At 35.8% G+C, this 115343-nt stretch carries 114 protein-coding genes, 1 pseudogene and 1 riboswitch (1 of these 116 running past the window's edge); of the genes and pseudogenes, 90 read left to right on the top strand and 25 right to left on the bottom strand.

Annotated elements, in window-relative coordinates:
- The 53 genes from ACXAEY_RS21345 to ACXAEY_RS21605 form a co-directional block, all read left to right on the top strand.
- A partial coding sequence (locus ACXAEY_RS21345; RefSeq protein WP_474814937.1) for a hypothetical protein occupies window positions 1-200 on the top strand: 200 nt, incomplete at its 5' end.
- Window positions 201-215: 15 nt separating this feature from the next.
- Window positions 216-581: a flagellar protein FliS gene (locus ACXAEY_RS21350; protein ID WP_474814938.1), complete on the top strand. Its 366-nt coding sequence runs from the start codon at window positions 216-218 to the stop codon at window positions 579-581.
- The gene (locus tag ACXAEY_RS21355; protein WP_474814940.1) at window positions 565-837 is read left to right on the top strand and encodes a hypothetical protein; all 273 of its coding nucleotides are present in this window, start codon (window positions 565-567) and stop codon (window positions 835-837) included. Before ACXAEY_RS21350 ends, ACXAEY_RS21355 begins: the two co-directional genes overlap by 17 nt.
- Window positions 838-922: 85 nt before the next feature.
- Window positions 923-1303, top strand: coding sequence for a flagellar basal body rod protein FlgB (gene flgB / locus ACXAEY_RS21360; protein WP_474814942.1), 381 nt, complete (start codon window positions 923-925; stop codon window positions 1301-1303).
- 12 nt (window positions 1304-1315) lie between these two features.
- On the top strand, window positions 1316-1729 hold the full coding sequence (flgC, locus tag ACXAEY_RS21365) for a flagellar basal body rod protein FlgC (protein ID WP_474814944.1): 414 nt from the start codon (window positions 1316-1318) through the stop codon (window positions 1727-1729).
- Window positions 1730-1752: 23 nt separating this feature from the next.
- Window positions 1753-2046, top strand: a complete 294-nt coding sequence (gene fliE, locus ACXAEY_RS21370) for a flagellar hook-basal body complex protein FliE (protein WP_474814946.1) — start codon at window positions 1753-1755, stop codon at window positions 2044-2046.
- Window positions 2047-2065: 19 nt separating this feature from the next.
- Window positions 2066-3691: a flagellar basal-body MS-ring/collar protein FliF gene (fliF, locus tag ACXAEY_RS21375; protein ID WP_474814948.1), complete on the top strand. Its 1626-nt coding sequence runs from the start codon at window positions 2066-2068 to the stop codon at window positions 3689-3691.
- A 6-nt stretch (window positions 3692-3697) separates the two neighbouring features.
- Window positions 3698-4711 (top strand): flagellar motor switch protein FliG, encoded by a 1014-nt coding sequence (locus tag ACXAEY_RS21380; RefSeq protein WP_474814950.1) that lies wholly within the window; start codon window positions 3698-3700, stop codon window positions 4709-4711.
- The gene (locus ACXAEY_RS21385; protein WP_474814952.1) at window positions 4698-5441 is read left to right on the top strand and encodes a FliH/SctL family protein; all 744 of its coding nucleotides are present in this window, start codon (window positions 4698-4700) and stop codon (window positions 5439-5441) included. The genes ACXAEY_RS21380 and ACXAEY_RS21385 overlap by 14 nt, the downstream gene beginning before the upstream one ends.
- A complete protein-coding gene (locus tag ACXAEY_RS21390; RefSeq protein WP_474814954.1) occupies window positions 5422-6717 on the top strand; it encodes a FliI/YscN family ATPase in 1296 nt (431 codons plus the stop codon). Before ACXAEY_RS21385 ends, ACXAEY_RS21390 begins: the two co-directional genes overlap by 20 nt.
- Window positions 6717-7133 carry a hypothetical protein gene (locus ACXAEY_RS21395; RefSeq protein WP_474814956.1) on the top strand — a complete coding sequence of 139 codons (417 nt, stop codon included), beginning with the start codon at window positions 6717-6719 and terminating at the stop codon, window positions 7131-7133. Before ACXAEY_RS21390 ends, ACXAEY_RS21395 begins: the two co-directional genes overlap by 1 nt.
- Window positions 7134-7147: 14 nt before the next feature.
- Entirely contained in the window at window positions 7148-8470 is a 1323-nt protein-coding gene (locus ACXAEY_RS21400) for a hypothetical protein (protein ID WP_474814958.1), read from the top strand.
- Window position 8471: 1 nt separating this feature from the next.
- Window positions 8472-8909: a flagellar hook assembly protein FlgD gene (locus ACXAEY_RS21405; protein WP_474814959.1), complete on the top strand. Its 438-nt coding sequence runs from the start codon at window positions 8472-8474 to the stop codon at window positions 8907-8909.
- 18 nt (window positions 8910-8927) lie between these two features.
- Entirely contained in the window at window positions 8928-10442 is a 1515-nt protein-coding gene (locus tag ACXAEY_RS21410) for a flagellar hook protein FlgE (RefSeq protein ID WP_474814961.1), read from the top strand.
- Between the two features lie 133 nt (window positions 10443-10575).
- Window positions 10576-10797, top strand: coding sequence for a flagellar FlbD family protein (locus ACXAEY_RS21415; protein WP_474814963.1), 222 nt, complete (start codon window positions 10576-10578; stop codon window positions 10795-10797).
- Window positions 10798-10874: 77 nt separating this feature from the next.
- Window positions 10875-11150 carry a FliM/FliN family flagellar motor switch protein gene (locus ACXAEY_RS21420; protein WP_474814965.1) on the top strand — a complete coding sequence of 92 codons (276 nt, stop codon included), beginning with the start codon at window positions 10875-10877 and terminating at the stop codon, window positions 11148-11150.
- Window positions 11147-11524 carry a response regulator gene (locus ACXAEY_RS21425; protein ID WP_474814967.1) on the top strand — a complete coding sequence of 126 codons (378 nt, stop codon included), beginning with the start codon at window positions 11147-11149 and terminating at the stop codon, window positions 11522-11524. The genes ACXAEY_RS21420 and ACXAEY_RS21425 overlap by 4 nt, the downstream gene beginning before the upstream one ends.
- Before the next feature lie 16 nt (window positions 11525-11540).
- Entirely contained in the window at window positions 11541-12470 is a 930-nt protein-coding gene (locus ACXAEY_RS21430) for a flagellar motor switch protein FliM (RefSeq protein WP_474814969.1), read from the top strand.
- Window positions 12463-12876 (top strand): flagellar motor switch protein FliN, encoded by a 414-nt coding sequence (gene fliN / locus ACXAEY_RS21435; RefSeq protein ID WP_474814971.1) that lies wholly within the window; start codon window positions 12463-12465, stop codon window positions 12874-12876. Before ACXAEY_RS21430 ends, fliN begins: the two co-directional genes overlap by 8 nt.
- Window positions 12877-12889: 13 nt before the next feature.
- On the top strand, window positions 12890-13249 hold the full coding sequence (locus ACXAEY_RS21440) for a flagellar biosynthetic protein FliO (RefSeq protein ID WP_474814973.1): 360 nt from the start codon (window positions 12890-12892) through the stop codon (window positions 13247-13249).
- Entirely contained in the window at window positions 13242-13991 is a 750-nt protein-coding gene (locus ACXAEY_RS21445; RefSeq protein ID WP_474814975.1) for a flagellar type III secretion system pore protein FliP, read from the top strand. The genes ACXAEY_RS21440 and ACXAEY_RS21445 overlap by 8 nt, the downstream gene beginning before the upstream one ends.
- 114 nt (window positions 13992-14105) lie before the next feature.
- Window positions 14106-14378, top strand: a complete 273-nt coding sequence (locus ACXAEY_RS21450; RefSeq protein ID WP_474814976.1) for a flagellar biosynthetic protein FliQ — start codon at window positions 14106-14108, stop codon at window positions 14376-14378.
- Between the two features lie 17 nt (window positions 14379-14395).
- The gene (locus ACXAEY_RS21455; RefSeq protein WP_474814977.1) at window positions 14396-15157 is read left to right on the top strand and encodes a flagellar biosynthetic protein FliR; all 762 of its coding nucleotides are present in this window, start codon (window positions 14396-14398) and stop codon (window positions 15155-15157) included.
- A 33-nt stretch (window positions 15158-15190) separates the two neighbouring features.
- The gene (locus tag ACXAEY_RS21460; RefSeq protein ID WP_474814979.1) at window positions 15191-16243 is read left to right on the top strand and encodes an EscU/YscU/HrcU family type III secretion system export apparatus switch protein; all 1053 of its coding nucleotides are present in this window, start codon (window positions 15191-15193) and stop codon (window positions 16241-16243) included.
- Window positions 16244-16257: 14 nt separating this feature from the next.
- Entirely contained in the window at window positions 16258-18366 is a 2109-nt protein-coding gene (locus tag ACXAEY_RS21465; protein WP_474814981.1) for an FHIPEP family type III secretion protein, read from the top strand.
- Window positions 18367-18421: 55 nt separating this feature from the next.
- Window positions 18422-19627: a flagellar biosynthesis protein FlhF gene (locus tag ACXAEY_RS21470; RefSeq protein WP_474814982.1), complete on the top strand. Its 1206-nt coding sequence runs from the start codon at window positions 18422-18424 to the stop codon at window positions 19625-19627.
- Window positions 19614-20369, top strand: a complete 756-nt coding sequence (locus ACXAEY_RS21475) for a MinD/ParA family ATP-binding protein (RefSeq protein ID WP_474814984.1) — start codon at window positions 19614-19616, stop codon at window positions 20367-20369. Before ACXAEY_RS21470 ends, ACXAEY_RS21475 begins: the two co-directional genes overlap by 14 nt.
- 12 nt (window positions 20370-20381) lie before the next feature.
- Complete coding sequence (locus tag ACXAEY_RS21480) at window positions 20382-21137, top strand: sigma-70 family RNA polymerase sigma factor (protein WP_474814986.1); 756 nt, start codon at window positions 20382-20384, stop codon at window positions 21135-21137.
- Between the two features lie 9 nt (window positions 21138-21146).
- The gene (locus ACXAEY_RS21485; RefSeq protein ID WP_474814988.1) at window positions 21147-21563 is read left to right on the top strand and encodes a DUF6115 domain-containing protein; all 417 of its coding nucleotides are present in this window, start codon (window positions 21147-21149) and stop codon (window positions 21561-21563) included.
- A gap of 87 nt (window positions 21564-21650) precedes the next feature.
- On the top strand, window positions 21651-22547 hold the full coding sequence (locus tag ACXAEY_RS21490) for a flagellar hook-basal body protein (RefSeq protein WP_474814990.1): 897 nt from the start codon (window positions 21651-21653) through the stop codon (window positions 22545-22547).
- A 145-nt stretch (window positions 22548-22692) separates the two neighbouring features.
- Window positions 22693-23283: a hypothetical protein gene (locus ACXAEY_RS21495; RefSeq protein ID WP_474814992.1), complete on the top strand. Its 591-nt coding sequence runs from the start codon at window positions 22693-22695 to the stop codon at window positions 23281-23283.
- 124 nt (window positions 23284-23407) lie between these two features.
- The gene (locus tag ACXAEY_RS21500; protein ID WP_474814994.1) at window positions 23408-23692 is read left to right on the top strand and encodes an HU family DNA-binding protein; all 285 of its coding nucleotides are present in this window, start codon (window positions 23408-23410) and stop codon (window positions 23690-23692) included.
- A gap of 92 nt (window positions 23693-23784) precedes the next feature.
- Window positions 23785-26970 carry a DNA polymerase III subunit alpha gene (gene dnaE / locus ACXAEY_RS21505; protein WP_474814995.1) on the top strand — a complete coding sequence of 1062 codons (3186 nt, stop codon included), beginning with the start codon at window positions 23785-23787 and terminating at the stop codon, window positions 26968-26970.
- Between the two features lie 121 nt (window positions 26971-27091).
- Entirely contained in the window at window positions 27092-27517 is a 426-nt protein-coding gene (locus ACXAEY_RS21510; protein ID WP_474814997.1) for an FtsB family cell division protein, read from the top strand.
- 19 nt (window positions 27518-27536) lie between these two features.
- Window positions 27537-27797, top strand: a complete 261-nt coding sequence (locus tag ACXAEY_RS21515; protein WP_474814999.1) for an AbrB/MazE/SpoVT family DNA-binding domain-containing protein — start codon at window positions 27537-27539, stop codon at window positions 27795-27797.
- A 97-nt stretch (window positions 27798-27894) separates the two neighbouring features.
- On the top strand, window positions 27895-28914 hold the full coding sequence (locus ACXAEY_RS21520; protein ID WP_474815002.1) for an HD-GYP domain-containing protein: 1020 nt from the start codon (window positions 27895-27897) through the stop codon (window positions 28912-28914).
- A 103-nt stretch (window positions 28915-29017) separates the two neighbouring features.
- Window positions 29018-31453, top strand: coding sequence for a type IA DNA topoisomerase (locus ACXAEY_RS21525; protein ID WP_474815004.1), 2436 nt, complete (start codon window positions 29018-29020; stop codon window positions 31451-31453).
- Between the two features lie 271 nt (window positions 31454-31724).
- Window positions 31725-32387 carry a diadenylate cyclase gene (locus ACXAEY_RS21530; protein WP_474815006.1) on the top strand — a complete coding sequence of 221 codons (663 nt, stop codon included), beginning with the start codon at window positions 31725-31727 and terminating at the stop codon, window positions 32385-32387.
- A 108-nt stretch (window positions 32388-32495) separates the two neighbouring features.
- Entirely contained in the window at window positions 32496-33644 is a 1149-nt protein-coding gene (gene ftsZ / locus ACXAEY_RS21535; RefSeq protein ID WP_474816509.1) for a cell division protein FtsZ, read from the top strand.
- 14 nt (window positions 33645-33658) lie between these two features.
- Window positions 33659-34288, top strand: a complete 630-nt coding sequence (locus ACXAEY_RS21540) for a hypothetical protein (protein ID WP_474815008.1) — start codon at window positions 33659-33661, stop codon at window positions 34286-34288.
- A 106-nt stretch (window positions 34289-34394) separates the two neighbouring features.
- Entirely contained in the window at window positions 34395-35501 is a 1107-nt protein-coding gene (gene ftsW / locus ACXAEY_RS21545) for a putative lipid II flippase FtsW (RefSeq protein ID WP_474815010.1), read from the top strand.
- Window positions 35502-35867: 366 nt separating this feature from the next.
- Window positions 35868-36725 carry a hypothetical protein gene (locus ACXAEY_RS21550; protein ID WP_474815012.1) on the top strand — a complete coding sequence of 286 codons (858 nt, stop codon included), beginning with the start codon at window positions 35868-35870 and terminating at the stop codon, window positions 36723-36725.
- A gap of 201 nt (window positions 36726-36926) precedes the next feature.
- A complete protein-coding gene (locus ACXAEY_RS21555) occupies window positions 36927-37637 on the top strand; it encodes a cell division ATP-binding protein FtsE (RefSeq protein ID WP_474815014.1) in 711 nt (236 codons plus the stop codon).
- Between the two features lie 19 nt (window positions 37638-37656).
- Window positions 37657-38538, top strand: coding sequence for a cell division protein FtsX (locus ACXAEY_RS21560; protein WP_474815016.1), 882 nt, complete (start codon window positions 37657-37659; stop codon window positions 38536-38538).
- A 106-nt stretch (window positions 38539-38644) separates the two neighbouring features.
- Window positions 38645-40075: a sensor domain-containing diguanylate cyclase gene (locus ACXAEY_RS21565; RefSeq protein ID WP_474815018.1), complete on the top strand. Its 1431-nt coding sequence runs from the start codon at window positions 38645-38647 to the stop codon at window positions 40073-40075.
- Window positions 40075-40899: a TIM barrel protein gene (locus ACXAEY_RS21570; protein ID WP_474815020.1), complete on the top strand. Its 825-nt coding sequence runs from the start codon at window positions 40075-40077 to the stop codon at window positions 40897-40899. Before ACXAEY_RS21565 ends, ACXAEY_RS21570 begins: the two co-directional genes overlap by 1 nt.
- Before the next feature lie 5 nt (window positions 40900-40904).
- Window positions 40905-41549 carry a hypothetical protein gene (locus tag ACXAEY_RS21575; RefSeq protein WP_474815022.1) on the top strand — a complete coding sequence of 215 codons (645 nt, stop codon included), beginning with the start codon at window positions 40905-40907 and terminating at the stop codon, window positions 41547-41549.
- Between the two features lie 26 nt (window positions 41550-41575).
- On the top strand, window positions 41576-42217 hold the full coding sequence (locus ACXAEY_RS21580) for a tyrosine-type recombinase/integrase (protein WP_474816511.1): 642 nt from the start codon (window positions 41576-41578) through the stop codon (window positions 42215-42217).
- Between the two features lie 117 nt (window positions 42218-42334).
- The gene (locus ACXAEY_RS21585) at window positions 42335-43051 is read left to right on the top strand and encodes a tetratricopeptide repeat protein (RefSeq protein ID WP_474815024.1); all 717 of its coding nucleotides are present in this window, start codon (window positions 42335-42337) and stop codon (window positions 43049-43051) included.
- A 354-nt stretch (window positions 43052-43405) separates the two neighbouring features.
- Window positions 43406-45046 (top strand): ribonuclease J, encoded by a 1641-nt coding sequence (locus ACXAEY_RS21590; protein ID WP_474815026.1) that lies wholly within the window; start codon window positions 43406-43408, stop codon window positions 45044-45046.
- 269 nt (window positions 45047-45315) lie between these two features.
- Window positions 45316-48843 carry a DNA-directed RNA polymerase subunit beta gene (gene rpoB / locus ACXAEY_RS21595; RefSeq protein ID WP_474815029.1) on the top strand — a complete coding sequence of 1176 codons (3528 nt, stop codon included), beginning with the start codon at window positions 45316-45318 and terminating at the stop codon, window positions 48841-48843.
- Between the two features lie 125 nt (window positions 48844-48968).
- Window positions 48969-52496 carry a DNA-directed RNA polymerase subunit beta' gene (gene rpoC, locus ACXAEY_RS21600; RefSeq protein ID WP_474815031.1) on the top strand — a complete coding sequence of 1176 codons (3528 nt, stop codon included), beginning with the start codon at window positions 48969-48971 and terminating at the stop codon, window positions 52494-52496.
- 138 nt (window positions 52497-52634) lie between these two features.
- On the top strand, window positions 52635-53558 hold the full coding sequence (locus tag ACXAEY_RS21605; protein ID WP_474815033.1) for a DNA-directed RNA polymerase subunit alpha: 924 nt from the start codon (window positions 52635-52637) through the stop codon (window positions 53556-53558).
- Between the two features lie 96 nt (window positions 53559-53654).
- Here ACXAEY_RS21605 and ACXAEY_RS21610 read toward each other — a convergent pair whose 3' ends face one another.
- On the bottom strand, window positions 53655-54035 hold the full coding sequence (locus tag ACXAEY_RS21610) for a hypothetical protein (protein WP_474815034.1): 381 nt from the start codon (window positions 54033-54035) through the stop codon (window positions 53655-53657).
- Between the two features lie 56 nt (window positions 54036-54091).
- Complete coding sequence (locus ACXAEY_RS21615) at window positions 54092-55222, bottom strand: site-2 protease family protein (RefSeq protein ID WP_474815036.1); 1131 nt, start codon at window positions 55220-55222, stop codon at window positions 54092-54094.
- 145 nt (window positions 55223-55367) lie between these two features.
- On the opposite strand from ACXAEY_RS21615, the gene ACXAEY_RS21620 reads away from it, so the two are divergent.
- Window positions 55368-56612 carry a D-alanyl-D-alanine carboxypeptidase family protein gene (locus tag ACXAEY_RS21620; protein ID WP_474815038.1) on the top strand — a complete coding sequence of 415 codons (1245 nt, stop codon included), beginning with the start codon at window positions 55368-55370 and terminating at the stop codon, window positions 56610-56612.
- 81 nt (window positions 56613-56693) lie between these two features.
- On the opposite strand, the gene ACXAEY_RS21625 is transcribed toward ACXAEY_RS21620, so the two are convergent.
- Entirely contained in the window at window positions 56694-57155 is a 462-nt protein-coding gene (locus ACXAEY_RS21625) for a GreA/GreB family elongation factor (protein ID WP_474815041.1), read from the bottom strand.
- 83 nt (window positions 57156-57238) lie between these two features.
- On the opposite strand from ACXAEY_RS21625, the gene ACXAEY_RS21630 reads away from it, so the two are divergent.
- Window positions 57239-58339 carry a hypothetical protein gene (locus tag ACXAEY_RS21630; RefSeq protein WP_474815043.1) on the top strand — a complete coding sequence of 367 codons (1101 nt, stop codon included), beginning with the start codon at window positions 57239-57241 and terminating at the stop codon, window positions 58337-58339.
- A 4-nt stretch (window positions 58340-58343) separates the two neighbouring features.
- On the opposite strand, the gene ACXAEY_RS21635 is transcribed toward ACXAEY_RS21630, so the two are convergent.
- Both ACXAEY_RS21635 and ACXAEY_RS21640 read right to left on the bottom strand, forming a co-directional pair.
- Window positions 58344-58634 (bottom strand): Asp23/Gls24 family envelope stress response protein, encoded by a 291-nt coding sequence (locus ACXAEY_RS21635; protein ID WP_474815045.1) that lies wholly within the window; start codon window positions 58632-58634, stop codon window positions 58344-58346.
- Window positions 58635-58688: 54 nt separating this feature from the next.
- A complete protein-coding gene (locus tag ACXAEY_RS21640) occupies window positions 58689-59606 on the bottom strand; it encodes a tRNA nucleotidyltransferase/poly(A) polymerase family protein (RefSeq protein WP_474815047.1) in 918 nt (305 codons plus the stop codon).
- A 90-nt stretch (window positions 59607-59696) separates the two neighbouring features.
- Here ACXAEY_RS21640 and ACXAEY_RS21645 point away from each other — a divergent pair, with 90 nt between their 5' ends.
- The gene (locus ACXAEY_RS21645; RefSeq protein ID WP_474815049.1) at window positions 59697-60167 is read left to right on the top strand and encodes a hypothetical protein; all 471 of its coding nucleotides are present in this window, start codon (window positions 59697-59699) and stop codon (window positions 60165-60167) included.
- A gap of 116 nt (window positions 60168-60283) precedes the next feature.
- Window positions 60284-61462, top strand: a complete 1179-nt coding sequence (locus ACXAEY_RS21650; RefSeq protein ID WP_474815051.1) for a YfbR-like 5'-deoxynucleotidase — start codon at window positions 60284-60286, stop codon at window positions 61460-61462.
- Between the two features lie 48 nt (window positions 61463-61510).
- Here the strand turns inward: ACXAEY_RS21650 and ACXAEY_RS21655 are convergent, their stop codons facing one another.
- The gene (locus ACXAEY_RS21655) at window positions 61511-62794 is read right to left on the bottom strand and encodes a murein hydrolase activator EnvC family protein (protein ID WP_474815053.1); all 1284 of its coding nucleotides are present in this window, start codon (window positions 62792-62794) and stop codon (window positions 61511-61513) included.
- 111 nt (window positions 62795-62905) lie between these two features.
- On the bottom strand, window positions 62906-63202 hold the full coding sequence (locus ACXAEY_RS21660; RefSeq protein WP_474815054.1) for a hypothetical protein: 297 nt from the start codon (window positions 63200-63202) through the stop codon (window positions 62906-62908).
- Window positions 63203-63374: 172 nt separating this feature from the next.
- On the opposite strand from ACXAEY_RS21660, the gene ACXAEY_RS21665 reads away from it, so the two are divergent.
- The 4 genes from ACXAEY_RS21665 (at window position 63375) to ACXAEY_RS21680 (ending at window position 65765) form a co-directional block, all read left to right on the top strand.
- Window positions 63375-64352: a hypothetical protein gene (locus tag ACXAEY_RS21665; protein ID WP_474815056.1), complete on the top strand. Its 978-nt coding sequence runs from the start codon at window positions 63375-63377 to the stop codon at window positions 64350-64352.
- An 18-nt stretch (window positions 64353-64370) separates the two neighbouring features.
- Complete coding sequence (locus ACXAEY_RS21670) at window positions 64371-64646, top strand: hypothetical protein (RefSeq protein WP_474815058.1); 276 nt, start codon at window positions 64371-64373, stop codon at window positions 64644-64646.
- Window positions 64639-65004 (top strand): hypothetical protein, encoded by a 366-nt coding sequence (locus ACXAEY_RS21675; RefSeq protein ID WP_474815059.1) that lies wholly within the window; start codon window positions 64639-64641, stop codon window positions 65002-65004. Before ACXAEY_RS21670 ends, ACXAEY_RS21675 begins: the two co-directional genes overlap by 8 nt.
- Window positions 65005-65214: 210 nt before the next feature.
- Window positions 65215-65298, top strand: a riboswitch (cyclic di-GMP riboswitch).
- A 14-nt stretch (window positions 65299-65312) separates the two neighbouring features.
- Window positions 65313-65765, top strand: coding sequence for a hypothetical protein (locus ACXAEY_RS21680; protein WP_474815061.1), 453 nt, complete (start codon window positions 65313-65315; stop codon window positions 65763-65765).
- 24 nt (window positions 65766-65789) lie between these two features.
- On the opposite strand, the gene ACXAEY_RS21685 is transcribed toward ACXAEY_RS21680, so the two are convergent.
- Both ACXAEY_RS21685 and ACXAEY_RS21690 read right to left on the bottom strand, forming a co-directional pair.
- Window positions 65790-66392 carry a lysophospholipid acyltransferase family protein gene (locus ACXAEY_RS21685; protein WP_474815063.1) on the bottom strand — a complete coding sequence of 201 codons (603 nt, stop codon included), beginning with the start codon at window positions 66390-66392 and terminating at the stop codon, window positions 65790-65792.
- The gene (locus ACXAEY_RS21690; protein WP_474815065.1) at window positions 66385-66750 is read right to left on the bottom strand and encodes an EscU/YscU/HrcU family type III secretion system export apparatus switch protein; all 366 of its coding nucleotides are present in this window, start codon (window positions 66748-66750) and stop codon (window positions 66385-66387) included. The genes ACXAEY_RS21685 and ACXAEY_RS21690 overlap by 8 nt, the downstream gene beginning before the upstream one ends.
- Window positions 66751-67252: 502 nt before the next feature.
- On the opposite strand from ACXAEY_RS21690, the gene ACXAEY_RS21695 reads away from it, so the two are divergent.
- The 10 genes and pseudogenes from ACXAEY_RS21695 (at window position 67253) to ACXAEY_RS21740 (ending at window position 88497) form a co-directional block, all read left to right on the top strand.
- A complete protein-coding gene (locus tag ACXAEY_RS21695) occupies window positions 67253-67558 on the top strand; it encodes a hypothetical protein (protein ID WP_474815067.1) in 306 nt (101 codons plus the stop codon).
- A 394-nt stretch (window positions 67559-67952) separates the two neighbouring features.
- Complete coding sequence (locus ACXAEY_RS21700; protein WP_474815069.1) at window positions 67953-68432, top strand: hypothetical protein; 480 nt, start codon at window positions 67953-67955, stop codon at window positions 68430-68432.
- Between the two features lie 89 nt (window positions 68433-68521).
- The gene (locus ACXAEY_RS21705; protein WP_474815071.1) at window positions 68522-69172 is read left to right on the top strand and encodes a WxL domain-containing protein; all 651 of its coding nucleotides are present in this window, start codon (window positions 68522-68524) and stop codon (window positions 69170-69172) included.
- A gap of 194 nt (window positions 69173-69366) precedes the next feature.
- Window positions 69367-77217, top strand: a complete 7851-nt coding sequence (locus tag ACXAEY_RS21710) for an RCC1 domain-containing protein (protein WP_474815073.1) — start codon at window positions 69367-69369, stop codon at window positions 77215-77217.
- Between the two features lie 339 nt (window positions 77218-77556).
- The gene (locus ACXAEY_RS21715) at window positions 77557-78642 is read left to right on the top strand and encodes an RCC1 domain-containing protein (protein ID WP_474815075.1); all 1086 of its coding nucleotides are present in this window, start codon (window positions 77557-77559) and stop codon (window positions 78640-78642) included.
- 10 nt (window positions 78643-78652) lie between these two features.
- Window positions 78653-79762 (top strand): annotated as a pseudogene (locus tag ACXAEY_RS21720) (RCC1 domain-containing protein); the annotation flags it as partial.
- A 30-nt stretch (window positions 79763-79792) separates the two neighbouring features.
- A complete protein-coding gene (locus ACXAEY_RS21725) occupies window positions 79793-85438 on the top strand; it encodes a LamG-like jellyroll fold domain-containing protein (protein WP_474816513.1) in 5646 nt (1881 codons plus the stop codon).
- A 114-nt stretch (window positions 85439-85552) separates the two neighbouring features.
- Window positions 85553-85741 (top strand): hypothetical protein, encoded by a 189-nt coding sequence (locus tag ACXAEY_RS21730; protein WP_474815077.1) that lies wholly within the window; start codon window positions 85553-85555, stop codon window positions 85739-85741.
- Between the two features lie 731 nt (window positions 85742-86472).
- Window positions 86473-88137 (top strand): TROVE domain-containing protein, encoded by a 1665-nt coding sequence (locus tag ACXAEY_RS21735; protein WP_474815079.1) that lies wholly within the window; start codon window positions 86473-86475, stop codon window positions 88135-88137.
- An 84-nt stretch (window positions 88138-88221) separates the two neighbouring features.
- Window positions 88222-88497, top strand: coding sequence for a cytochrome C oxidase subunit IV family protein (locus ACXAEY_RS21740; protein WP_474815081.1), 276 nt, complete (start codon window positions 88222-88224; stop codon window positions 88495-88497).
- 33 nt (window positions 88498-88530) lie between these two features.
- Here ACXAEY_RS21740 and ACXAEY_RS21745 read toward each other — a convergent pair whose 3' ends face one another.
- The gene (locus ACXAEY_RS21745) at window positions 88531-88842 is read right to left on the bottom strand and encodes a hypothetical protein (RefSeq protein ID WP_474815083.1); all 312 of its coding nucleotides are present in this window, start codon (window positions 88840-88842) and stop codon (window positions 88531-88533) included.
- A 126-nt stretch (window positions 88843-88968) separates the two neighbouring features.
- Here ACXAEY_RS21745 and ACXAEY_RS21750 point away from each other — a divergent pair, with 126 nt between their 5' ends.
- The 3 genes from ACXAEY_RS21750 (at window position 88969) to ACXAEY_RS21760 (ending at window position 91586) form a co-directional block, all read left to right on the top strand.
- A complete protein-coding gene (locus tag ACXAEY_RS21750; protein ID WP_474815085.1) occupies window positions 88969-89331 on the top strand; it encodes a hypothetical protein in 363 nt (120 codons plus the stop codon).
- A gap of 160 nt (window positions 89332-89491) precedes the next feature.
- The gene (locus tag ACXAEY_RS21755) at window positions 89492-90070 is read left to right on the top strand and encodes a hypothetical protein (RefSeq protein ID WP_474815087.1); all 579 of its coding nucleotides are present in this window, start codon (window positions 89492-89494) and stop codon (window positions 90068-90070) included.
- A gap of 139 nt (window positions 90071-90209) precedes the next feature.
- Complete coding sequence (locus tag ACXAEY_RS21760; RefSeq protein ID WP_474815089.1) at window positions 90210-91586, top strand: hypothetical protein; 1377 nt, start codon at window positions 90210-90212, stop codon at window positions 91584-91586.
- Window positions 91587-91613: 27 nt separating this feature from the next.
- Here the strand turns inward: ACXAEY_RS21760 and ACXAEY_RS21765 are convergent, their stop codons facing one another.
- Window positions 91614-91871 (bottom strand): hypothetical protein, encoded by a 258-nt coding sequence (locus ACXAEY_RS21765; RefSeq protein ID WP_474815091.1) that lies wholly within the window; start codon window positions 91869-91871, stop codon window positions 91614-91616.
- Between the two features lie 187 nt (window positions 91872-92058).
- On the opposite strand from ACXAEY_RS21765, the gene ACXAEY_RS21770 reads away from it, so the two are divergent.
- Window positions 92059-92454, top strand: coding sequence for a hypothetical protein (locus tag ACXAEY_RS21770; protein WP_474815092.1), 396 nt, complete (start codon window positions 92059-92061; stop codon window positions 92452-92454).
- A gap of 139 nt (window positions 92455-92593) precedes the next feature.
- Here the strand turns inward: ACXAEY_RS21770 and ACXAEY_RS21775 are convergent, their stop codons facing one another.
- Window positions 92594-93232, bottom strand: coding sequence for a hypothetical protein (locus tag ACXAEY_RS21775; protein ID WP_474815094.1), 639 nt, complete (start codon window positions 93230-93232; stop codon window positions 92594-92596).
- 212 nt (window positions 93233-93444) lie between these two features.
- Here ACXAEY_RS21775 and ACXAEY_RS21780 point away from each other — a divergent pair, with 212 nt between their 5' ends.
- Entirely contained in the window at window positions 93445-95874 is a 2430-nt protein-coding gene (locus ACXAEY_RS21780; protein WP_474815096.1) for a M23 family metallopeptidase, read from the top strand.
- A 257-nt stretch (window positions 95875-96131) separates the two neighbouring features.
- On the opposite strand, the gene ACXAEY_RS21785 is transcribed toward ACXAEY_RS21780, so the two are convergent.
- Window positions 96132-97277, bottom strand: coding sequence for a hypothetical protein (locus ACXAEY_RS21785; RefSeq protein ID WP_474815098.1), 1146 nt, complete (start codon window positions 97275-97277; stop codon window positions 96132-96134).
- Window positions 97278-97478: 201 nt separating this feature from the next.
- On the opposite strand from ACXAEY_RS21785, the gene ACXAEY_RS21790 reads away from it, so the two are divergent.
- Window positions 97479-99494, top strand: coding sequence for a hypothetical protein (locus ACXAEY_RS21790; protein ID WP_474815100.1), 2016 nt, complete (start codon window positions 97479-97481; stop codon window positions 99492-99494).
- Between the two features lie 21 nt (window positions 99495-99515).
- Here the strand turns inward: ACXAEY_RS21790 and ACXAEY_RS21795 are convergent, their stop codons facing one another.
- Together ACXAEY_RS21795 and ACXAEY_RS21800 are read right to left on the bottom strand one after the other, a co-directional pair.
- Window positions 99516-100100, bottom strand: coding sequence for a hypothetical protein (locus ACXAEY_RS21795; RefSeq protein ID WP_474815101.1), 585 nt, complete (start codon window positions 100098-100100; stop codon window positions 99516-99518).
- 80 nt (window positions 100101-100180) lie between these two features.
- A complete protein-coding gene (locus ACXAEY_RS21800) occupies window positions 100181-100600 on the bottom strand; it encodes a recombinase family protein (RefSeq protein WP_474815103.1) in 420 nt (139 codons plus the stop codon).
- A gap of 201 nt (window positions 100601-100801) precedes the next feature.
- On the opposite strand from ACXAEY_RS21800, the gene ACXAEY_RS21805 reads away from it, so the two are divergent.
- The 4 genes from ACXAEY_RS21805 to ACXAEY_RS21820 all read left to right on the top strand — a co-directional run bounded on the left by ACXAEY_RS21805 (window position 100802) and on the right by ACXAEY_RS21820 (window position 102023).
- The gene (locus tag ACXAEY_RS21805; RefSeq protein WP_474815105.1) at window positions 100802-100924 is read left to right on the top strand and encodes a hypothetical protein; all 123 of its coding nucleotides are present in this window, start codon (window positions 100802-100804) and stop codon (window positions 100922-100924) included.
- Window positions 100924-101133 carry a hypothetical protein gene (locus ACXAEY_RS21810; protein WP_474815107.1) on the top strand — a complete coding sequence of 70 codons (210 nt, stop codon included), beginning with the start codon at window positions 100924-100926 and terminating at the stop codon, window positions 101131-101133. Before ACXAEY_RS21805 ends, ACXAEY_RS21810 begins: the two co-directional genes overlap by 1 nt.
- Window positions 101134-101346: 213 nt before the next feature.
- Window positions 101347-101793, top strand: a complete 447-nt coding sequence (locus tag ACXAEY_RS21815) for a hypothetical protein (RefSeq protein WP_474815109.1) — start codon at window positions 101347-101349, stop codon at window positions 101791-101793.
- Window positions 101794-101819: 26 nt separating this feature from the next.
- Entirely contained in the window at window positions 101820-102023 is a 204-nt protein-coding gene (locus tag ACXAEY_RS21820) for a hypothetical protein (protein ID WP_474815111.1), read from the top strand.
- Window positions 102024-102125: 102 nt separating this feature from the next.
- Here the strand turns inward: ACXAEY_RS21820 and ACXAEY_RS21825 are convergent, their stop codons facing one another.
- Entirely contained in the window at window positions 102126-102383 is a 258-nt protein-coding gene (locus ACXAEY_RS21825) for a hypothetical protein (protein WP_474815113.1), read from the bottom strand.
- Between the two features lie 351 nt (window positions 102384-102734).
- Between ACXAEY_RS21825 and ACXAEY_RS21830 the strand changes: the two genes are divergently transcribed.
- On the top strand, window positions 102735-102920 hold the full coding sequence (locus ACXAEY_RS21830; RefSeq protein WP_474815115.1) for a hypothetical protein: 186 nt from the start codon (window positions 102735-102737) through the stop codon (window positions 102918-102920).
- 402 nt (window positions 102921-103322) lie between these two features.
- On the top strand, window positions 103323-103487 hold the full coding sequence (locus tag ACXAEY_RS21835) for a hypothetical protein (RefSeq protein WP_474815116.1): 165 nt from the start codon (window positions 103323-103325) through the stop codon (window positions 103485-103487).
- Window positions 103488-103633: 146 nt separating this feature from the next.
- Here ACXAEY_RS21835 and ACXAEY_RS21840 read toward each other — a convergent pair whose 3' ends face one another.
- Both ACXAEY_RS21840 and ACXAEY_RS21845 read right to left on the bottom strand, forming a co-directional pair.
- Window positions 103634-103969: a hypothetical protein gene (locus ACXAEY_RS21840; protein ID WP_474815118.1), complete on the bottom strand. Its 336-nt coding sequence runs from the start codon at window positions 103967-103969 to the stop codon at window positions 103634-103636.
- A gap of 440 nt (window positions 103970-104409) precedes the next feature.
- A complete protein-coding gene (locus ACXAEY_RS21845; RefSeq protein ID WP_474815119.1) occupies window positions 104410-105486 on the bottom strand; it encodes a hypothetical protein in 1077 nt (358 codons plus the stop codon).
- Window positions 105487-105657: 171 nt separating this feature from the next.
- Between ACXAEY_RS21845 and dat the strand changes: the two genes are divergently transcribed.
- Window positions 105658-106539, top strand: coding sequence for a D-amino-acid transaminase (gene dat, locus ACXAEY_RS21850; RefSeq protein WP_474815120.1), 882 nt, complete (start codon window positions 105658-105660; stop codon window positions 106537-106539).
- A gap of 301 nt (window positions 106540-106840) precedes the next feature.
- Here the strand turns inward: dat and ACXAEY_RS21855 are convergent, their stop codons facing one another.
- The 3 genes from ACXAEY_RS21855 to ACXAEY_RS21865 form a co-directional block, all read right to left on the bottom strand.
- On the bottom strand, window positions 106841-107737 hold the full coding sequence (locus ACXAEY_RS21855) for a hypothetical protein (RefSeq protein WP_474815122.1): 897 nt from the start codon (window positions 107735-107737) through the stop codon (window positions 106841-106843).
- Window positions 107738-108045: 308 nt separating this feature from the next.
- Complete coding sequence (locus ACXAEY_RS21860; protein WP_474815124.1) at window positions 108046-108315, bottom strand: metallophosphoesterase; 270 nt, start codon at window positions 108313-108315, stop codon at window positions 108046-108048.
- Between the two features lie 146 nt (window positions 108316-108461).
- Window positions 108462-108620 (bottom strand): hypothetical protein, encoded by a 159-nt coding sequence (locus ACXAEY_RS21865; protein ID WP_474815126.1) that lies wholly within the window; start codon window positions 108618-108620, stop codon window positions 108462-108464.
- A gap of 148 nt (window positions 108621-108768) precedes the next feature.
- Between ACXAEY_RS21865 and ACXAEY_RS21870 the strand changes: the two genes are divergently transcribed.
- The 6 genes from ACXAEY_RS21870 (at window position 108769) to ACXAEY_RS21895 (ending at window position 112840) form a co-directional block, all read left to right on the top strand.
- Window positions 108769-109959, top strand: coding sequence for a hypothetical protein (locus ACXAEY_RS21870; protein ID WP_474815128.1), 1191 nt, complete (start codon window positions 108769-108771; stop codon window positions 109957-109959).
- 573 nt (window positions 109960-110532) lie between these two features.
- Window positions 110533-111042, top strand: coding sequence for a hypothetical protein (locus tag ACXAEY_RS21875; RefSeq protein ID WP_474815130.1), 510 nt, complete (start codon window positions 110533-110535; stop codon window positions 111040-111042).
- A gap of 55 nt (window positions 111043-111097) precedes the next feature.
- Window positions 111098-111871: a hypothetical protein gene (locus ACXAEY_RS21880; protein WP_474815131.1), complete on the top strand. Its 774-nt coding sequence runs from the start codon at window positions 111098-111100 to the stop codon at window positions 111869-111871.
- Window positions 111872-111885: 14 nt separating this feature from the next.
- A complete protein-coding gene (locus ACXAEY_RS21885) occupies window positions 111886-112035 on the top strand; it encodes a hypothetical protein (RefSeq protein WP_474815133.1) in 150 nt (49 codons plus the stop codon).
- Window positions 112036-112202: 167 nt separating this feature from the next.
- The gene (locus ACXAEY_RS21890) at window positions 112203-112352 is read left to right on the top strand and encodes a hypothetical protein (protein WP_474815135.1); all 150 of its coding nucleotides are present in this window, start codon (window positions 112203-112205) and stop codon (window positions 112350-112352) included.
- Between the two features lie 260 nt (window positions 112353-112612).
- Window positions 112613-112840, top strand: coding sequence for a hypothetical protein (locus ACXAEY_RS21895; RefSeq protein WP_474815137.1), 228 nt, complete (start codon window positions 112613-112615; stop codon window positions 112838-112840).
- A 431-nt stretch (window positions 112841-113271) separates the two neighbouring features.
- Here the strand turns inward: ACXAEY_RS21895 and ACXAEY_RS21900 are convergent, their stop codons facing one another.
- The 4 genes from ACXAEY_RS21900 to ACXAEY_RS21915 all read right to left on the bottom strand — a co-directional run.
- Window positions 113272-113529: a helix-turn-helix domain-containing protein gene (locus ACXAEY_RS21900; RefSeq protein WP_474815139.1), complete on the bottom strand. Its 258-nt coding sequence runs from the start codon at window positions 113527-113529 to the stop codon at window positions 113272-113274.
- Window positions 113530-113699: 170 nt separating this feature from the next.
- The gene (locus ACXAEY_RS21905) at window positions 113700-114029 is read right to left on the bottom strand and encodes a hypothetical protein (RefSeq protein WP_474815141.1); all 330 of its coding nucleotides are present in this window, start codon (window positions 114027-114029) and stop codon (window positions 113700-113702) included.
- 196 nt (window positions 114030-114225) lie between these two features.
- On the bottom strand, window positions 114226-114534 hold the full coding sequence (locus ACXAEY_RS21910) for a hypothetical protein (protein WP_474815142.1): 309 nt from the start codon (window positions 114532-114534) through the stop codon (window positions 114226-114228).
- Between the two features lie 155 nt (window positions 114535-114689).
- On the bottom strand, window positions 114690-115343 hold the 3' portion of the coding sequence (locus tag ACXAEY_RS21915) for an acyltransferase (protein ID WP_474815144.1). It continues 330 nt past the right edge of the window; the window shows 654 of its 984 coding nt (coding positions 331-984); the start codon falls outside the window, past its right edge; its stop codon occupies window positions 114690-114692.

Here is a 115343-nt window from a genome sequence, read left to right on the forward strand (position 1 = left end):
TTGATACCAAGCTTGAAGGGTTAAATAATAGAATCGACAACATTGAGGAAACCATTCAAAAAAACCAAGATAATTTTCAAAGACGTCAAAAAGCTCTTGTTAAAAAATATTCTATGTATGAGTCAACTATGAATTCTTTAAATGGACAAATGGATTATGTTTCTGCAGCATTGTCTTCTTTGGACGGAAATAAATCTTAATGGAGGGGTGTTTAGTTGAGTTGGCAAAAATATGCGAAGAATAAATTAAGTGATCCTTACGAATTGACTGTAAAACTTTTTCAGAAGTGCATAAATAACATGAGGTTAACAAAAGAGTTTTTAGAAACTGGGCGAGATAATGAAGCGGATATGAGGTTGGATAATACATATATGATTCTTCATGAACTTATCCTGAGTAATCCAATTACTCTCCCTGAATTGAAAGATGATGTTAATCATATGTATTCGGTCTGCATTAGAAGTGTAGAAAAAATAAAGCAAGAGAGGAATGTATCTCATTGTGATAGTATCATCTCTGTAGTTGAAGACATCTTAGAGGCATACAGAGGAGTGAAGCAAAAAGATGAGGCACGAACTTGATAATTTCTTGTTTGAAATAGAGGAACTCCTAAAAGGAGAAGATCAGGAGAAATTAGATCGTAAATTAGAGCAATACCAAGTGTTTTTGAGGTCAATAAACATAAATAGTTCAAATGCTGAAATCATGAGAGATCATTCAAATAAAGTAAAAGAAGTGTTTGAGAAGATAAGAGAGAAAAAAGAAGGAATCAAAAGGATTACTCTACAGGAAACAAAACAGAATAACGTTGTTAACCGTTTTTCTAGATATGAATGAGTCGATATTCGACTCATTTTTTATTTGAAAAAAAGGAGGTACCTAGATTTTAAACATAATTAATTAATTGGAGGGATGTTTAAATATGTCTAGTTCTTATATGGGTTTTATTCAAGGGGTAATGGATGCTTCGGTACTTAAGCGGAAAGCGGTAGCTAATAATATTTCAAATTATTCTACGCCAAATTTCAAAGCCGCTAAAGTCGATTTTGATGAATTATTTGCTCAAGAAGCGAAACAAAGTATTAAGTCGACTAATACTAAGCACATTAAGTCTTTTGGAGTTCAAGATGGGGTTGTTTCGATTGAAAAAGACCACTCTACCAAAGCTAGAGTAGATGGGAATAATGTGAACTTAAATAATGAAATGATTGAAATGGTGAAGAATAATCATTTGTTTAACACTACTGTTCAAGCCATTAACAAAGAATTTAAGTTACAGAAAACGGCTCTAGGAAAAGCATAAAGGGGGATGTAAATGTTTAGTACGATAAACACAATTGGTTCAGGGATGACTGCCAGTCAAGAGAGGTTAGAGGTTACATCCAATAACATCACAAATATGGACACAACAAGGACAGCTAACGGAGGTCCTTATCATCGCCAATCCGTTTTACTCGAATCTAAGGAGAGTTTTGACAGTATGTTCAATAAGACGGTTGGCTCAGGCGTAGAGGTTAAAAAAATCGTTGAGGATCCAAACGAACGTCTTGAATATGACCCGAAGCATCCAGATGCTGATGAAGAAGGTTACGTACACTATCCTGAGATTAACATTGCTGCTGAAATGACTGATATGATGCAAGCTCAAAGGTCTTATGAAGCAAATGTTACTGCTTTTAATGCTGCTAAAAAAGTAATGCAGAAAACACATGAAATCGGAAGGGTTTAATAAGAGAGGAGATTTGAGAATTCATGAAAATAAATAGTTTGCCTCAGCAACCTATATTTAATAGCTCTTTAAACAAGGAAGTTGAGAAAGGTAATGATGGGAGATTATTCGATAGTTTATTAGATTCTGTCAAAGCAATGAACCATACACAAATAGAATCAACGAACCAGATGACTCAAGTGATTAAAGGTGAGTCGGATGATACACATGGGGCGTTAATTGCGTTAGAAAAAGCAGATATGCAGTTGAGTCTTGGTGTTACGGTAAGAGACAAGCTCATCCAGGGATATCAGACGCTAATGAATATGCAAATATAATTATGGGATGTGTTAGTGTATGGAAAAATTAATAGAGAGATGGAAAAGTATAAGTTCTAATCTTAGGATCGTAATTTCTGTTGCAACTATTGCTGTAATAGGTTTTATTCTTGTATTCATGTTAAATAAACCTGCCCCATACGAAGTGCTGTATTCGGGTTTATCAGAAACCGATATGAGTGCAGTTGAAGATTACTTATCTACTGAAAAGATTGATTATACTGTAGCTGAATCAGGGACGATATCGGTTCCTACTGGAAATAAATCATTAATAAGAATGAACGTAGCAAAGGAAGGGTTTTTGCAATCAGACAATGCTGGTTTCAGTCTTTTTGATGAAAGTAGTATCGGAGCTACTCAAGAAGATAAGGCGGTTAAATATCAACGCGCGTTGAAAGGTCAAATTGAAAGAGATCTGATCATGGCGTTTTCAGATATAGAGAAAGCAACTGTACAAATACCTAAAACAGAAAAGCAATCAATTTTTGAGGATAATCGCGTCGATTTAAAAGCCACGGTAGCATTGAAAACTAAAAACGGTGTTAAGTTGAGTGAAGAGCAAGTAAGGACAATACAGAACTTTGTATCTGGTCCTGTGCTTCGATTGAATCCTGAAAACGTAAAAGTGTCCGACTCAGAAGGTAGACTTTTATCTGAATTCCATGAAGATGACTCTTCGAAAAGTTTAACTAAACAGAGTGAAATTCTAGCACAAACTAAGCAACGTATTTACAACGACCTTATGAATTATTTATCAACAGTATATGGTTATGAAAATGTTGCTGTCACAGTAAATGCAAAAATTGATTTCGATGAAATCGTACGAAATACTGAAAAATATGGTGATGGTTCTCTTGTTAGTAATCAAAAGAGAAACGAAAAGACCAGGAAAGTAGACAATCCTGAAAATCAAGAACCTGGGACTGATAATAATGGTGAGGTTCCTAATTATGAAATCGAGGAAATAGAAGGCGACACTGTTTATTTACAAGATAAAGAGGAAATCATTGAAAATTTCGAAGTAGACAAAACGGTAGAAACAATAAAAGAACATCCTGAATTAACGAATGTGAATGTCTTAGTTAAAGTGAATGAAGACTTAAATCAAGATGAAGTGCAAAACTTACAGATTGATATGGCAGTAGCTGCAGGTCTAACAGGAGACGGAGAAAACGGCAAATATAATAATGGGTGGGTAAGAGTTAGTGACGGTGCATTTGCTCAAGATACGAAAGTGGATCCAATTAAAGATGTAAAAGAAGTAAAAGAAATACCACTTCATGTTGAATACCGAATGTTGATTTTATTGGCGTCCGCAGTATTGTTACTGCTCGTTGCAATTATATTCTTTGTAATAAGACGTAGAAATAAAAAGAGATTAGAAAGTATGAAGGAAGAAGAAGAATTACAAGAAGAAGAGGCACAATCATCGATCGAATTTGACCTAGAAGAGGAAGATGAAGAAGTAGAGAATTCAGGTAATTCGCAAGAGATGTTAAACGCACTCCAAAGTAGTCAAGAGAAGCTAGAAATAGAGAGATTGACTGAGAAACAAAGGTCGCTCCAAGAAGCAGCTAATGAAGCAGCGAAATCAAATCCTAAACAAACTGCAGAGTATCTGAAAAGACTACTAAATGAAAGGTGATAACAAATGGCTGAAGATAATCAATTAAAAGGTATTGACAAGGCTGCCATTCTTGCGTGTTTCTTGCCTATTGATACGGCTAAAGAAGTTATTCAACACTTAAATATTTCAGAGCAGGAAGAATTGGCGAAAGCGGTAGCAAAAACACAAGAGTTAGATATTGATAGCGTTCAAGAGGCTGTGAATGAGTATGTAATCTTTAATCACGGAACATTAAATGGAGCTTTTAATGGCGGGGTTCAAAGAGCTATGGAATTGCTTAAAGATCATCTTTCAGATGATGAGTTAGATTCGATTATGGCTAGGTTGTACTCGAATAGCAAGCAACCGTTTAGTTCGTTGAAACACATAAAGGATGTGGGTGCGCTTCTCCCACTCCTTCAAGGTGAAGACTCTCAATTTATTGCAGTAGTTGCTACCCACCTTAAGCCTGCATTGGCTGCAGAGTTACTAATGGCTTTGCCTGAGGAAAAAATGACAGCAGTTGGTGAAGGTATCTCTACTATGGGGCAAATCAACCCTAGTGTGTTACAGGAAATGGATAGCTACCTTTCTAAGAAACTTGAAAACTTTATGACTGATGATACAAATACCACCGATGGCGTAAAAAATATCGTAAATATATTAAATAGTGTCACTCGTTCTACCGAAAAGAAATTCTTTGAACAACTGGACAGTCAAAATCCAGACCTTGCAAAGATAATAAGAGAAAATCTATTTGTGTTTGAGGATATTGCAAAACTGGATACTCGTTCTCTTCAAACGGTTGTCATGTCTATTACGGATAATGAGTTGATAGCTAAAGCTCTTAAGACGGCAAGTGAAGAGTTGAATGAGAAAGTATTGCAAGTGTTACCTAGTAAGAGAAGAAAGCTTATGGAAGAAGAAGCTGAAGGTCTTGGACCAATTAGAAGAACTGATGCTGAAGAAGCGCAACAGGAAATTGCTAATATCGTCAAAGAGCTAGAAAGAAAGAAACAGATTGTAATTCAAAGAGGTGAAGGCGATGTCATCCTTTAACAAAGGGATTTTGACCAATAGTGTAAGAATCTCTGAAAAGCCCGTTCATGTAAGTGATCGGGCTATTAATAATGAGTCGGATTTTAAAGAAGCTTATATGAAACATTATCTCGAAGAGTCTAAAAGAAGAATTGAAGAAAAAGAACGAGAAATCAAAAAAGAAATAGAACTGAAGCGGGATCAAGTATTCCAGGAAGCATATGAAGAAGCAAAGGAAAAAGCAATTCTAGAAGCTGAGCATACTGTTAGGGAAAAACTAGAAAACGAATATAGTGAAAAAATAAGTGCAGCAAATAGCATGTATAGTGATGCGGAAAATCATTTGAAAACTGTAATAGAGAATGAAGAAAGTATGAGGGAAAGGTTTAAGATTGAGAATGAGGAGCACTATGTAAAATTCGCTTTTGCTCTCTCTGAAAAAATATTAAACCAGTGTATTGATAGAAACTTAATTGATGTGGAAAAAGTTTTTGAAAGTGCTGTTTCACAAATTAAACACGAAACAAAACAAATATTTGTAAGAGTGAACCCTAACGTTCATATGAAGTTGAATTTAAATGAAAAGATAAAGTTAGACAGTCGAATTTCATTGATTAGTGATTTGAATGTTAAAGATTATGACTTTGTTATAGAGACGGATAGAGAGTTTTTGGATGTTACTATCGATACACAAATTAAGACTGCATTAGATATTGCTAGGAGTGTTATTGATGATAATCGAGAAGGTTAAAGAACAACTGAAAGATAAAAGGTTGAATGAATCATTTGGACAGGTAGAGGTAGTAAATAATGAGTTCCTAATAAGTAAAGGACCTATTTGTAAGATAGGTGATATTTGCGAAGTAGGACAACAGAAAAATTTATGTGAAGTGATATCCATCCGAAATAATATGATTTATTTAATGCCTTTATATTCACTAAAAAATGTAGTTAGTGGTGACAAAGTAAAAGTGAAAGATATTCAAGTTCAGCTCCCTGATGTCAATAAACTTTTAGGAAAAGTGATTAACGGAATGGGGGAGAGTTTGACCGAAGGTTTGGAACTTGAGAGTCTTAAAAAAACCAATTGTGAATTAGACAATGATCCTTTGAATGCTATGGATAGAAGTAGGATTGATACTGTAATCTCCACAGGAGTTAAAGCGATTGACACTATGACAACTATTGGTGAAGGGCAAAAACTAGCTGTTTTTGCAGGTTCGGGTGTTGGTAAGTCAACACTCTTAGGCATGGTTGCGAGAAATGTAGAAACAGACATCAATGTTATTGCGTTAATAGGAGAGCGGGGGAGAGAAGTTAAAGAATTCATTGAAAAAGATTTGGGTTCTGAGGGCATGTCCAGGTCGGTAGTAATAGTTTCGACTAGTGATGAAAAGCCACTCCTTCATATAAAGGCTGCTCAATTGGCAACAAGCATTTCTGAAAAATTCAGAGATCAAAATAGAAAAGTGATGTTAATGATGGATTCTGTTACAAGGTATGCGCTAGCGAGAAGAGAGGTAGACATCGCAAGTGGAGAGATACCAATCAATGGTAAGACGATTAGTATGGAGCCTTATATGCAAAGGCTTATGGAAAGAGTGGGTAAATCTAATGGAGGTTCAATAACTGGGATATACACAGTTCTAGTTGAAAATGATGACTTCAATGGTCCCATTCCGGATATGGCGAGAGGTATACTTGACGGTCATATAATCTTAAGTAGAGAACTGTCTGAGAGAAATCAATATCCTGCTATAGATGTAATGGCGTCAATTTCAAGAGTTATGAAAGATATAGTCGACCACGAACAATGGGAATTGGTCCATCTCGCCAGAAAGTATATGTCCATATATAAAGAGAACGAAGACTTCTTTAAGATTGCTGATATTAAGCCTGGGCAAGACAAGGATTTGGACATAGCTAGGTATTTGTATCCTCGACTTCAAGAATTTTTATCTCAAGGGATAGACGAACATGTTGGGTTCTCGGAAGCGCTTGAAGGGTTAAAAGGGGTAATGAAATGATGTATAAGGAGAAGTACAAAGCTGTAGCTCTACAGCAAAAGATTAAAGAGCGAGAGAAGATGCAAGAAATTGCTGAATTAAATAACGAACTGAAAGATGTTGAAGAAGAACTAACCCGCTCTAAAATGAACGTAGAAAATTTCTACGACAGACTAAAAAGAGGTGGAAGGGTAAGTTCTTCTTTTTTAGGTGTTCAATCTGATCCCTTAATGAATTTGAAAAGAGAAAAGAAGATGAACGCTATTCAACAGTTGATATTAGATAAGAATAAAGAGCTATACAAAATTCAAAAAAAGCTCGAAAAAATCAATGCTTTGGAAGAGGATAGAGAGAAAACTTTTTATGAAGAAATTAGAAAGAAAGAAGAAAAAATGGTGGAAGGGATAAAAGGAGTGATGAAACATAAGGGTCGTTAAGGGAGGGTTTGAAAATGAGTCCTGTGAATTCTATTGTTATACAGCCTCATAAACCAACTAGTAATACTAATTCTAATAATGTAGATAGTAAGGGTAAAAACGACAGGGAGTCTAAATTCGATAGCCTTGTAAATTTGATGAAAGTAAAAGAGAAAGCTCTAAAAAATGATAAGGGTTCCGTTGAAGAAAATGATAAGTCTCAACTAGAAGGGGCTAAATTAGACAAGCAAAATCGTGAAGAGCAAGATGAAGGCGAAGTGTTAGTCGGTATAAACCTATTAGGGACAAAAAGCTTAGGTTTTAATGACATCTCCAAGGAGATAAGAGCCCTTTCAAAAGAGAAACAAGAATTAGTCTCAAAAATCGTTAACAGTGACGATTCTATCTCTAATAAGTTATCTAAAATTCTTTCAGAATTAAACTTTTCGAAGGTAAGCTTCCCAGCAAGTGATAATAAAGATCACAAGCAATTGATACTAAAATCGCTTGAAGGGATTAAAAATGCATTAGATGGTACTAATGGCAAGATTGAAAATAGTTCACAAGTTACTAAAGGGATTAAAGAAGTTAATGAAATTAATGGTGTTAGCCAAATAAAACAAGATAAGAGCAATAAAAATGACGCTATTCCAATCAAGCCTTTCTTAACAAAAGAAGGGGAGAAGCAAACAAACCCTATTGAAAGGTTGTTAATAGAGGTCAAAAATAAGAAAAAAGAAGTAACTGCTGAAACAATAAAACAAGTAAATACGCAAAAACAGACAAATGTGCAAATTAATCAGAGTGAAAAACCAAAATATCATAACGTTGTAGATCAGTTGAAAGTTCACCTTGAAGGAAGAACAAAAGGTAAGGCTGATTTAATGGAAAAAACAAATTCCAGTTTATCATTGGGTTTCAATAATGCAGAGCATGAGGTGAAAATTGATAAAGTTGCTAGCACCAAGGGAGTTAAACAAATTATTTCTAAAGAAATGAATTCAATATTTAATTCTCCAAATGTTAATGCGTCTAAAAAGTTAACTTTCATGATTAATCAACAACAGATGGGTCCTCTACAAGTAGAAGTTGAAAAAAGTAATAATACGATTCATTTGAAGGTGAGCCTAGAAGATCGTGTACATAAGCATAAGGTTGAAATTCTAATGCAAGAAATGAAAGAAGATATGAAAGAACGAGGGGTCAACGTAGAGTACGAGGTTAATAAACAAGATAGAGAATCTCGTGAAGAAAAAAGAAAGGAACAACTCCAAAATGCGAAGAACAGGAACAATGAGAATGGTGATGATGGTGAAGAATTTCAAGAAAAGCTAAGTGAAGTTATAGGGGGTAAATAGATTGCAAATTAGTAGTGCGATGAATCCGATAGGGTCATCTCAGTTAAAAAATAATGAAGGTACCGTGGCTTCTTCTAGTAATAGCTCTGGAATTGAAAAAGATGGATTTTTGAAAATGTTAATGGCTACAATTACAAATCAAAATCCACTGGAGCCTATGAAAAATAGCGACATGATGGCACAGATGGCACAGATGACTCAAATAGAACAAATGATGAAAATGGAAGAAGTCGTAAATAAAATGCATGAAAGTGTAGCTGGTTCGCAACTACAACAAGCTGCAGGGTTTATAGGTAAAAGGGTTGAAGCATATGCGCAAGATGGTTCTATGATTAATGGAGAAGTTAGCAGTGTATCTAGGGTAGACGGAAAGCTAAAAATAAAAATTAATGAAGATTCTAGTGTGTTGGTAGATCAGATAAAAAGAATTTATAAATAGGTTGGGGGACGAAAATATATGATGAGGTCATTAGCAATTGCTAATACAGCAATTAAATCAGGACAAGATGGGCTTGGAGTGACAGCAAATAATATTTCAAACAGTAAAACAACTGGGTTTAAAAAACAAACAGCAATGTTTGAAGATCTAATGTATCAAAACTTTGGTGCAGCAACAGCTACAAATGAAAAGTATGCAGGTAAAAATCCTGTTGAGGTTGGTAATGGTTCAAGAATGGGGTCGATAGCGGTAGATTATAGTCAGGGAAATATTGAATCGACTGGTCGAAAAACTGACATGGCGATTGCTGGTAATGGTTTCTTTGTAGTCGGGGACAGTGAAGCGAATGACCGTCTATTCACAAAGAGAGGTAATTTCCAGATTTCTGAGGACTATAATCTACAAACAACTGATGGTCAGTATGTACTTGGTTGGAATGTTAACGAAACAACAGGTGAACTAAATACAGGTTCCCAATTAAATCCTATTCGTTTGGGGATTGGGGAACTTTCAACTCCTTCCAAAACGACAGATATGAAGTTTTCAGGGAACCTAGATATCTCTTCTCCAGTTGGAGAGGTTTATGGTATTCAAGTGCCAACTTACGATAAGTTGGGAGACAGACATGACATGGATTTGAATTTCGTAAAGACTGCTTCAGATACGTTTAGATATGTAGCTTCTCCTGCAGATCAATTTGCAGCTTCTAGCAGTATATCGGATGCTATCCTACATACTTCTGAGCCTGTCGCTTCTGCTTTGCAAAAAGGGGATTATACAATTGATACTGTCGCAGGTGGTGTACCTGGAACGGTAGACATTACGGTTAATGATCCTTTAGGTAATCCTATTTTGACTAAGAATGTTAATGATGTTGATCAAAAAGTAGAGCTAACTGATGCTTCAGGCGAACCTTGGTTTACTGTCGACTACGTAGGTGGCGGATCTCCGTCTAGCGCAACTTTCCAGGTATCTGAAGTTGGGGATGTAACATTTGATACTACTAACGGTAAAATAGCTTCTATGACGGGTTCTGGGATAGGTGGAGAACCAATGTTCAGTTATAATTCTTTAACTACTGGACAACCGGTAGATGTAAATGTTGATATCAATTCCTTAACTGCATTTTCTTCTGCAAGTAGTGTGCGAATGACAGAAGGTAATGGAATGCCCGCTGCTGTCCTTAATGACTTCACTATTGGAGATGGTGGTGTAGTTACAGGTTATTACAATGATGGTTCGATTAAAGATATTGCGCAACTTGCAATGGGAGGTTTCGCTAACGAATCTGGGTTGAGTAGGTCAGAAGGTGGTTACTTTACTCCATCTGCTAACTCTGGTGAAGCTGAAATAGGTGCGTCAGGTGTAGGAGACAGAGGGGAGATTATCGCCATGTCTCTAGAAAATTCCAATGTTGATATTTCCAAAGAATTCACTGATATGATTAACCTTCAGAAATTGATTCAAGCTGGAACGAAAATATTTAGAGTAAGTGATGATTCTTTAAACAGTATTTTTGGAATGGTGAGATAAAGAAGGTTCCAAAGTTGAATTAATGTATCAAAGGATAGATAGTCTGTTTCTGACTACTATCCTTTTTTATTTGCATTTTCATTGATTTATGGGATTTATCCTAGTATAAAAGTGATGATTTGGAGGTGGTAGAGTGATCGCTTTACATCGAATCGACAGAGATAAAGAGTTGTTTTATTTGAATCACAAGTTGATACAAAGAATAAAAGTAACTCCTGAAACCCTCCTTATATTAGAGGATGGGAAGAAGATATTAGTTAGCGAAAAACCTGAAGAAGTCATCAAATTAATTATCGAATTTGAAGCGAAGGTTATTAGCTTTTCTAATCTTATTCAGGAAGAGGGGGGTCTTTGACGACTCTCCTTTTTTAATGTCAAACAAGGATTTTGAAAAGAGGAGGAAAAGCAAAATATCATAAATAAATAATTATAATGAACTTTCGAGGTGATTATTTGTCCAATATAGATATCAATTCCCTATATGGTGTTCCCGTAAAAATGGAGTTCGAGATAGGTAGAGCAACGAGAGATCTAAGTGAAGTGCTCCAGTTTAAAAAAGGGACGGTTATTCGTCTGGAATCTGAAAAGGGAGTCATACCAATTTATCTGAATGGTGAATTGTTTGGTCAAGGGGATGCATGGAAGCGGGATGGAGACCGCTATGTTGCGTTCAACAAAGTCGTAAAGAGTAGGGAGGAACAGGATTGAGTTATACGTTTCTCATTTGTGATAATAATGCTGTTTATCGTTCACTACTTAGAACCGTGTTAGAAAGAGACGGAAATATTGTTTTGGAAGTAGAAGATGGAGAACAAGCCATAGAGGTCTATGAAAAGAGGCTCAGTGAAAATAAGAATATTGATGTAGTATTTATGGACTACACATTATCAAATATGAACGGTATTCAAGTATTCAATGAAATTAAGCTAAAAGATGAAAAAGCGAAACTTGTATTGTTTACAAGTAAAAATAATAACGACCTACTAATAGTAGAAGCGATGAAAAGTGGTATACAACATTTTCTAAGCAAGCCATTTAAAAGTGAAGAAGTTTACAAAGTGATTGGAAAATTAATAGCTTAATAGGAGGTGTATTGGGATGGCTGATATTGAAAACTTAAAAAAAGCAGGTTATCAAAGATATGATTTTGATAGACCAGATAAATTCACTCACGACAACTTGAACAGTTTGGAGTCTATTGCAAATGTTTTCGGTAGGAATTTTTCTCAAAACTTCTCCGCATTTTTACGCCTTCCAATAGAATTGCAGTTCGTTTCAATAGAACAGGTTCCATTTGGTTCTGAGTATCTAGAAAAGATGCCTAGGGATGAATATGTTTTTTGTTCCGTTAACGTTGGTGAGAAAGACCAAATGCTTTTGGAGTTTGAGCTGGGCATGGTAATGTCTATTCTTCGAAAAACGCTAGGTGGCTCTATCGGAGAAATAAGCAAGGTACAAAAAAATATAACAGAAATTGAAAAGATATCAGTAAAACACTGGATCAATGAGCACTTGTTTAAGCAGTTAAGAGAAGCGTTTCAGAACATTGCTGAATTCAGTTTCAGTATTGATGAATTAGAAACAGATCCTCAATATGCAAAAGTAACTGTGCCTACTGATATGATCGCTCTTATTACTTTTGATGTCTATCTAGGTACTGAAAAAACAAGGATGAGAATGTGTATACCTTTTCTCACAATTGAGCCTATTCAAGATAAATTAACTACAGAAAACGTTCAATACAAGGAAGGAGAAACGTCTGAAGAACAACAAACTTATCTTGTTGAACATGTGGGAAGAATGGAACAAGCTTTGGAGGTTGAGTTAGGTCGCACTAAAGGGACTCTAAAACAATTAATGGATTTGCAGGAAGGTAATTTTATTGTCTTGGATTCATACGAAAAACCTCTTATCGGCTATGTAAAAGGAAAACCCATATTTGAATGTGCTCCTGGGAAAGTAGAAAAGAAAAAAGGTGTAGTGATTTTAGGAACGACATTCAAAGAAGGAGGGAATGAAGATGAGTAAAGACAAAGAATGGTTTTCTCAAGATTTTATAGATGGGTATTTAAAAGATTCTAAAGAAGGTGCTGGGCTCGATGAAGGCGCAAGTCCAATTAGTTTAGAGGAGTTAGAGGGGCACTCATCAGAAACAGCAGAAGATCATGGTTTGGAGTTACTATATAACATCCCGCTTGATGTAAGGGTTCGCTTTGGGACGGCTTATAAACACATAAATGAAATCCTCAAGATGAAAGATGGTTCAGTAGTCAAATTAGATAAATTTGCAGGTGAGCACGTTGATGTACTCGTTGGGGAGAGGGTCGTTGCAAGAGGTGAAATTATGATCCTTGAAGAAAATTTTGGAGTTAGAATTACCGAGATTGTTCCTCCTCAAGATATGTTGAAATATCTAAAAGAATCGATTAAGTAAGCGAGGGTAAATAATGTTCTTTTCCATATTGAATTTGATAATTGTGTTTGCACTAATATTCGTAGGATTATGGTTTGCTAAGAAAAAATTAGGTTCAGGGAACTGGACGCAAATCAGTTCAAAAGGGTATGTTCGAGTAATAGATGAAGGTGTTCAAATGGGCTTGAATCAAAAAATTTCAGTATTAAAAGTTGGAGAGGAATTGGTTGTTCATAGTGTAGGTTCCGCTGGTGTTACTATGCTTAAGCTCGAACAAACTAATTTGAAGGATCCTAAGGAAGATTTTGATTCCTTACTTGCTGAAGAAAATAAAGAGTTAGTGCTAAAAGGGAAAATTAAAGAGTTAAAGGGAAAGTTTAATCGCAATGGGTAAAAAGATATTATTAATGATGCTCATTCCCTTTTTGGTGGCATTGCTAAGTCCTGAGCTTGCATCTGCAGCCCCTGATTCTGGTTCAATAAATATTAATTTAGGTGGAGAAGAAGCGAACATTACTTCGTCAGTTAAAATGTTTTTGCTAGTAGCGGTTCTTTCTTTGGCTCCTTACCTATTTTTGATGCTGACATGTTTTACCCATGTAGTTATCGTTCTTAGTATAGCTAGGCAGGGGTTAGGAACTATGAGTGCTCCACCTAACCAAGTATTAATAGGATTGGCTATATTTATTACGTTTTTCATCATGAATCCAGTAATAACTGAAATTCACAAAGAAGCGTGGGTCCCTTTGGATAAAGGGGATATTGAAATTGAGGAAGCTTACGATCGAGCTGAAAAGCCTTTAAAAGAATTTATGATAAAGAATACATATGAAGATCACATTCAACTGTTTTTAGAAAAACAGGATTTAGAAGTAAAGAAAGCAGAAGATGTTCCTATGAATATTATGATACCTGCAAGTATTTTATCTCAAATACAAAAAGGGTTAGTAATGGGTGTTATGGTGTATATTGCCTTGTCAGTCATAGATATGATTGTAGCCGCTATTTTAATGTTTATGGGTATGTTTATGTTGCCTCCGCAAATGCTTAGTTTACCTTTGAAGATTTTAATATTCATTTTTATAGGAGGATTTACTTTTATTATCGAGCTGTTGTTTCAAGCTATTAAAACATAGAGGAAGGGTTAGCGATGTTGTCGCTAACCCTTTTCCTATATAAAGAAAAGAAACAATTTTAATTAAGGAGAACTAGGGGATTTTGAAAATGTATTTTTTAGAGGTGATTTAGTGATGGGATATAAGAGTGGACCTATTATAGATGCTGTTTTTGTTCTGATATATCAAGCTTTTATGGTTGTTTTGCCATCATTATTAATATCATTAGCGGTAACTACGGTTGTAGCAATAATTATGGCTGCAATGCAGGTTCAAGAACAATCGCTATCATTCTTACCTAAATTGTTTGCTATTGCATTTGGTTTTTTTATTTTAGGTGACATGATGTTTAATAATTTGGTAACGACGATAAGGGATTTCATAGCAACTAGTTTGTCGATCATTTAAGTAAGTAGGTGTAATGTTTGGACCTAAACAATCAATTAATAGTTATTATTTTGGCTTTCTCAAGGATTGCTTCATTTGTGTTTTTTCTTCCTTTTCTAAAGTCGAAATCAGTGCCGAGCATATCTAAAATAACTGTTTCGTTGGCATTGTCGTTTTCGGTGATGGGGAGTTTTGAGAAAGTAAGTGTTACTACGATGTATGAATTGACTGGTTTAATATTCGTCCAAGTTTTGATAGGAGTCTCGTTGGCATTTCTGGTTCATATGATGATGTCTGGTGTGCAAATGGCAGGGGCGCTTTTGGACATGGATATGGGATTTGCGAATGCAAGGATATTTGACCCTGGTACAAATCAAGCTTCAACTCCTCTATCAAACATAATGTTCTACGTATTCATATTAATTTTTATTTCTTGTGGCGGGATTACTAATTTAGTTTCAGGAATAATTTATTCATTCAAGTTTGCGACTCCAGATTATTTTCTGGGGGACCCGAACGTGATGCAACTTTTCCTAGATGTCTTTACGTTTATGTTAGTTACGGCTGTTCAAATTGCAATACCTCTTATGGCTAGTAACTTTCTAGTGAATATCATCTTGTTAATTTTAGGGAAGATGGCTCCACAAATGAATATTTTCTTGAATATGTTTGCTATCAAAATAGCTTTTGGATTGTTTTTGCTAGTTGTAACACTTCCGTTTTTTGGCGACTTATTCGTACAACTAAATGAAGTTATTATGGAGAGATTAATAGATTCAATCCACACAATATTTAATTAAAAGATCGATCATCTATGAATAGAGGTGAGTGCCTTGGCTAAAGACGGTAAAACGGAAAAGGCGACACCTAAGAAACGGAAAAAACAACGGGAAGAAGGAAAAGTGGTAAAGAGTAAGGAGTTAGGGGTATTTTTTAACTTCTTTGGATTCTCTGTGTTATTTCTGTTTTTCGGTGAGTCTTTCGTAAAACAATTGATAAAAATTCAACGACAAGCATTTGATTATATGAAACAAGGTGTCGTTCTGGAAGATTTCTTAGTGTTAATGCTCCAAGAAGTCGGAAAAATGTTTTTGATTGTCGCTGCGGTAGGGCTTGTGTTTATGATTATTAATTATCTAATACAAGTCCAATTTTTATTTAGCATAAAAGCCGTTAGACCAGATTTTAAAAGAATAAATCCCGCTAACTATTTTAAGAATCTATTCTCAAGGAAGAAGTTCGTTGATGTAGTCAAATCCTTGCTAATAGTGAGTATACTTGGCTCAATTCTCTATTTCGTTTTCAAAGATGAATTGTCTTTAATATCAAGTTCTGTAAATTTACCCTGGAAACAGTCGCTTTTTTTAATGGTAGGTATATTTAAAAAAGTAATTATTATTTCATTGATCTGTTTAGGTGTAATTGGTTTTGCTGATTTGTTCTATCAAAGGTTTGAGCTAGAAGAGGACATGAAAATGTCAAAACATGAAGTGAAAGATGAATATAAGTCACAGGAAGGTGACCCTCAATTCAAAGGGAAACGAAAGAAAGCTGCGAATGAGATGCTTCAAACCAAGAAAGATATTATGAACAAGACTCCTGAAGCTACATTCATTGCGACAAATCCTACTCATTATTCTGTGGCGATAAGATACAAAAGAGGTGAGGGACCACCTAAAGTTATGACAAAAGGTGTAGATAACTATGCATTAATGATCAGGGAGGTTGCTAAAAACCACGATATTCCTTTATATGAAGACCCTCCATTAGCGAGAGAGCTTTATAGCAGGGTGCTGGAAAATGATGTGATTCCTGAAGATATGTATATGGTCATAATTGGGGTTCTTAGAAAGTTGAATGACGAAAAGAAAGTAACTATAGAATGATTGGAGGAACCTAAATGGATAAATATAAAAAGTTTACAACACCTGCAATTTCAATGGTCGCTTTAATGTCTTTAGTAGTTTTGATCGTTATACCACTACATCCTTTGGTCATTGACTTTGCTATTGTTACTTCGTTCGCAATGGCGCTCGTAGTATTTTTGCGGTCTTCGTTTGTGAAGGATTGGGATGATATCAAAACCTTCCCTACTATTCTTCTATTAACGGCGGTTTTTAGAATAGCATTAAACATAACTACCACGCGTGTAATCCTTACTACCGGAGAGCCTGGGAATGTAATTGAAGCCTCAGGTCAAATGATAGTTGGAGAAGACATTTGGGTTGGCTTTGTAATATTCATTATTTTAATTGTTGTCCAGTTTATCATAGCGAATGGTGCGTCTAGAATGTCCGAAGTATCCGCTCGTTTTAAATTAGATTCTTTACCAGGTAAACAACTTTCAATTGATACTGAATTTAATAATCAATCAATAACTCAAGAGGAAGCAACAGAGAAGAGAAAGAAACTGGATATGGAAGTTGACTATCATGGCAATATGGATGGTGCTGGAAAGTACATTAAAGGGGATGTATGGGCTGGTATCGTCATGATAGTCGTAAACATTGTTTTTGGATTTATTGTAGGTATGACGCAAGAGGGGTTAACTATGGCAGAGGCTGCTTATAAGTACACCCTTTTAACTGTAGGGGATGGGATTGTTAACCAACTATGCTCTTTGCTGATTACAGTTGGTGCAGGTCTTGTACTAACAAAGGTTAGTTCTGATAAGGATGAAGCGGAGAATTTGGTGAAAAGGATTTTTGGAGAACTAACTACTCAACCTATTGTATTAGGAGTAGTGGGATTAATGTTTTTGTTCCTTGGGTTCTTTACAGAAATGCCCTTTGTTCCGTTTATGATAGCTGCTATTATCCTTGGTACTATCAGCTATCTGAGATATAAGAACTTGAATCAGATTGCGAACGACAAGCGGAAAACAGAAGAGATGGAAGCAAAAGAAGAAAATCTAAAAAATGAAAGAAAAGTAGATATTCAAGTAGGTGTAGAACCTATTACTCTGGAAGTCGGATTTAATTTGATTCCAATAGTTGATCCTAAAAGACCTGGTGCAAATATTAAAGATAAAGCACTACAAGTTAGGAAAAACATAGCTAATGAACTGGGTATTCAAATTCCTAATATTAAGATAAGGGATAACTCCAAACTATTTCCGAATACGAAATATAACATTCTAATCAAAAATAGCGTTGTAGCCACGGGGAATTTAAAAAGTGGAAAGTTATTAGCGATTCGAACACCCTTTGCTATGACTGAGATTGAAGGTGAAGTGACGAAGGACCCTGTCTTTGGTTCGGAGGCGAAATGGATAGCTCCTGAGAATGCTCAAGAAGCTGAGAATTCTAGTTACGAGGTATTAGACCCTCTAACTATTTTAGTTACTCATTTAGAAGAGATGATTAGGATGCATTCTCATGAATTCTTACCGAGGCAAAAAGTAAGAGAATTAATTGATAAATTAGAGCAAGAGCATCCAATACTGCTAGAAGAAATGAAGAGCGAAGACGTTGATTTGTCGTTAATACAAAAGGTATGTAAAAACCTTATTACAGAAAGTATTTCTATACAAGATCTTCCTAGTATTATGGAAGCCGTACTTGATACATATAAAGCTTCTTCCACAGGCACACCAGATGAAATGGTTTTGAAGCATCCAGATAATATCACTATGCATGTAAGGCAAAGGATTAACCGCCAAATTTGCGAAATGAATAAAAACGATGATGGTAATTTATACTTCATTATCTTAGATAATATTATCGAAACTATTAAACCAGAACTAACACCTGAAGGTTATTTTGCTCCAATGAATATGAATCTGCAAGAGGAGTTCATTTCAAAACTAAAGGCTCAGATTGAAGACGCCAAGGTAGGAATTAGTGCAGATCCAATACTTTTGACATCCAATAATAACTTACGACCCGCTCTTATGAGAATGATTAGACAGTATGATATCCGCATTCCGGTAATGTCTATGGTAGAGCTCCATCCTAGTTTTGATGTTGAGCAAATAGGAATGATTCAAATTGACGAGAAGTCAGCTTAATTGAAGGAGAAGAAAGGGGGAAGGAGATGGTGCCAACGAGAGTGCCATTTCCAAAATGATGTCTAATAATAAGATAAAAGATTATACCGGTAAGACACATGAAGAGGCTATGGGAAGAATCCTTGAAGAGAATGGTAATAATTTTACCTTACTCGATAAAAAGAAGAAAACGAAATTCCCGTTCTTTTGGAACAAACAATTTGAGTATAAGATTCTAATCAGTGAAAAAGAGAGCGAAAGTCCTCAGTTACTTGGTCAAAGCCAGAGTATTGATGAACAAAAAAGAGCTGAACTTCTTGAGGTGATTAAAAGGAAGCAGAGTTCTAATTCGTCTACAGAAGGTACGAGTAATCTTAATGAATCAGAAAACATTAAAGATCTAACAAATATGATCAACACAATGATGGACAAAATGAACACAAATACTGAAAAACCTTATCTGGGCGAAGAAGAGGATAAAGAATTATTGAGTTTTTACAATTTCTTAATCGATGCTGAGATTGAAGAAAAAATAGCTAAAAGAATAATTGATGACTTGAAGAATGAACTAGATGGTGAACAATTGCAAAACACCGAAGTGATAAAGAAAAAAATCAAAGAGAGTATTTCAAGTAAGATCCGTGTTTCTGGAAAATTGGAAGAAAAACAGGTGCAAACAATTCAGTTTGTAGGTCCTACTGGGGTAGGGAAAACGACCACTTTAGCGAAGGTGGCGGCGTTTCTTCAGCAAGACGGAAAAAAAGTAGGGATGATTACAACGGATGATTTTCGGTTAGGAGCTATAAAGCAAATCCAAGATTATGCAAATATCTTGGGTACACATAAAGCGATGGTAGCGCGCAATGCGAAAGAGCTTAAAAACGCTATAGAATACTTCAAGTATAGACGAAAAATGGATTATATTTTGGTCGATACGTCAGGGAGAAACCCTATGGATAAAGGGTTAATCGATGAAGTTAAGGAATATATGGAAATTGTAAACCCAGATTATACCGCTCTGGTCCTGTCAGCAGTACAGAAATATAGTGACATGGTTAAGACTTTGAAAAATTATCAAGATATACCGTTAGATAGTCTAGTATTCACAAAGCTGGATGAAACAATGTCCTATGGGTTTATGTTGAATATTATGGACAAAACGGATTTAGACATCTCCTATGTTACTAATGGACAAGATGTTCCATTTGATATTGAGGTAGCTGAAGCTAATAAGATAACTGATAAAGTTTTAGATGGGGTGGATGAAGTTGGATCAAGCTGAAAAACTTCGCAAGATCATGAATGAATCAGCCTCAAACTTTCCAGGGGTCGTTTCAATAATAGGAACTTCAAACACAATGAATGTAGATGAATTTCTGCACTCATTGTGTTCGGTTTATTTTAATAGAACTAAAGAAGATACTTTGTTAGTTGGTGGGGAAAAAAGAGAGTTTAATGAAAGTCTTAGCTTTACTGATAAATCCACCTATGGGAAGTATATTAAAGATGAAGTAATAGATGCTCAGGGGAATGTTACCAATCTAAATGATTGGGAAACAACTAGAAAAGATAAAGTACAAATTGAATGTATGTCGAATGTTTTCAAAGAAGCGGAAGAACGTTATGAAAAGATTATTTTCTATACAGGTATGGGGCTAAATGAAGCTACAGTAAATTTATCATTCTTGAGTTCTAGGGTATTGTTAATCGTAAATTCATCTGAAACATCTATAGCTGAAGCTATTAGATACGTGAATTTAGTAGATAGATTAAATATGGATGTTGATATTGGAATTATCGTAGATGCATCAAGTGAGAAAGAATACAAACAAGTTAAAAATAAAATACAGGAATCGGTAAGTTCGGAGATCAATTACTACATAGAACTGGTAGGTTTTCTTGATTTTAAATTCGTTTCCCTGTTTCATGAAAATGACCTGTTCCAATCTTTTGATATAACGTTTTTACAACACAGAGAAAGAGTAAGATTTTCTGAAAGATTGTTAGAGCGTCTTTCACGATGAGGAGGGAGATATGTGTTGCTTTCTCAGTTATGGCAGGACTATGGGAAGAGTAAGTCAAAAGAAATTCGAAATAAAATTGTTACAGAGTATGTTGAGAATGCATTTGTAAACAGAGTGTTATCCAGAATGCTCATAACGATTCCTAAAGGTCTTGAAAGAGAAGATCTGGTGCAGTTCGGAGCGGATGGGCTCATAGATGCGGTAGAGAGATTTGAACCTGAGCAAGGGTATAAGTTTGAAACATATGCGTCTTGGAGGGTGCAGGGCGCAATCATAGATCAAATTAGAGTCTACGGTAAGAGTAATGGGAACTTATCCCGCTCTGGAATTGCCAAGGCTAAACGAATTGAAGAAGCCATGTACAAGTTAAGTCAGGAGCTAAAGAGGCAACCAACATCGGAAGAAATTGCAAATAGGATGGAATTGAGCATTGATGAATATTATAAACTATTAGGTGATATTAATACTGGAATTAAAGTTTCTCTGGACGATTTGGTTGGAGAAGATAACCTTCCCTTGATTCAGGTAATCGAGGATGAAAATAGTATTCTACCTAGTGATGAATTGTATGAAGAAGAAATGCATGGGAAACTCGCTAAAGCAATTGATGAGCTGCCTGAAAAAGAACAAAAGATAGTGATTTTATATTACTATGAGGATTTCAATTTAAAAGAGATTGGATATTATTTAAATTTAACAGAGGGAAGAATATCACAATTACATAAAGAAGCGATGTTAAGGCTGAAAATGAAATTATCTGGAGCGTGAAAATAAAACATGTCGATTACTCCTGGAATGTACATAACTACGATAATATTTTTCTTAAGTTTATTGTTTTTTGTAGTAGCAATAACTAAGAGGAACGTTATAAACAAAAGCAAAGAAGAGATGGGGATGGCAGGTTACGATGTTGTATCGGAAATATCTAGAGTCTGTGATGAATACATAAGTCAGATGGACAAAAAAAGTGAAGAATTAGATTTTAAAATACAGGAAATTGAATACTATTATAAAAAAGTTCGAGAAGATGAAGAAAAAGCAGAAGAGAAGTCCGATAATGCTAAAAGTTTACAGGTACTTCAGATGAAAAGAGAAGGGCACAGCGTAGGCGAAATATCAAAACACTTGGATTTAGACAAAGGGTACATAAGGTTTGTTATTAATTTATCTGATATGAAAAACAAATCAGCCTAAACATTAACGAAGCAAGCTACTGCTTCGTTTTTTTATTTTTAAGGTATTGATGTATTGGTGTTGAAAGGTTTTGATGGAGGGGATAGTATGAGTAATATTTATACAGGAACTATGGGAATGATCAGCTATATGAATAAGTTAAATACGATTAGTAATAATATTGCTAACAGTCAAACGAATGGATATAAATCTGATGAGCTAACTTTTAAAGTATTTGAAGAGAGTTTTAAAAGAGTCAAAGTAGAGGATGAAAACAAAAGAATTGGAACTTACAAAGACCAAGTGTATGTAGATAATTTAAAGACAAATTTTGATCCAGGGCAAATAAAACTAACTGATAGGAAGTTAGATTTCACTCTTGTAGATACTAATCCCCAAATGGAAACTTCCTTCTTTCGTGTTAAGCATAATGATCAGGAGTATTTAAGTCGGAATGGTCATTTCAAAGTGGATGCAGAAGGGTATCTATCAACTATGAACAAGGGCTTTGTTCTTGATACTGACGGAGATAAAATTAATATCCCTAAAGGTGTTGAGTTTTCTGTTGATGGGTTGGGGAATGTTGTGAATTCTAAAACTGGAGATAAAATAGCTGAGTTGCAAATCGATACCGTCGAACAGCAGCATTTAGGATATTTGGAAAAGAAGTTTGGTGGATTTTTTAAAGTCACTTCAATGGAAGATCTCGAAAAGAATTACGGAAGTGTTGAAAATATTATTGAACGATTTGATAGCAATATTACGATCAGGAACATATTTCAGGACGTAAATAAGTTGGAAGAAATCTTGCAAACGGGTAATGTTGATATCCTAAACGAATTTGATGGGGAATTAAAAAGTAACATGCTAGAGAAGTCAAATGTTGAAATAAGCGAGCAAATGACTGATATGGTCAGAGCTCAAAAAGGATTGCAAGCTAGTCAGAAGGTTGTTAGGGCGTTTGACAGTATTAATGAAAAGGCTGCAAATGAAATAGCTAGATAAACGCAAGGTTCTCCAATAGATAAAAGTTACACTATGTAGCTTTTATCTATTATTTATGTGTTAGCGATATATGTACTGGACAATATTGAGTTTGCAAAAATAAATTGATATAAAAAGTATTATAGATGACTGAGGGGGCTTTGTTTTGGGGAAGTATGGTGCTGAAAAAAATTATATAACTACTGTTTTACAATTGGAAGACAAAAAAGTGCCGCATGATCCTACAAGGGAAGAGATATTAGAGTTACTTAGCTATTTCCCAGAGCAAATAGCTTATTTAAATAATATTGGAATTGAATATAAAAAAGAGATCGACAAGATGAAACAACATATTAAAGCTAAGAGACAAATGATAGAGATTAATCAGAGCAAGTGGAGAAGAGACTATCTTAAAAGATATAAGGAACGTCTTGAGAAGTTTTTTGATGAAGAGTACAATCTTATGTTCCAAAAGTATATTGATTTAGGTATGTCAAAAGGTGAAGCCAAAGAGATGTGTAAGCAGCGCAGACCTGAGAAACCAACAAAAGGTGATTTAGATGACCATGCAATAATTAAAACGGAAGTAGAAGAGAGGGAAATACATGCTCTAGAAGAGATATTATTGGAGCATGTAGAATTTTATAACAAGCTGAAGAACAAGATTGACTTGAACGCAAATAATTACAAAACGGTTATATCAGCAAAAGGTATTATTCAATCAGATATCACAGCAAGAATGTATAACGGTTCATGACTGATAAGAGTTCCTAGGAGCTCTTTTTTATTTTGTTTAACAAAGGTTTTCTAAATAAGCAGTAGAAAAGGATTGTGTCGAATAAATTCGACATAAAATGACATTTTGTACAGGGAGGCTGGGTATGGTTAAAGAAGAGTTAGTAGCAAATGTTTCCGAAGTGACAAATAATAAACCCAAAGATGTGAAGAAGATTACGGAAGCTATATTTTCAGAGATAGAAAATGCGATAATTGACGGAGAAAAAGTTACGATCGCTAATTTTGGAACATTCCAATCAAAAGAAAAAGCAAGGAAGAAAGGGACTAATCCATCTACAGGTGAACCATTGTGGATTGAGGCGAAAACAGTTCCTTATTTCAAACCAGGAAAACGCTTTAAAGAATCTGTTATGAATGGCGTGAAATAGTGTATAGACAGCCTCTTTGGGGGTTGTCTTATTTTATTACATAAAAACATATTATTTGTTATAATTAACAAAAAATCAGGAGGCAATACAGTATGGGGAACTTTGTGCATTTGAATTTAAAATCTAATAAAAACATGGATAGTTTGGTGTCAGTAAAGGAAGCTGTAGGAAAAGCGGTTGAATACGGAATGGACTCCTTAGCATTGACTGATAACCACACAATGCATGAAGTGATCGATTTCATAGAAGAATGTCGAAAAAACAAAATCAAACCTATAGTAGGAAGTGAAATCTTAGTAATTGAGGAGAACAGCAAACAAAAATATCGTTTTATCTTTTTAGCAAAGAATTTAAAAGGGTATCAAAACCTAGTTAAATTAGTTTCATTAGCTCAATTAAAGGAGAAACCTTATATTTCGTGGGATGAATTAAAAAAATATAGCGGTAACATCATAGGGATCTTAAATCTATATGAGGGTCTATCTGTAGAATTAGAAAACGATGAAGATGATAAGGTAATGAAGGTAGAAAGAATGATGGAGCTATTTGAAAGTGAAAGCTTTTATATTGAAATGCAAAATCACGGAACTCCGATGCAGACTAGAGTGAATAATAACCTAATTCAACTAGCTGAGTCAATTAACGCTCCTATTGTTGCAACTAATGATGTAAACTATCTTGAAGCTAAATTAGCAGGTGTTAGAGAAGTACGGAAAGCGATAGAAGAAGGAAGAGTTCTAGAAAACATGATTGATTCAGATCAACGCTACTTCAAGTCTTCTGAAGAAATGACTTTAGCATTTGAGAAATACCCAAAAGCGATAGAAAATACAAACAAAATTGCAAATATGTGTAACCTTCACTTGAAAATGAAAGGTGATAAAGACTTTTTCATTAAGGATCTCCCTTTTCAAGTACCAAATAGTGAAAAAGTTATAGAGAATCTTGAAAAGTATTTTCAGCCTGTTAAAGGTTATGAATTACCTACTAATCAGGTTGAATTGAAGTCAATTTCCTACTTAGTAAGGCTATCCTATAAGGGTCTTGAGGATCAGTATGGATATGATGACAAAGTAGCTCTCAATAGGTTAAAGAGAGAATTGGGAGTTGTCCTTAGTAAAAAGCGTGTGAATTTATTCTTGGTAACACAGGATATCGTGAAGTATGCCGAAGAGAATAATATTCCTATTGGTAAAGGGAGAGGTTCTGTAGTTGGGAGTTTGTTAGCTAAAACCTTAGGTATAACTGATTTGTGCCCAATTAAGTATAACCTGCTGTTTGAAAGATTTATTAACCCTGAAACCGATGAGCATGTTGCGGACATCGATTTGGATGTTTCTCAGGAACACAGATATAGAATTATTAAATATATGGTTGATAAATATGGGAAGAATCATGTTGCTCAAATTGTGACATTCGGGAAGTTTGGTGTATCGAATTCTATAAAGAAGATTTGCGCAGCGATGGCAGTAGAGGAAGACCTAAAGGATAAAATCTTGTCTTGTATTCCTAACAAAGTGGAAGAGTTGAAGAGTTTCTTAGAAAGCTCTAACCCGCGAGCAAAAAAGCTAGTCGCATTAGGTAAAGAAAATACAACTGTTAAAAGGGTGTTGTTATTTGCTAATGTGATTCAGCACTTGCCTTCGAGCAAGGGGAGGTCTGCTGCAGGAGTTATCCTAAGCGATACACATATTGCGAACCACACTCCTGTTTCTTTCCACTTCAATAAGGCATTAGGTCATAAAGTTATGGTCACTCAATTTCCTAATAACAACGATCAACTTGAGAAGACAGGAAATATGAAGTTAGATATCTTAGGCTCAAAGGAAATGGATGTCCAACATAAGGTCAAGGAGTCGATCAAAAAGAATTATGGCTTAGATAAAGTTGAGCCTGACTATGAAGACAAAAAGACTTTAGAGTTATTCGCTAAGGGTGAAACAGAGTCTATATTCCAGTTAAGTTCAAGTGGAATGAGAGAAGCTCTTAGAAAGGTAAAGCCTTCATCGTTTAGCGATGTGATGGTAGTTAGTGCTATGTATCGTCCAGGACCGATGGAGATGATTGGTCAGTATGCAAAGAATAAGGCTGAAGGCAATACAACAGTATTCTATTCAGAAAATAAACCTATGAAAGAAGCAAAAGACATTGAGCACATTCTGAAAGATACATTTGGAATCATTGTCTATCAAGAACAGATCATGCAAATTGCTAGAGAATGGGCGGGTTACTCATATGGAGAAGCTGATCTATTAAGAAGAGCGGTATCAAAAAAGAAAAAAGACATTTTAGATGAACATGAGATGATATTTAGAGACAAAGCAGCCTTATTAAATCGTAATCCTAAAACAACTTCTTTGATTTTTAAGCTTATCGAAAGGTTTGCCAATTATGGATTTAATAAGAGTCATGCTGGAGCTTATGGGCAGGTGAGTTTTGAGCAAGGATGGTTTAAAGCTAATTATCCTGTCGAATATATGGCTGTCAAATTGTCATCTAAAATGGGAGACAGAATAAGCGCATCTACTAGTTTTAAAGAAGCTTTGAGAATGGGTGTAACTATGTTTAAACCGGATGTGAACAATTCAATGGAGGAATTTGTTCCTACAAAGAATGGGATACTATTCGGCTTACCTGTTATTAAGCATGTTGGTGCACATTGTGCAAAATCTATAGTCAATGAGAGAAAAAACAATGGGTTATTTACATCTTTTGATGATTTTGTAAACCGCTCCAATAATATGGAAGGGGTTACTAAAAAGATTACAGAGGTGCTCGTTAAGGCGGGGGCATTTGATGAATTCGCTACAAGGAAGCAACTTCTAGACAAGCTTAATGGCAAGGTGAAAGGTAAAGGTGGTAATAGTAAATACCTTGGTCACTTCACTCTTGAAGAAGTATTGGGTGGTGAGCAGGAAATAACGGAAGACATCTCTGACGAAGAAAAGATGTCTTATGAAATGGACCTCGTAGGTATGAGTTTTACTAATCCGTTAGCGGGGAAGAAACAACAAATTAAAAAGATGATTGACGCAAAAAATGGAAAAGGTGATTGGATAGCTGGGATCATCACAAAAGTAAAGAAGCAGAGAGATAAAAAGGAAAATGAGATGGCGTTCATTACGGTTGAAAATGGAGGGAAATCTATAAACCTTACAGTATTTTCATCGTTATGGACAAATGTTCAAGATTCATTAAAGAAAGGCAATGTATGTATTTTGGACATTAAAAAAGAAGGTTCTGATCGTGGAATTCTTCAAGGTGTGCAAAAAGTATAAGAAAGTAAAACTAATAAGTCTGGGGTCCCCCTCGGACTTTTTTTGTTGTATAAAAGGTATTTTGTCAAAAACAAAACAAGTAATAAAAGGACTAGAATGTTATAGAAGGAATGTGAAGGAAATGGATCTTAATACTAAAGGGACAGTCGAGAAGGTTAAGCCATTGTTTAAGAAACTATTTAGACCAACTACTTTTTTCATTATTATTATACTTTTCTTGTTGTTAAGTATTCTGACGGTAAGTTTGAGCTACGTACAGGTCAAGTATGAGATTGCCAAAATAACAGAAGATAATTTGCAGCTAGAGAATCAAAATAAAGTATTAACAGAAAAATTGGAGAAGAAGACAACTGATCAGCACGTAGAGGAAATAGCTAGGGAAAGACTTGGGATGATAAGGAGCGGGGAAAGACCGGTTAAAATCATCGAATCAAATATAGAAACAGAAGAAACAGTAAGATTAGGTTCTAAAGATAAAGTTGTGGAATATATGAAGGATTGGTATGACTACATAGGTGATTTGATATCAGAGGCAAAAGAAACGTAATTTAAAGGGGGTAAGTAATTTGGCTCAAGAATTGGGTATAGAAAGGAAAATAGACGAACTAGGTCGTGTTGTAATCCCTAAACAGGTACGGAAACAATTAGGGCTCGTAACAGATGATAAGTTGAACGTATTAGTTGAAGGGAAACGAATTATTATATCTAAAAAAGGTAAAATGTGTGTGTTCTGTAATGAAGAAAAAGAAGTAAGTGCTTTTAAGAAACAATACATATGTTCCGAATGCAAAGTCGAGATGGAGACTTTAGCCAGAGGCGATCTTTAATAATAGAGTCGATTATTTCGGCTCTTTTTACTTACCTCATCTCCTTGACAATACAATATTCAAATTTATTATATTTCAACATTGAGGAGGTTGGAATATGGCAGAAATGATACATATAAATGAGCTTAAATATGGAATGAGGCTTTCGCAAAATATATATCGCCATGATAGTTTATTAGCTTTGCCTAAGGGTTCGATGATACGAAACTTAGAGTTATCGACCATTAGGTTTTACAATTATGAGTATGTGTTGGTTGAAAAGAATCCCAAGAAAAAAGAACCTGATTTTGATGAGACATTAGAAATTATAGAAACTGCCTATACAAATAATAGTTTGTGGGATGAGGTTTATGGCGGAAAGTTATTTAAGAAAATGAAAAAAGCATTAAAAAACAAGCGGGTCAAAAACTACCTTAATGATCTTAGAAAAATTGATTCTTATTCATTTGCCCATTGTATCAATATTAGTATCGTTGTGGTCGCTATATTGAATCCTGAACAAAAAATAGATAAAGATGTTACGAGGATTGCGTATCTAACTCTATTACATGATATCGGTAGGATAAAGGTGGGGAAGTTGTTTAATAAAGAAGGTAAATTAGACGACAAAGAATTTAAAGAGTTGCAAAACCATCCCATTTATTCATATAAAATGCTTAAGAGGGCGAGATTTTCTGATTTAGAATTAAAATTTTCTGTGCAAACTCATGAGAGGTTTGATGGTGCGGGATATCCATATAAATTAAAAGGTGATGAAATTACTGACTTAGCTCAAATCGTTTTTATTGCCGATGTATATAATGGTTTGTCCAGTTATCGTCCTCATAGACAAGCATACAGTCCTTATGAAGTGCTAGACATTGTAGAGCAAGAATCCAATAAGATGTTCGGTGAAAAATTCGTAGAAATATTTCTTAATAGATTTACTCCTTATAGGGTAGGAGCGATGGTTGAACTGGATAATGGATCAACAGCTATTGTGAAGAAGATGTCAAAAGGCAAGAAGTCATTACCAGTGGTTGATATTATTTCGGAAACGACAGGTAAAAAACAAATAACTGTAGATCTGTCTAGAAGAAGTGATCTCCGTATTAGGAAAATCATTAAATCGTATTAAAAACACAACAAATATGTTGTGTTTTTTATTTGAAGTGAATATTATTGTGTAATAATATCATAAAACATATATTTTAATATAAATAATAAGGGGTGTGATAGTGTTGAAGACATTGATTATTGCAGAGAAGCCAGGAGTGGCTAAGAATGATTTAAAACCTGCATTATCTAAGTATGGAGAATTTGTGAGAGACGACCACTGCTTTGTAAGCGATAAATATATCATTACTTGGGCTTTGGGTCATGTAATTGCTTTGAAGGAACCGAAAGATTATGGGTATTTAAAATGGAGCTTGGATACTTTACCAGTAAAACCTCCCAATGGAGAGTTTCAATATAAAATGAATCAATATGCAAAAGAGTATTTCAATGGAATTAAAAATGTAATTAAAAAGTATGGGAAAGAGATAGATTTAGTTGTAAATGCGTGTGATGCCGAACGTGAAGGTGAATTAATATTTTGGGAAATATATAACTATTTCAAATTGACTCAACCGGTTAAGCGTTTTTGGGAGTCTTCTTCAATGACGGAGAAAAATATCCAAAATCGATTTGAAAATGATTTGAAAGGTGATGACTTTACTTTTCCAAGAAGAGATGCTGCTTACGCACGTTCTTTTGCTGATTGGTTGTTAGGTATGAACTTTACTATAGGTTATAGTGTAATGGCTAATATGGGTAGGGCGTTGCATGTGGGAAGGGTATCTACTCCTACAATAGCTATCATTGTTAATAGGGAAAATGAGATAAACAATTTCCAAGTTAAGAAGTACCATGAAGTTGAGGCGGATTTCGGAAAGTATACTGGGACGTGGTTTAAAGAAAAATTAAGTAATACCAGGATTGATCTCAAAGAGGATGCAGATAAGATAATTAATAAAATCAAAGGTGAAGAATCTAAGGTTGTAAAAAAAGAGGTTAAGGAAAAACCAGAAAAACATCCATTTCTGTATAACATGACGGCTCTCCAAGGAGATGCTAGTGATAAGTTTGGTTTTACTCCTGATAAGACGCTGGATGTCGCTCAGTCTTTGTATGAGAAGCATAAAGTTTTAAGTTACCCTCGTACTAGCTCAAGGGTTATAGGGACGGAACATGTTGCCCAATTAGAACCTACCATAAAGGCAATCGGGGTAGACCCATACAAACAATTTGTAAGTAACATAATAAGTGGTGGTATAAAAACCACTAAGCGTTTTGTTGATGATTCTAAACTTAGTGATCACCATGCATTAATTCCAACTGATGTTAAACCTGAACTGAGTAAATTCTCAAGTGATGAGAAAAAGATTTATGACCTTGTAGTTAAAAGGTTTCTATCATGTTTTTATTCTGATGCAATGTATGAAAAAACAGAAATAGTGACTGAGGTATTGGGTGAGACCTTTAAAACTTCAGGGAGAATAATGGTCGATCCTGGCTGGAAAATAGTCTATGGGAAAGATAACGATGGTAATGAAGATAAAGACAAAGCCAAAGATAAAACTCTTCCACCTATAGAGGATTCTGAGACGAATGAAGTGGAAGGTGCTAAGTTAAACTCAAAAGAAACGAAGCCGCCAAAACGTTTTACTTACAAGGAATTACTTGAAGTAATGGAAGATCCTAAAAAGTTAATAGAAGATAAAGAAATGCAACAAGTATTAGTGAAAGCTGAAGCGGGATTAGGTACAGATGCTACTAGAGCAAATCATTTAAAAGAGATAATTAAGAAGGGTTATCTTAGTACAGAAAAGAAGGGGAAGAAGGAATATTTTATACCTACTGAGTTAGGTACTAAACTTATAGCGGTTGTACCAGAGAGTTTGACTTCTCCTCAAATTACGGCTGAGTGGGAACGTAAGATGCAATACATAGTTGAATCTAAAGAAGATTTAAAACGATTTATGGAGGAGATTGGGGAGTTTATTAAAACCGAATTAGAAAACCTTAAGAAAAAGGGTATGACAACGGACTTTAGTAACGCACTCGATAAGAAATTAGGTGTATCTTGTCCAGACTGTGGAACAGAAGTTGTTGAAAAGAAGTTTGGTAAATATGAAATCTATGTGTGTAACAATCACAAGAAAGAAAGCCCTTGTTTTAATGTATGGAAAAACAAAAATGGGAAAAAGCTAACCGACTCTCAAGTAAAACAACTAGCTACAAAAGGTGAAACAGGCTTGATAAAAGGCTTCTCAAAAAGAGGAGACAAAACCAGTAAATATGATGCTAAGCTTTATTGGAACGGTAAAGAAAAAAGAGTCGAGTTTAAATTTTCTAACCAAATGGAAGAAAAGATAGAATGCCCTTTCTGTGGAGATGGGCAAATTAGACCTAATGCTAAAGCGTATGGATGTTCAAATTGGAAAACAAAGAATTGTGGGTTTACAGTATGGAAAAACGGATCAGCGATTAACGAGAAGGTAATAAAAGAACTCATAAAAAATAAAAAGACCAGTGTCCTTACCTTAAAAAAGAAAGGTGCAAATGATACATACAAGGCAAAATATGTATTGGATTTGGACAATAAAAAAATCAAGTTGGATTTTAGTAAATAGAAATTAGAGGCGACTCTCCAAGTCGTCTCTTTTTTTGTTCTCTGTTTATTGGTTATTGGCTATTTGGTCTGAGTGGTTACTAAAAAAATTCACTTACAAATTGAAACTACTCAATAAAAGGTGTAAAAATTTAACGTTATTGATTTGAAAGGAGGTAGAATCGGTGAACCGATTCATCTAAATGCAGATTATTAATTTGGTAGACACATTATTTATTACTTTAATAGGCTTGTTTGTTTTCAAAATGATAAGAAAAACAGAGGCTTTTAAAATGATCGTCGGCATACTTTTTGTTTTCTTATTATCTTTTATTGCTCATGAAGCAAATTTAGATAAAACTGCAGAGTTATTAAAGTCTTCTACGCAAATGTTGACTTTAGGGATTATGGTTGTCTTCCACCAAGAGATTAGAATGGCTTTGAAGAAAATAGGCGGAATTACAACGATAAAAAAACATGATAGAGAGTCTATTACGAACATTGAAAAAGCGGTTTTTGAAATGTCCAAAAAGAAAATAGGTGCGCTAATAGTCTTTGACACCAATAAAGAGATTTCTTTAAAGGCTGAAAATATGACAGAAGTAGATGCAAAATGTTCTAAAACTTTATTAGAAACGATCTTTTATCCCAATGCGCCACTGCACGATGGAGCTGTATTAATTACTGGTGATCGCATTACTTATGCAGGATGTAAACTCCCTTTGACCGCTCGTAAAAGAGAAAATCTCGGAAGGTTAGGCACACGTCATTTAGTTGCCATGGAGACTGCAGATAATTTCGACGTAACTGTAGTAGTTGTATCTGAAGAAACTGGAGACATCAGGATAGTCACTAATAAAGGTGTATTAAATGTAAAAAGCCCTTTAAGATTCAGGAAATTTTTTAGAGAAGTTGAAGAAAAAAAGCTTTTAGATAAATTACATAAAAAAATATAAAAAAATAAAAGGGATATTAATTAACTCCCTGAATAAAAGGTTGTTGCCGAGTCAGTTGATTAAGAAACATTTATATACATATATTTTGGGAGGTACTAACACATGGAAATGAACGAAATGGAAAACTTGAATGGTGAAAATGCAAAAATTAAAGTAGTAGGTCTTGGTGGTGGCGGTGGAAACGCAATTACGACAATGCTTGAACATGGTTCTGCAAATGTAGAATACGTGGTAATCAACACGGATGCTCAAGTTTTGACTTCATCTCGTGCTGATAAGGTTGTCCAGATTGGCGAAAAAGTAACCCGCGGACTTGGTGCAGGTGCTAATCCTGAAGTTGGTAAAAAAGCTGCTGAAGAAAGTAGAGAGCAGATTTCTGATGCACTAAAAGGTGCAGATATGATCTTCCTTGCTGGCGGAATGGGCGGAGGTTCAGGTACTGGTTCTGCTCCAATTGTTGCTGAGATCGCTAAGGAACTTGGAATTCTTACTGTCGCTGTAGTGACTATGCCATTTAAATTTGAAGGTAGAAAAAGACAAAAACAAGCTGTAGCTGGTAGAGCTGCACTAAAAGAACATGTTGATACCCTTATTACTATCCCGAATGATAAATTGTGGGAAGAGATTCAAAAGAATAATAAAGATGTTTCTATGCCTGAAGCGTTCAAGGAAGTAGACAACGTACTCAGACAAGCTGTTGAGGGTATTTGTGATCTTATTCTTGAAAAAGGGCAAATCAACCTAGACTTTGCGGATGTTAAAACAGTTATGGAAGTTGGCGGAAGCTCACTGATGGGTGTAGGTTATGGTACTGGAGATAAAGCCGCTCTTGATGCTGCGGAAGAAGCTATGTACAACCCACTGCTTACACATAACATTGATGATGCAAAAGGTGTAATCATGAACTTTACTGGTAGCGAAAAACTTTCTTTCAATGCAATTGTAGAAGCTGCTGAAATGATTGAAGAGAGAGCTGATGAAAATGCGGAAATCATTTTTGGATCAGTTATTAGAAAAGAAGGCTGGGATGATGATAAAGTCCAGGTAACGATTGTTGCTACAGGTTTTGAAGATAACATTGGGGAAGTAGAAGGTCGCAAAAAAACAAGAGAAAAAAGCAACATTAACGTATTAAAGGCTGATGAAAATAAAAGGGTAGCTCCTGTTGAAGTGAAGCAAGAGAAGCAAGAAGACGACATCTCTATTCCAGATATCTTTGCTAAGTATGGACTAAAATCATATAAAAACAACGGATAAAGAGGGGTTAATATATGATAACTGATACGAAGAAGATTAGTGATCGGATTTTATCTCACGAATTTAAATCCTTGAAGTTTGGTTCGTTCGTTAACGGTGGTAAAGATGTCTATGATGCCTTTGCTGTTAATAAATTTCTAAATGAAATGGGATATAGTGTTCAAGATTTAGAAGATGATCTAGAAACAACTGCTGAGAAGTTGAAAACTGCTTCCGCTCATCGACCATTAAACATCACTATGGAAGATGATGAAGAAACAGATACGGATAACCTTAGTGATATGAAAGACCAACTCAAACGACAAAAAGCTCAATACGATAGAAAAGAGAAGACTCTATGGATGTTAATGGAGGATGCTCAACAAAAAGCAGACTATATTATTCAAGAAGCAGAGCAGGAAGCTAAAGAAGCTCTAGATAAAGCTAAGAGACAAGTGGTTGAAATGCTTGAAGAGGCGTCCAATAAAAAGGATGGCATGTTGGCGGAAGCTGAGAATGAGAAGCAAACTGCTCAAGAACAAACTCAACAACTGTTTGAAGCTAGAAAAGAAGTCGAGGGAGACATCGAAAACTACGCATATACATTGAGAGAAATATCTGATTCTATGTTGGAGCGTATGGTCAGGAAAACTTCAAACCAGTAATTATAGGAAAAGGGGGCGGAATGCCTCCTTTTGTTTTTTTTAGAAAGGAATCTTGAAAGAATCTAAAAATCACTATTTATAATTGGTTGGGAGAGGGTGTAGTATATTGCAAAAGTTTAGAGTGGATTTCTTTTTCGCTACAATATTATTATTGCTAGTCGGAATTGGGACGCTCATGGTTTTCAGCGCTAGTTCGATATTGGCTATAGAAGTATATGATAATATCTATCACTTTTTTCAACGACATTTGATCAATGTGATGCTTGGAATTATTGCCATGATTGTAGTGGCAAAGGTCCCATATCAAAAATTAAGAGGTATGATTCCCTGGATAAATGCAGTAACTATATTTTTGTTGATTTTGGTACTAATTCCATACTTTAATGTATCAGTTAATGGTGCAGCTAGGTGGTTAGAAGTAGGAGGTCTTCGATTTCAGCCTTCTGAGATAGCAAAAATAACTGTAATAGTAACTCTTGCTCACATGATTGATGTGAGAAGACGTAGGGGTGACTTGAATACTAAAGAGGGGCTACTGCCTATAATCGGTTATATTGGAATTTATGCAGGTTTAGTTGTGCTTGAAAAACATCTAAGCGCAATAGGGGTTCTATTGATAATTGCTATGGTCATGTTGCTAATAGGTGGGCTATCAAAGAAGATTTTTGGCTTCTTAATGGTAGGTGTATTAGGTGTAGGTGTCATAGGAGTATTAGCAGAACCTTTCAGAATGAAAAGGATATTTGGCTTTCTAAATCCGGAAGAAAATGAGTTGGGTTCTGGGTATCATATTCTCCAAAGTAAACTTGCTCTCGGTTCTGGCGAATGGATAGGGTTAGGTCTGGGAATGAGCCGACAAAAGGTGGGACCATGGCTTCCAGAGAACCACACGGATATGATTGTTTCCATTATTGGAGAGGAATTAGGTTTTTTAGGAACGTCTATAGTAATTTTATTATTTTTATTACTTATGATAAGAGGGATTAGTATTGCATTTAGTGCTCCAGATGAGTTTGGGAAATTAGTTTCTACTGGAGTCATAGTGCTAATAGTAATTCAGGCTATGATCAACATGGCGGTTGCTACAGGACTAGCGCCTGTTACAGGGATGACACTTCCTTTCATTAGTTACGGTGGTTCATCTACAATAATTCTCTTGATGAGTATGGGTCTAATATTCAATGTTACGAGTCAAATCAATAATCCCAAATAAAATAGAGATAGCCCGAATGTTATATTTGGGCTATCTCTATTTTTATATATTGTAAAATACTGCATTTTTAAAGTTAGTTAATATTCATCAATCTAAACAAAAAGTCTAATTAGGGAATTATAAGTTGAGACTTTGAATTATTAATAAAGTCTAGAGTTAACTTCTGAAATTTTCATGGGGATTCAGAAAAACTTTAATATTTACTAAGATATTATAAAGTTAACCCCAAAAACTAATAATGAATTTAGTAAAATGCTAAATATAATTAATAAATTCAGAAAAAATTAGAAAAAGTGGTATCAAAATAAAAAAGTTTACTTATAATATAAATAACGATAAAATATAAGTAATTGGAGGGATTCAACAATGTTAAAAAATGATATAAACAAAAAAATTAAAGAAATGTATGTTTTTAATGAAAATCTAGACGCAGCAAATGTCAGTAAGGAAAAACCTGAGTTCTTTCAAGCAGTATTAGAAGCATATAAAGGTTGGGACAAAGCACTAAAAGAAAATGGTATTAATAGGAAAAGAATAAAAGAAAGAGAGAAATTTGTTCTTTACGCTATTATGAAAAGACGTTATTCAGAGAATAGTCATAAAGCGTTGCAAAAGAAGAATATCGGAGAAATCAAAGAAAGGATCTTTGCTGCTTACAAAACGATTGATAATTTGACTAAGTATACATTGATGTCTTGGAATGAAGACAGAGTAATGTACGAAATTAGAATGATTATCCTTTCGGGTGGTTTTGTAAGTGAGTTAGAAAGTGAACATCCTGAATTGTACGAGCAAGCCCTAATCTTCTTTGAGACTTTAGAAGAAATCTCAGGTGAGTATGAGGATAGATTTGGGGTAGATATTCTACAGGAAGAAAAACTAATTCAAGAGAATGGCAAAAACCCAGCAATCAACGATTCGAAAGTGGAATCAAAAGAACAGGTAGAAGAAGATCCTGAATTAGTTAAGCTATCTTCCCTTGTTGAGTTAGGTTATATTACTGAAGACCAAGCTGAAGAAATTAAAACTTCTAAGAATATCTCTAGAGAAGAAATTACTAGTTATTTGTGGGAAGAGACTTCAAAAGCTAAAGTAGAAGGAAAACAACTTAACGAACAAATGTTGAAAAAAGATAATCCTGCTATGTTTGAAGCTATTAAGAAAGAATTTGGCACTTTGGAGAATGCTATGCTTGAAATGACTCGTTCTCTATTTGCGGTTTAATAAAGACTCACTTTTAGTTTTGTATAAGTTATATTAGTTTAAACAATACAAACTTAAAATGAAATAGTCTTAATGGAAAAAATAATAAATACTAATTTCTAGAGAGCTCAATTATGAGCTCTCTTTTTTTTGTGAAAACAATGGAGAGTAATTAAAAGGGGTTTTTTTCTTTATTTGAAAGAAAAAGCAGAGGTGATATAAGTGATTGAATTCAGGAATGTAAAAAAAACATATACAAATAATGAAAACCCTGCAATAAGAGAAGCTAGTTTTAAATTGGAATCTGGAGAATTCGTATTCTTTATGGGTGAAAGTGGAGCGGGGAAGAGCACACTTTTAAAAATGATCTACAAAGATGAGATGCCTACTTCAGGTGACTTAATGGTTTTTGGGAAGAATACCAAAAAGACAAAGTCAAAGTATCTTAGAAGAAATATTGGAGTGGTGTTTCAAGATTTCAAATTACTTCCCAACAAAACAGCATATGAAAATGTAGCTTATGTCCTTGAGAGTTTCGGAAAAAACGTAAGAGAAGTTAAAAAGAGAACTAATCAAATACTTGAAGAGTTAGGTTTAGGTCAGAAGAAAAAATCTTACCCAAGTGAAATGTCTGGGGGAGAACAACAAAGAGTTGCGATAGCTAGAGCTATGGTATATGAGCCTTCTGTATTGATCTGCGATGAACCTACAGGTAATTTGGACGACAACAATTCTAAGATTGTAATGGATTATCTTAGAAGTTTAAATCATAAAGGTGTAACAATTTTAATGGCGACTCATGATAAAAATATCGTTCGACAATTAAAAAAGAGGGTCGTTTATGTTGAAAAAGGAATGGTCGAGGATAACCATGAGCGGAATGCTATCGACTTATCTTCTTATATATCAGAAGTAAAAGCAGAAGCAGAATAAAGAAAAGGAGGGTGCAATGATGTTTAGTATTTGGTATTGGATAAAAGAAGCGTTGGTAGGGCTTAAGAGAAACTACTTTAGAAACTTGGGAGCTATTCTAACTTCTTCTATATGCTTGTTTGTATTCGGTATGTTTCTAGTTGCGGGTATGAATGCGAAGTATTTTGCAGATGTGTTGGAAAATAAAATGGAGTTGCATGTCCATTTGCAAGACTCTGTTACAGAATACGATGAAGTAGAAAAAAGGTTAAGTGGGATCGAAGAAGTGAAGAATGTTCGCTTTGTTTCTAAAGCCGAAGCGAAGCAAATTATGGAGAGTAGGTTAGGGCAAGATTCAGATGTAATGAAAGATTTAAGTGAAGACATATTCTCAGCAAGTTTCGTTTTACAACTTAAAGACGCTAAACAAATTGAAGGTGTTGCGACAAAAGTAGAGTCTTGGGGAATTGCTGAAGACGTTATCTATGGAAAAGAGTTTGTTGAGTACCTTTTTGACGTAACCAGTGGAACCAAAAAAGTTGCTTTGTATGTTTCGATTGCAATGGCATTTATTGCTGGTATGTTTGTCTTTTATGCGATCAGAAATAATATTACCAGTCGTAGAGACGAGATCTCAATAAAAGAACTTATTGGGGCAGGGATGCTAAGGATTCGGATGCCTTTCATTATTGAAGCACTTATCCTTACTACAGCATCAGCGTTTATTGTATATTACTCCTTTGTTTATGGGTATTCAATTGCGGTTAGCAAACTTCAAGAACAGTTACCTTATATCCCATTTATCGATGAGGCTGTGGTGTTGGAAAACTTGTTCTCACCCCTCATGTTACTCTCGATCGTTATTGGGCTAGTATCAAGTATCTTATCTACGCAAAGATTTATTAAAACAGAACGATATTGAATGTAAGCGGACATTAGATTATGTCCGCTTTTTGTGTGCTCAAAAATGTATAAAAAACTTAAGGATTTATTCATTATGTGTTAATCATAGTGTGGTGGTGATGTATATGGAGTATATCTATAAGTATCTGTCTTCAGTATTTAGAATTATTGTGATGGTTACAATAAGTCTTTTGTTGTACGAGGATTTCAGTGTGTTAACGAAAGCTGAGCTGATCACATTGGCTTCATTTGGTTTATATGTAATTGCTTTTTCTTTATTTTCTCCTAGCAAACTTCATTCCTATTTGGAATTAGGGATAGTTCTAGGAATGGCTTATTACTTCGAATATTCCCTTATTTACTTTTTGTTGGTAGTCCCATTCATCCATCTTGTTTCTAATAAAGCTAACTATTTCGATCTTATTTTCTTCTCTTCATCTGTGTTTGGGATACAGTACATAATGACAAGTGAACTATTTACACCAGGTATGTTCGGGTTTGCAGTTTTTCTAGTCTTGTTAATGTTGCACTCTAAACTTAAAGAAATAAATTTTCTGCAAAAGAAACGCCACAAGGAGCGGAAAGAGTATGAGAAAAGAGAATTAGAATTAGCTGCAAAGAAGGACGAACTTAGGATTGTCTCTAAAATGTTTGTTCAAAGTAGGCACTTAAATGAAATTATTGAAATACCAGTTTTAATAAGGCAATTATTAAACTCTTCGATGGAGTTCTTCAATGCTTATTACGCTTGCTTGTATGTGTATAAGCAGGGGAAATATAGAAAAGTTGAGGAAGTTGGCAAGAGCGATAAGTTTGAAGTACCAGAGGAGTTGCCTAAGACAGATGGAGATAACACTCAGATAAGCGATGACTTACTTAGAATACCGCTTTTATATGAAAAGCAGAGTTGGGGTGTTATAGCGGTTTATGGAAAGAGGTCTCCATTAGGTGAAGAAGGGCGCATGATGTATTTCCCATTTAAAGAAGAAGATTATGAGATCCTGCATTTGTATGGAGAACAGGTTATGTTCAAAATGAAACACGCAAGACTTCTAAAAAAGATGCAAGACTTGGCGAGTTTTGATACTCTAACCGCTATTCCTAATAGGCGTTACTTTGAAGAAAGATTTCACGCTTTGTTGAAGAGAGCGGAAAATGGAGAAGATTTAACGTTTCTTATAATGGATATTGATCACTTCAAAAACTTTAATGACACTTATGGTCACGATGTAGGAGATGAAGTATTAAAGTTAGTAGCACAAACGCTTAATAAAGCTGTTCGCCCAATGGATATGGTAGGCAGATGGGGCGGTGAAGAGTTTGTTGCCTTACTGCCGAATACAGGAGGAAATGCGAACGTAATTGCTGAGCGAATACGAAAGAAGATAAGTGAGATTAAGACTGTTGATCAAATTACGGTATCTATAGGGTTGTCTCAATACGGTGTACACGGAAATAATATAGAGAATTTGGTGAAAAGGGCGGACGAGGCTCTTTATGTAGCAAAAGGGAATGGTAGGAATCAAGTTGTTGTTAGTAAAGGTGGTGGAGACTAATGAAACTAGGATTTCACTTTTCGTATTCAGGTAGTTTGAATAGCTTGAGGAAAAAGATTAATGTTAGCAGGGGGAACGCCTTTCAAATCTTTGCAAGAGGGCTTAGAGGCGGAACCTTGCACGAAGTTAAGACGAGGCAGTTGAATGAGTATAAGAGGTTTGTTGAAGAAAGGGATATAATGCCCATAGTACACGCGCCATTTGTGTATAACATTACTGAAGTGGATCCAAATTGTATAGAGGAAATAATGGAAGATCTTGAGTTCGCTCAGAAAATTGGTGCTAAGTTCTACGTTTTAAGACCTGGAAGTTATGGTAAGGGTAACAATCCATTAATCGCTATGGAAAACATTAAGGGTAATCTTTTGAAACTAATAGAGGCTACTTCTTTCGAGGGAGAAATACTTATTAGAAATAGAGCAGGTGGGGGGACTCAAATACCTCATACTTTAGAGAAGTGGAATGAGCTTGTTTCTTTCCACCCTTCTATAAAAGGGGCGCTAGATTACTCTGCTGCTTTTTCAGCAGGGTATATGTTTCACAACAATGAGTTAGCAAACGCGTTCTATGAAGAGGTGGAGGAAATCGTAGGTTGGGATAAAATTAAACTCATGTATATTAATGATAACGAAAGGTTTGTAGGTAATAAAAAAGAGGGATTCCTCCCGATTGGGGATGGTGTAATTCGGTATGATGGGTATGAGGCAATACTTCAATTGGGTGATAATTTAAAAAAAGTCATGATTGCTGAACATAATGATGAGCTACAAAAAAAAGATAGAACTATCGAGGAAATCATTAAGATCAATAAAGGGAGAAGGTGATTGAGATGGGTATGATTCTATCTGTTTTATCTTACTCCTTTGGTTTTTCCTTGATGTTCGTTCCTGACGATGTGTTAACGACTTATACCATTCTGCTAATGGGTTATTTGTTGATATCAGATAAGGTATTGGATACACATAAATTCAATATAGTGGTGATTATTCCAGTGATATTATCCACTGTAACTTCATTTGTTATCTCTTTGTTTATTGGCGGTGCGTTAGTCTTTACACATGCGTTGTTACTAATTCCATTTTTATACGTTTTAAAGAAAGGGAAAGAATTGATTTTTGATAATCAAACGAATAATGCAGTATTGTTATACCAAAAGGTAGCGATAATGATGTTTGGTTCGTTCGCAGTATCATTTGTAACATTCATTTTATTTGGCGGGAGTGAACTAGGACAAAATATGTTTACTATGTTCTATTTCATATTGATGTATTTTACTAGCAAATTCATATGTAGTAGAATTTCGTTCATTTTCGCTTTAGTTTCCCAGGGGTTGTTCCTATGGACATTGTTCGAAGGTTGGTTTGGGTTTAATATCCTAGAGCTGCTCTTGTTCACAACAATGATTGTAATTTTGAGTGTTACCAGTTTAAAAAGGGGTGAAGCGCAATTTTCGGTTCGTATAAAGACTATTTAAAAGAAAACGAAAAGACTGCTAGTACGATTGAAAATTACTCTAAGGAAGTGGATGTATTTGTCCACTTTTTAGATGTACAAGGGGTAAAGATTGCTGAGGTAAGAGAAAAGCATATACGTGAATACATGTTAGGATTGCGAAATAATGGTGCTTCTAATGCAACAATAAATAAGAAAAATAGTGCATTGAGGTCATTCTTCAAGTTTTTAAGGAAACAAGGTGTAATGATCATCAATCCCTATGAGAACATAACTCAGATGGAAGTTGAAAGAAAGAGTGTGGACATAAAAGAAAAAGATGTTGAGAATATATTGAATTCTATAAATGAAGATTCGGTTCGGGATCGACTAATTTTTAGCCTTATTATTAATGAAAAGTTAAAAGGTAAGGAAATGGTGAATTTAAGAGGTAAGGACTTAAATTATGCTCAAGGAATTCTATACACCAAAAATAGAGCGATTCCAGTTTCTAGTGATACCAAATTGTTATTAGAGCGGATGGAAAGTTTGAGTAGTGAAGACTATATTATTTCGAATCAACATAAGAAAAAACTAAGTGCTTCGGGAGTTTATTTCATAATGAAGAATTACATAAATGCTTCTGGAAGGGATGACATTAGACCTTTGGATCTTTTGAAATTCCATTCTAACAAGGAATTGGTGACATAAACAATGGGTTGACTCTTATAGGTCAACCCATTGTTTATGGATATATAAAAAAACAAAGGCGATAACTTTACATATTTGAGTATTATGCTATTTTTCATCTCGCAAAGGGGTGAGTGCATGAAAAAGATAGTCTCTTTGTATTCTGATAATTTTTATAAGAAGAGGGCTTCGGAATGTTTTAACAATGGCGTAAGGTTGATATCAGAAAATAGATATGAAGAGTCAAATCGTGCATTCAAAGAGGCGAGTGAATTGGACGAAACCAATGGTGAATATCACTTTTATGCTGGTTTGACCGGTTATTTTATGAATCATATTGAGGAGTCTTCGAAGTTTTTAGGTAAGGCTTACAGATGTAACCCTGAGAATTTAGAATACGCAAGTACCTATGGGATTTCACTATACAGGAAAAAGGATTATGAAACCGCTATAACTATTCTAAAAGAAGTTGTAAGGGTTGATAGTAATTATCAGGATGCAAATTTATATTTAGGGCGTTCATATTATAAGAATGGAGAATTGGAGAAAGCAGTTTATAGTTTTCAGATAGGTACATCGATAAAGTCTGATAAGAAAGCGGAGTTCTTATTTGAATTAGGTTGTGTTTATATGGATCTTCATGAATATGACAAATCTAAACAAGCTTTACTCGATTGTATATCTGTTAGGGAAAAGTACCCAATTGCTTATTACTATCTTTCCAAAGTTTATTTAAAAACAGCTAAACATGACCAAGCAATTGAATGCTTGCTCTTATTGAGGGATAGATGCCCGGAAGAGGCGAAGTTGGTAGACAAGCAAATTACAGGTATTGAAATGTTGAAATCATTATGAAGTTCTGAGGTGTGGGGGTATCCACACCTCTTTTTTGGTGGTTGGAATAGTGGGTTAAGAGAAAAAACCAAAAAAAATTTAACAGAATTAAAAATGCGTGTTAAATATTACGTAATTCGAGAGGTGCGATAAGTTTATGGATTAAGTTGAATGCTCTTAGCGTTTAGAAGGGGATTTGAGAAATGAATAAAAGACTATTGTGTGATACGTAGTTTTTAGTGGCTTAGTTCAATGCCTCTCGTGAAAAAGAGAGATTATAAAAATGTATAACACACTCTAAGAATTTTACATTACCACAAGAAGACGCCAGTTTTTTATTGAGAGGAGGGGCACATTTCACTGTGCCATATATATATGAAAAAATTAAAGATTATTCCATTGGGAGGGCTTGGTGAAGTCGGCAAAAACATGACTGTTATTGAATACGGAAATGAAATGGTCGTAGTTGATGTTGGGCTTGTATTCCCTGACGAGACGATGTACGGTGTTGATATCGTGATACCGGACTTTGATTATATAAGGAAAAATAAGAATAAGTTTAAGGGTGTGTTTATAACACATGCTCACGAAGATCATATTGGAGCGTTACCTCACTTCTTAAAGGAGTTCAACGTGCCATTATATGCAACGAAACTCACTGCAGCTATGATCTCAAACAAATTGAAGTATGAAAGAATGAAGTTTGACAAAATAAATATTATTAATGACGAAAAAGAAACATATCAGTTCGATGATATTAATATAGAGTTTTTTAGAACCCATCATAGTATACCTGATTCGATGGGGATAGTTGTAAACACACCGCATGGCTCTATCGTGCATACAGGTGATTTTAAAATTGATTATACGCCTGTAGATAAGAACTATTTGGATTTTCAACGTATAGCAGAGATAGGGAATAAAGGTGTATTAGCTCTCTTATCTGATAGCACGAACGCAACTAAGAAAGGTGTATCACCTTCTGAAAGAGAGATCAAAGGTAACTTAAGAGATGAATTTGCTAAGTGTGAGGGTAGAATCATTGTTAGTTCTTTCTCATCCAGTTTACATAGAGTTCAAAGTGTTATGGAATTGGCAGAAGAAATGGGGAGGAAAGTAGTCGTTATAGGCAAGAGTATGGAGAAGAATGTACTTACAGCCCATCAAATAAAACATTTAAATTTCCCCAAAGAATTAATGGTTAGGGCGCACGAAGCCAATGATATGAAAGATTCTGAAGTCCTTATCATTACGACAGGGGCTCAAGGAGAAACTCTTGCAGGTTTAAACCGAATGGCAACGGGTCAACACAAGCATATAGAATTGAAAGAGGGAGATTCTGTCGTGTTCTCTTCCAAGCCAGTTCCTGGTAATGAAAGAAGTGTATCGGGTCTAATCAATCGATTACTAAAGAAACAAGTTAATGTGGTTGTTAATGAGAAAATACATACTTCTGGTCATGGATATCAGGAGGAACAAAAATTAATGCTTAGTATTTTAAGACCTAAATTTTTCATTCCGTGTCATGGTGAATACAGAATGCTACTTAATCATGCGGAATTGGCGGAGAGCGTTGGAATTCCTAGAGAAAACATCTTTCTGTGTGAAAACGGTGATGTTATAGAATTGTCGAAAGAACAGGGGAAAATTGCAAATAGTGTTAAAGCGGGAGCGGTCTTGATAGATAACTCTGGATTGGGTGAAGTAAATACTTCTGTCTTAAAAGATCGGCATCGGATGGCAGAACAAGGTTCGTTCTTTGTAAGTGCGATTGTTTTTAACCAAGGTAAGAAGAAGGTTAAAATAAAGTTCGATTTTAAAGGAATTGTAGCAAGAGTTGATAAAAAAGCCTTAAACTCACAGATTAAAGAACTTATTTTGCAAAAAGTAAAAGGAAGTGATGATGTTAAAAGTCATCATCGAGAAATAAGAGAAGAGATTGGGGATATCATCTATAAACATGTTAAGAGGAGACCAATGGTTGTCTTTATGTTGGATGAAGTGTTCGTAAATTAAGTCAGATTAATATGTACTGCGATTGGACTCTCCATAAAAGGAGAGTTCTTTTTATATGAAAAGATATCATTATAAAGAAATATTGTGCTGTGAGGAATAGTTAAAAGGAAAAACGTAATTTTTAACATAAATGATAATGGATGAGGTTAATAGATACAGATACTTTAACTCTATATAAAAAAAGATATTAATTATTAAAAATATATATTATGTGATACTACGGGTTGCTTGCAATTCATCTTATAAAGTAAAAACAGAGAGGTGATTTTATGAAACGAAAAAGTTTCGGAAAGGTAAATGATTTTCTAGTCATTCCTAATTTGGTAGAACATGCTCATAAATCCTTTAAAGAATTCACTGATAAAAACATTGATGAGGTATTTAAGAATACATTCCCAATTTCAGATCACAACGGTACGTTTGAACTCCAATATCTGTCGTGTGAAATGGGGAAACCGCAAATTACTCCTGAAGATGCTATGCGAAAGGATTTGGATTATAGTGCGCCGTTAAAGGCAAAATTCTTACTTCACAATAAAGATGTTGATAATCCAATCGAGTCGGAAGTTTTTATGGGCGACTATCCTTATATGACCGACCAAGGGACGTTCATTTTTAATGGAACAGAGCGGGCTATTGTTACGCAGATAGTTAAAGCACCTGGTATTTATTTTGAAAGTGACATTAACGATAAAGGAAGATACGAATATAACGCTAAAATTGTACCAGCTCCCAAAAAGGGTGCTTGGATTGAAATGGGCATCGACGCTAAAGGATTGGCGTGGGCAAAAATTGATCGCGGGAGAAAGTTACCAATAACTGTCTTTCTAAAAGCTTTCGGTGTAGGCAAGGTTACTGAAGAAGAAAAAGAAAAAGGCATTACTGCGAATGACAAGCTTATTGAGATTTTCGGTCAACATCCATTTTTGATGGATACTTTAGAAAAAGATGACACGACAACAACAGAAGAAGCATTGATTTCTTTCTATAGAACTGTAAGACCTAACGACCCTTCTGTCCTAGAAAGGGCTCAAGGATATATTGAATCTACTTTCTTTGATCCTAAAAAATATGATTTAGAGCCTGTTGGTCGTTACAAGATGAATCAAAAGTTAAACATAAGACAAAGGGCACTAAAAAAGACTCTAGTTCAGGATGTTGGTCCTTTCAAAAAGGGCGAACAAGTGACAGATGAAGTCTTAGAAACGCTAGATAGTAATGAATTAATTGCTGAGACTAGAAATGGTGAAACAGTAAAAATCATTGGTAACGGTCAACCAAAGGTACAACAACTAACAACTGAAGACATCACTGCAGCGGTTAATTACCTCTTTAATCTAGAAAGAAATGTAGGGAATGTCGATAACATTGACCATTTATCAAACAGACGTGTAAGGCTCGTTGGTGAGTTGTTAAAAGAAAGATTCCATGTTGGAGTGACTAGAATCGAAAGAAACATTAGAGAAAGAATGACAGTTAACTCAGCAAACATAACTTTGCAAGATAACAACACTGTTACGCCGCAAAGCTTAATACATATAAAGCCTCTAGTTGCTGCTATGAGGGAGTTTCTGGGTGGAGGACAACTATCTCAATATGTCGATCAAGTCAATCCGCTTGCTGAATTGATAAATAAACGTAGAACTTCTGCACTTGGACCTGGTGGATTAGCTAAAGAGAGAGCTGGGGTAGACGTTCGTGACGTAAACTATTCCCACTATGGTCGTATATGCCCAATTGAGACACCAGAAGGATTTGGGGTTGGATTAATTGGTTCTATGGCGATATTCTCTCAAATCAATGAATACGGGTTCTTTAAGACACCATACAGAAAAGTAGATCCTAAAACTGGAGTGGTTACGGATGAAGTTCATTATTTAACGGCTGATGATGAAGAAAGATACTACATTGCCCAAGCTTCAGATGTTGATCAAGAAAAGCAGGTATTCAAAAAAGAGAAACTGACTGTTAGGTATGGAAAAGAATACCCTATGATAAATCATAAAGAAATTGATTATGTAGATGTATCGACAAAACAAATAGTAGGAATTGGAGCTTCGCTAATTCCATTCTTAGAGCATGATGATGCCAATAGAGCACTGATGGGTGCGAACATGCAAAGGCAGGGTGTGCCACTTATAAAATCAGAAGAACCTATTGTAGGGACGGGCATTGAAGGTCAGGTTGCTCGTGACACAATGTCCTCATATGTAGCTGAGGATGATGGGATTGTTAAGAGTGTTACTAATAAGGAATTAATTGTTCGATATAAAAAAGGTGAGGAAGTTTCCTATAAGATTAGGAAGTTTATGAGAACTAACGATAACACTAGTTTTAATCATTACATAAAAGTCCATCCAGGTAAAAAAGTAAAAAAAGGTGAGGTGCTAGTGGATAGTACATCATCAAGAGATGGTGAGCTCGCGGTAGGAAAGAACCTATTGGTCGCTTTTGTACCTTGGGAAGGATACAACTTCGAAGATAGTATTCTTTTAAACTCTCGATTGTCTGAAAGAGACGAATACTCCACGGTTATGGTTACTGAGCATTCAATAGATGTAAGGGATACTAAATTGGGACCGGAAGAAGTTACAAACGATGTGCCTAACGTGTCTGCAAAACATTTGGAGAACTTAGATGAAAACGGAATAGTTAGGGTTGGCTCTGAAGTTGGACCAGACGATATTTTAATAGGGAAAAATACTCCTAAATCACAGGATGATAAAACTCCAGAAGAAAAATTACTAGATAATATTTTTGCAGAAAAGGCAAAATTATTTAAGAATACATCGCTGAAGTTGAAAAACGGCTCTAATGGTACTGTTATTGATGTGGTAGAACTATCTAAAGAAGATACGGATCTGCCTAGTAACGTCCTAAAACGATATAAAGTTTACATAGCTGAAAAGAGAAAAATTTCAAAAGGGGACAAAATGGCTGGTAGGCATGGAAATAAGGGTGTTATCTCTAGAATGTTGCCACAAGAGGATATGCCTCACCTACCGGATGGTACTCCAATCGATATTGCATTAAACCCTCTAGGTGTACCTTCAAGAATGAACATTGGACAAATAATGGAAGCTCATTTAGGAATGGCTGGTAAGACACTGAATGAAAAGTATGAAACGCCTGTTTTTAACGGAGCTTCGGTAGATGATATTCAAAGGGAGCTTGAAAGAGCAGGGCACCCAACGAATGGGAAGTTTACATTATATGATGGTCGAACAGGTGAAAAGTTTGAAAATGATGTAATGGTAGGCGTTATGTACATGTCCAAATTGTCTCACCAGATCGATGACAAGCTCCACGCTCGCGCTGACGGACCTTACTCAATGGTCACTCAACAGCCGCTAGGAGGTAAGGCTCAAATGGGCGGTCAACGTTTTGGTGAAATGGAAGTGTGGGCACTAGAGGCATACGGAGCGTCATACGCATTGCAAGAAATGCTTACACTGAAATCAGATGACATTGTTGGTCGTTCCCAGTTATTTAAAGCTATTGTTCGAGGAGACGAACATCCAAGTCCACGAGTTCCAGAATCATTTAAAGTCTTAATTAATGAAATTCGTGCTCTTGGTCTAGATATTGATGCTATTTCTGAAAATGGTAATTCTCTTTTCCAAAATAATGGACGTAAAACAGAAAAACCTATTAAAAATAAAAAAGTAGAAACAGAGAATGTTGAAAAGGATGCTTTGGATCACGAAGATATGGAAGGCGAACATTATCAAGTGGATATTGATAGCGAAAAAGACATAGAAGATCCAAATGGTAATGACGAAACAGGAGAAGAGTAATTTGTAATAAAAATCATTTTAGTACGGTTCCTTAACCAATGAATAGGTGAGGAGCCGTACATCATTAATAAGTAAACGACATCTATATATTTCTTAGATTTTATATACTTGGGGGGATTCATTAAGTGAGTAATTTAAATCAATTGCAATTTGTCCCGATAAATATAGCTTCTCCTGAAAAAATATTTCAATGGTCATGGGGAGAGGTTGAAAAGCCGGAAACTATTAATTATAAAACATTTCGACCTGAGCCAGATGGCTTGTTCTGTGAAAGAATATTTGGACCTTCGAAGGACTGGCACTGTGCTGCGAACTGTGGAAGGTATAAAAAGCAAAAATATAAGGGCGTTATTTGTGAGAAGTGTAAAGTAGAGGTTACTAGAGCTAGAGTTAGAAGAGAGCGAATGGGTCATATTGAGTTGGCGGCACCTGTTGCTCATTTTTGGTTCTTTAAAACCAATCCATTTTACCTTTCTACAATCTTAGATATTCCAAATGGTAAGATAGAAAATATTATCTATTGTAGATATCATCTAGTTACTGATCCTGGTGATACGGATTTAGAAAAGAAACAACTTCTGACAGGTGCAGAGTATGCTAAAGCTAGGGAAGAGCACGGTCTTGCGTTCCAAGCTGAAACCGGAGCTCAAGCGCTGATGGATTTATTAAGTGAGTATGATTTGGATGTTTTAGAAGCTGATCTTCGAAAAGAAATTGCTGAATGTAAAACTCAAAAGAGAAAAAAATTAGAAAAGAGACTAAGAGTAGTTAACTCGTTTAGAGTGTCTAACAATAGACCTGAATGGATGATTCTAAAAACAATTCCTGTACTTCCTCCAGACCTCAGACCGATGGTTCAATTGGATGGTGGGCGTTTTGCGACTAGTGATATTAATGAATTATACAGAAGGATCATTAACCGCAATAACCGTTTGAAAAGATTAATAGAAGTTGGAGCTCCAAGAATTATTAAAGAGAATGAGAAACGTATGCTGCAAGATGCAGTTGATGCTCTCATAGCAAATCAAAGACGCGATTACCCAATTACGGGGATAGGTCAAAGAGAACTGAAATCTCTTTCTAGTTCTTTGGAAGGGAAACAAGGTAGGTTCCGCCAAAATCTTCTGGGTAAGCGAGTAGATTATTCTGGACGTTCTGTCATCGTATCTGGTCCTCAATTAAAAATTCATCAGTGTGGTATTCCGAAACAAATGGCACTTGAGTTGTTTAAGCCCTTTGTAATGAACAGAATGATTGATCAAGGCTTAGCGGAGAATGGTTCAGCTGCAAAAAGAAAAATCCAGCAAAAGCGTGATGAGGTTTGGGACATCTTAGAACAGGTTGTAAGAAGGCACCCTGTAATGTTAAACCGTGCACCTACACTACATAAGCTATCGATTAGAGCTTTTGAGCCTGTATTGATAAGTGGTAAAGCAATTGAGTTACATCCTCTGGCAACTGGAGGGTACAATGCTGACTTTGATGGTGACCAAATGGCGGTCCACGTTCCGATTACTAGAGAGGCACAAGCAGAGGCGCGTTTTCTAATGATGGCGAATCAGAACTTGCTTCACCCTCAGAACGGAAAAGCGTCTAGTACACCGAGTCAGGACATGGTTCTAGGGATTTATTACCTAACGATGGAGGTAGATGGCTCTATTGGAGAAGGCAAATTCTTTGGCTCTCCAGATCTTGCTATAAAAGCGTATGAGATGGGTCAAATTGGACTCCATTCAAAAATTATTTTAGACATAAGGAAAAATAAGAAATTCAATAATGGAAATTACATAGTTACTACTGTAGGTAAGATAATATTTAATGAAGCATTGCCTGAAGGAATGGTTTACATAAATGATTCAGAAATAAACGATCCACACCCTGAGGGAATTTTTGAACTTGTATCCGATGCATTTGAATACATACCACATAAGAAAAACAATGCTATAGGCAAGCCATTCCTAGGTAAACTAATTGACTTTGCTTATGACAAGGTTGGTAATGAGTTTGTCGGTGATATGTTAGACAACATTATGAAAACAGGATTCAAATATGCCACCAAAGGTGGTCTTACAATATCCTTGTTTGATATCCATACTCCAAACGAAAAATATGAGAAGTTAAAAGAATCTGAAGACGAAGTTAAGAAAATAGAAGGTTTATATGGACGTGGCAGAATAACGGATGAACATCGTTATAATCAAGTTGTTAAGGTTTGGTCTAAGACAAGTGAATATGTAGCAGATAAATCAATGAAAAACTTACAGTCTCAATTGATGAATCCGATTAGAATGATGATTGAGAGTGGTGCTCGTGGTTCTATAGGTCAGTATAGGCAGTTAGCGGGTATGCGTGGATTAATGGCAGATCCGTCCGGTAAAACTATTGAAAGACCTATTAAATCTAACTTCCAAGAAGGCTTAAGTGTATTTGAATACTTTATTTCTTCACACGGCGCTAGAAAAGGTATGGCTGACACTTCACTAAAAACAGCTGACTCTGGTTATCTAACTAGGAAACTAGTTGATGTAGCTCAAGATGTTGTTGTGACGGAGGAAGACTGTGGGACGGAGAAGTTTACATATAAAAGTGCTATTGAACCAAAAATTGAATCCTTAAAAGATCGAATAATAGGAAGATATTTAGGGTTAGATGTATTTGATGATAACAACAATCTTATTGCATCAAGAAATGACTATATTGACGTAAAATTGGCTGATGAATTGGAATCTAAGGTGAAAAGTGTACCGATTCGAGACGTAGTTAAATGTGAAACTGAACGAGGTATTTGTAAGAAATGTTATGGTCTTGATTTAGCACATCGTAAAATAGTTGAGATTGGTGAAGCGGTAGGTGTTATTGCTGCGCAATCCATTGGTGAGCCAGGTACACAGCTTACAATGCGTACTTTCCATACTGGTGGGGTTGCAGGTGATGATATAACACAAGGTCTCCCAAGGGTTACAGAAATTTTTGAAGCAAGGAAGACTCCAAAAGCTCAAGCTGTTCTATCAACTGTTGCTGGTAAGGTAAGAGTGGTAGATCTAGATAGAGGAATGAAGAATGTAATGGTTCATACCGAAGATGGAGAAGAGAAAAAATTTCAAATACCGTATGGATTTAATCTTGCAGTTGAAGAGGGCGAAGAAGTTACTCCAGGGCAGTTGTTAACACAAGGTGCAATAAATCCTCACGAATTACTAGGACTTAGAAGTCTAGAAGAAGTACAAGAATACCTTATTTCCGAAGTACAAAGAGTTTATTGCACTCAAGGTGTAAGTATTAACGACAAGCATATCGAAGTTATTGTGAGGCAAATGAGCAAGAAAGTAATTGTGCTAGATTCAGGGGATTCAAAATACGCACCGGGTCGAATAGTGAATAGATACAACATCGAAAAAGAGAACAACAAAGTATTGGATGAAGGTAAGGAAGAAGCGACGTACACTAACAAGTTGCTTGGAATTACGGAAGCATCAAAGAATACTGATTCATATTTGTCTGCAGCTTCTTTCCAAGAAACAGCACAAGCATTAACGAGAGCCGCGATCTCTGGCAAGAAGGATTACCTAGTAGGATTAAAAGAAAGCATCATTACAGGTAAAAGAATACCTGCAGGAACTGGTTTTCCTAAGTACATTGAAGATAAAGTCTAACGTGGTCTACAGGATGCTCCAATAATAAATTTGGAGCATCTTTTTTATGCTTGTGGTAATGGGGAGAAAAGGGGATTTGAGAAAAAATCGTTATTAAAGAGAGGTGATATGCAAATTTAGTAGGGGGTAAGATATAGCATGAATTTGGGTTTTGAAAAAATAGAAACTTTTTATAATGATCAGGGTCAAGTGATTATCGAAAATCTTGAAAGCGGATTTGGGACGACATTAGGGGTTGCTCTGAGAAGAGTTCTTTACCGACATATACCTGGTTCGTCTGTTGTTGGTATTCGTATTCCTGATGTACCGCACCAGTATCAATTAATTCCTGGGGCAGCTACTGATGTTGTCTCGTTAATTGTTGCTCTTAATGATCTCCATTTTAAAGTATCGGGAGAAGGCACTAAAACAATTCGGTTTAAAGAGGAGAAAGCAGGCGAGTATTCGGGTCATTCGTTGGTTCTTCCTGAAGGAGTCGAATTATTGAATCCTGAAATAAAACTGCTCGATCTTCTTGGAGATCAACCAGTGGAAATGGAGATTTTCGTGAGAAATGGTAGAGGGTATTTGAGGGCGGAAGAGAATGACGAATTTAAGAGTATGCCTGGAGTGATACCCGTAGATGGTCATTTTTCTCCAGTTGTTAAAGTGGGTTATCACACTGAAGAAATGAGAATCGGTGGAGACGATTCATATGAAAAGTTGATTATGGATATAAAAACAGATGGTAGTATACAATCGATGGAAGCTGCCATGTTAGCTGCGAGAATATGTAAGGAAAACTTTTCATTCTTCGAAGGTATGAGTGATATTGCAGAAAGAGTCGAGCTTTATAAAGAAAAGAAAGAAGAAAAAGATAGAATTTTGGATCTGAAAATTGAAAGCCTGGGCTTATCTGTTCGTTCATTTAATTGCTTGGAAAGAGAAAAGTACGATTCTGTTAGAAAAATCATTTTACTTTCCGAACAAGAACTAGCAGCTATTCCTCAAATGGGAAGAACTTCGGTAAATGAAGTGAAAGCGAAGGTTGAAGAGTTAGGATTCGAGCTAAGAAAAGATTAATATATCCGCTCTTTTGATCTTGAGATATATAGAAAAAGACAACTAATTTAATTAGTTGTCTTTTTATTATGTTCGTCCATATCTTTCTACTAATAATTAATTATCAAATAATACATTTTTGAGGTCTTGAATGAATGTTTCACTTTTGTTCTTTTGATAAATCAACTTGAATAATGGCTTTGATTCATCTGGCTTCAACTCACTCAAGCGGTCTATGACCCATTCCCCTTTTGAAACTCTAGGGTTATAACGTACATTCTCTAATGAATCTTGTAGAGAAGGGTGGTTAGTTTCTTCGCCATTTTCAATGTACTTCATGAAAATGAAAACACTCATCTTATAGTTAAAATAAAATACAGCTTCAGATTCAGATTTATAATGTTGGAATGCCGGATTAATGCTCTCTATAAATGGTGCCACCTCATTATAAAACTCCCTGTCCCTCAAAATATTACCTAATTGGATTAAATCCCCCATGTCCATCACCCCACTAAAAACGTACTACTAAAAAATGGTTTATTGGTCAAGATATTTTAAAAAATCCTTATTATATCCATGTATGTTGTGAAACTCATTAAAACTAGCATTAGGAAGATGCTAATTATGTCTAAGTATATTGTGGGAAGTTTATGTTTTCTAAATAAGATTGCAAAAAGGTCGATAATAATTCTTCCCCCGTCTGTGATACTGAATGGGAACAATAGATTTGCTATGCCCAATGCAATATTTACTAGGATTAGTATGTTTAAGAATATGAGGGGTTCGGGGACGGTCTTTTGCATTGCGTCTACAGCGCCTACCGGTCCGGATAAGTTCTCTACTTTTAAACCGAATATTGTATCAATGAATTGTTTGGAATAATCTTTGGCTAATTCGTAAACATAAGTAACGCTTGTTGGGACTAATTTAGAGATTGATAATCCGTCCGAAACGAGTACACCCAGTTTCAAATCTTGTTTTGATTGATTAACCTTAGTACAACTAGAATGAATACTTTTATTCTCCCAAGTTACACAAAGACTCTCTGATTGAAGTTGTAAAGCTGAATCGAAATCTTGCATGTTATCTAATTTCATATCATTGACTCTTAGTATTTTATCTCCGGATTGTAGACCTAATTCTTCTGCATATGATCCATTTTCAACATCCTTAACTTCAATAGTGGTGTTACCAAATGAAACAAAAGGAGCGAGTAACAGAATTGCTAAGATTATTGCCAACAAAAAGTTACCAATCGGTCCAGCGAGTGCGACTATAATTCGCTTCCATGGTTTTTCCGCGAATAGATAATCAATTGTTTCATACTGAGTGTCTGGACGTATCGAAAATAGCTTTGAAAATTTGCTTTTTGCTGGTTTAGTTTTGTCTATTGGAGTATCTATTTTTGTGACTTTACCAAACGACACATACCCGCCTAAAGGAATGGCTCTAATATGGTAAGTCATCGAGTCAGGGTCTAATTTTCCATCTTCCTTGCTCGAAAAGAATGCAATCTTCACTTTCCCATTTTTCTTTTGGATCCCTATGAGAGAAGGACCGACTCCTACTGAGAATTCAGTAGTTTTGATTCTTAGAAGTTTGGCAGCCGTAAGGTGAAATAGTTCGTGGAAGAAAATGATGAAGTTTAAACAAAGTAAGCTAATTATTATATAAAGAAACGTCATAAAGTACCTCCTGTCCTTTTAAACGTTCCTTCTTGCAAAAGATTTTCCTTTAGAGAGTCTTGCTAAAAATGAAGGTTATTTTCAATTTGAATTTAAATAATACGTAGTGAAAAGACGGTTTTTTCAAAATCTTCGGGGGTATAAAATGAAATTTATAAATAAAACGGTGTTCTTAATAATATTGAGTTTTTTTATCGGTCACTCTGTAAATGCGAAAGTAAATCAGCCTGACATAAATGGAGGATATGGGGTTGCTATAGACGCACAGACTAATGAGATTCTTTATGATAAGAATGCAAATAAAAAAGCTTATCCTGCTAGTATTACTAAAGTAATGACTGCAATTCTCTTAATGGAGAATGTTGAAAAAGGTGAAATGATTAAAACATCTAAATTTGCCTCCATACAAGAAGGGAGCAACTCTGTATTTCGATTAAAAGAAGGAGAGGGAGTGTCCCGTGAGGATGCCCTTAAAGCACTAATGGTTATGAGTGCGAATGATATGGCTGTTGCTATTGCGGAGCATATATCTGGTTCTGAAGAGGAATTCGGTAAATTAATGACTAGTAAAGCTGAGGAGATCGGTACATCAAACACTGTGTTCAAGACAGCAAGCGGGCTGCATCATCCTGAACATCAAACAACTCCTTATGACATGGCATTAATAACGAAAGAGTCTATGGAATACCCTGAGATTTTAGAAGCGATGGCGACTCAATCCACAACGATCAAAACTGATACTAGAGATGTATCGGTTACTGCTAAGAATAAAATAGATGAGTACAATCCTTTAGCGCTTGGTGGTAAGACTGGATACACTAGTGACGCAGGGAATACTTTAGTTGAAATATTACAACAGGGTGAAAAGAAGTTGGTTGTAGTAGTGATGAAAACTAACCTAACTAAAGCGGAAAATGGAGTACCTAATGAATACAATGACATTAATATAATGGCTAACCATGCTTTTAACAGTTTGGTAACAGAAAAAATTGTTACTAAAGGAGAAGTTTATGCAGAGGAAGAAGTCCATGGACAACTGGTATCTTTAGTACCTACAAAGAATTTTTCCCTTTCTGTAAAACAGGGAGAGAAAATAGATTATGAAACTCAAATAGATATTAGCGAAGAGAAAACGAATTTTGAACAGGGTGATATTGTAGGGAGTCTTAAAGTTATTGAAGCTGGAGAAGTGGTAGAAGAAATTCCTCTGGTCACTAATCAAGAGGTTATTTATAAAAGCTCGTTCGCGCTCGGAGATGACGAAAATAGCAGCCTGAGTCCATTGAAAGTCATTTTTATCGGAATTGGAATATCTATAGTGGTCTATTTAATGCTCATAATCTATATGAATATCAGGCACCATAATAAGTTAAAAAATAATCCCTCATAAATTGAGGGATTATTTTTTGTGCAAAAGTTTGACATTAGCTGAGTTCATCAATAGTATTTCTGTACAAAATCTAAAAGTGATTTAATTAATATCCAACACTTTATAGGTGAAAGTACCATCCTTAGCGTCATAAGAAAAGGTTTCATTTATTTTCTTACCTAGCAGAGCTTTTCCAAACTTCGATTCAACGGAAATTTCAGTTATTCCGTTACCAACACTGCCCAGAAGACGAATAGTCTCTTCTTCTCCATCGTCTACTGACTTAACTTTAATATTGTGACCAATCTCAATGTAATCTTTGTTCTGGCTTTCCTTGATGATTGAAGCTTTTCCTAAGATGTACTTAATTTCTGTGAGTTCTTGATGAAGCTTTGCTTGTTCTTCTTTAGCTTCATCGAATTCAGCATTTTCACTTAGATCTCCCTGGTCAGCTGCATTTTCTATCTGCTTTCGGTTTTCAGGGAGTAGAACGAATTCGAGTTCGTCTTTTCTGGATTTATATTTTTGTACTTGTTCATGCGTTAGCTTAAAACTTTTACTCATACAACCACCTCCTTTGATTTATTTAGAAGAATTGTTATATATCCTTACTATGGTGGTTTGTTTTTATAGAAAGGAGGGATGTTATGCTGCCTATACTTATTTATGGAGGATTTGGACTAATTGGCGTTGGTTCGTACTTCGTTACAGTTTCTATTAAAGACTTAAATATGCTCATAAAGGATGAAAGTGAAGGGGTAAGTGTCGACTCATATAATTCTGACAAGATCGAGACGTCGGGAATAGATGTGAGTAAAGGCGAGAAGAAGAAAAAGAAAAAGGGTAAGAAAAAAGAGAGTAAGAAGAAAAATGATAAAGTTGAAAACGACGAAGGGTACTTCGGTGTTGAAGGTTACCAGAAGAGAGAAGCCAATCCTTTAGAAGACGTTTTTGACCCATTTGACAATTCCGAAATTGAACGAGAGGAAGAGTTGGAAGTTGAGGAAAAACGCAATAATCCAATAGAAGAAAAACAAGACAAAGGAAATTACGATATAGAAAATCTCTACGGAGATATAATAGGAGATGTAGAAGAAGGTAGTGAAGTAGACCAGAAGGAAGATGAAACAGAGGAACCTGCTAAAGAGGAGGTTCGATTTGAAGAAGAAGAAGCATTAATCCATGAGGAGAGCGAAGAAGAGGAAAAAACGGTAGAGTCGGAAGAAGTAGAAGAAATAGCAAGTGGATATCAACCTAAACCTGCATTTGATTATGAAGCTTATAAGAACGGGACAGTAGATAAAAATTTTGTTGAGAATGTTGAAGAAGAGAAGGAAGAAAGAGAAGAAGAAAGAGAAGAAATAGAATATCAATCTGAAAATATTTTCAAGGCAAACTATAAATCTGACAATGATGGTTACGGTGAAAAAGAAGGTGAAGATTTTATAGCGGACTCTGAAAAGGAACTTGAGACAAATCTTGAAACACCCCGTTCTGAAGGAAGAAAGGTTTTTGAGGAGTTTGACTGGTATGAAGAACAAGGTTCTATGAAAGACGTGGTTCAGGACCAAGCTGAAGACGAGGAAGACGATGAGTTGGATATGACTCAGTATGAACATCAAAATTACCAAAATAAAATAATGGCAAATGATCGTGCAAGTGAAACGGAAGTTGATGAAGATAGCATTGAAAAGCGATTAGAGAATTTGGCAAAACTGATGGATCAATCAAGAAATAAAAAGAGCTAGTTTTTTAGCTCTTTTTATTTTTTAGAGTAGTAATAGAAACATTAATTGTAGAGTCTATGTTAGTGAAGTTATATATTTGTTCGTGTAAAGAGGTCTGAATTTCTAAAGACATCTCAACTAGTGAGTTTCGTTTAAGGAATTCCTTGTAAACAGATGTCTTAATACTGATTGTAGTATCCTCATTAAAAATATCCACACTTGCTTGTGGGTTTGATAAGAACTGATACTCACCAAGTATCTGTTCTGAAAGTTCTTTAATCGCTTTTGAAGAAATCTTATATTTCCCCTTTTCCACGGTATATCACCTTCCTTATTAGTGCGTTACGTAAAGCGCATTAAAATCCTTGAGTTATACGTTATTTCTTACGTTGAAAATGAATTTCTTAAACAAATTAGGGTCGTCTCTATACTGCTCTCTTTTGATAGAGATAATCTCGTTTAATAACTTAGGCTGCTCTGGTAGTTGCTCTTCTAAAAGATAAGGATAAACGGAGCGAAGTTTTTCAGGCAAGTTCTTCGAAAGTGAAAATAAATCAGCAAATCCTTCTAGATTCTCCTGTGATGTATAAAGTGATAAGAATGAAAAACGTAACGGGGTAGAGTTAATATTATCTATTCTTTTATGTAATAAATCTTGGTTCTCATCTCCGCTCAATAAACCAGTCATCTGTAAATAATATATAGCGTTTAATGGGAAGGGGTTTCGTAAAATTTCATAACCTTCGGATTGTATACGGTTTTCATGGTTGTCCATGAATATAGAATGGTTCTTAGATAAAAACTCAATTAGCGATGGGTGAAAAATGTAGTCTAATTTAGAAGATAATCGAAAAGCTCGCAAGTAAGCTTGGGGGAACTGAGTAAAAGATTTGTATGGATCGTTACATGGAACTAATATCTTCTCTTCTATGTGTTTCAAACCAGAGTATGGATCATATAGATTAATTCCATCATGATACAAAGTATTAATGGTGAAGTCTTTGTTCTCAAACCATTCATCTACAGTCTTATCCTTTTGATAACTTGCTATCTCGAAGTCCCACCCTTTATATCTAAATCTTCCCACTCCAAACTCTAATCCGGCTTCCGTTCCGGTTAGTTGTGGAAATAATATTTTCACCTCAGATATGGTTAATGAAGTCGCTATATCTATATCGTTAGGAGTTGCATCTGCTAATTTATCTCTTATATAACCGCCATACACGACCGCTCTTCCTTGTTTATTCAATGTTTCTAGTATCTCATGAACCGGTTGATCAAGTTTCATAATAAACCCTCCTCATGAATGAAAAATAAATAAAAAGAGGAAAAAAACAAGGAAAAAGACAAATAAATGGAGGTGAGAGGAGGGATTTTTATGGTTAAGTGGTTCTCAATATTTTTAGCTCTTATTGGTTTATTTGTATCCTTTCATTACGGGATAACTGAAACGAAAGGATTTACTTTTTCTTCGGAATTGGATACTTACTTTAATGGATTGTACGCACTATTAGGTTTTCTCTCTGCGGTAATTCTATTACTTGTTTCAGATAGTGGGAAAAAGGAAGAGTCGATTAAAGTAAATGAGGTTGATATTGACCAGGGTGTTTTTGTGAATCTAACAGAAGCTGTACTTAAAGATAAGTCTGAACTTACCGAGTATAAGATCAAATTTGAATATAAAAAAGGTCACGGAAACATTCACGTTATTGCAATTCCTAACCTTACAGAAAAGTTCTCCTTTTCTACGTTTGCAGAAAACACAACAAAAGAAATAGAAGATGGTATTAAGAACTATACAACATTTGAAAAAATTAGCGTTCGATTCTCTTTTAAAAAACGAAAGTAGTAGATTTTAGAACCCCATTATGGGGTTCTTACTTTTAGGTAAGGAGATAATATACAAAAATATATAATTACTATAGAATTACATTATAAGATATTATTTGTTATGGGGGTTTTATTATGGAAGGGATGAAAATTGCAAAAAATGGAGTGTTTTTGCAGTTAGTTTATATTTTGCAACGGTTCACTAGATGGTCTGAGTATGCTCCTAAATTTAAAGATAATTATGCAAGTCACAGCTTCAGAAGTGCGTTACTGGGTGAATTCGCTTGTATGGTCGAGCAGGGGTTGTTCAATAACAAGATTGATATGGAAAAGGTAATGTGTCGATTATTATTTCATAATTTGACAGTGACTAAGAGGGGTTCTATTAAACATAAGACTAAGCATAATGAAATGGTTAAACATCATATAGAAGAATTGAATTTAGAAAAAGGGAAGGAAATTGTAGCCTACCTATCTGAATCCATTCAGCCAAGTTTCTATGACTATATTGTTAATGCCGAAGACGATACACTTGAGGGAAAAATGGTAGATGCGATGGGGAAATTCGATGCCATGTTATTCTGCAAGAGAGAAGTTGAATTCGGTTCAAACTACGTTTTTAAAGATAAGTATGAAGAGTTGTCAAATAAATTAAGAAATCATGATCTCCCTTCAGTGCGTTGGATGATGGAACAGGTAGATGAGGAAGGAGACTTTTATAACTTCCTGTTTAGTATTCTGATGCTTGATCGTGTAGAAAGATGGACAGGGAACCACAACAGTGTTGAAGATGAGGATAGCGTCCATCTATATCGAACCTCAGCGTTGTACGTGTGGCTTACGTTGATTAGTAAGTATGAGGTCAGCGATGACAGAGCGGACGAGCTGCATATGGTAACTGGGTTGTCTAAAGTTTTGGTACATGACGTTCCAGAAGAGTGGACAGGGGATGTGTTGGGACCGGTTAAACATTCAACGCCTGAAAGAAAGAAAGCATTTGAAGTCTACGAACAAAAAGTTGCTATAAAAATGGGGGAACAGTTACCGGAAGTATTAAGAAAAGGGATAACTGACCACATGGTAAATGCTAAGAGTGATGATTATAATGGAATGATGGTAAACATGTGCGATAAGCTTGATGCTCTATTGAAATGTAATATCGAGCGAAGGACGAATGGTTGGCATTATGAAATTAAGTATAGAGAAGAATTGATGAAAGCGCAGGCACGATTCGGGAAAGTACCTGCTGTAATGTTCTTTTTGGCTTTTCCTCTACACGATTTTGATAATCAAATGTTAATGAAAATGATATAAAGAAAAAACCGATCGAATTTAACTCGATCGGTTTTTTAGTAATCCAATTTAGTAGCCTATATAACTTGCGGGGTTTACATAGGTGAATTGCGACCCATTAAACCCATTAGCTAATGAGAAGTGAAGGTGATTACCGGTTGATGTTCCTGCTGAACCCACTCCGGCTATATGTTGTCCTCTGCTAACTCGTTGTCCTTGAGAAACGTACATTTCATTGGCGTACATATGTCCATAGATACTATAAAGTCCTAGCTTCTCGTGCTCAATAACAATCCAATTTCCATAACCATTCGCTGATCGAGCGAATAATACCCTCCCGTCGGCTATTGAATACATTGGAGTTCCTCTAGGAGCTGCGAAATCCATTCCATTATGTAGTCTTTTAGTCCCGTATACGGGATGTATTCTATATCCATACGGTGAAGTGAAGGTATAAGTGCCGCTTCTCATCGGATGAGATATTTTCCCATCGCCAGGTGCTTCTTCTATTTGCGGTTCATTTTCCCCGTTACTACCAGATTCATTATTCGCGCTTTCTTGTTTTTTCTTTTCTTCTTCTATCCGCTTTTTCTCTGCTTCTCTCTCGGCGATAATAGACGCGATTTGTCCCATAAGAGCCTGTTCTGCTGCTTCTTCTTCTTTAATGTGTTCAAGAACTTCTTTTTCTTTTTCCTTATGCTGTGCTAATAATGCGTCTTGTTTCTTTCTCTGCTCAATTTGAGTAGTTTTCAAGTCGTCAAGTTTTGATTTTTGTTGCTTTTGTATCTCCTGTTTTTTATCCAATTCAGCTTTTTGTTCTTTAAGTAGAGCGGCTTTTTCCTTAACTTCTTCGTATAATCGGTCGTTTGCTCTAGTAATATCCTTCATCACTTTTACTCTGTATACAAGATCTTCTAACCCGTCTGATTTGAAGATCATTTCCATCATGCTTACTTCCCCTCGTTTATACATCGCACGAAGGTTTTGGCTTAATGTGTCTTTCTTTTGTTTGAGTTCTTCTTCAGTATCGTTAATTTCTTCAACTTTAGAATCGATTTCCTTTTTTGTAGCATTAATTTTAGCTTCTGAATCTTTAATGCGTTTGTCTGTATCAGCTATTTTTGCTTTTATTTCTTTGAGTTCGCTTTCCACTTCAGCAATATTGTTGTGAACGTGGTGTAACTCTTTTTCTAGCTCTTCCTTGTTATTTTGATTGGTAGAAACTTTGTCTTTTAATTCATCAATCTGTTGATTATATTCGTTTATAGTTCCTTCTGCAAAGGTTGTATTCTGTGGGATCAATAGGCTCAGAGAAAGAGCTGATAGCATGATCATTTTCTTGTTTTTGTTCAATGTCTTCTACCTCCAATGGTATGAAAAGTGTTAAACATCACTTTGGATAGATGTCTTAAAACCCTTTTTGCAAAAGAAAAAACTAGCCGAATAGACTAGTTTAGCAAGTTCTTACTTTTTCTTTTTCACTTCAATAATAGTGGTGTGATTTTTTGTTTCGAATTGGAACAACTCTTTTCCGAACATAGATTTCGTTTCATCTAATAGCGGTATAACAATTGTTTCTCCGTCAACTGATATAGTCAAAAAGCGGTCTTGATCTTCTTCTAGCTCTAAACTACCAATCGTTCCAGAAGTTTTTTTGCCGTTAATTATTACATCTGCATACTTCCCATCTAACGTCTGAGAAAGGTAGTTGAAGACAAACTGAAGTAAGGTATTTTTGTCATTTTCGATAAGTAATCTCATTAAACCCCCTCGCTTTCTGTGCGCCTAACATAATAAAAAGAGTAAATATGTAAAGAAAACATATAAATTATTTGCTGTGATTGATAGGTTGAAAATTAGCATGCAAGTGTTTCTTACTCATAAGAAGGGCTTACAATTTATATTCGGAATAAAATGTCGGGTGGTGAGACTATTGAAAAAAGTATTAATTGGTTCTATTGCTGGCGTTTTAATTGCTATGTCGGCTTGTGCAAGTGATAAAAATGAAATACCTGAACAGGAGATAGAAGTAAAAGAAGGGACTCATATTTATGATGGGTTTTCTCTGGGGACAGAAGTGATACATGAGGATGGCAAAGTTTATCTTGATATTAATCTAGAGAATAAGAATGACAGTGCTGTCCCGCTTCATTACGCTAATTACAGGTTATTAAACATTAGAGTGGTTGATGAAAAGGGAGAAGAAGTATACACAAAGACCGTGAACGAGGATAAGAGAAGAGTGCTCCAGCCTATGGAGAAAATCACTTGGGGGAGTGCTTTCGCCGTAAAAACTAAAGGTAAGCATGATGTAAAAGTAGAGTTGTTGCTGAAGGATCATGATGGTGAAGGTTATTCGTATAAAAAAGAACTCCTAACAACCAATTCTTCTTTTATGGTAAATGATGAAGAGAAAGTAATTTCAGGTACGTATTTACCAAAAGGAGAACAAAGATTGATGTATGCTGGACCTAGTAACGAAGAAGTGGTTATGACAGAAGCTTTTGTATACTTCGATGATAATGGGTTTGCACAATCAGAAAACACAATGAGCGGTACAAATGTATATCTTTCAAATGAGGAAGGGCTTTATTTAATAGATATTGAAGGTCAAACGCTTGAAGATAATCTAATTGAATCGGTTAATGATAATTCGAGAGATTTGCTACTAAAGTATCCTGTTAAAAGCGGTGAGAAGTGGAGTTCTGGAGGAAATGAATATCAAATCGTTTCCGTTGATGAAACCGTAGAGACAGGGGTTAAAACTTATAATAATGCGGTTAAAGTAAAACAGACCAACGGGAATAATATTATATTCTTCTATTATCATAAAGACATTGGGTTGCTAAAAGTTCAAGCTGAAGTGAATGATCGTCTTCGAACTCAGTTTGTTCTTCACAGCATACAGTAATGTATAAGGAGTGGGCTTTTGAAAGTCACAAGAGAGGTCGTAAGAAGTAGTATCGTTAACAATTGGACTAAAAGTTCCTTAGAAAAAGGGTTTAACCCGTCAGAAGCGAGTTATTACTTATTCGATACTCTTTATCGAGGATTGAAACACGACCCTAGATTAATGAAAGAGCTATATAGAACTCTAATTGAATTGAATCATAAGGAAAATAATGTTGCGATGGTTAAGCACTTGCGTGAGAAAGAAAGTGATTTTTTCAAAGGTCAAATAGATAAGGGGTACTATCATGAATAATCAAATTGTTGATCGACTTGCACATTACATAGAAGAGGAATTTGGAAAAGACGAGGGGAAGATTTCTAAACTGAAACATGACATTAGATGTGGAATAGAAGATGCCTTAGAAGATAAGCAAAAACAACTAAATACGTATGAAAAAACCTATAACCGAAAAATCCAAAAGGTTCATTGGTATAACGAAATTAAGTTAAAAACAAGATTGGACTTTCAAGATGAGAATTGCCCTCATATTGATAGAATTTTAAAGTGGTATTCCGATATAGAGGAAGGAATGATCATTAGAAAAAACCATGGTTATAGGGAAAGTGGTGACTCTAATCAAGATGGGATTGCAAAGTGTGAGGTAAATTAAGGTCCCCTTGCAGATTCAAGTCCATAAATGAATGTGAGGAAATGAAGTTTAAGGCTTATGATGAATAAAGGTATTAATGGGATAGTTAGTCCAAGATTCGGGCTAATTATCCTATTTTATTTACATAGTTGTTCGGATGATATAGGTTGTCTTACTTTTACAAAATATGCACTAGGAAAAATAGAAAGATAGTTGAGGTTTTAGTCGTATAAAAGATATGGAAGCGAAGAAGTTAATTCTTTATTTGGGCACTTGGGGTTAGCGGAGCTAGTAGTGCAACCGACCATTTAAACATGGGGGGGTAAACAATGAAAAAGAAGTTAATGATTGTACTTGTAGGATTTGTTATTTTTGCAGGTGGCACACAAGTCTATGCGTCTTCGGTTTTAAATACGAATATAGTCAATTTGATAAGAGTTGGTTTTTCAAACATAGGTTCTTTTTATCAAGATGAAGCGAAAAAAGAGGCGGAACAAGTCCATAAAGATTCTGTTGAGGGAATATCAAAATTTGTAGACGATAAATCGACAGAAGTCATAAACGACATTGAAGGACTTAAGGAAGATGAAATTGATAGAATGCGTACGGAACTTGATAAATATGAGGAAGAAATAAGAGAAGAGGTAGAGGGTATCTCTAAAATGGAGTTTGAAAAGATAAGGAAGAAGTTCGAAATTGAAACTGATAGTAACATCGAGGAAGCGAAAATAGAAATGGAGAGAGTCATTCAACAAAAATTACAGCGGAAAATAAGAGAATAAACAAACCAGAGCCATGGGTATAAGTCACTCATGGTTCTGGTTTGTTTTAATCAGGTGTTCTATAGAAGACATGATCTCTTGAGTAGCTTGTAAAGTAACCTCTGAAGTGGTTTTCTCATTCGGATTATTTAATATAATTGGCTTCCCATAGGTAACTTTTATCTTATTAAAAAGCCTGTAGTTCCCAGTTATAGCTACTGGAATGACGGGTGTATGTGTTTTAAGTGCGAATGTAGCAGCGCCACTTTTACCTTCTCCTAACACACCGGTTTTACTTCGAGTTCCTTCTGGAAAAATACAGATCGGTTTCCCATCACGTAAGAGTTTCATAGTTGTAGTGAGGGCTTTTCTGTCCTTTGTACTTCTATTAACAGAATATGCTCCAAAGTATTTTAATATTGGTGCTGAAAATGTGTTAAAAGCTTCGGACTTTGCCATGAAGTAAATGCGGTGTTTTAGTAACAGCACAACACCTGGGGGGTCATAATTACTAATATGATTCGGGCACATAATATAACGATTATTTTTTGGGATGTTTTCAAGTCCTGTATATTCTATTCTAAATAAGGTCCTGTATAACGCGTACAATATTCTCTTTGTAAGGTAATAAAACGAGTCTTTATTCATCTTCGTTCTCTTCTATAGGAATTAGGTCGTAATAATTCAAATCGTCTCTTGTGAGATTTTTAGTAGCAACTAATTTTTGAAGAACTGCAATGGTAGGTTCGTAAAGCTCTTCTGGAATTTGCTTGGATTCTTCGGTCATTTGATAAATAGCAGAAGAGAGAGCGGGGTATTCCACAAGAGGTATATTCTCCTGTAACGCAAATTCTCGAACCGATTTAGCTTTAGACTTAGAGGTTTTAAGTAGAACCTTTGGGGCAGAATCGATGTCTTTCTTATAACGAAGCGCTACGACATTGTAGTCTTTATTTCCTACAATGAAGGTAGCCTTTTTCAATCGTGACAGGGTTTTATTATTCAAATTCCTATTCCTCCTTTAATAGCTTTTAAGCTTATCTTTAAAAAAGCGGAAAATACCTTCTTTTATACTCTTGAAAAGGAAAAAGATAGAACAAATTGTTCTATCTCTAAAGGTTTAAATTGGCTTATTTGTTTTTGAAAATTAGGTAATGCAAAATTAAATTTAGATAGTGTCTCATAGGCACTAATGAAAATATTATTTTCTAAATTAGATCAAAAACCGAAAAAGTAACTCCACCAGTTGCAGGTAGTAATAAAATTATGTAGATATTCTGTATTCGTAATTGTAAATAAAATTGTTGCAACCACAAGTGTACCAATTAGAAAGTTACTTTTTGTTTTCATAAAATAATTCTCCTTTGTTTGATGTTTTTTAGTTATTTGAAGAAATATAATTGAAAGAGAAGGAATGTCAACTGGATTTTTATAAAAAGTAGCTTTTTTTATAGTAATCGTCACTTATCAGTTATAATTTTTCCAAATAAGAAATAGGAGGCATTTGTATGCTGGAAACCAGATCTGAAAGAGAGAAGATTGAACGGAATAAAGAGAGAAGGAAGGGGAAATTGGTTAAATCCGTGCTTGTTCAAATTGGGTTAAGTCTTCTTAGTGTTTGGTTGGTGTATGTATTATCTGGGACCTGGACACCTGTTCAAAAACTCGAATATCTATTAATGCCCATATTACTATTCTCTGTAGGATTTTTAAGTGGAGCAATATACTTCAAAGGCTTAGAAATTGAGGGGTTTATTAAAGAAATTTTCACTAAAATAAAAAAGATACTTCTGAAACCTGAAAGAGGAAGTTAATTCCTCTTTTTTCATTAAATACATTATTTTCAAAAAACACAACTAATTATAAACAAACATAAATAATTATAAAAAACTGTGTGCGCTATTACAGGTTCGGTTGCGAATCATTTCTTGTTTTTTGTATTTTAATATATTAAACTATTAATCAGCAGGAAAATAGTGGAGGTCTATGGGAAGGAGTACCAATGATTAGGGATTTTAACCTTTCTATTGACGATCTCAAAGGTAAGTTTAATGTTCATTTGATATGTGGAATATTGAGGACAGAGTGAAAATATAATTTAAAGGTATACATATTGTCTGTTAACCGTACATACGTTCGTATTTTTGTTATAATTAGAAAAACAGAGAAATAAACAGACTCATAATATACAAAAGGGGGAATTGAGTCATGAAAAACTGGAGAAATCTATTATTTAAATTGAACAAAGCGTTTAAACAAAATGGTATTAAACCTTACATCTTCCAGGAGAAAAACCGTATCGTCTTTAGGACAAATGAGGAAATGAAGGATGAAGGGTTTGGGAGTGGTGACGACCAAATGATTGATCTAGTTTTTGATGATTCAAATAAGGTGGTATTCTTAAAAGTATTTAGATTACCTAATAAGATCCGTAATAAGGGTGTAGGCAAGTGTTTAGTAACAATTATCGAAGAGGTAATGGGAGAAGCGGAGTATGTTATGTATACAAGTGCCTCTGCTGATTCGATGAAGGAGTATTGGAATAAACTTGGTTTCCATCAAATAGCTACTGATGATTCAGACAAGAATGTATATGGCTGCTTGGGAAAAAGCTCCGATCTTGCTGTTGGTTGGTCCTCATTCGTAAAATCGAGAGGGACATCAAATGGTGCGAATTTTATAAGTTGATATGTGCTTTATAGTGAGGAGCCTCGAAAGAGCTCCTTATTTTTTATAAGATAAAATAATTTCACATACCGTACTGGAAACAAAAATAATTGTTGGTTAAGAAAATAAAAGAAATATTCTACATCAAAAGAAGCTATTTTAGGGTGATGTATATGCATTTTAGAATAAAAATTTTTTTGCCCTCTATGATAGCGATAATCCTTGTGTCTAACTTTGTGTTAGCAGCATCCAGTACATCTGATACAACAGATACACAGGTAGGGATTACCGGAGGGGCACTATTAGTAACACCTCCTCAAGTAACAAGTGACTTCGGTTCACATACACTTAATGGACAAAATCAGGTTATTGTTTCGGATCTTTCAGTGTTAACTGTTGGTGATGCTACAGGAACTGGGGAGGGGTGGTCTGTGGGAGTACAAGCAACTACTTTTGAGGATGAAACAGGTAATAAAATTCCTTCTGGTTCCTTCGTTTTGTCGAATGTGGGGAGTGTAACAGCTGTAGGAGGAACAACATCTCCTAGTCCTACTGTTATTGGGAGTTCGTGGACTTTAGACAATGGCAGTCAAAAGAAAATTTTATCTGCTGCAGTGGGTGAAGGTGTGGGAACATACGAAATAGCATTTCCAATAGGGGCTTTATCTCTTAGTCTTGTTGCGTCTACTAAAGTAGACAATAGCGACAGTAATTCTCTATATAAAAGTGTAGTTACTTGGACAATAACAAAATCACCATAAGCCAATGATCGAGCAAGAGCTTCCGTAAGTTTACGGGAGCTTTTTGTTTTGTATTGAAGGGATTTTAATGAATTTTTTAAAAAATAATTAGAAAACTATTAAAAAGTAATACTGAAATAGGTGGTGATTAGGCTTGGGTTTTGAGTCTCAATATGCCTCATATAGACTGAGTTTGAACATGGGTCATGAAAATTATGAAACATAAAATCATCTCGATATTATTAATTTTTGTTCTGTTGTTTTCTAATTTAGCGCCACAGTGGATAAGTTTATCCTCTATAGAGGATGATGTTAAAGCTGAAACAGTTACTTCGAATGCACGTTTAATGGCGTATGAGAATCGCTCTATGTTGCTTAAAGAGGACGGTACGTTATTGAGTTGGGGGTACGGATCTTATTACGCAACAGGCGATGAAGAGTATAGTCACAGAAATACCCCCGTAGAGGTGAAATTAAAAAATGTGGTTGATGCTGATACTAGCTATAATTTCGGAGCAGCTGTTCGTGCTGACGGAAAATTATTTACATGGGGTGAAAATAATGAAGGTAATCTGGGAATAGGTGAATCTGGTGAAAACAAGAGATACCTTCAAAAAGTAGATTCCTTGTCTAATATAATAAAAGTAGCAACCGGTTCAAGTCATACGTTAGCTTTAAGACAAGACGGCGTGGTTTTCTCAATGGGTTACAACGGGTACGGAAATCTCGGAGATGGCACGACTTCAAATCGAAAAGAGCCTGTTCAAGTATCCGGTTTGTCAAACATAGTAGAAATAGTAGCTGGATCTAATACTTCATATGCTTTGGATGCAAACGGGGACGTATTTGCATTTGGGTACAGTTACCACGATCAAGTAGGTGCAAATGAAACTTCGAATAAACAAACGACTCCTGTAAAAGTGGCGGGGTTGTCTAATGTTGTAGAAATCGATGCAGGTGAATATCATGCTCTTGCTAGGACTTCGGACGGTTCTGTTTATGCTTGGGGCGGAAATTGGAAAAATCAGCTGGGCGACGGTACGACTTCGAATCGAAAAACACCAGTATTATTATCGGGGTTACCCAATGCTATTAAAATATCTACAGGAGACTATCAGTCTTTCGCCATATTAGCTGACGGAAGGACCTTCGCATGGGGCAACAACAGCGCGGGAGAGCTTGGCATTGGTAACACAAATAACCAATCGACTCCTGTTGAAATTGTACAACCGGCAAATATTGTAGACATTGCTGGAGGAGAAAATCATACAATCATGGTTACTTCTACCGGAGAGCTACTTTCAACTGGAAGTGACCAGTATGGTCAATTGGGAATCGGAGAATTTAAATATAAATACGAACCTGTTAATGTTCCGTTATCTAATGTGAAAGAAGTAGATGCTGGAGGGCGGTTTAATGTAGCTTTATTACTTGATAATACGGTAGCTACCTGGGGAGAAAATTTCGATGGAGCCATTGGAGATGGTACAAAAAGGCATAGAGGTACTCCGTACACTATCCCTTCGTTAACTGACGTTGTGCAAGTTTCTGCTGGATATGAACACGTATTGGCACTGCACTCCAACGGTCAGGTATCATCTTGGGGGGAAAATTACTATGGGGCTCTCGGAACAGGTAATTATGATGATCGCACCACTCCCGAACTAGTCGATAATTTAAACAATGTGACACAAGTAGAGGCTGGTTATCATTTTTCTGCAGCACTTAGAAGCGATTCGACAGTTTGGGTGTTTGGATACAATTACCATGGTCAGGCTGGGTTTTTAGGTCAAGATCGAGTGTTGGAACCAACCCAAATTCAAGGATTGACTGACGTTGTAGAGATAAAGGCTGGTATGTATCATATATTAGCACTTACCTCTCAAGGAGACGTCTGGGCATGGGGCTACAATCACTATGGCTCTGTTGGTGACGGGACGGAAGATAATCATTCTACACCATACAAAATCCCTGAATTGTCAAACATTGAAAGTATCTATACGAATGGAAGAGGGTCATATGCTAAAGATGATACGGGTCAAATGTACGGGTGGGGTTATGATGGATACGGTGCTTTAGGCGATGCAGATGGTGGAACAAAATATAGACCAGTTAAAATTCCTGAATTAAATGACTTTGTATCATTAGGTGGACGTGAATATACTACGATCGGCATTAAAAACGATGGCTCTGTAGCTGCATTCGGAAATAACTACGCGGGGGAGTTGGGAGATGGAAGGACGTATTCCACTCGTAGTACACCTTTGGATGTTCCCGCATTAAAAGATGCTTTGTCGGTAGATTCTGGTGTAGAACATACGGTAGCGGTCTTAAGTGATAATACAGTTGTTACATGGGGAGCAAAGGTGAATGGGGTTCTAGGTGATGATTCTAGTTTAGATAGAACGGTTCCTGCAAAAGCACAAATTCCTCCCAGTACATATATAGATTTTACAGATAGGAATTCATACATCGATGTACCACATCAAACCACACAACATTTGGATAGCAACTTCACATTTGAAGCGTATTTGAGACCTGACATAGGGACAAGTGAACAAATTATCTTCAATAAAGAAGACTCTTATGAATGGAAACTAGATTATGGAGAAATACAATGGGCAATAAAAACAAATGGGAATTGGGAATGGAATAATACTGGTATAAGGGTACCTTACGATCAATGGACTCACGTAGCAATCTCTTATGACGGCACGACGGTAAAAACGTATTTTAATGGGGAGTTAGTCGATTCTCAAGTAGAAAGAGATGGCGGTCCTATTACAATAGATAACACAGAACCATTTCTAATAGGGGCTAGACGAGGTCCAACAAGTTTCTTCAAAGGTTTTATGAAAGATGTTCGGTTGTGGAATGTCACTAGGACTGATACTGAAATTAACCAGTCATTCGATAAAGATTTAGTAGGTAATGAAAGTGGACTTATTGGCTATTGGAAATTTGATAATGTCACGACCTCAAAATCATTTGATATAACCGGTACGAATGCAGTTGGTGAAATCAGCGGCATTAGCACGGCTCCTACGACAATTACTTCGAGTAACGTGACTTCCTCATCTGCAACGATTGATTGGGTAGCTGTTCCTAATGCTACTGAATACGAACTAAAAAGAGATGGAGTTACCATTTATCAAGGGAATGCTACTACTTATAATGATTCAGGGCTAAATGGCTCTGATAAATTCAACTATACGGTAGTAGCGAGAAATCAAAATGGTGAAAGTAATACGTCGTCCTACACACTTAATGCACCAAGTAGTTATATTTCTTTAAGGGATACAGATGGGTATTTTAATGCAGGAAATAGTTCGGATTTTGATCTTTCTACTTTAACATTAGAAGCTTGGATAAAGACACCTGATTTAATGGATCGTACTCATCGAAATATTGTGAGTAAACAAGGGGCTTCAAGGGATTACAACTTTTATTTGAGTTCGTCGGATGATGAAAAAGTTACGTATATGCATTTTTCATCTAATGTTTTTGGTGGTTCAAGTATGAACTTACCTTCAGAATACCAACCTAACACATGGCATCACGTTGCGATTTCAGTGGATAGCACAGGGATGCATAGATATTATTCTGATGGGCAGTTTATCGGACAGTATCAGGGGACCGCAGCAACTGCAAACAATGATTACCCACTCCAAATAGGGCAGGCAGATAATCATTGGAATGGGGACATAAGTGAAGTCCGACTGTGGAATGTTGCTAGAAGTGACGCTGACATTGTTAACAATATTAATACAGACTTTACTGGAAATGAAGCTAACTTAACAGGGTTGTGGGAATTTGACACATTTACAACATCCAAAGCTTTTGATCAAACCGCAAACAATAATCATGCAAGAGGGATCAGCTTTACAGAGCCTCCAAATGAACTTTCAATTGGAAATATTACTTCTGATAGTGCCGAATTAAGCTGGGGGAATGTTAATCGAGCGACTTCCTACGCATTGAATAGAGATGGCAACATTTTATACGGTGGTTCATCCAAAACTTTTACTGACTCTTCTCGGATAAGCGGTAAGAGGTATACCTATACGGTGATATCAAGAAGTAACAAAGGGGAAAGTGTGCCAGCAACACTTATTGCTCCTCCTAGTTATTCTCTAGAATTTGATGGTCTCGATGAATATGTCGATTTTGGAAATGCACACACGGATCTAAGTGGACCCAAAACGTATGAATTTTGGGCTAAGCCGATTAGTTCTGGAAACAACATGTTTTATTCTGTATGGAATGAAGACGATCCAGGACCAACTAGGACTTATATAGATGACAACAATAACAACGGTGACTTGAGATTTGTATTAGAAGGTTCAGTAATCGGCTCGGTAAAGGGAGTTCTTAGTTACGATAAATGGCAGCACATTGCTATAACTGATGATGGAACTGATATTACTGTATATAAGAACGGAGACGAAGTAGGTTCTTTTAACGGAACTATGGATCTTACGAAAATTCCCGCTCCAAAGCAAATGAATATTGCGCATGGTAGATATTCATCAAGCCAAGATTTCTATGAACAAATGCTAAGCGAGTATAGGATTTGGGATAACTCGTTACCACAGGTAACAATTCGTAATAATATGAACAAAGAGCTTACAGGTAATGAATCAGGTCTGATTGGCTATTGGAAATTCGATGGTTCGACTACAGGTAAAGTGTACGATCATACACCCAATAACAATGATGGATTAGTTTATGGATTTATAGAACCACCTACAAATGTAAAAGTGTTAGAGAATACAGGTTCTCAAGCTAAAATTGCTTGGGATGGTGTTGAAAACTCTACCGGATATATCGTTGAACGTGATGGGGTAATGGTCTACTCAGGTCAGGACACAACGTTCACAGATACTTCAGTAGTAGTTGGGCAACGCTATCATTATTCCGTTCGAGCAAAAGGGGATAATGGTGAAACTGTTTTTGATAATTTCACTCTCAATGCTCCTAATCAAGGTATGGAATTTGACGAGATAGACGATAGAGTTGATTTGGGGGATTTGACTAATCTTACAAATCCACAAGAAGTTTCTGTGGAGCTTTGGCTGAAAACGAAGAAAACTACTCAGCTAGATGTCCCTGTTTCTAAGTATCCTGGTAGTGATGCAGGATGGTTTATAGGTAATCGTTATGGTTATGCCATCTTTGATGGAAGAGATAGGACAGGCGTGTACCATAGTTCGGGTACTTCCAAGACCTTAATTGCTAATAACCATTGGCACCATGTTGTTGGGGTGGTAAACGGGAACGAATGGAAACTATTCGTAGATGGAAAATTAGAGAACAAATATATTTCTAATTCGTCGAGTCCAGACATCACTGAAACGACTAAAATCTTATTAGGTTCCATGAGTAATGGAAGCAATGAGTATAAAGGGGAAATAGGTAGCCTAAGAATCTTTAATAGGGCAATTACGGATAATGAGGTTAGCAAACACTATAGAGGTGTGTATGACGATGTAAGCGAGTTAGCGGGTCATTGGGAGCTAGATAAAATAACAACTGATATTGTATATGATCAGACTGCAAACAATAATGATGGTGACAGCTTAGGTTTTAGTGAGCCGGACGTTAACTTTAACGCTAAAATACTTGCTGAAGAGTCAGTTGAGCTAAGTTGGGATGACATTCCTGGAGCGACGTATGAGCTAACAAGAGGTTCTACTACATTATATACTGGCTCTTCCTCTGGATTTATTGATTCAGGATTGAATCCAAATATTTTGTATAACTACCAATTGAAAATTACTAATTCTAATGGTGAAAGTAATATCATTACGTTAAGTGCCAAGAGTGCTCAAGACTATTTAGAATTTGATGGAGATGATGAATATATAAAGGTAAGTGAACCTGCTGATGGATTGTACGATCTGACAAGTTCATTCACTCTAGAAGCAGACTTCGAAATGACCAAATCTCCAAGCGATAATGATCAAATCTTAGGAAAGAATCAAGCTTATCGATTATTACTTACGACAGATGGCTCACAACACCGTGTTAGCATGGAGTATCAAAATATTAATAATGTCTGGGAAAAAATCACTTCTACTCAAACGCTTAGTGTAGGAACGCGTTACTATGTTTCTGCTAAAAGAGATGGTGCAACTGGTGAAATGTCTCTATTTATTGACGGTGTACAGGATCAAACCGCCACTTTGGGTACAGAAGATATAATTCTAAATAACGAAGACGTTGATTTTGCGGTCAGAAATTCAACCGCCTACTCTGCGATTAAAGTCTATAGTGGGCGAGTTTGGGATTATGCCGTAACGGATGCGGACATTCAAAACAGGTATGATGCAATTTTAAGCGGTAGTGAAACAGGATTGATAGGTTATTGGGACTTGGATGCTATCACTACAGGGGTAGCATATGATAAAACGTCTAATGGTAATGATGGGGCAGGATACAACTTTGCTGCAACAGGTAGTTTTAAAATCAATAGTGTTGGAGAGCAATCGGCTGATATTTATTGGGGGACGATTAGTGGGGCGACAAACTATGTGCTAGAACGAGACGGTGTCACCATTTATAATGGCGCTGACCTCTCATACAAAGATAATTCGCTAACTAGGGATACGACTTACCAGTACAGACTTACATCAGAGAATGCGAATGGACGAAGTATTCCTGCTCTAACTAATCTAAGAACACTAGAGTATCCAACCGATAAATTATCCTTAGATGGTAAAACGAATTACGGTTACTTAGATTCAATGAATGGATTTCCACAATACCAATTCACGACAGAGTTTTGGGTCAAAACGACTGGTCGAAATGACGGAATCGTGTCGTATGCAACAACAGAAAGTGAAAAAGACTTTTTGATATCCAATAGTGAAAATGTAACAATCCATAGAGCTGGTGAAACTATTCAAACTGGAATTGCAATTAATGACGGTAAATGGCACCACCTTGCTGTGACTTGGGATTCGAATAATGGAGATATAAATGTCTATAAAGATGGGATCGCTGAATACTTCAATGGAAGTTTTGCATATCGTGACTCATTAAAAGATAGCGGTTCTTTCGTTATTGGGGCTACTCAAAACGATAGCAATGGAGATATAAATCTTACGAGAATGTTTGATGGTGAAGTTTCTAGCGTAAGGATTTGGAACAAAGTTAAAAACCAAACAGAAATTCAAGGTGAAATGAATACTAACTTACTCGGTAATGAAACAGACTTATACGGCTTATGGCAGTTCAGCGATTTAACAACTGGTAAAGTATATGATAAGACATCCAATGGGAATCACGTTCCGATGATAGGTTATGAACCCACCATGAGTGTGAATGCAACTAAAATTACCGACACTGAAGTGGACTTTGATTGGAGCTCACTAGCCAATGTAAATAGTTATGAAGTATTTAGAGACGACTCCTCTGTGTATGCAGGTAACAATTTAACTTTTAGTGATTCGTGGCTAACCCCTGAGACATCTTATAAATATGATGTGATTGGAATTACCAACGACGGTGAGACGGCGGAGAGTTCTCTCGATGTTAAAACGTTCCCTGGTACATTATCATTGATTGATATACCTACAGCTGATGCATTTCCTTCCGTTCTACTAAATGGAAGACAGCAAATACTTAAAGCAAACCTATTTGATTCTTTGATCTTAAGTGATTTCAGCGGGAGTGGTTCTGGATGGCGAGTGAATATACAAGCTACAGAATTTAAAGAAGTAACACCTTTTGGAGGCTTTGCAGGAGGGACATCTCAGATGACGCTTCCTAAGGGGAGTTTGTTATTAAGTGCTCCCGATACTATAGATCCAGTAGCAGGAACAACTTCTGCTCCTCCTACTGTAAATGGTTCAGCGCCTTGGTCTATTGATACGACTAATGCTGTTACGATATTATCCGCTTCTCTAGGGGATGGAATGGGGGCTTATGATATAAGTTTCCCAGGGGATGCGTTGTCCTTAGTTTTGAATCCTACAACAACGAAAGTAGATAAAATCAACTATCCTAGTTCTGCAACTCCTTATAAAAGCACAATCACATTTACTATTGTAAGTGGACCATAATAGATAAAAACTAGAGGCGAATACCGTTTTAAGAAGTTAAATAGAAGTACCATATATGGAACAAATAAAGAAAAAGGGAAAGAGGTCAATTTGATCTCTTTCCCTTTTTTATATCAAATAATAGATTAGATTCGCATGTTATCACTATGTATCTCTTTTCGTTCGTTAAATTGTATTTATTTGTTCGTTTTTGAAGGGGAAATTCAGATTTTATTAAAGAGTTTGAGAGATAAGGTGAATTTTCTCACCGTAATAAGAACGTTATGAAGGGGGTGAGTAATCCTGATTTTTAAGGACTCACTTTAGCCATTTAATTAACACTTAACTATCAGGAACAGTATGAAAAACAAATGGTTATCTATATTTTTGATACTGATGATGTTGTTTTCAAACCTCGCTCCTCCATGGTTGCCTGTGAACAAGGACCAAATGGAAAAGGTTACTGCTGAGACCGTCACAACAAATGCTAAATTGATAGCATATGCCGATAAATCAATGTTGCTAAGAGAAGACGGAACCCTACTAAGCTGGGGTTATGGTGGCTATTATTCTATAGGTGATGAACAAGGTAGTACACGTAACACTCCGGTAGAAGTTGCTTTAGAAAACGTAGTGGATGCAGACACTGGCAATAACTTTGGTGCTGCCGTAACGTCCGAAGGTGAATTATTTACTTTTGGAAGGAATTACGAGGGGCAAATCGGAAACGGAAAGACGGGATGGGCAGAGCGTTACCTACAAAAAGTAGAGTCTCTTTCAGATGTAAAGAAGGTAACTACTGGAGACTATCATACGGTTGCTTTATTAGGTAATGGAAGCGTATGGGCAACTGGTCACAATGACTATGGTAGTTTAGGAGACGGAACGACTACTAGAAGAAGTGAACCTGTTAAGGTAAACGGTCTTCCCTCTGATATTGTTGATGTGGAAGCGGGGGCGTATTTTACTCTTGCACTAGATTCTAAAGGTGATCTTTATGGATTCGGTTACAACTACCATGGTGCTGTTGGGACGAATGCAACTTCGGATCGACAATTAACTCCCGTCAAAGTAGCGGGGATATCAAATGTTGTGGAAGTTAGTGCAGGACGCTATCATGTCTTGGCAAGAACTGCTTCAAATGAGGTGTTCGCTTGGGGAGGAAATTGGGAATATCAAGTTGGCGATGGGACGACTTCTGAGCGTCACACTCCACAAAAGTTGGCTTCGTTGACCAATGCTGTTAAAGTTGCTGCGGGTGGTTACCACTCTATGGTAATCCTCGGAGACGGGCGTACGTTCAACTGGGGGCACAACAGAGTGGGTCAGCTATCGGACGGGACGACGAATGACGTAAAGACGCCAACAGAATTTACTCCACCTGGTAATCTAGTAGACATAGCGGGTGGAAATCATCACTCGTTGATGCTAACAGACCAAGGCTGAGGTATTTTCTGTCGGTTCAAATCGGCATGGTCAGCTCGGGAACGGATTGTATGGCAAAGTTACTAGTCCGCAATCTATTGGACTTTCCAATGTAAAAGATGTTCAAACTGGTACTAGTTTTACAATTGTACATCACGATAATGGAACTGCTTCAGGATTTGGAGAGAACTGGAATGGTATGGTCGGAAACGGAACCAATAAACATGTCTACTCACCTACTCCAATTTCTGGATTGACGGATGTTAAGCAAATAGATGCGGGAGCTCAACATGCTGTAGCTTTACACAATGATTCTACCGTAAGTGCCTGGGGTTACAATGCCTATGGGCAGGTAGGTGATGACACCCAATCTACTAGACTATCCCCAGTAAAGGTGAAAAATCTCAATGATGTTAAACAAGTAGATGCGGGTTGGTATTTTTCAACGGCTGTTCGGAACGACGGGTCTGTGTACGTCTGGGGCTACAATTACCATAATCAAGCTGCGATTGATGATCCAAATGAAATAAATGTTCCAACACAAGTGCCAGGTCTAACCAATGTAGTAGCTGTAAAAGCTGGTATATATCATATTATGGCTCTGACTGCCTCGGGGGACGTATGGACATGGGCTTACAATTCCCACGGGCAGGTGGGCGATGGGACGAAGGATATTCGTTCTACTCCTTATCAAATCCCTGAACTTAGTAATATCACAGATATCTATGCAGTAGGTCATTCAAACTTTGCAAAGGATGTTAACGGGGACGTATACGCGTGGGGGTATAACGGTCACGGCGAACTCGCGAACGGAAGTTATAGCTATAACTATAAACCAGAACTAGTTCCCGCTCTGAAAGATGTTATTGATATAAGAGGAACTCAATACACGAACTTCGGTAAATTCCCTGGGGGCGTTATAAAAGCATGGGGCGAGAATGGCAATGGAGAGTTAGGTATAGGTGAGACCTATTGGGCAAGGAATACGCCATTAGAAATCCCAGAACTAGCAAATGCTATTGCTGTTGAAGCAGGTGAAGATCATACGGTAGCCGTTCTAGCAGACGGTACGGTAAAGACATTTGGTAGTCAAACTAACGGCAGGTTGGGTGACGGCGTTAATACGAATAGCTTCTCACCGGTTAAAGTAATTTTACCTCCAAAAACATATCTGGACTATAGTGAAGAGCAAACATATGTAGAGGTTCCAGATCATGCATCCCAAGATATCGATGATAAATTGACATTCGAAGGATGGGTTAGACCCGATAACAGTACATCTGAACAAGTCTTACTTAGTAAGGAAAATTCTTATCTATTTAGCTTGAGATATAACGAGATACAGTGGGCTCTTTATACAAATGGTGGTTGGGAGTATAACAAAGTAGGAGTGGACCTGCCGAATGACCAGTGGACGTTTGTCTCGATTACTTATGACGGTACCACAGTGGAAACGTATTACAACGGGCAATTGGTTAAATCCCAAATTGAGCGCGATGGAGGAGTCTTAGAAAAATCCAATGGACCTTTAAGAATCGGTGCTAGAGGGTGGTCGGGTTCTCCTACAAAATTTAACGATGGATACATAAAAACAGCTCGACTATGGAATGTTGTTAGGACTCAACCTGAGATCGCTAATAATATGGACAAATCAATGGTAGGTACAGAGCTTGGTCTAATCGGAAATTGGCAGTTTGATAACGTTACGACAGCAAAATCGTTCGATAGAACAGGGAATAATCCGGAAGGTAAAATAACCGGTCGTAATGTCCCGCCAACGACAATGGATTCGACGAATGTAACTTCAACCACAGCGACAATCACATGGGAAGCTGTAGAAAACGCAACTGATTATGAACTAAGTAGAGATGGAGCTGTTATATACACTGGTCCAAATACTTCTTTTGACGATGTTGGGCTTAATAGTAATAGCAAATTCAACTATACACTCGTTGCTAGGAACCAAAATGGAGAGAGTTTCCCAGCTTCATTGACGATCAATTCACCTTCTAGTTATATGAGTTTCGATGGAACAAACCAATATTTCGATGCAGGTAAGAGTTCTGATTACAACCTATCTGAATTTACAATTGAAGCTTGGGTTAAAACACCAACATCAATGGAAGATAATTATAGAAATTGGGTGCTAAAAGGTAATGAGAACGGTAATACCTCGGAAAGAGACTTTGGTTTTTGGGGGAAGTCTACGGACGATGTAAGAGTTACAGATTTACATTTTTATTCCAATGCATTTGGTTCAGGTAACGTCGGTTTACCAGAGCCTTATAAACCAAATACGTGGCACCATGTAGCATGGACAGTAGACGCTAGTGGAGAACACAAGCTCTTTTCGGATGGTGCGTTAATTGGAACTGTTCAAGGGTCTGCAGGTACCGCAAATAGAAATTTACCGCTCCTGTTCGGGCGTTCTGGGGGAGACTACTGGAATAGTGATATTTCCGAAGTTCGAATTTGGAATTATCCAAGGCTGGAATCAGAGATTGCTAGTGACATGAATACAGATTTAGCAGGTGGTGAGAGCGGGTTAGTTGGGCTGTGGGAGTTTGATAATTTCACTAGTTCAAAGACCTTTGATCAAACCGCGAACAACAACCACGCATTGGGTATCGGCTTTGAAAGTCCGCCAAATGAACTGTCCATTTCGAATGTATCGAGTGGAAGTGCGGATTTATCTTGGGATTCCGTAAAGAACGCCACTTCATACGCTTTAAATAGAGATGGGAATATATTATTCGGTGGTTCGGGTACGACTTTCAGTGATACTTCGAGGATTAGTGGGAAGCGTTATACCTATACGGTGATCACTAGAAGTGATAAAGGGGAAAGTATCCCCGCTACACTTGTTGCTCCACCAAGTTATGCCTTGTCATTTGATGGTAAAGATGAATATGCGGATTTTGGCTCTGCTCACACAGATTTAGTTGGTCCTAAAACAATTGAGTTCTGGATGAAACCTATTAAATCAGGTACGAACATGTTGTTCTCCGTTTGGAATGAGGACGATCCAAGTACAGGCAGAACCTATATCGATGATAATGGTAACAATGGTGACCTCAGAATTGTCGCTGGTGGTTCGACTATAGGTACGATAAAAAGTGTTCTATCTTATGACAAGTGGCAGCACATCGCTATCGTTGATGATGGAACCACTATCAAAGCTTATAAGAATGGAGACTTAAAAGGCTCTATATCAGGTACGATGGACTTTACCAATACAGCATCTCCTAAACGAATGAATATTGCTCACGGTTATCATGGTGGAGGCGATGTCTACTATGAGAAACTCATGAGTGAAGTAAGGATTTGGGACGATGCTTTAGCTCAAGTTAATGTCAGAAATAATATGAATAAAGAATTGGTTGGAGACGAAACGAATTTGATTGGGTATTGGAAATTTGATTCGGTGACAACCGGAAAAGTATTTGACCATACAGCAAATCAAAACGATGGATTGGTATATGGATTTGTTGATCCTCCTACTAAGGTGAAACTAGCAGAGAATCTAGGTACTCAAGCTACTATCGTCTGGAATGGTGTGAACAATGCACTAAGCTATGAACTTAAAAGAGACGACGTTGTTGTATATAACGGTTCTAATACATCGTATACCGACACAGGGCTCACAACCAATCAAAGATACAATTACTCAGTTACAGCAGTTGGAAAGAACGGAGAAACGGTCTATGACACATTTACGTTAAACAGTCCTGATAATGGGATTGAATTTGATCAGGTCGATGACAAAATTGAAATTACTGATCCTGCTGCCATTACAAGTGCTGATAAGCTATCTGTGGAACTTTGGATGAAGACAGACAACATAGGGCAACTTCAAATTCCAGTAGCAAAATATCCTGGTTCGGATGACGGTTGGCTTATTGCTAACAACTATGGGTATGTAAAGTTCGATGGACGAGACGGTACTGGAAAGTATCACAGTTCAGGGAATTCAAAGACGCTAGTCTCTAACGATAAGTGGCACCATATAGTCGGTGTTCTAGACGGTACACTTTGGAAAATCTACGTAGATGGAAAACTTGAAAGTACATACCAATCTAATTCATCTGCTCCTGATAAGTTGAGTACATCAAATATTGTTTTTGGAATGCGAAGTGACGAAGGATACAAATATAAAGGGAAATTATCGAGTGTTCGTATATATGACCGCTCTTTAACAGACCTAGAAGTCACAGAGCATTACTACGGTACATATAATGACGAGACATCACTTGTCGGTCATTGGGAAATGGACAAAATCACAACAAACACTGTCTACGATCAAAGTGTTTCTAATGTAGATGGCGTCTCCAAAGGATTTAGTGAGGCGGATGTAAATCTGAGCGGTGAGGTACTAACTCAACAGAGTATAAAAATTACGTGGGATGACATCCCTAATGCAAACTATGAACTTATAAGAGGTTCCACAACGGTCTACACAGGTACAGCGTCAGAATTCGTAGATTCAAATCTCAATCCGAACATACTATACAGTTACAAGTTAATCATTCGAAATAATCGTGGTGAAAGTAACGCGGTTACGTTGAACGCGAAGAGTGCTCAGGATTATTTAGAGTTTGATGGCAGTAATGACTATTCAACAATATCAGATCCAGCTAGTGGTTTATATGACATAACAGGTTCGTTCACTATAGAAGCAGACTTTGAAATGACCAATGCTCCTAATGATTACGATCAAATTATCGGTAAAGAACAATCCTATCGCATGGTGTTGACCAATAACGGGACAGATATAAAAGTCGCTTTAGATTATAGGGATGTAAACGATGTTTGGCACACTATCCGCTCTAACACAGTATTGAATATAGGAGATCGTTACAGAGTAGCTGGCAGAAGAGATGCTGCGACAGGGGAGATGTCCCTCTTTATTAACGGTGTGAAGGACAAGGCGGCAATTGAAGGTACAGACTTGATCAGAGTGAATAATAATCCTTTCGAGTTTGCTAGGAGAGACACAGTCCATTATTCAGAGTTGAAGATCTACAACGGAAGACTCTGGGATTATGCTGCGACCGATACTGAAATACAAAATCGTTATGATACCATCCTTAGTGGTAGTGAGTCTGGTTTAATTGGTTATTGGGACTTCGATGAAATCACTACTGGTGAGGTGTATGACCAAACTTCGAATGGAAATCATGCTACTGGATACAACTTCCCTGAGGCGGTTAAATTACAAGCTCCTAGTGTGAAAGAAGCTCAAAGTGATCTGTTTTGGGGTACAGTCAGTGGAGCGACAAACTATGTGTTGAATAGAGATAGTAGCGAAATATATAGCGGTTCAGCATTGGAATACAAAGACTCTGGCTTAACAAAGGATACTACCTATCAATACGATTTAGTTGCTGAAAATGCTAAAGGAAAAAGTCTTCCAAGTAATTTAACTTTGACAACATTGTTTTACCCATCAGAGTTCTTACCGTTCGATGGGAAAAACAACTATGTATTCAAGGATAGTATCACGAACTTCCCTGACTCCAAGATGACAACAGAATTTTGGATAAAAACAACAGGCTATAATGACAGTCTGGTCTCATTTGCAACAGATAATAGTGAGTCAGATTGGCAAATTACGAATAGTGATAACTTAACTATCTATCGAGGAAATGAAAGTGTAGAAAGTAATATATCTGTAAATGATGGTTCTTGGCACCACTTAGCTTTTACGTGGGATGTAGGAGACGGAGATTTAAGAATTTATAAGGATGGATATCTTTCATTTCTAGACGATGATTTCTCTTATTCTTCTACCATTGAACCTGGAGGGTCGTTGGTAATAGGCGCTTCTCAAAATAATAAGGGTGGCGATGTCAGTCTTGCGAATGCGTTCAAGGGTGAGATTTCAACGGTTAGAATCTGGGGTAAAGAAAGAACTGAATCAGAAATTCAATCTAATATGAATCAAAGAATCAATGGTACAGAAACAGATCTATTCGGTGTATGGCAGTTCAATCCATTAACGACTGGAAAGGTATATGATAAGGGAACGAATGCTTATCACGGGTTGGTGAATGGGTACAGCTCCCCACTTACATTGAACGCTACAAAAATCACAGATTCAGAAGTATTTATGGACTGGAACAGCGTTGCTTCTGCAACCAGTTATGAAGCTTATCGTGATAACGTATCGATTTACGATGGTGCGGCTCTAACATACCAAGATCAATGGTTAACACCAAACACTGATTATCTTTATGAAGTAACAGCAAAGAACGCAGATGGTGAATCCGCGAAGGCGGTTCTCGATACGAAAACATTTCCTGGGACACTATCCTTAATTGATGCGCCTGTAGCGGATTCGTTCCCTGCAGTATTGCTAGATGGCACACAACAAACCATAAAGACGAACTTGTACGATCCCTTAGTAGTAAGTGACTTTAGTGGGAATGGTAATGGGTGGAGAGTTACAGTACAAGCTACACAATTTACGGAATTAACTCCGTTCGGAGGATTTGCAGGAGGTACTTCGGCGATGACATTGCCAAAGGGCACGATGACACTTCAACCTCCCGCTTCTATAAATCCTGTAGCGGGGACGACTTCTGCTCCACCAAGTATTAATAACCCTTCTCCTTGGGCTATAGACAAAGATGCTTCGGCTACAATTCTTTCTGCTGCAGTTGGAGAAGGAATGGGTGCATACGAGATCAACTTCCCAACAGATGCGATTTCCATAACACTGAATCCTACAACGACACTTATAGATAAAACGAACTATCCAAGTTCTTCAACACCATTTAAGAGTCAAATTACATTTACAATCATAAGTGGACCATAAGAAAAAGCGACTTCAATCGGGAGGTCGCTTTTTTCTTAGCATTTCAACTAAGGTGGTATAAGATATATTATAAGTGAGCATTAGAAAATAAAAACGGAAATAGGAGAGGGTATTGTGGTAATAACAAAAGACTTCAGGTTCTGGGAAGATACCGAAAATGGAATAGAAGAATATTGTTATATTAATGGGAAAAAGTGCAACAAGTATGAAGCTGTTTTACTGTTAATTGAGAGAGATAAAATAAGTGAATTTGAAGCTTTTGAGTATTACAATAGTTTACCTCTATTGACTAAACAAACTTGAAAATATATCAGCATTAAAAGGCGGAGCGGATCGTATATGATTTGCTCCGCTTTTTTTACGAAAAAATTAAGTAAGGTACGACATAATAAAAAAAAGTTCATGAAACTCTTGCGATTAGATAATGAATTGATTAAATTAATATAAATTAATCGCCAAAAAATATTTTATATAAATAAAAAGGGTTTTATCTTTTACGTAATAATAGATAAGTAGAGGTGCTTCTCGAAGCGGGTGAACACTTACTTCTCATTGGCGAAAAAGACAGTGTTCATATTATTCTCGGGATCACATGTGATATAAATTATAATGCTGAAGCGGGTAAACACTTACTTCCAATCCGAAAAAAGAATAACAGTGTTTATGTTTTTCTCAGCGTTAGCAATTTGATATTAGTAAGAGGATCTTCCCGAAAATTGTATAAAGAAAATTAAATATGGAATATCGAAGCGGTCAAACACTTACTTCTTACATATAAAGTTCTGAATTTAACGGTGTTTGTATTATTCTCGATATCCTCTATATCTAATATTGTTAACGGCATTTATGTGGTTTCTGAAGCGGATAAACACCTACTTCTTACATATTAAGATACAAAAGTAGATTTTTAAGTTTGATGTAGATTGTAGATTGTTGATTTATATTGAGTTAATTGTCCGGTGTTTATACATTTCTCAGAAACGACATAAGGGTCGTTTTTTCTATCTATAAAACTAATTAAGGAGATGGTACTTATGAGTAATATGACGAAACGTGTGAAAGAGCAACGTCAAAAAGAAGTGTCTAAGTCTGTAGTGAATTTTATGGGTGGAAAAAGTTATGAATTGAATCCACTCGATATGCTGAAAATGGTAAGCGCTTCAAGCGTGTTCGGTGAACCACAATACTACCGTAGAGGTGAGTTCGCACAGAAAGGTGTATCTGATGGCGTTTATCGAATGAATGGACTTGTTAAAAGTTCAATTCTAGATGAAACGTTCTCTGGAAAGAAAACTTCGGATATTATGGAAGAACTTATTGATCATTCGTTATCTTACGACTTTGAGAATACGTTACGTTGGGCTGTCGAATTGCGAAATAATTACTATATGAGGTTGAATCCGCAAATTGTTATGGTGAGAGCAGCGAAGCACCCTGAGAGAAAAAACTTTACTGAAGAAAATCCAGGTCTGTTTAAAGAAATTAACAATCAGGTCATGAGAAGAGCTGACGAACCAAGTTTGCAATTTACATACTGGTTATATAATAACGGTTCTAAGAAATCACTTCCTAATCTATTGAAAAGAAGTTGGAAGGAACGTATTGAAAGTATGAATCGCTATCATCTAGCTAAATACAAAAATGCAGGTGTAGGAATGATTGATACTGTTCGTGTCACTCACGCTAAAGGAGATTTGGTAGATGAGTTGATGAAAACTGGAACTGTGAAGATGGAAGATGATAACACTACTTGGAACCGTTTAAGGCAGCAAGGTAAAAGTTGGCTCGAAATTGTTCAAACCATCAACCTTCCTCATATGGCTTTGTTACGTAACCTTCGAGGGATTTTTGAGGAAGTTGAAGATCGTGAATGGTGTTCTTACTTGATGAATGAACTAAAGCGCGGAGTAACTCATGGTAAACAATTTCCTTTCCGTTATTTCTCAGCAATGAAGGTTATTCAAAGGAGTGACGTCCATCACAAACCTTTAATTTTGGATGCTCTTGAAGAGTGTATGGACATAGCACGAGAAAACTTTCCAAGATTGGAAGGTAAAACAATGTGCTTGTCGGATAACTCAGGCTCAGCATATGGAGGATTGACTAGTGAGTATGGAACTGTAAATGTGGCTGAAATCGATAACTTATCTTCTGTATTGACTGCTCAAAATTCAGATGAAGGTTATGTGGGTGTATTCGGGGATCGCTTAACCCGTATCCCTATTTCTAAGCGAAATGGAGCTCTCAATCAAACCACTACTGTTTCTAAAAAAGGTCAAGAAGTAGGGATGGGAACAGAAAACGGGATTTGGATTTTCTTTAAAGAGGCTATCGAGAACAAAGAGCACTGGGATAATATCTTTATTTATAGTGATCAACAAGCCGGTCATGGTGGACTTTTCGGAATTGAGCCGAGTGAGTATCAGGAGTTTATAGTGGGTAATCGCTTCGGAAGGCACATTGATGTGTTGAAGCTTGTTCGTAAATACCGACAAGAAGTAAATCCTAAAGTGAATGTGTATACTGTACAGACTGCAGGATATAACAATGCTCTAGTTCCTGAAATGGAATATCGCACAAATGTTCTTTATGGTTGGACAGGTAAAGAAGCATTATTTGCTGAAAGAATGAATAGTTTTTGGGATGAAATTGATGCAAGGAAAGAGAATGCAAATCGATTAGATAATTCTAACGATTAATGAATAGTCGCCCTCTCATTGACAGAGGGCGACTATTTTATATAAATAATAAGATTGTTGTTGGAACTTTATAGGGGGTATAACATGGAGTTCGAAAGGAAAAGAGAAATGAAGGATATGTTGGTAGTGTTCTTATTAGTAACGTTTCTTACAATGCTTTCATTCGTTTTTGTAGCGATAGAAGTTACTGTACAGGGAACATTATTGATGATTTTACTATTGGCTTTCATACAATTGTTTTTTCAGCTAGCTTACTTTATGCACATGAAGCATAGGGGGCATATTTGGGCGATTTATTCTATTGTCTTTGGAGTATTTGTAGCGGCTACGATCATTATCGGTTTTTCATTAATGTTATAAGCTGAATGGTAACATGCGGAGTTCCAATGGTTGTTAAGTTCTTTGCTTTGTACTCTTATATATGTGAAGTGTATCAATACACATCAGAGCATAACCTAAAATAATCATTGCATTGATGATTGAAGGTACTTCAGTAAAGTATTCTATAAAGACAATTAGCCACGCTCCGATGGGGAATAGCATTCCGATTGTGCTATGTTGTTCTTGATCACTTCTTCTTCGTATGAACATCAAGGACAATAATAGGGAAACTAAGATACCTGTTGCAATAAACTGCATAGGTTTAATCAACTCCTTTACATAGTAGTTGACTACTGCAAGTAGGAAACCTCTACATAGAATCATTCTGACTAGGATCCTAAATGTACATAGGGTCCTGTTTGTCTTGAAAGAAAAGGTTTTAGAGAAGATGGGGTTAAATGATGAATGACTCAAACATGATATATGTTTACTGAAAGTAGGTGAGTGTTATTGAAACAATATATTATTTTAGGAATGATAATTTTTATAATACCTTTTGTTAGTGCGTTTGATTTCTATGCAAGAGCCCAAGTGAATTTTTTAGGTATGGATATTGATACTTATTGGGATGCCTACTGGTTCTGCCTTATATCTACTATTTTTGGTCTACTTGTCTATGGGGTAGTATCGCTATTCCAATCTGTTGCTAAAAACACGTATATTTCAACTGTGTTCCTCTTCCTAATGCTATTCTTATCATTTTGGGGTTCGTCTGAACTAATTGATGGAGTGGAGATTCCAACCTTATTCTTTCTTTTAGGTTCTATGGGACTTTCTTTATTATTTGCTTTCAAGGTAAAGAGGGGAAATTGAGTTTTAATCTGTATCTTTAGAGATGTGTAAAGTGCGATGAATCAAGCGTTTATATGATTTACGTTCAAATAATGCTCACAAATAGATTCTCGGAACTTGACTAGTAGTGATAACAAATTATAACTAGGTAGTTATCACGCTTAGAAAGGAAGGTGGACGAATGGGTAAACCTCCGATTGAAAAAGGTAGGTTAATAACTAGGGTGAATGAATTGAATATAAGTGACTTTAATAACTTCCATATGCTTTTAAGTGTATCGAAGATTGAAAAGTTGTATAAACAACTGGGCGCAGATCGTTCTAAATTTAAAGAAGAAAAGATGTTTAAAGGTATTTTATATCTCAACTATTACTTTTTAATGCATACAATTCTATCAACAAAAATTCAGGATAAGTTTGATTTAGATGAAGAAGCATTTAAAAGTAGAGGGGTATTATTGTTGAAAGAGATGCTGGGAGCAGGGTCTTCTTATAAGCTAAACAATGATATGCTACAAAAAGCGGTTAACAATTACACTAAATATAAGGCGCATAAGGATAAAAGATTCGATTTGGAAAATGGAATATATATAGCAAGTAGCGTTCTGTTTGAATTAGGTATAACAGCGACTAGTGATAAAATCCAAAAGGTTGCTGCATTCTTTAAAAAGGAAAAGGACTTGTACGTTCATTCTTTCATCAAAGAGGAATATAAAGAGCTAGGGATCTTTGGTCATATTGATTTCAAGGCAAGAGGGTAATAGAAGAGAAATGATACCTGTTTACAGGTATCATTTTAAAATTTTATGATTTTTAAGGGTGGAGTCTTATGACCATATTAACTAATTGGAAAATAAAGTGATAAAATGAAGATAATAAAACTAAGAAGGAGAGGATTAAATGGAGTTTGCCATGAAGCCAACCGACATCAAAAGAGACATTAGTGTTGTGAATTACGTTGAAACAGAGTTCTTTAAGTTTGCTTTCACAAGAAAGAATTGGTTCGGGGACGAGTATATTGGGAAAGAAGAATTGGATTGGTTTTCTTTAGAAATTAGAGATGGCTTTACAGAAGCGTATCGCCAGATAGATTTCAAACCTAAAAGAAAGAGATCTTTCCTGGTTGATACTTCTATATTTATTAACAATCAAGAAAGTAATCAGAAATTACTAGGTTTTTTAGAGTCGATTCCGGATGATTTTGATTTAGAACGAGATAAAAAGATCACTTCCAAAGTGCGTTATTATTGCAATAAACTAGAGAACCTCGGTTATATGCATCAATGGGGTGTTTATCAAAATGAGGATGTAAAAGAATTCGTTCTGGAGGAGGTTGAAAAGGTTTTTCAGAACTCAATCACAGCTTTCATGAAAAAGAATTCCTCTAGAAGTGAAGACGGCGAAGTACCTAGAATCAGTCAAAACTATAGCATAGAAGAAGAGAAACATATCGCAAAGATTATAAAATACAGTTTCAGTGATCCAGAGTTATTCGTTTATAACTCGTATTGGATTGCTAAATGGTTTGATAAATTCGAAAAGGTCAATTTGCAAGGTGCGACACACGTTATAAATGTCTACAGTGATAAAGGGAAAAATGTTGTAGAGGTGTTTCAGGGACCTGGTTTCGATGAAGCATGTTTATACTTTGAAGAACTGGTCGGTCACTTCTTGACTCTAACCGCCAAGGATCCGAATGGTTATAATAACGGCACATTATTTTCATTAAATGACCAACGATTTAACTTCATAAACTTCGAGAAGTTAGAAGAGCTTGCTCATCGAGCTACACAGGGGCTTCAAAACAGAAGGTATCAACTCCCCAAACAGTCTTGTTGGGAAAATATCATAAATTCTGCATTGAATGGGCTTGGAATTGAAAAAGTATCGTTGTTATTTGAAAGAGAAGTTGTTAATGAAATGAACGAAAAAGAACTACTCGTTTATTGTAAAGTATCGTTAGGGAACTCTTCCTATGTTTTATATCCCCTTCTGCACCCTAAAGATTGGGATGAAGGAGAAGGTTTGAATGATATGGCTAAGGTTATCGTGACATACTCATTGTGTCTTTATCACGATATTGTGGTTTTAGATGCTTACAAAACGATAAAAGATAAGTATAAAAAGAAGGACTTGGACGCTTATGAATTTTTTGTAGAAGGTATATCTAATGAGGGGGAGAGTTGGGAATTAAAATTAAAGAAGGAAACCGAAGAATTACTAACTAATTTCGAATTATGGGACGATCGAATTTTGAACACTAACATTCTAAAATAGAAACTTTACCAATAAAAGAGATGTGCGCTAACCTGCACATCTCTTTTTATTTTTTATTCTGTGATTGGCAATCACTCTATATTCAGTGTCCCATAGAGCTAGCCCCGTATCTGTCTGTACTGACTCAGTAAAGATATCTTTAGCTATGTATGTTTCTCCAATTCGGTAATTGTTATGAATGCTAGTATATTGAGGATTAGTGATCACTATGACATCTCCTGCTTCAGCTTTTTTACTTGTAGTGTTTAGAGCGTTTACATAGGCTCTTCTTCTGAATGTTCTCATCTTAGCCACTCCTTCTTTACCTATTCTATATTACAAACTTATGGGATACCATGTTCTGCACAATTAGGTTGTTTGATTATAGATAGCCTTTTTTCTGATATTGCCACTTGAAGCTTAAGTATCTTCAACCTTTTATTGACTTTGGTTGGATTTATTTTATAAATGTAGTGGCTTGTTGGAAGGAAAGGTGGGGAGGGAATTGAAGCACTTACTTGCACTGATGAGTATCGTTATTTTTGGATTGATTCCTATGGTAATCCCAGTTTCTTCTGTTGAAGCATATTGCCCTCAAGGACAATACCATAAAGATGGAGGGGACTGTGCTGATTTAGAGATTGGTATAGATAGTAATAGTCAGGAAATTGATCTGCACATGAATATAGAGGCATTCGTAAAAGCGTTGTCTTCGCTAGTATTTGCTGTTGGGGCTCTAGTAATTACGTATTCAGGGTATCTTATCGCAACGGCGGGTGGCGATCCTAAGCAGCTGGAGACAGGAAAAATGTTATTAATATATGCAGGGATTGGTGTATTCGTAGCAGCATCTTCTTACGTGATAATTAACTTAGTTAATCAATTATAACTAGGTGCTTAAAAAAAGAGATAGAATGAGTTTCTATCTCTTTTTTGCGTTATTTTCGTATTTTTTCATCCTTCCTATAACCATAACCATGACATGATCTTCTCATCTCAAGGAATACATCGGTCAACAGAGTATTTTTTTATAACTTTGTCTTCTCGAAGTATTCTCTCGAACCACCATTTCCAGTGGGAGCTGTTCCAGCTAGGTAATATTCTCCAGATTTCTTATGCTTTTTCAGACCTAGAGATTTAAGTGCATTTTCTTGATTGATTGAGTAATTTTTCACCCAAATCCAATCACCAATCTTGTTAACCTCACAACCATCAAGACTTTTTAATGTGCTGATGATATCCTTTTTGGAATTGGCTTTTTTCGGATTACTTTTTTTCTTTCTAAATTTCTCTTTAGGTGTACTGTTCTTTTTTTCTTCAACGACTACTGAATTAGCGTCTTCCTTTTTGGAAATTTTTCTAAGTGTCCTCTCTACATAAGACTGATAAGTATTTAAAGATGTGATACTTTTCTCTTTTTTAACGTCTTTTTTAAGTTTTAAAATATTATTTTTTACTTCTTCAGAAAAAGCTCGTTGTAAATAGAATCTTAGCAGTGTTCTGATAGAGTAAAACCTACAGTAATCAAAAATGCTCATTCTATCATTCTCAATGCGTTTCTTTCTTCTCTCTGCGACAGAGATGATCGAATGGATTACGATGTTTCCTGCCTTTACAAAAGCTGCTGTCATGATAACGAGTATTGCGATTAGGAATAACCAAAGCATAATAATATTATCTTCCTTTCCGAGTAGGATGTTTTTACAAGTATAAATGATTCTATAAAAAAGCAATAAAAAAAGTTCTTAAGGATTACTGTTATTAAATTATCGGCTTATATGAGTCGTGGATTAATCAAATCGACTAAATAGCTTGCAAACATAGACTTTTCCACTATAATTTTCGAAACCTTATGCGTTTAATTAAAGGGGGTGGGAATGTGCTAACTGCATTAAAAGTTGCAGGTAAATTTGCTTTAAAAGCTATGAAGAAGATGGCGAAAAGTGCTGCTAAGAAGAAGGCACAAGAAGCTGGAGGTTCTGTATTATCATTCATGGCTAAGTTGGTTGGTGTGATAGTGATATTATATTTTATGTTTGTTGAAGCTCTGTTCTCTACCTTTTTATGTACTATTACATTTAGTTGTGATGATGAAAATGAAAAGAAACATGTCTATTCAGATAAAGAAATCACTGAGTTCGCTGAAGAGATTCAAGAAGCAAGAAAGGAAGCTAATGAAGATGACGATTTGTCTCAAAAAGGGATGGAGTTTGAGGACCGTGAAATGATTGATAAGGATGAAGATGGTGATCCTAAAACCATGAATGATGCTGAAGTTTTTTTACGCTCTATTTTACAAACAACCCATTTTGTTACTTTAATTAATTATAACGAAGAAAAATTAGAAAGTGAAAAATATAAAGATACACAATTGGGTAAAACCTGGGCTATTGCAAAAAAGATGAAAGAAAAAGCTTTTGAAGGAACTAATGATGCAGCAGCTTCTAGAAGAAATCCTAATCATATAGGTAACGGTGCATATAGTGATCTATATAGGCGTGCTAATTCAAACAATTTCAATACCGGTGATTACATAAAATATGCCCAAATAAAGATGGTGCAATGTTACTTTTTGGGTGATGAAGGTGATGAAAACTACTGTGAAGATTTAAAAGAGATAAATGATGGAGAAGATGTAATCAAAAAAGATGACCAAGGGGTCGTCAACCATAAAAGGGTTACGACTGAGATAAGATATACATGTGTTGATGATCCAGATTACGAACCTAGTGAAGAAACGGCTTTTATGCAAAACAAACAACTTACTTTAACAACTGGAACATCTAGTGAAGGGTTACAACTGGTACATCATAAAGATACAAAAATTGAAGGTGATAAACCTAATTGTGGTGAGGGTAAGAAGATTGAAAAAAACACATATAAAACTTCTTCTTTAGAGCATAGAACTACAGCTGAGATGTTGTGGGGGTATGAAAAGTATTCTATTTACGTTCAACCAGAGGTTATCAGTGAAACGGAGCCTGATTTCAAAGATTTCATAACAAATGTCCTAAAACAGCTTTATGAAAATTACAATATCAAAGGCGGTATACCTACTGTAACTGTTGGAGGGGGAGGTTTTATTATCCCGATGGAGCCTGGTACATATAACTGGGAGGGGAGACAGAAGACTATAGCATTTAGAAACCCTATAAGAAAAGATCATAACGGGTCAGATTTAGGAAACGGTGGGGTAAACCACGTACCAGTATATGCCTCTGCGGGGGGACAAGTTGAATATGCTGGTTGGATAGCTAGTGGATATGGTGCAACAGTGTTATTAAAACATCCGAACGGATACTATACTCAATATCAACACTTGGATGAAGAATACATCGTTGTTAAGAAAGGTCAGACTGTTCAACAGGGACAATTGTTGGCAGGCGCTTCAGGCTTTGGATATAATAGGAGTGACTCTAAAGAATTAGATTGGCACTTACACTTCGAAGCCGGGACATCTCTTCGTTCTCCTGATATGGTGGGGAATTTTGTGGACCCATGGATTGATGAGAATGAACGGGACGGCGTTACTGATCCTGTGCAATTGGACTTTAAAAATGATCAGGATGTCAACCTTACGAAAGAACGCGCAAAAGAATTTAAGGATGAATGGTTTGATAAGGCAATGGATGGAGAAATAATTATCATGCCAGGATTTGTTCCTACAGGAATAGAAGGCGGTGGATTCCTTGGAGGATGGGTGTCTGAGTATGAAGGTGAAGTCGGATCAATAGGTTGGGACTCTACGGGATTAGATTCGTTTGGAACGTTTCAGATTAAAGCAGGAAGGATTGGAGAGTTTGGTAACTTCTTAAATAAGAATTATCCTGAATTTCACCAATCTTTGGCTCCTTATAAGCCTGCGTCTACGGCTTTTCACAATAGATGGAAGGACCTGGCATTAAAACAGCCTATGCTTTTCGAACACGCACAGTGGGATTTCATATACGCATCTCATTATGGAAAAATATATCCTTCGGTTGTTCCGCTCATTAGTGAATATGATAATAGGCATCGTGCCGTGAAGGAAATGGTGTGGAGTATTAGTGTGCAACATGGTCCATATACAAGCGTCATTAAAAATGCATTGAGCGGGAAAAACACTTCTTCGATGTCTGATGAAGAAATAATCAACGCGGTTTATGAAGAGAGACGTAAAGTTAATATATATTTTTCAAAAAGTACACAAGCAGTAAAAAATGCAGTGAAAAATAGGTTTTATAATGAAGAGAAAAAGTTGCTTGAACTTATGAAAGCTTACCCTTCTGTAACAGCGGAAGATAACGAAGAAGAAAAAGAAAAAGAATAAGCGTTAAGATTATAGGTTCCGTTTTGAAGACATACACGGAATTGCACATGTAAATTACGATTAAATTGTGAAAACGCACAAGAAAAACGGTCAGAGCCTTCTTGCCTCTGACCGTTTTTTCTTATCTTTTATTAAATATCTCCCGTGTGTATTTATAACTGGAAAACGGAAACGAGAGTTCTTTGCACTTTGTCTTTACGCCCTTACTCTACTATCCAAAGAGGTGAGAGTTACTTGAACTGTTATATTAAAAACGATTATTTTTTTATTTCTAATCTGTACAAATCTCTTTCAGTTGATTGAAAATATAGGGCATTATTTGTTGTAATAAATTTTTCGCTATTATCTGTTATAAAAGACAGTTTTTGAGTATCGATAAAATACAAATACAAACTAAGATTCGATTGGAGAATTAAAGTATTGTTATCTAATGAAGTGATCTCAGATAAATACTTGAGTTTCGTTTTTATTTCTAATTGGTCTAGGTAAACTTTGTCTTCTCCAGAAGTGGTTGAGGCTAAAGTTAGTATAGAACCGTTCTCTAATACTTTTATTTTTTTAATATGCTTAATGTTTGGTTGAGTGGGGATTTGCGATATTTCGTTATTAAATCGATATTTTGATATTGAATTAGTGGAACTAACAATCAATAATTCTGGTTCATTAAGTGATGTAGCCATTGTCGGGAGTTCGAACTTGTCTGGGATTTCCATAATACCTTTCATAACAACAGGATCATTCTTTTGTTGGTGTTTCGGATATTTATCTTCAAATCCCGGCAATACATAGCTGCCTAATTTGATATCTATAGAACCATCTTCTTGGTATTCGCTATAAGTAAAGTATACAACGCCATTAGTATAATTGAGGCTGAGTATTTCTTGATATTCATAAGTTAACAACTCTGTAATGAACCCAGTATCAGAGTTATAAAGTTTTAGCTTGGAAACATTCTTAATAAAATTATCCACGTATACAAGGCTACCATCTTCCAGAACCACTGATTCTGTAACTTCTCTATCAATGATGTTCTTTTTGTTTGTTCTAGTATTATATGTATATGCGAAATTACCGTATGTTTTGAAGGAAATATATTCATTGTAAGCAGAATTCAAAATAGCATTTGATTCTTTTTTAACTGCTGTTTTTAGATGTTCAAGCTCTTTGAAATAATCCTTGGTTTCGATTCCCATTTCTGAATTTGCATCTGGTGTGTAATTTTCAATATGAGTATGAGTATTATTATCGTTTATAATTTCCTCTTTAGTAGGCTCGTTGTGTCCTCCTGAGTCTGGAATCTCTTCTTTAGCTTTGTTAATAAAAAACATATAGAGGCTAAAGAATCCTATTAACAATAAAATGCCTATGATAATAAAGATTAATTTTTTTTTGGAATTTAACATCATAACCCTCCCTTTTCAAAAGTATATGCATTTAGTTGGACTTGGCAATAAAAAACCTTTTAAGAATGCGAATACCTATTAATCTAGTTTATATGTGTTATGACGCTCTCCTCGTTATTTAATCACGTAATTCGTTGACAATTCCTTTTATTAAATTATGATTTGTAAAACGATTTTGGTGTTTTGAAAGGGGGGAGTGACTTGCGGAAGGGGTGGGTATGGTTATTTTCTTTACTTGTTTTAATTACGACAATCATACCCGGAAGTGTACTTGCAGAAGAAAGCGGTGGAGATAGTAGGTTAGTTACTTCAAGAGGATTACTTACGCCTTCATGGAGTGGTACTGATACCTCTTGTGAGGAGCAAACTGAGGGGTTCGAAAATTTCTTCAACCCAGAACTAGATACACCAGAGGAGAATGAATTCGAACCTGGTACTATGTTGAAGGTATTATCTGGTTTAATTACAGGCTTAGTAGAACTTGCTATGGAAACGATATTTGCGAATTCATGTGGTGGATTTTTTGATGTGATTTCGTTGTTTCTATTTTCTCTAAAACCGCTCAATATAACAAATGTACAGGCTTTTATGGCTGTATTTAGTGTTACGCAATCATTAGCAAAAATTCTATTAGTTGTTACAATTCCGGTGTATGCGATTAAATTGATGACTGGAAATACGGGTAGGTTCCCGTTAAACCCTGCTAAGTTTTTCATATATTTATTTATAATATTTATCACAATAGATATTGTTCCATACTTAATGCAAGATATTTTAGGATTAAACAATTTTATAGTTCATTACATAACTCACGTTAAATTTACAGTGCCTGGATTCAGCGAGTCCGTTAATGTTATTCAAGCTGTTCCTGCTGCGCTAGCATTGAATCTTAACCATTATCTTATTGGGACTGAAGGTGAAGCAAGCGCACATGCATTGATGATGATCTCTACGGTATTTTTAATCATTATATTCGCACTTAAAGACATCATGAAAATTGTCCTATTCTGGGTGATGCGAGCAGTAAACATTGTATTTGTCGGAGCATTGTTGCCGATAATCATTATTCTATTATTAATTGACTCTACAGCTAATATTGCTAAAAGGATGATCGCTAAGTTGGTAGGTGAGATCTTCAGTCAAAGCTTCTTAGCAGTAGGTATTCTTGTTGCTGGTTTGGTTATTGTGAACATTAATTCTGTAGATGCAGAATTGGGTGGGCTTCACCCTCTCATAGTTCTCCTAATAACTTACGCTATGGTCAAGCTAGTAGCAAAATCAATCGATTATGGTGAATCTGTATTAGGTAATATCGGAGCGGTAGATGGAGAGAAGAATGAATTTAAGAAGATGAAGAATCTTGGTCAAAAAGCTGTAAAAGCGCTAGCTTCAAAAGGTGAAAAATCTAAGAGTGTTCCGAAGGCGGGAGATAAAGTCAAACTTAGTAATGGTATGACAGGGAAATTTACAAAAGTAAATCCTAATGCTGGTCAAATCGCAGATAGGATCAAAAAGCAAAATGGTTCCAAAATTGCTAATCGTGGTGGTTCGATGAATATGGGTAAACCGAATGTTAAAAGAGCGAGTTTGGCAACCGGAGGTAAAGATACTGGTTCTAACTTATCAGGAAAATACAAATTAAATAAAGAAGGTTCTAAAAGAATGGGCGTGACTAGTAACGAGAATTCTAATTTGACCGAAACCAAAAACAATTCTTCATCAAACAAGAATCAAAAATTGTTAGAATCGCCTAAAATAGGAACTAATTCCAATGGAACATCATCGAAATCAACAAGTCGGTCTACTGGAGGTAATGGGACAATAAATCAAAAATTGTTAGAATCACCTAAAATAGGAACTAATTCCAGTGGAACATCATCGAAATCAGCAAGTCGGTCTACTGGAGATAAAAGGACAACATCCAAATCAGCAGGAGGTCCAAAAACGATAAGTAGTTCTTCTAAATCAACTGCAGGTACTAAATCTAATAAATCGCAAGATAGTTCGGAAAAACCGCCAGCGTTTTCTGAGGCATTTGAAAGAGATTTCAATGCTTGGAAACGACACAGTTTTGAAACTGATAGGATGTATAAAGTAAGAAAGAATGCACTACACACACTGGAACAAAATCCTGATTTTAAAAATGAAATTAACACATGGAAGAGTAATTGGAAGAAGCAGGGTGAATTAAGCGGTTGGAATAAGAAAAACAAATAAAAACCAGACACAGTCTGGTTTTTATTTGTTGTAGTGTATTGTCACTTTTCTTAAGAAATCCATGGCTTTAAGTTCGCCATCTAGGAATTTATTAAAGTGTGTATCGTAAAAGAAATTACCCTCCACTACTTCATCTTCTGTTTCATCATAGATATCGAGATCTAGAGCGAAAAGAAGGTCCAATGAATTGATTCTATCATAAATCATATCGTCTTTATCGTCTGGGTCCCAATCGAATTGAGCACACATGCGTAAATGGATATCCTTAAGTTTTTCTAATGCTGACAAATGAGTGAGATATTTGGTTGGTTCATTTGAATTCACTTCATATCGCGTATTGTAGTGTTGTTGAAGTTCTTCTACAGATGATTCGAGGGATAATTCTTTATTGAAATACTTGTATAGTAATTCAAAAATCGTTTTGTCTGACTTGGTGAGGTTTTCGATCTCCTTATCAATGGACACACACTTCATAAGTTCGGCGTACACAGTGTTAAATAACTGAGTCCCACTATATTCTGTTCCCTCTAAATAGGGGTTGAGCTCTTCTTGAGTCTCGTTTAATAAACCGCAAAATTTAATTAAGTTTTTAGTGTAACTGGACATAAATATCGCTCCTTTTATCATTTTTTCTACTCAACTTACCTTGTAAGTTTCATTGAGTCTTTCCTTTATGTATCTATATATTAGTTCATATTTTTGACTTTTGGAGAATAACTACTGCCTAGTGTCCCCTCTACAAAAATCAGAGGATTAAGGGTTTGTGTCATTTGCTCTAAGGTCGAATATGTTTCGACTACGGTGTCGCCAAGACTTTTAATATTATACATGATGACACTGCATTCTGCAGGTTCTTGCATTTTGATCTTTGAAAGTAGTCTTGTAAGCTCGGGACGTTTTTTAGATGATTTATTCAATTTTTCTTCAAATACTTCAATTACGTCTATATTGTTATCCTGGATATACGTCACGATTTCATTGGATTTGTTTAAGTATGTTGAAGGCGAGTCTGACATCGATCTTACTTTATAAATAAACGCTTTCCTAGGGATATGGTTGTTTGGAGAAAGGGGTTTCTTATCTACTAACAATGAACTAGAAATCATAATATCATCTCCTTTAACACAGTATGTCGTTGGTCTTTTCTTTTCTAGTTATGTAGACTCCTTTTTTGTTATGGTTTGGCTTGTATTTATTGTGTAGGTCTACTTATTGTTAGAGAGGGGAGAGGTATGACGAGACACAATAATGGGGTTATGATAAAATTATTTTATAATATTAAATAATTTTATTCAGGGGGAATGAGATTGGAGAAGACATATAACATTTTAAAGAAAGTGGCTATTGCAGGAGTAGTTGCTAATGCAGGTATTGCTGTTTTGGTTATGGGACTCATTCAATTCGGAGTAGTAGAGTTGGTGAGTAAATAATGAACAAGTTTGAAATAGAATTTATATTTGACGAAAACAACTCAATAGGGACGTATATGGAACGAAGCGAGGACATGATAGGTGTTCGAAAAGAGTGGGAAGATAAGTTATCCAGTAACAAATTTGTTTCTATAGAAGACGATATTTCACTTAATACATCACTGGTAAAATACTTCATCGTAAAGAATTACGATCCGTCCAGAGCGTAATTACTTATACGTTATGTAGACAAATGATACTTAATAAAGAGCGACCGACATTATAACTATATAATGTCGGTTTTTTATATTCTATATATCACATTTAATTATTTATGTGAAATTACGTTGTATTAATATCACCCCTTAATTAACTTGTGTTTTTATAATAAATCATATGTTAAATTAATATTAATGACTTTATTTGTGGGGGAGATACTTTTGATGGTTGAAAAAGTTAGTTGTTATAAACTGCTCAAGGGAGATATCGAACGGTCGTTATCTCAGTTCTTAGTTAAGAAATATGGAGTGCATATGAAGTTAAGAGTTAAGTTTGATAGCAACTCCCGCTTTCCGGTATCGATAAAAGTGATACAACAAGATGGTCAAAAGTTCCGAAAGGCTTGGGTGAGCTTATGTGTAGATCTAATCTCCATAGAAAGTGATGGAGATGATTTTGATGAAGAGTTAGGTGATAAGTTGCTACAAATGTATTTCGGATGCAAGATTGATGAGTATATTTTTGATGCATCTGATCAAGAGAATGATAAAGAATTCTTGTATCTTATTACAGATGATTATGAACCCGTAAGGAAAGAGTGTGAAGAAGTTGTTCAAGAAAGTATACTAAAATTAAGGTTAGAATCTAAACTGTGTCAGGTAACGCAATAACTTGCTTATAAGAGAGGGAGAGGGCTTTGGAACTATTAATGAAGTGCATGAATGTATTTAAGGTCAACAAGAAGGATTGTAATATTGAAGAACCGATTCTGTATACGGATCAGATACAAAATCAAGTCGCTTCCTTTCTTAAGGATAAAGGTATTCCTTTAAAAGTTCATGTCTCTGATGACAGCTCGTATACTGTGAATGTAACTGATATTAATAAGGATTTTGTTTAGAATTCTTCACATAGGAAAAAGCAGCATAATAATTATGCTGCTTTTTAGTAGTTCATCTCTACTCTTCGAAACTCGAATTTGTCTGTATTGGTCTAAGTATTTTCACAAAAATGTATCGATTGCTCTTTTGAAATCTTCCAAGTTACTGCTTTCTATTGAACTAACTGCTTTAAACACCGCCATTTGGTTATCAAGGGTTAGTGAATTGAGTTGTGTCTCGAACTCTTTGGAAAGGTTGGGTATTGAGTAATTAGTTTTTAATGAGATAGAGATAATCAAATTTTCTTTAGCGCTTTCAAGTTTTCCTATTTCGAAACCTTCTTTGAATCCCTCGCGGTACCACTTCGTTTGTCTAATCATCTAATCACCCCATAAATAATTATTTTAGTTCAAGTGCAAGATTCAGGTATACCGTTTATCATGGAAGTAACAGACTGAATTAGAAAAGTTAGTTGTAAAGTTTATTAAATATAGTAGTAACATCGTTTCCATAATTATAACAGGGTTTGTGGATTAGCTGTAAGGTGATCAGGTGAGGTCATCCATTGTTATATAAAAACAAAAAAACAGCTTTTTCAAACCGCTTTTTATCAGAGCCCTACTAAATATGAGGAAATGTCTCAGAATAGTAAAGGTGTAAGTTTAAAGTTTGGTAGACTACTGTATGTAAGGTGAAAAATAGTTAAATACAACTAACAAGGAGGAAATGGAATGTCTAAGGTCGTAACAATTGAACTGACGGATGAGCAACAAAGAATGGTCGAAGAGTTAATAAAATATAAATCTAAGGAAGAGAGTGTCGATTATGATAATCCCGATGTCTCTTATACAGTTCAAGACATTATTGAAGAGAGTCTTGAGCATACACACAAAAAGTTCTTTAGTTTAGTTGACTAGAAACCATAAACCCTGGTTTCACCAGCGTTGTATGCGCTTACAAAAAGGAGAGGTTAGCTTCTCCTTTTTGTCTTTCTAGAACGATATAAGTTATAGAATAACGGTATCCATAACGTCATAAATGATACAATATATAACATTACAGAAAACTCATTATTTAACCATAGAGAGAAATATAAAATAGATATTCCAGCAGTAGCAGATAATACGATTGGTAATATTCTTGGATTTTTCATATAAAACCCCCTTTTTATATGTGATTGTACACGGAAATTGTAGAATCATTTAAAAAATCTGAAAATATATAAAATCCATCTCTTTTCCTGAAGAATTTAAAAAACCGTATAATATTTAGGTAAACAAAATTTCTATAACAAAATTTCGTAGTAAGGGAGAAATTACGTGACTAAATATACTGATGAATTCTTAGAAGCAAAATTAAAAGAGTATTGGGTAGAAGTGAAGCCTGAAAGTTTTTCTTGGGGAAATGATGAGGATGTGAACAAGCTTATTCAATGGATAGAATCAAAAGGGGATAGTGGTCGACTAAAAGAGAAAGTGAAGTAAAGTAAAAAACACAAAGGAATATGACCTTTGTGTTTTTTCTATATTAAATATGCTGCTTTGAATTGTTTAAAATGATTGGTTTATTCTGTGTTCAATTCGCCGCGTTATATAGAACATGGAATTTATAATTCATGTAAGGATCGGAATTAGCGGTTTTTTATCTTACTGTAATCAACACCAAAGAGCTCATTAAGCGTCCCCATAATTTCTCCTAACACGCTTATACCTTTGTCCGTTTGGTTGTTTTTAAAGTGGTCGCGAACGATATAATTACGTTCCATTTGTTTTTCGATAACAGTCCATATTTCATCATTATAGTTCTTTTTCGCATATTCATATAAGTTATAGGCTAAGCGAACGTCAGAATCATCAGTAGGTCTGATTTCGGAGTAATCCTTGATCACTTTCTCCTTATCCAGTTGCTCCTGGTTCTTGTGTAGTTGATGAAAGTATTCAAATGCTAATAGTTGTCCCAGGTTCATATCTATCACTCCAGTTGTTGAATATAGTTTCATCTTACAGAAGTTCTTTTAGTAATGCTACCTTATGCCAACTCCACAAATCCTGCTACAAAAAAAGAGCTACATCCTGCTCAGGTACCTGTCGTCCAGGGTACCAGATTGTGATGTAGCTAAAGGCTCTATAGTCTTATGAACATCTAAACAAATGCCAATTGATATTGGTAAGTTATTAGATTTTATTGGTGCATAGACAACAGAGAAATTTTGTAGAATGTGACGTTAGTTCATTGTAGCATAACGTATTTTGAAATTAAAACTAAAAACGTTGTAAATAAAATTGAATAATTAAAATAGGATACTCAGCCAAATTACGGCTAACTATCCTATGAGTTATTATCTTAGATGAAATAAGTAGGGGGATATATTTTCCCTATGGTTTCAAAAAGCATTAACAAAAATGCTTACTCATATTTGCAAATTCTGCGATATCTATTTGCTGCACTGTTTTCGGATCGAGCTAACATTTCTCCTATAGCTTTAAAAGTGTAGCCTTGCTTTTTATATGCTATAAGTTTACGGTCTTCTGACTCAGTGTAGGGTTTGAATTGTTTTTTATAGTTACGAGCAATGTGAATCTCGAACCATTCAGGAACAAAAGAAAAATAACTTCTTTTCAATTTTGCACCATTAATCTTGCTGGGGTTATTGTTATACCAGCTCCAGAAGGCTTGTTCACTAATAATGAACATGTCAGCGACCTTCCCGCTAGATAAACGAATTCGTTTTAAATGCATAGGAAGTCTTTCATCGTGATAAAGTTTCTTTACTGTGGATTCGCTTACAGACAAAGCTTTAGATAATGATTTGACGGTTTTCAAGTTACTTCTTTTGAACCCTTTTACATAAACAATGTCTTCAATCAATTTATAATCCACTATGATTTCGCCTTGTAGCCTTACCTTCTTAATTCGTTTTTCTACTTCTCTAACTCCGCAACCTAAATGCTTTGAAATTTCACTCATAGTAGATCCACTTTTATAAAGGTTAAGTATGTTCTCCTCTTCCTCAAATGGGTCATTTGGAACTTTTGATATTGTAATGGTTGATTGTTTCCTGGTTTCTAAAATAGCCCACTCTGGGATAAAAGGGAATAAGTGAGGTTCTTTTATTTTGTTAAAATTAACTAGGTTCTTATTATGTTTAGCCCATCTCCAAAAGCGCCTAGGATGAACATAATATCGATTATTTTTACGGGAAGTTCTAAAGTCAGCTCGATCTTCAATATGATGAAGGGCATGCTTTTCTATCCATTTGGTAACCGTCTTGCTACAAATTCCTAAATGTTTTGAGAGTTGGTTTGGGGTCATATACCCCTGTTTTGACCACTCGTTTTTTCTAATAGTCTGAAGCATTCTCCTTGTTTCGCCTTCGCTATGACCGACCTTTTTAGAAAGTGTCCTAACACTGTATGTACTCGAATGACTTTGAAGGGAATTTTTTTGTTCTAAAGTCCAAGGATTAGTATATTGATTTGGCATTAAATATTCACCTCTTATAACTTTTTAAAATAATACACTATTTATATAATTTTTCAACTTTGTAAAGGACCGAGGGTATAAAAAACATCTCTAAATTCCCTTTTTGAAAGGGAGGTTTAAGATAGATTTAATTAAAGTGAATACCTAATAACACACAAGGAGTTGAAAGGGATGGGGAACGAAAAAGTTGTATTCTGGAATGGAAGTTTTGTTAATACTGACATAGAAGAGGTTAGCTTTCCTTTTGAAGAACGGGCATTTCAATTTGGGGATGGAATTTACGAAGTCATACGGATTTATAATGGAAATTATTATACCTTGGAGGAGCATATAAACCGCTTATTTACATCTGCACAGGAGATAAAGCTAGACATTCCATACACGAAAGGTCAGCTTATGGGAGTTTTAGAATCGCTAGTAAGTCGAAATGACTTTGGGGATGATGGTTATGTTTATATGCAGATTAGTAGAGGCAGCGCTCCTAGGGATCACACTTTCCCAGTTCATGTAGAAGGGAATATAGTGGCTTACATCATGAAGAAACCAAGACCTAAAGAACTCATTAAAACCGGTGTATCAACTATACTTACAGAGGACCAAAGGTGGCTCCGATGTAATATTAAGAGTTTGAATTTACTTCCTAACGTTATTGCTAAAACTGAAGCAACAGAGCATGATTGCTTTGAAGCCATACAAGTCCGTACTATCGGAGAAGAGCCATATGTAACAGAAGGAAGTGCATCTAATATTTTTATGGTCAAGGACGGTACGGTTATTACTCATCCTGCTAACAATTTCATTTTGAATGGGATTACCAGGATGAAGGTCAGGGAGTTTTGTGAGAAATTGACGATCCCTTATTTAGAGAAGGAAGTTACTTTGAAAGAAATAGGAGAGATGGATGAATTGTTTTTGACGAGTACGACAGCTGAAATCATTCCAATAACGAAAGTGGTCCCTTCTAAGTTCAGTCCTATGAATACGGAATTCCCTGTAGGCGATATCACCAGGTCGCTACAAGAGGAATATGAAAATGATATAAAAGTAAATTAGTATACTGTCTTAGAAAGTTCTATTCCCATCCTCTTTTTTCGAAGTTATTGTGACCACTAGACGGAATTAAAGAGTTGAAAGAGGAAGTGGGGAATATTAACGACATTAGCAGGGAATGATATTCATCATAAAATATCTGTACAAAAAAGAAGGTGGTCCGAAAGGTTTAATCGGTTCACCTTCTTTTTTATGTTTATAATACGTCGCTATTGAGTTTAGACGTAGTTTTCCATTGCATATCTTAGTTCAATTGGTTGTTCGGTTTAATGGTAGAAAAATGGCGAACTAAATAGTAAAAAAGCTATACATTGATCAACCATTTGTTATTCCAATCTTTAACCTTCTCCTCGATGATCTTAATTTGATTTACTTCTCTTTCAAAATCATTACTAAAGACTTTAGAAGAGATCGTTCTAACGGATTTTAAAAATTTCATATCGAAGAGTTTGTTCTTGAGTTCGGTATGCATTTTTTGCTCATGGAACTTTTCGTAATCTGAGATGATCTTATTGATTTGGTCTTCAAAAAGGTTTCCTGATTCGAAAAAAACACCGGCTGCTATCTCTAAAAGAGGTAAGCTTTTATTGTTACCGGAAGTGTACAAGCCTAAATAACTCAATAATGAGTCCTCAATTTCTTGGCAGTCTAAAGGGTTGTTTGTTTTGAGGGTGAAGTAACCATGATTAAAAATGTTCAATGATGTTGTCCCTTTTGGGCTAGTGATGGTAATTTCATTTTCATCTATCCAGTTTACTTGCTTTTCACCTTCGAAATATAATGAAAGGTACTGTGAAATTCTTGATATGTCGTCTAGAGTGATAAAAACGATATTGGAGTATGGGAAACGGTTTATTTTATCGATTAATGAAAAGGTTAATATATCTGAAAGATACTCTTCGACTGTTCCATCTAATGTCCAGGTTGATTGGATTTTCGAAGTCATTTGATTATCATCTATGGTTTTGAATATAATATCTTCTTTTAAAATACTTGATTCAGGGAGGGTGAAAAACCTAAGGTAGGGGACGCATTTGCTATCCACCTCGACTTGTTTAATGTCTACTTTGCTCATAAGGGAATGTGGTATAGAGAGCACGAAATCAGTTCTCATCTTTCTATAACTTGGAGAAGTTGTGTTCATCATATGTTTTGTATATTTGCTGAAATCGATTGGAATAGAAATTGGAAAGTGATCCATCATAAATTCTCCTTTTCTCTTTTTCGGTTTTCGAGGCTTTCTTGGATGACAGGAAGTCGTTGGTTCATCAGAAAAAGCAATTCCTCCATTGAAACTAACGAACCGAAGCGTTCGTTCGTAAAATGAGGACTGTCAACGCCTACGTTTATTTGTGTATGACATGAAGAGGGGTTTCCGTGGATGTGACCATGAACAGACCATTTTTTTAAACGCATTCCTGTTTCGAGCGGATAGTGGGTGAGCCACATTTGTTGTTTGCTGTGTTTTAGCGTCATTCCGACTGGATGCCATTCGTGAAGTAGATTTTCCTATTGTAAGGCTTTAATTTGTTTCGACGAATCATGATTACCTTGTATCAGAATGAGCTTTCCTTTTAAACGCTTTACAATTGCGACAGTTTCGTCTACGGATCCGAAAGATAAATCGCCAAGATGGTAGACGGTGTCAGTTGGTTTGATACACGAATTCCATGCTTCAACTAAATATTCATTCATCTCTTCGGTGTTCGAAAAAGGTCTCTTTTCATGCTTAATGATATTGGGATGAAAGAAGTGGCTGTCAGCTGTGAAATAATTCATAATTTGTGATCCTTGAATATTAGTTTTATGTAAGTATTCTTTTTTAGTCTGATTCCTGTAAGCATTTGTATTAGTCAATCTCCTTTGCCCTTTTTATAATTGTAGCATTTTTCCAAATAGACTTCTCAGTATTTTAGCTTTTCGAGTTAACGAGGGGATATTACTGTAGACATAATTAGTAACGAAGTAGAAATAGTAAGTCCGATAAGAATAGAACCGTCATATGTGATCTCATGGAATACACCGACCATAATAGGAAAAGGTGAGATGTTTAAGAGTCTTTTGCTCCACCTTGTGCTTTTCAAGTAACCGACCTCCTTTTCCTGATTTGTTACATACTGTTAATGGAATTAGAAGTTTCCTCTATCGGAAGGGGTAGAGGAAACTTCTAATTGACCGCTCCTCGCATCACATTGATAACTCATGCTAAAATAAAATCAGCAAGTGTTTGAGGTGGTCACAATCAATAACAATGGAAATATAAAGATAAAAGATCGTAATTTTAAGCAAAGAGTTTTTGAAGAGGTAGGATACGAATATATTCCGCTAACCGATTATACAGGGGCAGGAGATAAGGTAAGGTTTCGCCATGTTGATTGCGATAATACTTTTGAACTAACTCCTTTGCAGTTTTTTCACGACAAATCTCGGTGCCCTTTTTGTAGATTAAATCGCAAAATATCAAAAGAAGAATTTCAAAAAGAACTGTTTGAATTAGGTAATGGAGACTACGAGTTAATTGGTGATTATCACACCCGAAATTCGACAGTTACTTTAAAACACGAAGTTTGTGGGAATACCTACTCAACGCCTCCAATGAATTTTATAAGGGGAAATCGTTGTCCTCACTGCAACGGAAGAATGAAACTGACTGAAGGAGAGTATAAAAAGCGGATCTCTGAGCTTACTAATGATTCTTTTTCTATTTGTTCTTCCTACAATAGAATGATGGATAAGATTGAGGTAAAACATCATTCGTGTGGCAAGTCTTTTCAAATTCGTGCTGGGAACTTTATAAAGCATCCGCGCTGCCCGTATTGTGATGGGGAGATAGAAAGTAAGCCTAAACGAACAACTGAAGAATTCAAGAGCATAGTTAAAGACCTTACAGATGGGGAATATAAGGTTAAATCACCTTACAGGTACTCTACAGAGAAAATGCTTTTTGAACATACTGTCTGTGGTGGTGAGTTTTATATGGCTCCTAGTGTATTCCTCTCTGGTAATAGATGCAGAGTTTGTATGCGAAAGCAAGGAAACAAGAAGATCACTAAAACACACACGCAGTTCTTAGAAGAGATAGCTTTATGGGGAGAAAATGAGTACGTTGTTTTAGATATGTATGTTAATGCTCACACGAAATTAAGGATGAAACATTTGCCATGCGGAAGGGAATTTATGAGGACGCCTAATGCGTTTAAATATGGTCGTCATTGTCCGCACTGTGCAGTAGGTGTTGGCACTCGTGAGCAAGCTTTCTTAAAGAAAGTTCAAGAACGTTTTGGCAATGAATATGAGTTTTTATCCCCTTATAAGAATATGAGGACCCAAATGAAGTTTAAACATATACTATGCGGACATGTATTTACGAGAGCTCCGGACAGTATGCTTAAATCAAAAGGGTGTCCCGAATGTAGAAAGTGATTTCCGTAGAGTTTTTGTATACTCTAGAAATGTTGTTCACAGTTGATATATCTAGGTTCCCTTATTGAGATATGATTGAGTTCGACTAGCTATTGTAACTCCTTTATTGCCTGAATAGAATAAGAACACCACAAATGCATACATTATAAAGAAAGAATTTGTATCTTTCACTTTAATTACGTAGTATAAGGTGGTGGTGTTATTAATCTTATTCGTATGTATAGGAGATGGAAGGTAAAGAAGTTTTTTAGAGATCATCCTTCGGAGATAATTGAACAAGGCGTAAAGACCCTAGAAAACGGTCAGAAGTACAGTTATTGTGTAATCAAAAAGCCTGAGCATATACCTCATGCTAAGCCAGGGGTAACAAGAATATAAAAATGGCACAAAAGTGAGTGATCAGTAAGAAAAATGCCCTAGACAAGGTTGGTTAGTCCATATTGGATTAACCAACCTTTTTCTTTTCAATAGTTCTTTAGGTAGTCGTGACAAGAGTTTGCCGTATATTTTCACATTTTTTTAATAGGTCTTGTATACTGTGTTTGTCAAATCAGCACTATTAGGAGGAATATTATGAGAGAATTAATAATTGAAGCAGCTAATGATTATATCGAAACGGTGGGGTATGAGTTATCACCAGAACAAAAAGAAAAAGTTGTGAAAACTGCAGCACAAAAGGCAGATATTAAGGAAGAAGAGAAAGGTGGAAAAGAAGAGTTTTTGCTCGAAATTGAAACAGTAATGGAAGACGAGGTTGAAAATGCAATTGATGACTTAAATTTCGAAAGGTATCCTATTAGTGATGAAGAAAAGGAAGCCTTAAACGCGTTTTTAAGCAAAGGAGAATTCTTAAAGTCACCAGGTCACCACTCTCAGAATGACAATGTATGTTACTTATGGGAGGATTTCGATGAGGTTAACAACTATGTGAAAGATAATCCTAGTGTGAAAATGTACACCCTTTTTGATGATGGTGGTAAGGGATACATAGTACCTGGAAAGAGGCTTGATAATCGGATATCACACTTGGTGACCTATAAGGAAACAGGGTTTATTGAGGGCGATGCGATCCGTTTTTGGTAACAGTATAAATCGTTTATTATGAGATATCCAATAAAGTATTGAAGGAGGTAGCGCTTTGTCTAAGAAGAAATGGACAATAAGTGGTATCGTTGTAGGGGTGTTGTTATTTGCGTTCACAATATTAAAGTCTGCATTGAAATCAATCATAGACCCAATACAAAATGCATTAACATTTCCATTTGAGAAACTTATTCTAATAGCGCCTGATAGTACCACTTCTGAATTCCTTCAATGGCTCTTCATCTTTATGTTGGTGTTCATTTACCTAGGATTTGTGTTCGGGGTATGGGCGGTCATTCGTTCATTCAAGCGTAAAGAAAACGAACATCCCTTTTCATTATGTGATGAAGAATTAGCGGTAGTATTGGACAGTATTGATCAACAAAAAGATGAATTAGTAGTGAAAGCAGAGATGCTCTCATTTATGAAGGAATTTGAAAGAGGGGTTTCTAATATATTTGATGCGGGTGACCAATACCATAAATGCTTATGGATTGTGCCCAAAGATGATGGTATTACGATGATGACATCTTCAGGCGAAAACCAGTTTACTAAAGAAGAAAGCGACTGGGTTAAATGGGCTCTCGCAATGCCTAAAAGTCGATTTTATGTCGATGATATCAGGCAGTTTAGTGATAGTAATGGACTCGTGGAAGAAATGGTTTGGGTTCAAAATCTAGGCGAATTCAAATTAGGTTTTGTTATATTTTCCTATAAAAAGGGTATGGTCAATAAAGATAGCCACAATTCATTCATTACGGCAACTTCCTATCTCATGTTATTAGGCAGAGTGGACAAGTTCACGGATGAAATGGTAAAATTAACATAAAGGAGGGGACAAGGATGAAAGCAATTATGAAAACGATTTTCAAAACAGTAAGCGGTAAGAAATATAATGTTGCTGTTATTAAAAGATCAAACAAAGTTCCTCCTAACTATGACCCAAAGTTTAGAAAAGTAAGTGCGAAAGAACTTAAAAAAGTAACTTCCTAAAATAGAAACTAAAGCCTAAAAACCTTGCGATGCGCAAGGTTTTTTCTGTATCTAACTCATCCCGTTTAGTTATAAGTATGTTGATTCACAATTAAAAGAAGTAATGTTTAGAGCTGCATATGCGCCGGTAATAACCTAACCCTTCCGAGTGAGAGGAGTTTTTTAGATTGGTTAAGAAAGGGAGAATTATCGCTTTCAAATCTCAGCAAGAAATAAATGAGGAGAGAAGACAAAAGTTAGATGAGAAGTTAAAAAAGCCAAGAGAAAGAATTGAAGCTATCAAGAAAAAGTTCAATATAAATTCCAAAGATGAATAATAACTATTCATCTTCCGTTCTTTACATGCTGATTGCTCCGTTGTTAGTTGCTATGATCTTAAATAAATGCTCAAAACCTTGCTAGTTTAGAGAGGTCTCTTTGATAATGTAGTTCTTGTTTCTTATATTTTAAAAATGGGTAGACACCATATTATTTATTTTGATATTATTTCTTTTGTGTTGTTATAGTTTTAATAAAAAATAAGGTTATACGATATTCAATATAATATGCAACAACAAATAGAAGGAAGTGGGCTATAATGCTTTTAGAAAAAGATATGATTTTTAGTATTGATGAAAATATGAATGCGAATTATGTAAATACGGATCGCCTCCAAGTCAATAAAGCTAACGAGGCGAATGTCCAGATTACTTTTTTGGATACTAACAGCTACGGTACATTTCCAAGAGAATCGTTTATCCACTTGATAAATAGCGGGATTATATCTAGACAGGTAGAATCTGAAGTAGAAACAAACCAAGACTGACTAACACTGTTTATGCTAAAACAACCAACATTGGGATGCGATCTTTCCATATAATTAGAAGAAGGTGGTGGTCATATCTTTATACGTATGTACAAAAGGTGGAAAGTGAGAAAGTTCTTTAAAGATCACCCTTCGTTCTTGGTAGAGCAAGGTGTAAATACGTTAGAAAATGGCGAGAAAGTCGGTTACTGTGTAATGAGAAGGACTAAATCTGCTCCATATGCTAAACCAGGAATCACAAGGCTCTAGTTAGATTTATCAAAGGGATGAATTAGAAGAGGGATGGTTGGTCTTTTATAGGCTAACGTCCCTCTTTATATTATTACGAACATTTTTCGCCTATAATGCTCCCACCATTCGCTTTGTATCAGATGATGTTAGGCGTTATATTGCTCAAAATGACTAGTTTCGGTCTTTTGAAATTCTAAAAGCTATTCGTTTATAACAAATTTAAGTTTCATTCCCAAAGCATTTCCCATAAGCACGAGAGTACCAAGGCTAGGATTAACTTTTAGAGATTCAATCCTTGCAATAGAAGGTTGGGGAATCCCAGTCATTCGTGCAACTTGTTCTTGTGATAATTTCAATCTGTTTCGTGCTGCTACTAAATTAGTAATTAATGCTATGGAAGTAGCATCGATAGGATCTTCATCAAAAAATTCTTCTCTTAAATCTTCAAAGGTCTTCATAGGTCACATCCTTTTTTATTTCTAGGTTTAGTATAAGTTAGAAAAGATAGTTTGTGAAATACCATCCGTGTTATAACCTCTAATTAACCATATGAATATTATGTTAACAGTAAAATGTAAAAGTGAAAAAGCCTGTAATAGATACAGACTTTTGTAGTTAATTTCTTTTATTAAGATGCTATCGCACTAAGATGTCCTACCTTGCTGTTTAACTGTCTCAGAGCATTCTTATATGCTTGAATAGCTTCATCGAAATTCATGGGTGCTTTAAATTCTGTGATTTCTTCAAGGAATTCGTCTTCTAAAGTAAATGTTATATCCCCAGTTTCGCTTAGGCTGAGTTCGATTGAGTAGTTTATCGTCAAGTTATTCGTGCCTATAATTGTTCTGTTATTAATTAAATCATCTTGGTTGGTGTTAATATATCCCCACAACCACGATTCATCACACTGACCATTAATTGCTTCATTCAATCCTTGGATCATCCAAAATGTTTTCAATATAATCTTCCTTTCTTAGTGGGTTATCTCAAATATTCTAATACACGGAAAGAGCTTAGGTTTCTATTGGCACAGCCTTCTTCCCATACTTTGCATTTAGGGCATTGAATAGAATATTCTGTCCATAGGTTTTCTTTACTTGTGTGTTTATTACCACATTCACAGCATATAAGAATCATTTCGTCTTCTTTTTGTGTCATGCTGCTGCCCCTAATTCCATTGCATCTACTTCTCTCATATCACTTCCGCATTGTTCACATGTATCAGAGTCTTCTTGGATTTCTTCACAATTTTTATTCTTACAGACATAAGCTAACGGAGACCACTCAGTCCAGTAGGTATATTCACCTTCGTAACTACCGTGTTCGTTATACATTCTGAGGTATTCTTCTTGCGTATGGTTCTTATGGAGACACTCATCTTTGCAGTAAAATTCGCTACCATCATCGATAACGTAACCCTCAATCATAGGGCTGTCACATTCAGTACATCGTCGGATTGTCATTGTGCTTCAGCTCCTTCATCTTTTCGTTTTCGATAAAATTCAATGAGGTATTCAGTATTCATTTTATTGCCTCCTTATGTTTTTTCAATGATAGCAGGAGATGACATATAAGAGTGAAAAAACACAGCTTTTTCTCCCGTTGTTCCAGGGTTGGTCTACTGAAACTTTTTAAGTAGGGGGAGTTTGCTCATTACCAATGAAAAGCAAAATGACGTTATAAGGACAGAAAGGAACAATAAGAAAATATAGCTTATTGGTCCAAGTGTAGTTTGGTTAAAGAGTGGCTTGAAATAACCAATGAATATTGGATGTACAAAATATATACCAAAACTGTAGTCAGCAATCTTCCTTGTTATGAGTGACGTTTTATTAGGTAAGTTACAGACAAAGGTCATGATAGCGAATGTAATCACCAATACATTTAACGAATAGTAGTTATAAAAAAAGCTTTGATATTCTCCTTCGGAAAGGGATATAGCACTAGTGCCGAAATAAGTTACTAACAAACCAATTAGACCGACAATATAGACATAGATCTTATATTCAGAAAAGAGGTTTCTATGGTAAATTAAGTAGCCCAGGATCACATACCCAATATAAGAAGAAAAACCTGTGAAATATAGTTTGGATTCGGTAGAGAAAAAGTCAATTAGTATCTCATCCATTGTGCTCATTAAAAAAGCTAACACTACATAATACAAAAGGACGCTTGTAGGAGCTGTCTTCACTAGTTTTCGTAGTACCGGGATCAATAAATAGATTGGAATGATCAAATATAGATACCACAAGTGATAGTGTATTCCACCTTC

The organism is Anaerobacillus sp. ABA4_114 (assembly GCF_056159065.1).

Excerpts from the sequence above, each read along its gene's own strand:
- ACXAEY_RS21385 (WP_474814952.1), top strand. The coding sequence starts at position 4,698 with ATGTCATCCTTTAACAAAGGGATTTTGACCAATAGTGTAAGAATCTCT.
- ACXAEY_RS21510 (WP_474814997.1), top strand. The coding sequence starts at position 27,092 with ATGGATCTTAATACTAAAGGGACAGTCGAGAAGGTTAAGCCATTGTTT.
- ACXAEY_RS21550 (WP_474815012.1), top strand. The coding sequence starts at position 35,868 with ATGTTAAAAAATGATATAAACAAAAAAATTAAAGAAATGTATGTTTTT.
- ACXAEY_RS21735 (WP_474815079.1), top strand. The coding sequence starts at position 86,473 with ATGAGTAATATGACGAAACGTGTGAAAGAGCAACGTCAAAAAGAAGTG.
- ACXAEY_RS21565 (WP_474815018.1), top strand. The coding sequence starts at position 38,645 with ATGGAGTATATCTATAAGTATCTGTCTTCAGTATTTAGAATTATTGTG.
- ACXAEY_RS21775 (WP_474815094.1), bottom strand. The coding sequence starts at position 93,232 with ATGCTTTGGTTATTCCTAATCGCAATACTCGTTATCATGACAGCAGCT.
- ACXAEY_RS21590 (WP_474815026.1), top strand. The coding sequence starts at position 43,406 with ATGAAAAAATTAAAGATTATTCCATTGGGAGGGCTTGGTGAAGTCGGC.
- ACXAEY_RS21785 (WP_474815098.1), bottom strand. The coding sequence starts at position 97,277 with ATGTTAAATTCCAAAAAAAAATTAATCTTTATTATCATAGGCATTTTA.
- ACXAEY_RS21560 (WP_474815016.1), top strand. The coding sequence starts at position 37,657 with ATGTTTAGTATTTGGTATTGGATAAAAGAAGCGTTGGTAGGGCTTAAG.
- ACXAEY_RS21450 (WP_474814976.1), top strand. The coding sequence starts at position 14,106 with ATGGGATATAAGAGTGGACCTATTATAGATGCTGTTTTTGTTCTGATA.
- flgC (WP_474814944.1), top strand. The coding sequence starts at position 1,316 with ATGTTTAGTACGATAAACACAATTGGTTCAGGGATGACTGCCAGTCAA.
- ACXAEY_RS21675 (WP_474815059.1), top strand. The coding sequence starts at position 64,639 with ATGAATAATCAAATTGTTGATCGACTTGCACATTACATAGAAGAGGAA.
- ACXAEY_RS21830 (WP_474815115.1), top strand. The coding sequence starts at position 102,735 with ATGTCTAAGGTCGTAACAATTGAACTGACGGATGAGCAACAAAGAATG.
- ACXAEY_RS21575 (WP_474815022.1), top strand. The coding sequence starts at position 40,905 with ATGGGTATGATTCTATCTGTTTTATCTTACTCCTTTGGTTTTTCCTTG.
- ACXAEY_RS21520 (WP_474815002.1), top strand. The coding sequence starts at position 27,895 with ATGGCAGAAATGATACATATAAATGAGCTTAAATATGGAATGAGGCTT.
- ACXAEY_RS21695 (WP_474815067.1), top strand. The coding sequence starts at position 67,253 with ATGCTGGAAACCAGATCTGAAAGAGAGAAGATTGAACGGAATAAAGAG.
- ACXAEY_RS21765 (WP_474815091.1), bottom strand. The coding sequence starts at position 91,871 with ATGAGAACATTCAGAAGAAGAGCCTATGTAAACGCTCTAAACACTACA.
- ACXAEY_RS21810 (WP_474815107.1), top strand. The coding sequence starts at position 100,924 with ATGAACAAGTTTGAAATAGAATTTATATTTGACGAAAACAACTCAATA.
- ACXAEY_RS21440 (WP_474814973.1), top strand. The coding sequence starts at position 12,890 with ATGTTCTTTTCCATATTGAATTTGATAATTGTGTTTGCACTAATATTC.
- ACXAEY_RS21710 (WP_474815073.1), top strand. The coding sequence starts at position 69,367 with ATGAAACATAAAATCATCTCGATATTATTAATTTTTGTTCTGTTGTTT.
- ACXAEY_RS21715 (WP_474815075.1), top strand. The coding sequence starts at position 77,557 with ATGAAAAACAAATGGTTATCTATATTTTTGATACTGATGATGTTGTTT.
- ACXAEY_RS21465 (WP_474814981.1), top strand. The coding sequence starts at position 16,258 with ATGGATAAATATAAAAAGTTTACAACACCTGCAATTTCAATGGTCGCT.
- ACXAEY_RS21860 (WP_474815124.1), bottom strand. The coding sequence starts at position 108,315 with ATGAATTATTTCACAGCTGACAGCCACTTCTTTCATCCCAATATCATT.
- ACXAEY_RS21445 (WP_474814975.1), top strand. The coding sequence starts at position 13,242 with ATGGGTAAAAAGATATTATTAATGATGCTCATTCCCTTTTTGGTGGCA.
- ACXAEY_RS21855 (WP_474815122.1), bottom strand. The coding sequence starts at position 107,737 with ATGGATCACTTTCCAATTTCTATTCCAATCGATTTCAGCAAATATACA.
- ACXAEY_RS21355 (WP_474814940.1), top strand. The coding sequence starts at position 565 with ATGAGGCACGAACTTGATAATTTCTTGTTTGAAATAGAGGAACTCCTA.
- fliF (WP_474814948.1), top strand. The coding sequence starts at position 2,066 with ATGGAAAAATTAATAGAGAGATGGAAAAGTATAAGTTCTAATCTTAGG.
- fliE (WP_474814946.1), top strand. The coding sequence starts at position 1,753 with ATGAAAATAAATAGTTTGCCTCAGCAACCTATATTTAATAGCTCTTTA.
- ACXAEY_RS21825 (WP_474815113.1), bottom strand. The coding sequence starts at position 102,383 with ATGATTAGACAAACGAAGTGGTACCGCGAGGGATTCAAAGAAGGTTTC.
- ACXAEY_RS21630 (WP_474815043.1), top strand. The coding sequence starts at position 57,239 with ATGCTGCCTATACTTATTTATGGAGGATTTGGACTAATTGGCGTTGGT.
- ACXAEY_RS21875 (WP_474815130.1), top strand. The coding sequence starts at position 110,533 with ATGAGAGAATTAATAATTGAAGCAGCTAATGATTATATCGAAACGGTG.
- dnaE (WP_474814995.1), top strand. The coding sequence starts at position 23,785 with ATGGGGAACTTTGTGCATTTGAATTTAAAATCTAATAAAAACATGGAT.
- ACXAEY_RS21680 (WP_474815061.1), top strand. The coding sequence starts at position 65,313 with ATGAAAAAGAAGTTAATGATTGTACTTGTAGGATTTGTTATTTTTGCA.
- ACXAEY_RS21640 (WP_474815047.1), bottom strand. The coding sequence starts at position 59,606 with ATGAAACTTGATCAACCGGTTCATGAGATACTAGAAACATTGAATAAA.
- ACXAEY_RS21795 (WP_474815101.1), bottom strand. The coding sequence starts at position 100,100 with ATGTCCAGTTACACTAAAAACTTAATTAAATTTTGCGGTTTATTAAAC.
- ACXAEY_RS21430 (WP_474814969.1), top strand. The coding sequence starts at position 11,541 with ATGGCTGATATTGAAAACTTAAAAAAAGCAGGTTATCAAAGATATGAT.
- flgB (WP_474814942.1), top strand. The coding sequence starts at position 923 with ATGTCTAGTTCTTATATGGGTTTTATTCAAGGGGTAATGGATGCTTCG.
- ACXAEY_RS21885 (WP_474815133.1), top strand. The coding sequence starts at position 111,886 with ATGAAAGCAATTATGAAAACGATTTTCAAAACAGTAAGCGGTAAGAAA.
- ACXAEY_RS21685 (WP_474815063.1), bottom strand. The coding sequence starts at position 66,392 with ATGAATAAAGACTCGTTTTATTACCTTACAAAGAGAATATTGTACGCG.
- ACXAEY_RS21755 (WP_474815087.1), top strand. The coding sequence starts at position 89,492 with ATGGGTAAACCTCCGATTGAAAAAGGTAGGTTAATAACTAGGGTGAAT.
- ACXAEY_RS21910 (WP_474815142.1), bottom strand. The coding sequence starts at position 114,534 with ATGACAATCCGACGATGTACTGAATGTGACAGCCCTATGATTGAGGGT.
- ACXAEY_RS21420 (WP_474814965.1), top strand. The coding sequence starts at position 10,875 with ATGAACTTTCGAGGTGATTATTTGTCCAATATAGATATCAATTCCCTA.
- ACXAEY_RS21660 (WP_474815054.1), bottom strand. The coding sequence starts at position 63,202 with ATGAGATTACTTATCGAAAATGACAAAAATACCTTACTTCAGTTTGTC.
- ACXAEY_RS21760 (WP_474815089.1), top strand. The coding sequence starts at position 90,210 with ATGGAGTTTGCCATGAAGCCAACCGACATCAAAAGAGACATTAGTGTT.
- ACXAEY_RS21490 (WP_474814990.1), top strand. The coding sequence starts at position 21,651 with ATGAGTAATATTTATACAGGAACTATGGGAATGATCAGCTATATGAAT.
- rpoB (WP_474815029.1), top strand. The coding sequence starts at position 45,316 with ATGAAACGAAAAAGTTTCGGAAAGGTAAATGATTTTCTAGTCATTCCT.
- ACXAEY_RS21395 (WP_474814956.1), top strand. The coding sequence starts at position 6,717 with ATGTATAAGGAGAAGTACAAAGCTGTAGCTCTACAGCAAAAGATTAAA.
- ACXAEY_RS21815 (WP_474815109.1), top strand. The coding sequence starts at position 101,347 with ATGGTTGAAAAAGTTAGTTGTTATAAACTGCTCAAGGGAGATATCGAA.
- ACXAEY_RS21840 (WP_474815118.1), bottom strand. The coding sequence starts at position 103,969 with ATGAACCTGGGACAACTATTAGCATTTGAATACTTTCATCAACTACAC.
- ACXAEY_RS21400 (WP_474814958.1), top strand. The coding sequence starts at position 7,148 with ATGAGTCCTGTGAATTCTATTGTTATACAGCCTCATAAACCAACTAGT.
- ACXAEY_RS21485 (WP_474814988.1), top strand. The coding sequence starts at position 21,147 with ATGTCGATTACTCCTGGAATGTACATAACTACGATAATATTTTTCTTA.
- ACXAEY_RS21570 (WP_474815020.1), top strand. The coding sequence starts at position 40,075 with ATGAAACTAGGATTTCACTTTTCGTATTCAGGTAGTTTGAATAGCTTG.
- ACXAEY_RS21530 (WP_474815006.1), top strand. The coding sequence starts at position 31,725 with ATGATCGTCGGCATACTTTTTGTTTTCTTATTATCTTTTATTGCTCAT.
- ACXAEY_RS21605 (WP_474815033.1), top strand. The coding sequence starts at position 52,635 with ATGAATTTGGGTTTTGAAAAAATAGAAACTTTTTATAATGATCAGGGT.
- ACXAEY_RS21380 (WP_474814950.1), top strand. The coding sequence starts at position 3,698 with ATGGCTGAAGATAATCAATTAAAAGGTATTGACAAGGCTGCCATTCTT.
- ACXAEY_RS21800 (WP_474815103.1), bottom strand. The coding sequence starts at position 100,600 with ATGATTTCTAGTTCATTGTTAGTAGATAAGAAACCCCTTTCTCCAAAC.
- ACXAEY_RS21585 (WP_474815024.1), top strand. The coding sequence starts at position 42,335 with ATGAAAAAGATAGTCTCTTTGTATTCTGATAATTTTTATAAGAAGAGG.
- ACXAEY_RS21620 (WP_474815038.1), top strand. The coding sequence starts at position 55,368 with ATGAAATTTATAAATAAAACGGTGTTCTTAATAATATTGAGTTTTTTT.
- dat (WP_474815120.1), top strand. The coding sequence starts at position 105,658 with ATGGGGAACGAAAAAGTTGTATTCTGGAATGGAAGTTTTGTTAATACT.
- ftsZ (WP_474816509.1), top strand. The coding sequence starts at position 32,496 with ATGAACGAAATGGAAAACTTGAATGGTGAAAATGCAAAAATTAAAGTA.
- ACXAEY_RS21390 (WP_474814954.1), top strand. The coding sequence starts at position 5,422 with ATGATAATCGAGAAGGTTAAAGAACAACTGAAAGATAAAAGGTTGAAT.
- ACXAEY_RS21645 (WP_474815049.1), top strand. The coding sequence starts at position 59,697 with ATGGTTAAGTGGTTCTCAATATTTTTAGCTCTTATTGGTTTATTTGTA.
- ACXAEY_RS21700 (WP_474815069.1), top strand. The coding sequence starts at position 67,953 with ATGAAAAACTGGAGAAATCTATTATTTAAATTGAACAAAGCGTTTAAA.
- ACXAEY_RS21615 (WP_474815036.1), bottom strand. The coding sequence starts at position 55,222 with ATGACGTTTCTTTATATAATAATTAGCTTACTTTGTTTAAACTTCATC.
- ACXAEY_RS21610 (WP_474815034.1), bottom strand. The coding sequence starts at position 54,035 with ATGGGGGATTTAATCCAATTAGGTAATATTTTGAGGGACAGGGAGTTT.
- ACXAEY_RS21740 (WP_474815081.1), top strand. The coding sequence starts at position 88,222 with ATGGAGTTCGAAAGGAAAAGAGAAATGAAGGATATGTTGGTAGTGTTC.
- ACXAEY_RS21745 (WP_474815083.1), bottom strand. The coding sequence starts at position 88,842 with ATGATTCTATGTAGAGGTTTCCTACTTGCAGTAGTCAACTACTATGTA.
- fliN (WP_474814971.1), top strand. The coding sequence starts at position 12,463 with ATGAGTAAAGACAAAGAATGGTTTTCTCAAGATTTTATAGATGGGTAT.
- ACXAEY_RS21540 (WP_474815008.1), top strand. The coding sequence starts at position 33,659 with ATGATAACTGATACGAAGAAGATTAGTGATCGGATTTTATCTCACGAA.
- ACXAEY_RS21895 (WP_474815137.1), top strand. The coding sequence starts at position 112,613 with ATGCTTTTAGAAAAAGATATGATTTTTAGTATTGATGAAAATATGAAT.
- ACXAEY_RS21900 (WP_474815139.1), bottom strand. The coding sequence starts at position 113,529 with ATGAAGACCTTTGAAGATTTAAGAGAAGAATTTTTTGATGAAGATCCT.
- ACXAEY_RS21410 (WP_474814961.1), top strand. The coding sequence starts at position 8,928 with ATGATGAGGTCATTAGCAATTGCTAATACAGCAATTAAATCAGGACAA.
- ACXAEY_RS21650 (WP_474815051.1), top strand. The coding sequence starts at position 60,284 with ATGGAAGGGATGAAAATTGCAAAAAATGGAGTGTTTTTGCAGTTAGTT.
- ACXAEY_RS21470 (WP_474814982.1), top strand. The coding sequence starts at position 18,422 with ATGATGTCTAATAATAAGATAAAAGATTATACCGGTAAGACACATGAA.
- ACXAEY_RS21625 (WP_474815041.1), bottom strand. The coding sequence starts at position 57,155 with ATGAGTAAAAGTTTTAAGCTAACGCATGAACAAGTACAAAAATATAAA.
- ACXAEY_RS21500 (WP_474814994.1), top strand. The coding sequence starts at position 23,408 with ATGGTTAAAGAAGAGTTAGTAGCAAATGTTTCCGAAGTGACAAATAAT.
- ACXAEY_RS21845 (WP_474815119.1), bottom strand. The coding sequence starts at position 105,486 with ATGCCAAATCAATATACTAATCCTTGGACTTTAGAACAAAAAAATTCC.